The 114826-nt window shown below is 72.8% G+C and carries 98 protein-coding genes, 1 tRNA gene and 1 pseudogene (2 of these 100 running past the window's edge); 59 read left to right on the top strand and 41 right to left on the bottom strand.

Annotated elements, in window-relative coordinates; all coding sequences use genetic code 11:
• Both ACN268_RS16225 and ACN268_RS16220 read left to right on the top strand, forming a co-directional pair.
• On the top strand, positions 1 to 833 hold the 3' portion of the coding sequence (locus ACN268_RS16225) for a carbohydrate-binding protein (protein ID WP_421483903.1). The gene continues 601 nt to the left of window position 1, outside the view; 833 of the gene's 1434 nt are visible here — the last part of the coding sequence; the start codon falls outside the window, past its left edge; it ends in the stop codon at positions 831 to 833.
• 215 nt (positions 834 to 1048) lie between these two features.
• Positions 1049 to 2611, top strand: coding sequence for a cellulose binding domain-containing protein (locus tag ACN268_RS16220; RefSeq protein WP_421483902.1), 1563 nt, complete (start codon positions 1049 to 1051; stop codon positions 2609 to 2611).
• A 131-nt stretch (positions 2612 to 2742) separates the two neighbouring features.
• Here ACN268_RS16220 and ACN268_RS16215 read toward each other — a convergent pair whose 3' ends face one another.
• Together ACN268_RS16215 and ACN268_RS16210 are read right to left on the bottom strand one after the other, a co-directional pair.
• Positions 2743 to 3423, bottom strand: coding sequence for a DedA family protein (locus ACN268_RS16215; protein WP_421483901.1), 681 nt, complete (start codon positions 3421 to 3423; stop codon positions 2743 to 2745).
• Between the two features lie 157 nt (positions 3424 to 3580).
• A complete protein-coding gene (locus ACN268_RS16210; RefSeq protein WP_421483900.1) occupies positions 3581 to 4195 on the bottom strand; it encodes a DUF1349 domain-containing protein in 615 nt (204 codons plus the stop codon).
• A gap of 112 nt (positions 4196 to 4307) precedes the next feature.
• Here ACN268_RS16210 and ACN268_RS16205 point away from each other — a divergent pair, with 112 nt between their 5' ends.
• Positions 4308 to 5960, top strand: coding sequence for an alpha-amylase family protein (locus tag ACN268_RS16205; protein WP_421483899.1), 1653 nt, complete (start codon positions 4308 to 4310; stop codon positions 5958 to 5960).
• Positions 5961 to 6078: 118 nt separating this feature from the next.
• On the top strand, positions 6079 to 6837 hold the full coding sequence (gene fabG, locus ACN268_RS16200) for a 3-oxoacyl-ACP reductase FabG (RefSeq protein ID WP_421406097.1): 759 nt from the start codon (positions 6079 to 6081) through the stop codon (positions 6835 to 6837).
• Here fabG and ACN268_RS16195 read toward each other — a convergent pair.
• Both ACN268_RS16195 and ACN268_RS16190 read right to left on the bottom strand, forming a co-directional pair.
• Positions 6810 to 7290 (bottom strand): annotated as a pseudogene (locus ACN268_RS16195) (hypothetical protein). The gene fabG and the pseudogene ACN268_RS16195 sit on opposite strands and share 28 nt — an antisense overlap.
• Positions 7283 to 7687: a hypothetical protein gene (locus ACN268_RS16190; protein WP_204926896.1), complete on the bottom strand. Its 405-nt coding sequence runs from the start codon at positions 7685 to 7687 to the stop codon at positions 7283 to 7285. The pseudogene ACN268_RS16195 and the gene ACN268_RS16190 overlap by 8 nt, the downstream one beginning before the upstream one ends.
• A gap of 203 nt (positions 7688 to 7890) precedes the next feature.
• Here ACN268_RS16190 and ACN268_RS16185 point away from each other — a divergent pair, with 203 nt between their 5' ends.
• Complete coding sequence (locus ACN268_RS16185; RefSeq protein WP_421483898.1) at positions 7891 to 8796, top strand: Gfo/Idh/MocA family protein; 906 nt, start codon at positions 7891 to 7893, stop codon at positions 8794 to 8796.
• A gap of 747 nt (positions 8797 to 9543) precedes the next feature.
• Positions 9544 to 10365, top strand: a complete 822-nt coding sequence (erm, locus tag ACN268_RS16180; RefSeq protein ID WP_421483897.1) for an ErmE/ErmH/ErmO/ErmR family 23S rRNA (adenine(2058)-N(6))-methyltransferase — start codon at positions 9544 to 9546, stop codon at positions 10363 to 10365.
• 29 nt (positions 10366 to 10394) lie between these two features.
• On the opposite strand, the gene ACN268_RS16175 is transcribed toward erm, so the two are convergent.
• Positions 10395 to 10586, bottom strand: coding sequence for a DUF2795 domain-containing protein (locus tag ACN268_RS16175; protein ID WP_088642812.1), 192 nt, complete (start codon positions 10584 to 10586; stop codon positions 10395 to 10397).
• Between the two features lie 90 nt (positions 10587 to 10676).
• Between ACN268_RS16175 and ACN268_RS16170 the strand changes: the two genes are divergently transcribed.
• Complete coding sequence (locus tag ACN268_RS16170; protein WP_421483896.1) at positions 10677 to 11933, top strand: erythromycin esterase family protein; 1257 nt, start codon at positions 10677 to 10679, stop codon at positions 11931 to 11933.
• Between the two features lie 103 nt (positions 11934 to 12036).
• Here the strand turns inward: ACN268_RS16170 and ACN268_RS16165 are convergent, their stop codons facing one another.
• The 3 genes from ACN268_RS16165 to ACN268_RS16155 all read right to left on the bottom strand — a co-directional run bounded on the left by ACN268_RS16165 (position 12037) and on the right by ACN268_RS16155 (position 15251).
• Positions 12037 to 14232, bottom strand: coding sequence for an MMPL family transporter (locus ACN268_RS16165; protein ID WP_421483895.1), 2196 nt, complete (start codon positions 14230 to 14232; stop codon positions 12037 to 12039).
• A 13-nt stretch (positions 14233 to 14245) separates the two neighbouring features.
• Positions 14246 to 14833 (bottom strand): TetR/AcrR family transcriptional regulator, encoded by a 588-nt coding sequence (locus tag ACN268_RS16160; RefSeq protein WP_421483894.1) that lies wholly within the window; start codon positions 14831 to 14833, stop codon positions 14246 to 14248.
• Between the two features lie 85 nt (positions 14834 to 14918).
• Entirely contained in the window at positions 14919 to 15251 is a 333-nt protein-coding gene (locus ACN268_RS16155; RefSeq protein ID WP_421486911.1) for a winged helix-turn-helix transcriptional regulator, read from the bottom strand.
• 313 nt (positions 15252 to 15564) lie between these two features.
• Here ACN268_RS16155 and ligD point away from each other — a divergent pair, with 313 nt between their 5' ends.
• The gene (gene ligD / locus ACN268_RS16150; RefSeq protein ID WP_421483893.1) at positions 15565 to 16524 is read left to right on the top strand and encodes a non-homologous end-joining DNA ligase; all 960 of its coding nucleotides are present in this window, start codon (positions 15565 to 15567) and stop codon (positions 16522 to 16524) included.
• A gap of 311 nt (positions 16525 to 16835) precedes the next feature.
• On the opposite strand, the gene ACN268_RS16145 is transcribed toward ligD, so the two are convergent.
• The 4 genes from ACN268_RS16145 to ACN268_RS16130 all read right to left on the bottom strand — a co-directional run bounded on the left by ACN268_RS16145 (position 16836) and on the right by ACN268_RS16130 (position 19572).
• A tRNA-Arg gene (locus ACN268_RS16145) sits at positions 16836 to 16910 on the bottom strand.
• Between the two features lie 290 nt (positions 16911 to 17200).
• Complete coding sequence (locus tag ACN268_RS16140; RefSeq protein ID WP_421483892.1) at positions 17201 to 17896, bottom strand: winged helix-turn-helix domain-containing protein; 696 nt, start codon at positions 17894 to 17896, stop codon at positions 17201 to 17203.
• A gap of 184 nt (positions 17897 to 18080) precedes the next feature.
• Positions 18081 to 18746: a DUF305 domain-containing protein gene (locus ACN268_RS16135; protein WP_421483891.1), complete on the bottom strand. Its 666-nt coding sequence runs from the start codon at positions 18744 to 18746 to the stop codon at positions 18081 to 18083.
• A gap of 10 nt (positions 18747 to 18756) precedes the next feature.
• Complete coding sequence (locus ACN268_RS16130) at positions 18757 to 19572, bottom strand: DUF3105 domain-containing protein (RefSeq protein ID WP_421483890.1); 816 nt, start codon at positions 19570 to 19572, stop codon at positions 18757 to 18759.
• A 98-nt stretch (positions 19573 to 19670) separates the two neighbouring features.
• On the opposite strand from ACN268_RS16130, the gene argS reads away from it, so the two are divergent.
• The 7 genes from argS to ACN268_RS16095 all read left to right on the top strand — a co-directional run bounded on the left by argS (position 19671) and on the right by ACN268_RS16095 (position 30943).
• On the top strand, positions 19671 to 21335 hold the full coding sequence (argS, locus tag ACN268_RS16125) for an arginine--tRNA ligase (protein ID WP_421483889.1): 1665 nt from the start codon (positions 19671 to 19673) through the stop codon (positions 21333 to 21335).
• Between the two features lie 5 nt (positions 21336 to 21340).
• On the top strand, positions 21341 to 22726 hold the full coding sequence (gene lysA, locus ACN268_RS16120; protein ID WP_421483888.1) for a diaminopimelate decarboxylase: 1386 nt from the start codon (positions 21341 to 21343) through the stop codon (positions 22724 to 22726).
• Between the two features lie 8 nt (positions 22727 to 22734).
• A complete protein-coding gene (locus ACN268_RS16115; RefSeq protein WP_204926961.1) occupies positions 22735 to 24048 on the top strand; it encodes a homoserine dehydrogenase in 1314 nt (437 codons plus the stop codon).
• A gap of 114 nt (positions 24049 to 24162) precedes the next feature.
• Positions 24163 to 25212, top strand: a complete 1050-nt coding sequence (gene thrC, locus ACN268_RS16110) for a threonine synthase (protein ID WP_145921470.1) — start codon at positions 24163 to 24165, stop codon at positions 25210 to 25212.
• A gap of 152 nt (positions 25213 to 25364) precedes the next feature.
• Entirely contained in the window at positions 25365 to 28637 is a 3273-nt protein-coding gene (locus ACN268_RS16105) for an efflux RND transporter permease subunit (protein WP_421483887.1), read from the top strand.
• Between the two features lie 204 nt (positions 28638 to 28841).
• The gene (locus tag ACN268_RS16100) at positions 28842 to 29687 is read left to right on the top strand and encodes a polysaccharide deacetylase family protein (protein ID WP_421483886.1); all 846 of its coding nucleotides are present in this window, start codon (positions 28842 to 28844) and stop codon (positions 29685 to 29687) included.
• An 11-nt stretch (positions 29688 to 29698) separates the two neighbouring features.
• Positions 29699 to 30943: an MFS transporter gene (locus tag ACN268_RS16095; protein ID WP_421483885.1), complete on the top strand. Its 1245-nt coding sequence runs from the start codon at positions 29699 to 29701 to the stop codon at positions 30941 to 30943.
• Between the two features lie 37 nt (positions 30944 to 30980).
• Here the strand turns inward: ACN268_RS16095 and ACN268_RS16090 are convergent, their stop codons facing one another.
• Entirely contained in the window at positions 30981 to 31529 is a 549-nt protein-coding gene (locus ACN268_RS16090) for a hypothetical protein (RefSeq protein ID WP_421483884.1), read from the bottom strand.
• Positions 31530 to 31637: 108 nt separating this feature from the next.
• Between ACN268_RS16090 and thrB the strand changes: the two genes are divergently transcribed.
• From thrB to prfA, 4 genes are all read left to right on the top strand, one after another.
• Entirely contained in the window at positions 31638 to 32582 is a 945-nt protein-coding gene (thrB, locus tag ACN268_RS16085; protein WP_421483883.1) for a homoserine kinase, read from the top strand.
• 294 nt (positions 32583 to 32876) lie between these two features.
• The gene (rho, locus tag ACN268_RS16080; RefSeq protein WP_421483882.1) at positions 32877 to 34985 is read left to right on the top strand and encodes a transcription termination factor Rho; all 2109 of its coding nucleotides are present in this window, start codon (positions 32877 to 32879) and stop codon (positions 34983 to 34985) included.
• Between the two features lie 499 nt (positions 34986 to 35484).
• A complete protein-coding gene (gene rpmE, locus ACN268_RS16075) occupies positions 35485 to 35709 on the top strand; it encodes a 50S ribosomal protein L31 (RefSeq protein ID WP_088642795.1) in 225 nt (74 codons plus the stop codon).
• A gap of 121 nt (positions 35710 to 35830) precedes the next feature.
• Positions 35831 to 36919: a peptide chain release factor 1 gene (prfA, locus tag ACN268_RS16070; RefSeq protein WP_421483881.1), complete on the top strand. Its 1089-nt coding sequence runs from the start codon at positions 35831 to 35833 to the stop codon at positions 36917 to 36919.
• A 71-nt stretch (positions 36920 to 36990) separates the two neighbouring features.
• On the opposite strand, the gene ACN268_RS16065 is transcribed toward prfA, so the two are convergent.
• Positions 36991 to 38535, bottom strand: a complete 1545-nt coding sequence (locus ACN268_RS16065; protein ID WP_204926922.1) for a GGDEF domain-containing protein — start codon at positions 38533 to 38535, stop codon at positions 36991 to 36993.
• A 75-nt stretch (positions 38536 to 38610) separates the two neighbouring features.
• Between ACN268_RS16065 and prmC the strand changes: the two genes are divergently transcribed.
• The 4 genes from prmC (at position 38611) to ACN268_RS16045 (ending at position 43102) form a co-directional block, all read left to right on the top strand.
• Positions 38611 to 39558, top strand: a complete 948-nt coding sequence (gene prmC, locus ACN268_RS16060; protein ID WP_421483880.1) for a peptide chain release factor N(5)-glutamine methyltransferase — start codon at positions 38611 to 38613, stop codon at positions 39556 to 39558.
• Entirely contained in the window at positions 39558 to 40205 is a 648-nt protein-coding gene (locus tag ACN268_RS16055; protein ID WP_421486910.1) for an L-threonylcarbamoyladenylate synthase, read from the top strand. Before prmC ends, ACN268_RS16055 begins: the two co-directional genes overlap by 1 nt.
• Positions 40206 to 40817: a phosphotyrosine protein phosphatase gene (locus ACN268_RS16050; RefSeq protein ID WP_421483879.1), complete on the top strand. Its 612-nt coding sequence runs from the start codon at positions 40206 to 40208 to the stop codon at positions 40815 to 40817.
• 167 nt (positions 40818 to 40984) lie between these two features.
• Entirely contained in the window at positions 40985 to 43102 is a 2118-nt protein-coding gene (locus tag ACN268_RS16045) for a transglycosylase domain-containing protein (protein WP_421483878.1), read from the top strand.
• Between the two features lie 154 nt (positions 43103 to 43256).
• Here ACN268_RS16045 and ACN268_RS16040 read toward each other — a convergent pair whose 3' ends face one another.
• Positions 43257 to 44714, bottom strand: coding sequence for an SDR family oxidoreductase (locus ACN268_RS16040; RefSeq protein ID WP_421483877.1), 1458 nt, complete (start codon positions 44712 to 44714; stop codon positions 43257 to 43259).
• A gap of 123 nt (positions 44715 to 44837) precedes the next feature.
• Here ACN268_RS16040 and ACN268_RS16035 point away from each other — a divergent pair, with 123 nt between their 5' ends.
• The 12 genes from ACN268_RS16035 to ACN268_RS15980 all read left to right on the top strand — a co-directional run bounded on the left by ACN268_RS16035 (position 44838) and on the right by ACN268_RS15980 (position 54720).
• The gene (locus ACN268_RS16035; protein WP_421483876.1) at positions 44838 to 45269 is read left to right on the top strand and encodes a hypothetical protein; all 432 of its coding nucleotides are present in this window, start codon (positions 44838 to 44840) and stop codon (positions 45267 to 45269) included.
• A 173-nt stretch (positions 45270 to 45442) separates the two neighbouring features.
• Positions 45443 to 45679 (top strand): AtpZ/AtpI family protein, encoded by a 237-nt coding sequence (locus ACN268_RS16030; protein ID WP_088642787.1) that lies wholly within the window; start codon positions 45443 to 45445, stop codon positions 45677 to 45679.
• 11 nt (positions 45680 to 45690) lie between these two features.
• A complete protein-coding gene (atpB, locus tag ACN268_RS16025) occupies positions 45691 to 46488 on the top strand; it encodes a F0F1 ATP synthase subunit A (RefSeq protein ID WP_145921458.1) in 798 nt (265 codons plus the stop codon).
• Between the two features lie 101 nt (positions 46489 to 46589).
• A complete protein-coding gene (locus ACN268_RS16020) occupies positions 46590 to 46823 on the top strand; it encodes an ATP synthase subunit C (protein WP_067312849.1) in 234 nt (77 codons plus the stop codon).
• Positions 46824 to 46852: 29 nt separating this feature from the next.
• Positions 46853 to 47392, top strand: coding sequence for a F0F1 ATP synthase subunit B (locus tag ACN268_RS16015; RefSeq protein ID WP_088642785.1), 540 nt, complete (start codon positions 46853 to 46855; stop codon positions 47390 to 47392).
• Complete coding sequence (locus ACN268_RS16010) at positions 47392 to 48213, top strand: F0F1 ATP synthase subunit delta (RefSeq protein ID WP_421483875.1); 822 nt, start codon at positions 47392 to 47394, stop codon at positions 48211 to 48213. The genes ACN268_RS16015 and ACN268_RS16010 overlap by 1 nt, the downstream gene beginning before the upstream one ends.
• A gap of 87 nt (positions 48214 to 48300) precedes the next feature.
• Positions 48301 to 49944, top strand: coding sequence for a F0F1 ATP synthase subunit alpha (gene atpA / locus ACN268_RS16005; protein WP_421483874.1), 1644 nt, complete (start codon positions 48301 to 48303; stop codon positions 49942 to 49944).
• A 9-nt stretch (positions 49945 to 49953) separates the two neighbouring features.
• Entirely contained in the window at positions 49954 to 50883 is a 930-nt protein-coding gene (locus tag ACN268_RS16000) for a F0F1 ATP synthase subunit gamma (protein ID WP_088642782.1), read from the top strand.
• Positions 50883 to 52340 carry a F0F1 ATP synthase subunit beta gene (atpD, locus tag ACN268_RS15995; protein ID WP_088642781.1) on the top strand — a complete coding sequence of 486 codons (1458 nt, stop codon included), beginning with the start codon at positions 50883 to 50885 and terminating at the stop codon, positions 52338 to 52340. Before ACN268_RS16000 ends, atpD begins: the two co-directional genes overlap by 1 nt.
• A gap of 264 nt (positions 52341 to 52604) precedes the next feature.
• Positions 52605 to 53837, top strand: a complete 1233-nt coding sequence (locus ACN268_RS15990) for an LCP family protein (RefSeq protein WP_421483873.1) — start codon at positions 52605 to 52607, stop codon at positions 53835 to 53837.
• Between the two features lie 136 nt (positions 53838 to 53973).
• On the top strand, positions 53974 to 54252 hold the full coding sequence (locus ACN268_RS15985; protein WP_067312863.1) for a F0F1 ATP synthase subunit epsilon: 279 nt from the start codon (positions 53974 to 53976) through the stop codon (positions 54250 to 54252).
• A gap of 12 nt (positions 54253 to 54264) precedes the next feature.
• Positions 54265 to 54720: a DUF2550 domain-containing protein gene (locus ACN268_RS15980; RefSeq protein WP_088642779.1), complete on the top strand. Its 456-nt coding sequence runs from the start codon at positions 54265 to 54267 to the stop codon at positions 54718 to 54720.
• A gap of 52 nt (positions 54721 to 54772) precedes the next feature.
• Here ACN268_RS15980 and ACN268_RS15975 read toward each other — a convergent pair whose 3' ends face one another.
• Together ACN268_RS15975 and ACN268_RS15970 are read right to left on the bottom strand one after the other, a co-directional pair.
• A complete protein-coding gene (locus tag ACN268_RS15975) occupies positions 54773 to 55198 on the bottom strand; it encodes a VOC family protein (RefSeq protein WP_421483872.1) in 426 nt (141 codons plus the stop codon).
• Positions 55174 to 55746: a cob(I)yrinic acid a,c-diamide adenosyltransferase gene (locus tag ACN268_RS15970; RefSeq protein WP_145921453.1), complete on the bottom strand. Its 573-nt coding sequence runs from the start codon at positions 55744 to 55746 to the stop codon at positions 55174 to 55176. Before ACN268_RS15970 ends, ACN268_RS15975 begins: the two co-directional genes overlap by 25 nt.
• On the opposite strand from ACN268_RS15970, the gene murA reads away from it, so the two are divergent.
• Together murA and ACN268_RS15960 are read left to right on the top strand one after the other, a co-directional pair.
• A complete protein-coding gene (gene murA, locus ACN268_RS15965) occupies positions 55745 to 57175 on the top strand; it encodes a UDP-N-acetylglucosamine 1-carboxyvinyltransferase (protein WP_421483871.1) in 1431 nt (476 codons plus the stop codon). The genes ACN268_RS15970 and murA overlap by 2 nt on opposite strands.
• A 123-nt stretch (positions 57176 to 57298) precedes the next feature.
• Entirely contained in the window at positions 57299 to 58147 is an 849-nt protein-coding gene (locus tag ACN268_RS15960) for a 3-hydroxyacyl-CoA dehydrogenase family protein (protein WP_421483870.1), read from the top strand.
• A 106-nt stretch (positions 58148 to 58253) separates the two neighbouring features.
• Here the strand turns inward: ACN268_RS15960 and ACN268_RS15955 are convergent, their stop codons facing one another.
• The 3 genes from ACN268_RS15955 to ACN268_RS15945 all read right to left on the bottom strand — a co-directional run bounded on the left by ACN268_RS15955 (position 58254) and on the right by ACN268_RS15945 (position 60662).
• Complete coding sequence (locus ACN268_RS15955; RefSeq protein ID WP_421483869.1) at positions 58254 to 59099, bottom strand: ABC transporter permease; 846 nt, start codon at positions 59097 to 59099, stop codon at positions 58254 to 58256.
• Positions 59099 to 60001, bottom strand: a complete 903-nt coding sequence (locus ACN268_RS15950; protein ID WP_421483868.1) for an ABC transporter ATP-binding protein — start codon at positions 59999 to 60001, stop codon at positions 59099 to 59101. The genes ACN268_RS15955 and ACN268_RS15950 overlap by 1 nt, the downstream gene beginning before the upstream one ends.
• 364 nt (positions 60002 to 60365) lie before the next feature.
• A complete protein-coding gene (locus tag ACN268_RS15945) occupies positions 60366 to 60662 on the bottom strand; it encodes a DUF1540 domain-containing protein (protein ID WP_067312880.1) in 297 nt (98 codons plus the stop codon).
• 853 nt (positions 60663 to 61515) lie between these two features.
• Between ACN268_RS15945 and ACN268_RS15940 the strand changes: the two genes are divergently transcribed.
• Positions 61516 to 62112, top strand: a complete 597-nt coding sequence (locus tag ACN268_RS15940; protein WP_421483867.1) for a hypothetical protein — start codon at positions 61516 to 61518, stop codon at positions 62110 to 62112.
• A 66-nt stretch (positions 62113 to 62178) separates the two neighbouring features.
• Here the strand turns inward: ACN268_RS15940 and ACN268_RS15935 are convergent, their stop codons facing one another.
• The gene (locus ACN268_RS15935) at positions 62179 to 62796 is read right to left on the bottom strand and encodes a DUF4126 domain-containing protein (RefSeq protein ID WP_145923013.1); all 618 of its coding nucleotides are present in this window, start codon (positions 62794 to 62796) and stop codon (positions 62179 to 62181) included.
• 71 nt (positions 62797 to 62867) lie between these two features.
• On the opposite strand from ACN268_RS15935, the gene nucS reads away from it, so the two are divergent.
• Positions 62868 to 63527 carry an endonuclease NucS gene (gene nucS / locus ACN268_RS15930; RefSeq protein WP_421483866.1) on the top strand — a complete coding sequence of 220 codons (660 nt, stop codon included), beginning with the start codon at positions 62868 to 62870 and terminating at the stop codon, positions 63525 to 63527.
• Between the two features lie 36 nt (positions 63528 to 63563).
• Here nucS and ACN268_RS15925 read toward each other — a convergent pair whose 3' ends face one another.
• Positions 63564 to 65063 (bottom strand): aldehyde dehydrogenase family protein, encoded by a 1500-nt coding sequence (locus tag ACN268_RS15925; protein ID WP_421483865.1) that lies wholly within the window; start codon positions 65061 to 65063, stop codon positions 63564 to 63566.
• Positions 65064 to 65255: 192 nt separating this feature from the next.
• Here ACN268_RS15925 and ACN268_RS15920 point away from each other — a divergent pair, with 192 nt between their 5' ends.
• From ACN268_RS15920 to ACN268_RS15905, 4 genes are all read left to right on the top strand, one after another.
• The gene (locus tag ACN268_RS15920; protein WP_421483864.1) at positions 65256 to 65723 is read left to right on the top strand and encodes an FHA domain-containing protein; all 468 of its coding nucleotides are present in this window, start codon (positions 65256 to 65258) and stop codon (positions 65721 to 65723) included.
• A 96-nt stretch (positions 65724 to 65819) separates the two neighbouring features.
• Complete coding sequence (locus ACN268_RS15915) at positions 65820 to 67595, top strand: 3-hydroxyacyl-CoA dehydrogenase family protein (RefSeq protein WP_421483863.1); 1776 nt, start codon at positions 65820 to 65822, stop codon at positions 67593 to 67595.
• A 64-nt stretch (positions 67596 to 67659) separates the two neighbouring features.
• Positions 67660 to 67986, top strand: a complete 327-nt coding sequence (locus ACN268_RS15910; protein ID WP_088642767.1) for a hypothetical protein — start codon at positions 67660 to 67662, stop codon at positions 67984 to 67986.
• 94 nt (positions 67987 to 68080) lie between these two features.
• Positions 68081 to 68881, top strand: coding sequence for an alpha/beta hydrolase (locus ACN268_RS15905; RefSeq protein ID WP_421483862.1), 801 nt, complete (start codon positions 68081 to 68083; stop codon positions 68879 to 68881).
• A gap of 16 nt (positions 68882 to 68897) precedes the next feature.
• Here ACN268_RS15905 and ACN268_RS15900 read toward each other — a convergent pair whose 3' ends face one another.
• The 4 genes from ACN268_RS15900 to mce all read right to left on the bottom strand — a co-directional run bounded on the left by ACN268_RS15900 (position 68898) and on the right by mce (position 74759).
• Positions 68898 to 70157 carry an AI-2E family transporter gene (locus ACN268_RS15900; RefSeq protein ID WP_421483861.1) on the bottom strand — a complete coding sequence of 420 codons (1260 nt, stop codon included), beginning with the start codon at positions 70155 to 70157 and terminating at the stop codon, positions 68898 to 68900.
• A 141-nt stretch (positions 70158 to 70298) separates the two neighbouring features.
• Positions 70299 to 72506, bottom strand: a complete 2208-nt coding sequence (locus ACN268_RS15895; RefSeq protein WP_421483860.1) for a hypothetical protein — start codon at positions 72504 to 72506, stop codon at positions 70299 to 70301.
• 177 nt (positions 72507 to 72683) lie between these two features.
• Positions 72684 to 73949: a DivIVA domain-containing protein gene (locus tag ACN268_RS15890; RefSeq protein WP_421483859.1), complete on the bottom strand. Its 1266-nt coding sequence runs from the start codon at positions 73947 to 73949 to the stop codon at positions 72684 to 72686.
• A 333-nt stretch (positions 73950 to 74282) separates the two neighbouring features.
• Positions 74283 to 74759, bottom strand: coding sequence for a methylmalonyl-CoA epimerase (gene mce / locus ACN268_RS15885; protein WP_421483858.1), 477 nt, complete (start codon positions 74757 to 74759; stop codon positions 74283 to 74285).
• A 64-nt stretch (positions 74760 to 74823) separates the two neighbouring features.
• Here mce and ACN268_RS15880 point away from each other — a divergent pair, with 64 nt between their 5' ends.
• From ACN268_RS15880 to ACN268_RS15870, 3 genes are all read left to right on the top strand, one after another.
• Positions 74824 to 76017, top strand: a complete 1194-nt coding sequence (locus tag ACN268_RS15880; protein WP_421483857.1) for an acetyl-CoA C-acetyltransferase — start codon at positions 74824 to 74826, stop codon at positions 76015 to 76017.
• Positions 76018 to 76344: 327 nt separating this feature from the next.
• Complete coding sequence (meaB, locus tag ACN268_RS15875) at positions 76345 to 77280, top strand: methylmalonyl Co-A mutase-associated GTPase MeaB (protein ID WP_421486909.1); 936 nt, start codon at positions 76345 to 76347, stop codon at positions 77278 to 77280.
• Positions 77281 to 77445: 165 nt separating this feature from the next.
• A complete protein-coding gene (locus ACN268_RS15870; RefSeq protein WP_282343708.1) occupies positions 77446 to 77703 on the top strand; it encodes a hypothetical protein in 258 nt (85 codons plus the stop codon).
• 63 nt (positions 77704 to 77766) lie between these two features.
• Here ACN268_RS15870 and ACN268_RS15865 read toward each other — a convergent pair whose 3' ends face one another.
• Genes ACN268_RS15865 through ACN268_RS15855 form a run of 3 tightly spaced genes read right to left on the bottom strand, consistent with a single transcriptional unit; the run spans position 77767 to position 80228 of the window.
• Positions 77767 to 78351 carry a TetR/AcrR family transcriptional regulator gene (locus ACN268_RS15865; RefSeq protein ID WP_421483856.1) on the bottom strand — a complete coding sequence of 195 codons (585 nt, stop codon included), beginning with the start codon at positions 78349 to 78351 and terminating at the stop codon, positions 77767 to 77769.
• A 15-nt stretch (positions 78352 to 78366) separates the two neighbouring features.
• On the bottom strand, positions 78367 to 79101 hold the full coding sequence (locus ACN268_RS15860; RefSeq protein WP_421483855.1) for an ABC transporter ATP-binding protein: 735 nt from the start codon (positions 79099 to 79101) through the stop codon (positions 78367 to 78369).
• Positions 79098 to 80228: an FtsX-like permease family protein gene (locus ACN268_RS15855; RefSeq protein WP_421483854.1), complete on the bottom strand. Its 1131-nt coding sequence runs from the start codon at positions 80226 to 80228 to the stop codon at positions 79098 to 79100. The genes ACN268_RS15860 and ACN268_RS15855 overlap by 4 nt, the downstream gene beginning before the upstream one ends.
• A gap of 320 nt (positions 80229 to 80548) precedes the next feature.
• Between ACN268_RS15855 and ACN268_RS15850 the strand changes: the two genes are divergently transcribed.
• From ACN268_RS15850 to ACN268_RS15840, 3 genes are all read left to right on the top strand, one after another.
• Positions 80549 to 82237 (top strand): acyl-CoA mutase large subunit family protein, encoded by a 1689-nt coding sequence (locus tag ACN268_RS15850; RefSeq protein WP_421483853.1) that lies wholly within the window; start codon positions 80549 to 80551, stop codon positions 82235 to 82237.
• 234 nt (positions 82238 to 82471) lie between these two features.
• Positions 82472 to 83392: a tetratricopeptide repeat protein gene (locus ACN268_RS15845; protein ID WP_421483852.1), complete on the top strand. Its 921-nt coding sequence runs from the start codon at positions 82472 to 82474 to the stop codon at positions 83390 to 83392.
• A gap of 64 nt (positions 83393 to 83456) precedes the next feature.
• Positions 83457 to 84614, top strand: a complete 1158-nt coding sequence (locus ACN268_RS15840; RefSeq protein ID WP_421483851.1) for an arginase family protein — start codon at positions 83457 to 83459, stop codon at positions 84612 to 84614.
• 113 nt (positions 84615 to 84727) lie between these two features.
• Here the strand turns inward: ACN268_RS15840 and ACN268_RS15835 are convergent, their stop codons facing one another.
• The gene (locus ACN268_RS15835; RefSeq protein WP_421483850.1) at positions 84728 to 86689 is read right to left on the bottom strand and encodes a penicillin-binding transpeptidase domain-containing protein; all 1962 of its coding nucleotides are present in this window, start codon (positions 86687 to 86689) and stop codon (positions 84728 to 84730) included.
• A 374-nt stretch (positions 86690 to 87063) separates the two neighbouring features.
• Here ACN268_RS15835 and ACN268_RS15830 point away from each other — a divergent pair, with 374 nt between their 5' ends.
• Positions 87064 to 92130: an NAD-glutamate dehydrogenase gene (locus tag ACN268_RS15830; RefSeq protein ID WP_421483849.1), complete on the top strand. Its 5067-nt coding sequence runs from the start codon at positions 87064 to 87066 to the stop codon at positions 92128 to 92130.
• 67 nt (positions 92131 to 92197) lie between these two features.
• On the opposite strand, the gene ACN268_RS15825 is transcribed toward ACN268_RS15830, so the two are convergent.
• Both ACN268_RS15825 and ACN268_RS15820 read right to left on the bottom strand, forming a co-directional pair.
• Entirely contained in the window at positions 92198 to 92929 is a 732-nt protein-coding gene (locus ACN268_RS15825) for a class F sortase (RefSeq protein WP_421483848.1), read from the bottom strand.
• On the bottom strand, positions 92916 to 94055 hold the full coding sequence (locus ACN268_RS15820) for a hypothetical protein (RefSeq protein ID WP_421483847.1): 1140 nt from the start codon (positions 94053 to 94055) through the stop codon (positions 92916 to 92918). Before ACN268_RS15820 ends, ACN268_RS15825 begins: the two co-directional genes overlap by 14 nt.
• Positions 94056 to 94601: 546 nt before the next feature.
• On the opposite strand from ACN268_RS15820, the gene ACN268_RS15815 reads away from it, so the two are divergent.
• On the top strand, positions 94602 to 96416 hold the full coding sequence (locus ACN268_RS15815; protein ID WP_421483846.1) for a glycoside hydrolase family 6 protein: 1815 nt from the start codon (positions 94602 to 94604) through the stop codon (positions 96414 to 96416).
• Positions 96417 to 96546: 130 nt separating this feature from the next.
• Here ACN268_RS15815 and ACN268_RS15810 read toward each other — a convergent pair whose 3' ends face one another.
• The 5 genes from ACN268_RS15810 to ACN268_RS15790 form a co-directional block, all read right to left on the bottom strand.
• Positions 96547 to 96921: a hypothetical protein gene (locus tag ACN268_RS15810; protein ID WP_421483845.1), complete on the bottom strand. Its 375-nt coding sequence runs from the start codon at positions 96919 to 96921 to the stop codon at positions 96547 to 96549.
• Between the two features lie 72 nt (positions 96922 to 96993).
• On the bottom strand, positions 96994 to 97299 hold the full coding sequence (locus tag ACN268_RS15805) for a hypothetical protein (RefSeq protein ID WP_421483844.1): 306 nt from the start codon (positions 97297 to 97299) through the stop codon (positions 96994 to 96996).
• A 52-nt stretch (positions 97300 to 97351) separates the two neighbouring features.
• Entirely contained in the window at positions 97352 to 99010 is a 1659-nt protein-coding gene (locus tag ACN268_RS15800; protein WP_421483843.1) for a sodium:solute symporter family protein, read from the bottom strand.
• Positions 99011 to 99226: 216 nt separating this feature from the next.
• Positions 99227 to 100228 carry a hypothetical protein gene (locus tag ACN268_RS15795; protein WP_421483842.1) on the bottom strand — a complete coding sequence of 334 codons (1002 nt, stop codon included), beginning with the start codon at positions 100226 to 100228 and terminating at the stop codon, positions 99227 to 99229.
• Between the two features lie 13 nt (positions 100229 to 100241).
• On the bottom strand, positions 100242 to 100835 hold the full coding sequence (locus ACN268_RS15790) for a hypothetical protein (RefSeq protein ID WP_088642748.1): 594 nt from the start codon (positions 100833 to 100835) through the stop codon (positions 100242 to 100244).
• Positions 100836 to 101266: 431 nt separating this feature from the next.
• Here ACN268_RS15790 and ACN268_RS15785 point away from each other — a divergent pair, with 431 nt between their 5' ends.
• The 7 genes from ACN268_RS15785 (at position 101267) to ACN268_RS15755 (ending at position 109749) form a co-directional block, all read left to right on the top strand.
• On the top strand, positions 101267 to 103609 hold the full coding sequence (locus ACN268_RS15785; RefSeq protein WP_421483841.1) for a nitrate- and nitrite sensing domain-containing protein: 2343 nt from the start codon (positions 101267 to 101269) through the stop codon (positions 103607 to 103609).
• Positions 103609 to 104031, top strand: coding sequence for a roadblock/LC7 domain-containing protein (locus tag ACN268_RS15780; protein WP_204928110.1), 423 nt, complete (start codon positions 103609 to 103611; stop codon positions 104029 to 104031). Before ACN268_RS15785 ends, ACN268_RS15780 begins: the two co-directional genes overlap by 1 nt.
• The gene (locus ACN268_RS15775; protein ID WP_204928109.1) at positions 104021 to 104410 is read left to right on the top strand and encodes a DUF742 domain-containing protein; all 390 of its coding nucleotides are present in this window, start codon (positions 104021 to 104023) and stop codon (positions 104408 to 104410) included. Before ACN268_RS15780 ends, ACN268_RS15775 begins: the two co-directional genes overlap by 11 nt.
• Positions 104391 to 104993, top strand: coding sequence for a GTP-binding protein (locus ACN268_RS15770; protein ID WP_145921422.1), 603 nt, complete (start codon positions 104391 to 104393; stop codon positions 104991 to 104993). Before ACN268_RS15775 ends, ACN268_RS15770 begins: the two co-directional genes overlap by 20 nt.
• 109 nt (positions 104994 to 105102) lie before the next feature.
• Positions 105103 to 106134 carry a lactonase family protein gene (locus ACN268_RS15765; RefSeq protein ID WP_421483840.1) on the top strand — a complete coding sequence of 344 codons (1032 nt, stop codon included), beginning with the start codon at positions 105103 to 105105 and terminating at the stop codon, positions 106132 to 106134.
• A 165-nt stretch (positions 106135 to 106299) separates the two neighbouring features.
• Positions 106300 to 108042, top strand: a complete 1743-nt coding sequence (locus ACN268_RS15760; protein WP_421483839.1) for a substrate-binding domain-containing protein — start codon at positions 106300 to 106302, stop codon at positions 108040 to 108042.
• 219 nt (positions 108043 to 108261) lie between these two features.
• Positions 108262 to 109749 (top strand): sugar transferase, encoded by a 1488-nt coding sequence (locus tag ACN268_RS15755; RefSeq protein WP_204928106.1) that lies wholly within the window; start codon positions 108262 to 108264, stop codon positions 109747 to 109749.
• A 30-nt stretch (positions 109750 to 109779) separates the two neighbouring features.
• Here the strand turns inward: ACN268_RS15755 and ACN268_RS15750 are convergent, their stop codons facing one another.
• Positions 109780 to 110913: a PP2C family protein-serine/threonine phosphatase gene (locus ACN268_RS15750; RefSeq protein WP_421483838.1), complete on the bottom strand. Its 1134-nt coding sequence runs from the start codon at positions 110911 to 110913 to the stop codon at positions 109780 to 109782.
• Between the two features lie 94 nt (positions 110914 to 111007).
• On the opposite strand from ACN268_RS15750, the gene ACN268_RS15745 reads away from it, so the two are divergent.
• Entirely contained in the window at positions 111008 to 111514 is a 507-nt protein-coding gene (locus tag ACN268_RS15745) for a MarR family winged helix-turn-helix transcriptional regulator (RefSeq protein ID WP_421486908.1), read from the top strand.
• 7 nt (positions 111515 to 111521) lie between these two features.
• On the opposite strand, the gene ACN268_RS15740 is transcribed toward ACN268_RS15745, so the two are convergent.
• The 3 genes from ACN268_RS15740 to ACN268_RS15730 all read right to left on the bottom strand — a co-directional run.
• A complete protein-coding gene (locus ACN268_RS15740) occupies positions 111522 to 112559 on the bottom strand; it encodes a cobalamin B12-binding domain-containing protein (RefSeq protein ID WP_421483837.1) in 1038 nt (345 codons plus the stop codon).
• Positions 112556 to 114232 (bottom strand): SpoIIE family protein phosphatase, encoded by a 1677-nt coding sequence (locus ACN268_RS15735; RefSeq protein ID WP_421483836.1) that lies wholly within the window; start codon positions 114230 to 114232, stop codon positions 112556 to 112558. Before ACN268_RS15735 ends, ACN268_RS15740 begins: the two co-directional genes overlap by 4 nt.
• Positions 114233 to 114361: 129 nt before the next feature.
• A protein-coding gene (locus ACN268_RS15730) for an ROK family protein (RefSeq protein WP_357927961.1) crosses the window boundary here: on the bottom strand, positions 114362 to 114826 show its end. 798 nt of this gene lie beyond the right edge of the window; 465 of the gene's 1263 nt are visible here — the last part of the coding sequence; its start codon lies off the right edge, out of view; the stop codon is at positions 114362 to 114364.

The raw sequence follows: 114826 nt of genomic DNA, 5'->3' as shown, positions 1-114826 counted from the left end.
ACTGCGGGGTCGCCCCCGGTGGCCCGTGCAACGAGTTCAGCGGGCTGGGCGCGACCCGGGTCTGCCCCGGCAGCGCCTGCCAGGCCGCCTTCCACACCTACCGCACCGAGTGGGACACCTCGGTCAGCCCGCAGCAACTGCGCTGGTACGTCGACGGGCAGCTGTTCCACAGCGTCACCCAGACCCAGGTCGGGGCCAGCTACTGGGCGCAGATGACCGGTCACGGCGGTTACTTCCTGCTGCTCAACGTGGCGATGGGCGGCTCCTTCCCGGACGGGGTGGCCGGTGCCGTCACGCCGACCGGGTCCACCGTCTCCGGTCGGCCGATGGTGGTCGACTACGTCGCGGTCTACCGCCGGGGCGGTGGCTCCACCCCGACGCCGACCCCCACCACGCCGGGCCCGACCACGCCGCCGCCGTCGGGCACCGTGGACGCCTACTCGACGATCCAGGCCGAGGCGTTCTCGGCGCAGAACGGGGTGGCCGTCGAGACCTGCGCCGAGGGCGGGCAGAACATCGCCGCCCTGCGCAACGGTGACTGGGCCCGCTACGACAACGTGGACTTCGGCGGCAGTGGCCCGCGCGACTTCCTGGCCCGGGTGGCCTCCGGCGCGGCGGGCGGGGTGAGCGGTCTGGTCGAGGTGCGGGTGGACAGCCCGACCGCCACCCCGATCGGCAGCTTCGCCGTCGCCAACACCGGCGGCTGGCAGAGTTGGCGGTCGGTGCCGGGCAACGTGTCGGCGGTGACCGGGCGGCACACCGTCTACCTCACCTTCAGCAGCGGTCAGCCGTCCGACTTCGTCAACGTCAACTGGTTCACCTTCCGCCGCTGACCGGGCCGCGAGGGGGGTCCGCGCCACGCCGGCGCGGACCCCCCTCGTCGGTGGGCTCTGGACATTAACAGTTAAGAGTCTTAATAATAGGCGCGGACGTGGACGGCCATGGATGTCGTCCCGGCGGTCCCACCCCCGGACCGCGTCCACCGGCCCGCGCACCGGGCCGGTCGCACCCCTGACGCCCCCCCGCCCCGGTCCACTGGAGGCCACCCGTGAGACTCCGCACCCCCCGCGCGGCCACCCTCGCCGTCGCACTCGCCGCCGCCCTGGTCACCGGCACGCTCGTGGCCCCACCGGCCGCGTCCGCCGCCACCGCCGCCTTCGTCCGCACCGCCAGCTGGGGCAGCGGGTACGAGGCCAAGTTCACCGTCACCAACGACACCTCGACCGCGATCAGCTCGTGGACCGTCGTGTTCGACCTGCCCTCGGGCAGCACCGTCGGCTCGTTCTGGGACGCCCGGCTGAGCAGCTCCGGCCAGCGCGTCACCGCCCTCAACCAGAGCTGGAACGGCAGCCTCGCCCCGGGCGCCAGCACCACCTTCGGCTTCGTCGTCGCCGGCACCGGCGACCCGACGAACTGCACGGTCAACGGCGGGTCCTGCACCGGCGGCGGCCCCGGCAACCCGACCGGCCCGGCCACCCCGGGCGGGCTGCGGGTCACCGGCACCACCGCGTCGTCGGCCACGCTGGCCTGGAACGCCGTCTCCGGCACGGTCACCGGCTACCGGATCTACGAGGGCGGCACGGTGAAGGCCACCGTCACCGGGACCTCGACCACCGTCTCCGGGCTGGCCGCCTGCTCCACCCACAGCTGGACCGTCACGGCGTACAACTCCGCAGGGGAGTCGGCGAAGTCGGCAGCGGTGTCGGCCACCACCACCGGCTGCACCGGCGGCAACGGCACGATGGCCGCCGCCCCCTACCTCTACCCGGGCTGGGGTGACCCGCCCGCGCCGGCGACGGTGATGGGGGCGACCGGGGTGAAGTGGTTCACCATCGCGTTCGTGCTCTCCGGCGGCGGCTGCACCCCGGCCTGGGACGGCTCCGGGCCGCTCACCGGGGGCGCGCACGCCAACACCATCGCCGCGATCCGGGCGGCCGGCGGCGACGTCATCCCGTCGTTCGGCGGCTGGAGCGGCAACAAGCTCGGCCCGAACTGCGCGTCGGCCAGCGCCCTCGCCGGGGCGTACCAGCAGGTGATCAACGCGTACGGGTTGAAGGCGATCGACATCGACATCGAGAACAGCGACGAGTTCGAGAACGAGGTGGTGCAGGACCGCATCCTCGGCGCGCTGAAGATCGTCAAGCAGAACAACCCGGGGATCAGGACGATCGTCACCTTCGGCACCTCGACCACCGGGCCGTCGTACTACGGCACCCGGCTGATCAACCAGGCCGCCGCGCTCGGCGCGAACATCGACACGTTCACCATCATGCCGTTCGACTTCGGCGGCGGGGCGAACATGTACCAGAACACCGTCAACGCCGCCGAGGGGCTGAAGAGCACCCTGAAGTCGGCGTTCGGCTGGTCCGACGCCACCGCGTACGCGCACATGGGCATCAGCGGCATGAACGGCCTGTCCGACCAGCGGGAGCTGACCTCACCGGCCACCTGGACGCAGATCCGGGACTGGGCCAAGGCCCGGGGGCTGTCCCGGTTCACCTTCTGGTCGGTCAACCGGGACCGCGCCTGCCCGGACGGGGGAGTGGTCGCCAACTGCTCCGGTATCGCCCAGAACCTCTGGGAGTTCACCTCGATCACCGCGAGGTTCTGAACACCACCGTCAGGTGGGGCCGGCCGGTCAGCCGGTCCGGCTCCACCTGGCGGTCCACCGGCCTCGCGGCCCCTCGGGCGGCGTGACCGGGGCCGGCCGGGCGGTGCGGTGGCCCGGTCAGCGGTCGGCGGTCAGCGGTCGGCGGTCACCGACCGGCGGTCGTCCCGGTCGTCCCGGTCGCGGCGGGAGTGGATCTTCTTGCCCGCCCAGCTCACGATCATGACGGCGAAGACCGCGAAGATGGCGTAGTTGAACCAGTCGCTGTACTTCTCCACGTCCTGCCAGCGCGAGCCCAGCGTGTAGCCGAGGCCGACGACCAGCGCGTTCCACACCCCGCTGCCCAGCGTGGTGAGCAGCACGAACTCGCCCATCGGCATCCGGTTCGCGCCGGCCGGGACGGAGACCAGGCTGCGCACCACCGGCACCAGCCGGCCGATCAGCACCGCCCACCGGCCGTGCCGCTCGAACCAGCGGTCGGCCTTTTCCAGATCGTCCCGGTCGACCAGCGGGATGCGGTCCAGCCAGTGCTTGAGCCGTTCCTCGCCGATCGCCGCGCCGAGCCAGTAGAGCACCAGCGCGCCGACCAGCGAACCGACAGTCGCGGCGACGATGATCAGCACCAGGTTGAACCGGCCCTCGGCGGCGAGGTAGCCGGCCATCGCCAGCACGATCTCACTCGGGATCGGCGGGATGATGCTCTCCAGCGCCACCAGGAAGGCGACGCCGACCGCGCCGAGGGAGTCGATGACGCCCGCCACCCATCCGGTCAGCCCGGTGAACTGGTTCGGGTCGACGTTCTCGGCGAGAGCCATGGGCGTCCTTCCAGCGGGCCGGCGGGATCGGACAGTGGTACCCAGCCGGCCACCACTTACACCCTGCCGTGAGTGAGCCCACCCCGTCCGGGCCCGGCCGCGCGCTGCGACCTGCGCCGTCGTGCCGACCGGGCGGCCCCGCCGGCTGAGCCGCTGATCAGTCCGAGGAGTGCAGTCCCCGGTCCGCCGGCCCCTGCCGCCAGCCGGTGAACCGGACGGTCAGCCCGCCCCGGGTGGGCGCACAGCAGAACGGCCCGGCCAGCGCCACCGCGTCCGGGTCGAGCGGGGCGAGCCGCACCAGCCGCCACGGCCCGTCGGCGACCCGCGCCCGGACCGTCAGCGCGTCGCCGTCGCGGCTGGCCCGTACGGTCACCTCCCGGCCCTGCCAGTCCGGCACCGGGGCCACCGACCAGTCGGAGAACTCCCGGGTCACCACCGCGCCGACCTGCGGCAGTCCGTCGCTGACCTCCACCCCGGCCTTGATCCAGTTCCGCTCGTCCACCCGGACCAGCACCCCGGCCTGGTCGAACTGGGCGGTGTAGTCGAGCAGGAAGTCCACCTCGACCGCGCCGCCGGTCGGCAGCGGGGCGAGCAGCGCCGGCCCGTCGTCGTGGACGAAACCGTAGCTGGTGTGCCGCCACAGGTCGCTGTTGGCGGCCGGCTCCACCAGCAGCGCGCCGTCACCGGCCCGGTCCACCCGTACCGGTGGGTGCAGCCACCGGCCCTCGTCCCAGTCGAGCGTGCGGGAGCCGTCCGTCGGATGCGCAGCCATGCCCGGACCGTACCCCGCACCGGCCCGTCCCGGGTCGGTGCGGCGGTCGCCGGCGGACGGTGGAACGGGACTCGCGTTTGCGGCGTCGGCGCACCGGAGACATTAGGCCGGCATGGGTGACAGGTGGTATTCCGAGGCCGTCGTCTACTGCCTCGACGTCGACACGTACGCGGACTCCGACGGCGACGGGGTCGGTGACTTCCGGGGCCTGATCGGCCGGCTCGACTACCTGGCGCGGCTGGGGGTGACCTGCCTCTGGCTCAACCCGATCCATCCCTCGCCCAACCAGGACGACGGATACGACGCGACCGACTTCTACAACGTCGACCCGCGCCTGGGGACCCTCGGTGACTTCGCCGAGCTGCTGCACCAGGCACAGAACCGGGGCATCCGGGTCATCATCGACCTGGTGGTCAACCACACCTCCGACCAGCACCCGTGGTTCCAGTCCGCCCGGTCCTCGCCCGACTCGCCGTACCGTGACTGGTACGTCTGGGCCGACCACGAGCCGGCGGACCGGCACCAGGGCATGGTGTTCCCGGGCGAGCAGCACGAGACGTGGAGCTACGACCGGACCGCCAAGGCGTGGTACTACCACCGCTTCTACAAGTTCCAGCCGGATCTCAACATCGAGAACCCGAAGGTCCGCGAGGAGATCAAGAAGATCACCTCGTTCTGGCTCCAGCTCGGCGTCTCCGGGTTCCGGATGGACGCCGTGCCGTTCATCATCGAGCGGACCGAGCCGGGCAACCCGGACGCGCCCAAGGACTTCGACTTCCTCACCGACCTGCGCCAGCACGTGCAGTGGCGACGCGGCGACGCGGTGCTGCTGGCCGAGGCGAACGTCGAACCCGACCAGCTCCCGGTCTATTTCGGCGACGGCAGCGGCTCGGGCAACCGCATCCACATGCTCTTCGACTTCATGCTCAACGGCCGGCTGATGCTCGCCCTCGCCCGGGAGGACCCGGAGGCGATCATCGACGCGCTGCGCGACACCCCGAAGCTGCCCACCGGCGGCCAGTGGGCGACCTTCCTGCGCAACCACGACGAGATCGACCTGTCCCGGCTCACCGCCGACCAGCGCAACGACGTGCTGGCGAAGTTCGGCCCGGACGAGAACATGCAGCTCTACGGCCGGGGCATCCGGCGACGGCTCGCCCCGATGCTCGGCAACGACCGCCGGCACATCGAGCTGGCGTACGCGCTGCAGTTCTCGTTGCGCGGCACGCCGGTGCTGCGCTACGGCGAGGAGATCGGGATGGGGGAGAACCTCGCGCTGGACGGGCGGGACGCGATCCGTACCCCGATGCAGTGGTCGTACAAGGAGAACGGCGGTTTCTCCACGGCGGACCCGGAGAAGCTGATCCGCCCGGTGATCGACAAGGGTGACTTCGGCTACCAGAAGGTCAACGTCACCGCCCAACGGGGCGACTCGACGTCGCTGCTGGCCTGGTTCGAGCGGATGATCCGGACCCTGCGAGAGGCCCCGGAGATCGGCTCCGGTTCGACCACGCACATCGACGTGCCGATGCCGGCCGGGGTGCTCGCACACCGCGCCGACGGCCCGACCGGCACCATGGTCTTCCTGCACAACCTCGGCACCGAGGACGTGGAGGTGGACCTGAGCACCCTGGCCGCCGAGGCGGACCTGCCGATAGACGTCCTGACCGACCGGGGTTACGGCGACGTGGGCAAGCTGGACAGCCTGAAGCTGGGCGGGCACGGCTACCGCTGGATCCGGCTCTGCCGTTCCACCACCTACTGACCGGCAGCTCCGCCCACCGACCGGCACGTCCGTCGACGTCCCTGCCCGGCAGGGACGTCGACGGACGTCGGGGCGGGTAGGCTCCTCCGATCGAGCCAGAAGTTACCGGGAGGTAGTCATGTCGGAGGAGTCCCGCGTCGCCATCGTCACCGGAGCCGCGCGCGGTATCGGCGCGGCCACCGCCCGGCGGCTGGCCGCCGACGGGATGGCCGTCGCCGTGGTCGACATCGACGAGGCGGCGACCGGGCCGACCGTGGACGCGATCACCGCCGCCGGTGGCCGGGCCCTCGGCGTCGGCGCGGACGTCGCCGACCGGGAGCAGGTCGAGGCCGCCGTCGACCGGGTCGCCACCGAACTGGGCGGGCCGACCGTGCTGGTCAACAACGCCGGGGTGCTGCGGGACAACCTGCTGTTCAAGATGACCGACGCCGACTGGGACACCGTGCTGGGGGTGCACCTGCGCGGCGCGTTCCTGTTCAGCCAGGCCGCCCAGCGGCACATGGTCGAGCGGAAGTACGGCCGGATCGTCAACCTCTCCAGCACCTCGGCGCTGGGCAACCGGGGCCAGGCCAACTACGCGGCGGCCAAGGCCGGCCTGCAGGGCTTCACCAAGACCCTCGCGATCGAGCTGGGGCCGTTCGGGGTGACGGTCAACGCGGTCGCCCCCGGCTTCATCGTCACCGACATGACCGCCGCCACCGCCGCCCGGATGAAGGTCGACTTCGACGACCTCCAGAAGCACGCCGCCGCCGAGATCCCGGTCCGTCGTCCGGGCCGCCCGGAGGACGTCGCGCACACCATCTCGTTCCTGGTCAGCGAGGGCGCGTCCTTCGTCTCCGGCCAGGTCATCTACGTCGCGGGCGGCCCGAAGGACTGACCGGGGCCGGGGCGCCCGCGTCGGGAGCCGGCGTCAGGCGTCGGCGGCGGTGCGGGTGCGCCACAGCCAGAGCAGCCCCAGCACGGGCAGCACCAGCGGGATGTAGCCGTACCCGCTGCCGAAGCCGGACCAGACCGTCTCGTCGGGGAACAGTTCGGGGTCGACCAGGCTGAGCACGCCGACCCCGACCACCCCGACCAGCTCCACCGAGCAGCAGGCCAGCGCGACCCGCCGGCCGGCGTGCCCGGCCCGGGCCAGCCCGACCGCCGCCACGATGTAGATCAGCGCGGCCACGGCCGAGAGCAGGTACGCCACCGGCGCCTCGTCGAACTTCGTGGCGATCTGGAGCCCGGCCCGGGAGGTGGCGGCGATGGCGAACAGGAGGTAGACGGCGATCAGCAACCGTCCCGGCCCCGCGTTGGTGGCGCGCCGCGCCGTCCGGGTGTCAGCCACCGACGACCTCCCAGGTCTGTTGCAGCCGGACCACGACCACCGGCAGGACCAGGCAGACCGCGCAGACGATCGCCGACCCCCACCGGGTAGGTTCCATCCGGGCCAGCACCCAGGCCAGCGGGGGCAGGCAGACCAGCGTCACCAGGTAGCCGAAGAACGCGCCCGGCTCGCCCGCCCGCTCACCCCCGACGACGGCGACCAGGGCCAGCACGGTCAGCGCGAGCAGCGCCACCTCCAGCAGGCCCAGCCCGACCGACTGCACCAGGTCCGGCGGCCGGTGCCGGACCGCCGCCACCAGGGCCCACAGCGCGAGTACGAGCGACAGCCCGATCGTCACGGTGGCGAGCACCCCGTCCACCGGCGACCCGGCCGACGCCGCGCCGGTCATCGCCGCCATCCGATCGGTGTCTCGGTCACCGGCACAGCCTACTAACCGGCGTAGTAATCACCGTCGTCCCGGTCCCGGGTCGGCGGCCCGGGACTCCGGGCGGCGGCCCGCCGGTGCGGGTAGGTGGCCCTCGGCTGCGGAAACAGGGGTGGGTGACTAGCGTGGATCACGGCCGCGACGGGCGTGGCCGACGACGAGACCGGGGGTACCCCGTGCTGCGGTTCGGCCTGTTCGGCACCGGTCACTGGGCGGCGCGCACGCACGCCGCCGGGCTGGACGCCCATCCCCGCGCCGAACTGGTGGGGGTCTGGGGACGCGACCCCGAACGGGCCGCCGCGCTGGCCACCCGGCACGGCGTCCCGGCCTTCGACGACGTCGACGCGCTGCTCGACGTCTGCGACGCGGTGGCCGTGGCGCTGCCCCCGGACGTGCAGGCCGGGATCGCCGTCCGGGCCGCCACCGCCGGCCGGCACCTGCTGCTGGACAAGCCCCTCGCGCTGAGCCTCGACGAGGCCGACCGGGTGGTCGCCGCCACGCGGTCCGCCGGGGTGGCCTCGGTGGTCTTCTTCACCCAGCGCTTCCACCCCGACGTCGACGGCTTCCTCACCGCCACCGCCGCGGCCGGCGGCTGGCAGCACGCCCGCGCCACCCAGTTCGCCTCGATCTACGCCCCCGGCAGCCCGTACGGCGGCTCCCGGTGGCGGCGGGAGCAGGGCGCGCTGTGGGACATCGGTCCGCACGCGCTGTCGATCGTGCTGCCGGTGCTCGGCCGGGTCACCCGGGTCGCCGCGATGGACGGCCCCGGCGGGCTGGTGCACCTGCTGCTCACCCACGACGGAGGTGCGACAAGTGCGCTGTCGCTGACCCTGGACGCGCCGCCGACGGCGTTGACCCGGGACTTCGTCTTCTACGGGGACAACGGCGTCGAGGCCGTACCGCCGGGCGACGGCAACGCGCTGACCGCGTTCGGTACGGCCGTCGACCAACTGCTGGGGCAGGTCGACTCGGGTGACCGGGACCACCGGTGTGACGTCCGGTTCGGCCGGGAGGTGGTGGCGGTCCTGGCGGCTGCGGAGACCGCCCGCGCCGAGGCCCGCACCGTCGATCTCCGACCCTGACCCCTGCCCCTTGCCGCCCCGGTCAGGCCGGTCGGTGGTCAGGTGGGGTATCGGCCCGGGTCGGTGACCGGAGAGTCGTCGGTGGCGGGGCGGGGCGTGGCGCGGCGGGGCGGGGCGTGGCGTTGGCCGGCGGGTCGGTGGCCGGTTCGACGTGCTGCCCCGGACGTCATTCCTGAGAGTCATGAATATGCCCCCGTGTCATGACGGTGGGCGGGCAAGAGTTGTCCTGTCGAGGTGACCGTGGGTCACTGGTTGCCGACATCGGTGATCGCCCGCCGACGGAACGGCTGGTCCCGACCCGCTCACCCCTCCAGATGTGCGGGCCACCCGGGGCGCCGCGGGGGCTGGCCGGATCGGCGGGGGTCGTGGTGGAACGCCGGAAAAACGCGTTGCGCACCGTGGGGTGTGCGCTAGCGTGGCCGCCATGTGTATGCATGCCCTGATCACCGTGGCCGTCACGTCGGCCGCGCGGGGCCCCCTCCTGGTGGCCCGTCCGCGAGTCCGGCGTCCGGCCCTGGCCGGCCGGGACGCCCACCGCGCCTGACCCGAAGCACCATCCCGGCCTGACCGCCACCGTGGTCTGACCGTCACCGGGGCCTGACCGCCGGCCCCCGGCTGCGCTCTCTTCGCGTCGCGTCCCCGCCGATCTCTCCAGGGCCGTCCGAGTCCCGATCCACTCGGACCGGCCCGGCATCGTGCTGCGCCTGTCCGTACCGTCGCCGAGCGGCGACAGACAGGACGAGCCCCGTGGCGCCCCGCCCCGACCGCACCACCGCACGCGACCGGTCCCGTCGCGTACTGTCGCAGAACTTCCTCGCCGACCCGGCCGCCGTGAGCCGGATGGTCCGGGCGGCCCGTACCGGCCCGGACGACCTGCTGTTGGAGGTGGGTGCCGGCCGTGGCCAGCTCACCCGGCCACTGGCGCAACGGTGCGGCCGGCTGATCGCCTACGAGGTCGACCCGACCGTCATCCCCGCCCTGGCGGCGGTGTGCGCGACGCTGCCGCACGTGCGGTACCGGCAGGCCGACTTCCTGACCGCCGCGCCCCCCGACGAACCGTTCGACGTCGTCGGCAACGTTCCCTGGTCGCTGACCGCGGCGGTGGTCCGCTGGTGCCTCGCCGCGCCCCGGTTGCGCGCGGCGACCCTGCTCACCCAGTGGGAGTACGCCCGCAAGCGGACCGGTGACCTCGGCCGGTGGAGCCGGCTGACCGTGCTGACCTGGCCGGAGTACCACTGGCGGCTGTCCGGCCGGGTGGCCCGCACCGCGTTCCGCCCGGTGCCCGCCGTCGACGGGGGCATCCTGCGGATCGAACGCCGGCCGGCGGCGCTGCTGGACCCGGCCGGGCTGCCCGCGTACCGGAAGATGGTGGAGCTGGGGTTCGGCGGAGCGGGCGGGTCGCTCGCGGCCTCGCTACGCACGGCCCATCCGGGCCGGCGGGTCGACGGCGCGCTGCGGGCGGCGCGACTGGACCCGGCGACCCCGGTCGGCCTGGTCTGGCCGGAGCAGTGGCTGGTGCTGTTCCGGTTGCTGCACGCTCCCACGGGTCGCGCCGGTGGCCGGCGGTGACCGGTAGGCGCGGGTCAGGTGGGGGCGGCTCAGGCCAGGGTGCCGAGGGCCTCGTGCAGCTCGGCCGGGTCGTCGAACTGCCCGGCGGGCAGCGCCCGCAGCATCTGGAGCAGTTCGGTGCCGGCACCGTTCTCCTGACCCCAGCGGACCAGGTCCTCGCGGGAGACCGGGTAGTCGAGCCCGGCCAGGTACTCCTGCAACTGCATCCCGGTGACGGTCATGCCGCCGGCTACCCGTTCCACCCGCCCCCACACCGCCCACCGCGCACCGGACGGCGGTTTGTCGGCCGACCCTGCCGGGTAGCCCCGCCCATGCTGGTACAGCGGCTCGGTACGCCGAGCGACTTCGACCCGCTGCTGGAGCGCGCCCGGGACGCCCGGGTGGTGATGATCGGCGAGGCGACGCACGGCAGTCACGACTACTACCGGTTGCGTGAGCAGCTCACCCGACGGCTCATCGCCGAGCAGGGGTTCGACTTCGTGGCGGTGGAGGGCGACTGGCCGGACTGCGACCGGGTGCACCGTTCGGTGGTGGGCGCGCCCGGTGGCGCGCAGGACCCGCGTACCGCGCTGGGCCGGTTCACCCGTTGGCCCACCTGGATGTGGGCCAACGCCGAGGTGGACCGGTTCTGCCGCTGGCTGCGGGCCTGGAACCTGGAGCGCCCGGAGCGGGAGCGGGCCGGTTTCCACGGGCTCGACGTCTACAGCCTGTGGGAGTCCATGCAGGCCATCTTCGACTACCTCGGCGAGGAGGACCCGAAGTCGATGGAGGCGGCGCAGGACGCGTACCGGTGCTTCGAGCCGTACGGCCGGCGGGTCGAGGAGTACGGCGCGGCCAGCCGGTTCGTTTCGGCCCGCTGCGAGGAGGAGGTGATCCGGCTGTTGGCGCGTACCCGGGCACACGTGGTCTCGGACGGCCCGGACGCGTTCGCGGCCTGGCAGAACGCGGAGGTGGTGGCCGGCGCGGAGCGGTACTACCGGGCGATGGTGCACGGCGGGCCGGACTCCTGGAACGTGCGCGACATCCACATGGCCGACACCCTGGACCGGCTGCTCACCCGCTACGGCCCGGGATCACGGGGGATCGTCTGGGCGCACAACACGCACATCGGGGACGCCCGCGCCACCGACATGGCCGGCGACGGGATGGTCAACATCGGCCAGCTCGCCCGGGAACGCCTCGGCCGGGACGCGGTGACGCTGATCGGCTTCGGCGGCTACCGGGGCACCGTGGTCGCCGCCCCGCACTGGGGTTCACCGGCCGAGGTGATGGCGGTGCCGCCGGCCCGGGAGGGCTCGGTGGAGTGGCGGCTGCACGAGGTGCTGCCGGAGCGGGCGGTGCTCGTCTTCGGCGGCCCCGACCAGCCCGACTGGGTCACCGGCACCGTCGAGCACCGGGCCATCGGGGTGGTCTACGACCCGACCTTCGAACGCTGGGGCAACTACGTGCCGAGCCGGCTGGCCGACCGCTACGACGCCCTCGTCTGGTGCGACGAGTCCACCGCCCTGCACCCGCTCCCCACCCACACCACCACAGGCGAACTGGAAACCTACCCCGCCGGCGTATAACCCCGTCCCCCCGCGACTCCTCCGTGGATCATGGAGTTGTGGTGCCCGGTCCGGGGGTTTTCCTCCCGTTCCGTCCGGCACCACAACTCCATGATCGGCAGGGTCAGGCGTTGACCGGGTGTTTGTCGAGGTGGGCGCGGAGGCCTTCGCCCTCGATGTCGACGTTGGGCAGGGCCCGGTCGAGCCAGCGGGGGAGCCACCACGCCCTGGCGTTCAGCAGGGACATCACGGCGGGGACGATGGTCATCCGGACCACGAAGGCGTCGATGGCGACACCGACGGCGAGCGCGAAGCCCATCGACTTGATCACCGGGTCGTCGAGGAAGACGAAGCCGCCGAAGACCGACATCATGATCAGCGCGGCGGCGGTGACCACCCGTGCCCCGTGCCCCATCCCGTTGATGGTGGCCTGCCGGGCCGTGTCGCCGTGCACGAAGTCCTCCCGCATCCGGGAGACCAGGAAGACCTCGTAGTCCATGGCCAGGCCGAACAGGATGCCGATCAGCAGGATCGGCAGGAAGCTGATCAGCGGGGCCGGGCTGTCCAGGCCGACCAGGCTGGCGAGGTGACCCTGCTGGAACACCGCGACGGTGATGCCGAAGGTGGCGGCCACCGTGAGCAGGAAGCCCAGCGCGGCCTTCACCGGCACCAGGATCGACCGGAAGACCAGCATCAGCAGCAGGATCGACAGCCCCACCACGAGCAGCAGGTAGACCGGCATCGCGTCGGACAGCTTCTCGGACACGTCGATGCCGATCGCGGTGACGCCGGTCAGCAGCACCTCGGCGTTGCCGATCGAGCCCACCCGGTCCCGGATGTCGTGCACCAGCGTCTCGGTGGCCGCGTCGGTCGGCCCGCTCTTCGGGATCACCCCGATCAGCGCCGTCCGGCCGGAGGGGTCGAGCTGCGGCGGGGCCACCGCCAACACCCCGTCCGTACGCTGGACCAGCGCGGCGACCTGCGGCACGGCGGTGGCGGTGTCCTGCGGGGAGTCCGAGGTGACCACCACGGCGAGCCGGCCGGTGAAGCCCGGACCGAAGCCCTCCCGGATCAGGTCGGCGCTGGTGCGGGCCGGGCTGCCCACCGGGGCGGTGCTGGCGTCCGGCAGCGCGATCCGCATGTCCTGCGCCGGCAGGGCGAGCAGCCCGAGACCGAGCAGGCCGACCAGGATCACCGGGATGCGCAGCCGGGTCACCCACTGCGCCCAGCGGAACCCGAAGCCGGAGCGGTCCTCGGCGGCCGGCACGGCGTCCACGGCGTCGGTGGCCTCGGCCACCGGGGTGACGTTGCGCAGTTTGCGGGGCAGCACCCGGCGGCCGGCGAACCCGAGCAGCGCGGGGGCGAGGGTGATCGCCACCAGCACCGCCACGCTGACCGTGCCAGCGGCGGCCAGACCCATCACGGTGAGGAACGGGATGCCGACCACGGCGAGGCCGGCGAGCGCGATGACCACGGTGGCGCCGGCGAAGAGCACGGCGGAACCGGCGGTGCCGACGGCCCGGCCGACCGCCTCCTCCGGGGTGAGCCCTTCGAGCAGGTGCTGCCGGTGCCGCGAGGTGATGAACAGCGAGTAGTCGATGCCGACCGCCAGGCCGAGCATCAGGGCCAGGATCGGCGCGGTGCTGGTCAGCTCGACCACGCTGCTCAACGCGAACAGGCCGGCCATGCCGACCCCGACGCCGATCAGCGCGTTCAGCATGGTCATCCCGGCCGCGACCAGCGAGCCGAACGTGATGATCAGGACGATCGCGGCGACGAGCACGCCGAGCGCCTCGGTCGAACCGACCTCCGGTTCCGCGTTGAGCACCTCACCGCCGGGGGCGATCTGCCACCCCTGGGCCTCGGCCTGCGCGCCGACCTTCTCGTACGCCGCCCGCTGGTCGTCGGTGACGTCGTCCGCGCCGGTGGCGAACTGCACCTGGATCAGCGCGTAGCGGCCGTTGGGGGTGATCGCCTGGGACTGGTACGGGTCGACCGCGCCGATGACGCCGGGCAGGGTGGCCGCCTCCTGGACGACCCCCTTCACCACGGCCTGACCGTCGGGGGTGGTCAACTGGCCGTCGGCGGGTGCCTTCACCGCGATGGTGCCGGTGGCGCCGCTGGCTGCCGGGAACCGCTCGGCGAGCAGGTCCAACGCCTGCTGCGACTCGGTGCCGGGCATGGTGAAGTTGCTGGCCGTCGGGCCCTTCAGGGTGGCGGCGGCGATGCCGAGGCCGACGAGTACGACGAGCCAGACGGCGACGACGAGTCGCCGGCGGCGCAACGATGCCCGGCCTAGCCGGTACAGCAGGGTCGCCATCAGATCCTTGTCCTCAATCCTGGTGTTGGTGGTCGAGAGGTGGCCGTGGTGGCGGCGGTGCGGGGGTGACGAGCACCCGCTGGGCGACGGCCAGCAGGGCGGGACGCAGTTCCTCGTCGGAGATGTCGGCGAACGCGCCGCACCCCTCGGCGATGCCGGCGAGCAGCACCAGCGCGGCGACCCGCGCGTCCTGCCCACCGTCGGGGCCGGTCATCGCCTCGATCAGCCGCTCGGAGATCCGCTGGATGTGGGCGAAGGCCGGTTGGGCGAGCAGTTCCGGGAACTCCCCGCGCAGCAGCGCGATCTCACCTCGGAACCGCACCGCGAGGTCGACGAAACCCTCCGCCGCCACGCGTTGCGCCGCCGCGCCGGTCAGCGCCGAGATCCGCTCGTCCAGCTCGCAGAGAACCGCGATCGGTCCTGCCATCAGCTCGGCGAGCAGGGCCTCCTTGCTGGCGAAGTGGTAGAGCACCGCCGCCTTGGAACAGCCCACCTCGCGGGCGATGTCCTGCAACGAGGTGCCCTTGTAGCCGGTGACCGCGAACCGCCGGGCCGCTGCGGCGAGGATCTCGCCGTGCGTGCGGGGGGTGCGCCGGATCATGCGTTCCAGCATGCCTGACCGATCGGTCAGACACTGACCGATCGGTCAGAGCAAGTCGGTGGCGTTCGCCACAGCGCGGCGTCGCTCACCCCCGGCCGTGCTCCCGGTCGTACGCCGCCCGCGCCTCGCTGATCGCCGTCCGGTGCCGGTCCGCCCAGGCGGTCAGCGCCCGCAACGGCTCGTACAGCTCCAACGCCATCGGGGTGGCCCGGTACTCGACCCTCGGCGGCACGCCCGGATGCACCAGGCGGTGCAACAGGCCGTCCCGTTCCAGGTTGCGCAGGGTCAACGTGAGCATCCGGCGGCTGATCCCCTCGACCTGCCGGGTCAGCTCCGAGAAGCGGACCGGGCCGGGGGAGGCGGCCAGCAGGATGCCGATCGCCCACTTACCGCCCACCCGGTCCAGCGCCTCCCGCAGGGTGCAGTCGCCGTCCCGCCCGCCACCGGCACACCCGTCGCCGTCCTGGTCCCCGCCGTGCTGTCGGCCGTCGTGTTGTCGCACGGTGTGCTGGTTTGCGCCGTCGTGCTCCCCGGCGGCGGGGCCGTCCGCTCCGGTGGCGGCGCGGTCAGCGCCGTCCTGCTGCCCGCCGGTGCGGCCGTCGCTGTGTTCCCGGGACACGAGGGGTCTCCTTCCGCCGGTGTCATGGTCACAGACGGACACCCCGACGCCGGGACCGGCCGTCGACCGTGTCGGGGTTGCGCCGGGCCGGCACGGCCGGGAGGGTGGGCGGATGGGTGGGGCGGAGGAGACGCGGGACGGGGTGGGCCTGACCAACCTGGGCCAGCCGCTGCTCGCCGGCAGTGACCTGACCAAGCGGGACCTGGTCGACTACCTCGACGCCGTACACGAGCACATCCTGCCCGGCCTGCGCGACCGGCCGCTGTCGGTGGTCCGGCTGCTGCGCGGGCAGGAGCCGTTCATGCAGAAGAACCTGCCCAAATACACCCCCGACTGGGTACGCCGCACCGCGATCTGGGCCGAGACCTCGCACCGCCAGGTGTCCTACGCGCTCTGCGACGACCGGCGCACCCTGCTCTGGTTCGCCAACCAGCGGGCGATCGAATACCACCCGGCGCTGGTCACCGCGACCCGCCCCGAGCAGCCCACCCACCTCGTGCTCGACCTCGACCCGCCCGAGGGGGACGCCTTCCCGGCGGTGGCCCGGGTCGCCGGGGCGGTCCGCCGGGCGCTGGCCGACGTCGGGCTGGCCGGCGCGGTGAAGACCAGCGGGGCCAAGGGGCTGCACGTCTTCGTACCGGTGCACCCGGACACCACCGCCGAGGAGGTGGCCGCCGCGACCCGGGCGCTGGCCGTACACACCGAGCGTCTCGACCCGCAGGTGGCGACCACCGCCTTCATCCGCGAGGACCGGGGGGGCCGGGTCTTCGTCGACCCCACCCGGGCCGGCGGGGCGACGGTGGTCGCCGCGTACAGCCCCCGGATGCGCCCCGGGCTGCCGGTCTCCTTCCCGGTGGCCTGGGACGACCTCGACCGGGTCACCCCGGCCGACTTCACCGTGCGGACCGTCCCGGCGATGCTCGGCGACCGGGACCCGTGGGCCGGGGCGATGCCCGCGCCGCAGCGCCTCCCCGCCGACCTGGTGGCCGAGGGGCGGACCATCCCGGTGCCCCGGGTGCAGGCGATGCACGAGGGGAAACGCCGCGCCAGGGCCCGCCGCGAAACCCCCTGACCCGCCGCCTGCCCGGGATGGGCGGTGGCCGGCCGGGCGTCTGCCCGGCATCGACTCCCGGGGACGCCTGTCCCGCCCGGCGGCGACCGGGTCACCGTGGGTGCCCGCCCAGTCCGGCGGTGATCGACTCTCGTGGGCCGGTGTAGCGGCATCGTCGAGCCGTGACAGCGCCACGGGGGCGACATTGGGTCGATCACCGCAGTGGCACGGACACCCGCCACGGGCGGTGACGGCCGGACACGGCCGGACACACGACGAAGGCCGCTGATCGGGTTTCCCCTGGTCAGCGGCCTTCTCGTGCTGGTCGTCCGTGGTGCCCCCGGCAGGATTCGAACCTGCGCCCCCGCCTCCGGAGGGCGGTGCTCTATCCCCTGAGCTACGGGGGCTCAGCGACCTGAGAAGAGTAGCAAACCCCTCCGGGATCACCGAATCGCCACCCGGCACCCCTCGGCGCATCACGCTGACCTGCGTGATCATGAGGGCGGGCCGGTGTCGACCGCGACGGCCGTCGGCGGCGGAGCGTCACCGGCGGCCGGGCCGGGCGGATCGGCCACCGGCCGGGCGGACCGCCACCGCCACCAGTCGGGCGGACCGCCACCGCCACCAGTCGGGCGGACCGCCACCGCCACCAGTCGGGCGGACCGAGGCCGGTGGCGGTGGCCGATGTTCGGGGTGGTCAGGCGGCGGCCAGGGTGCGTCCGCAGCTCGGCAGCGGGTGCAGGACGATGCGCCGGGGCAGCCGGCGGGGCCACTCGTTGCGGGGCCAGGAGCCGTCCACGATCAGGTGCACCGGGTGCTGGTCGGCGCCGCTGAGCCGGAGCACGAAGTCGCGGGGCAGCGGCGGGTCCACGCTCGGTGTGGTGACCATGAACCGGACCCGGCCCCGGGAGGACACCGCCGAGATCACCTCGGCGGCGGGCATGGTGCCGCGCAGGCGTACCCGGCCGATCCAGTAGACCTCCGCGTCGTGTTCCTGGGCGGCCCGGGTGATGGCCGGGTACTCGCCGCGTACCCAGCGTTCGACCGCGCCGACGCAGAGCCCGCAGGCCCGCTCGCGCGGTTCCCGGGGACCCAGCCCCCAGGCCCGCAGGTACGCCCCGACGGTGCCGGTGTCCATGGTGAGGTCGAAGCGGCGCTGGATCAGCGCGGCGAGGCTCTGGCGTGTCCAGAGTTCCTCGTCCAGCCCGAACGTGTCGGGGTGGACGCCACGCAGTACGTCGATCAGTTCGAGTTCCTGTTGCCGGCTGAGCGCTCCCGACTCGCCCTGCCGGTGTCCGCGACGGGCGGCTGCCACCGCTCCGTCACCGCCGATGGTGTGGCGTCGGCACCAGCTGGTGACCGAGCGCCGCGCGTCTCTGAGTGCAACCCCCACGTCCTACGCAACGAGTACTAATCGCAACTGGTCACGATATGTAGGTAGAAACCTCTCGTAGAGCGTCAAAGGTGCGCAGCTCGCCAAAGATGCAAATCACCCATAACCCGTCATTGGGTCGGTGAACGCGGGGAGGCCCGCGTCCGCCGGAGCGGTACGCGGGCCTCCCGGGAGGTCGGGCGGGTCAGCCGCCCAGGCGCTTCAACGCGTTCTGCAGGTTGGTCAGGTCGGTCTGCTGGGTGTTCTTCATGGTCTGGGCGACCTTGCGGACGTCGTCGTCGCTGCCGGCGTCGAGAATGCCCTGGATCATGTGGATGCCGCCGAGGTGATGCTTGATCATCATCTGGAGGAAGAGGACGTCCAGCTCGCGCCCCTGGGCGACCCGCAGCTTGGCCATCTCCTCCGGCGTCGCCATACCCGGCATCAGGCCGTTCTCGACCGTGGCCCCGTCGGGCATCCAGGCCATCCGGGGCTCGCTGCCGGTCGGGTCGAGCCCCCACGACCGCAGCCAGGTCTGCATGGTGCCGATCTCGCCCTGCTGGCCGGTGGCGATGTCACCGCCGATCTGCCGCACCTCGGGGTCGGTGCTCCGGTCGAAGGCGATCAGCCCCATCTCGACCGCCTGGGCGTGGTGGGTGCTCATGTCCCGGGCGAAGCCGGCCTCCGCCGAGCTGTCCCCCGGCCGGGTCAGCGTCGGGGTGAGCAGTCCGCCGGCGTACCCGAGCAGGAGGCCGACCACGACGGCGGCGGCCAGCGCGAGCACGCCGTAACGGCCGGCGGGCCGCCGGTCACCTGCGGAGGTGACCGGGGGCTCGACGGGCGGCGTGTCGGTCGTCGCGGGAGCGGTCATCGCCACGTCCTCACTGGGTGGGCTGCTGCTGTTGCTGCGGGAGGTTGTCGCGCGGGGCGGTGCCGGTGGCCGTGATGCCCTGACCGCAGTTGGCGTTCGGGCCCTCGACCGAGGCGTTCACCCGCAGGGTCTTGATGAACTCGTCGATCCGGCTGTCGTCGGCGTTGTCGACCTTGAGCTGGTAGCCCCACGCCTGGAGCGAGATCGGCTTGTCCAGCCCCTCGAACGGGCTGAGCATGGCCTTCTCGACGCCCTGCACCTTGCCGCGGAGCTTGCTGACCTGGTCGGCCGGCAGGTCGGGGCGGTAGGTGATCCACACCGTGCCGTGCTCCAGGCTGTGCACCGCGTGCTCGTTGGCGATCGGGGCGTCGTAGACGTCACCCATGCAGTTCTGCCAGGCCGGGTTGTGCGGGCCGGCCACCGGCGGGAGCACGTCGTACTTGATCGCGCCCTGCTGGTGCTGGCCACCCTGGACGAGCTTGGGGTCCTTGTCCCGGAAGTCGACGATGCCGTCGATGTCGGCGGCCCGCTGCTCCCACGACTTGGAACCCTGGAAGGCCGCGTACGCGCCGTAGCCGATGATCGAGACGGCGAGCACGCCCACGGCGACGAACAGGGCGATCGGGCCCCAGGACCGGCCCTGGCTCACCTTCACCGGCGTGATCGGCTTGCGGGGGCCCTTACCGCCCGAGGTCTGCCGGGGCGCGCCCGCGGACTTGCCGCCCCCGGGCTTGGCGTCGGCCGCGGGCCGGCCGGCCGCCGGCTTCTTACCGGTGCTGACCACGGTCGGACGGCGCTGCGGGCCGCCCGGGGTGCTGATGCTCATCGTGCCTCGTCAGGTCGGTCGGTCAGGGGATCTGGCGGGCCGGGTGACGCTCAGGGTCGCCGCCGAGTGCCCGAGTCTACCCCCGATAACATGGTTCGGTGACTCCCGCAGAACTGGCCGAGGTCGTCCTCTCCGCAGCCCACGCCGTTTTCACCGAGCGTGGGCTCGACCCCGCCGCGCTCCCGGCGCACACGGCGGTGGAGCGACCGCGCAATCCCGACCACGGCGACTACGCCTCGACGCTGGCGCTGCAGCTCAGCAAGAAGGTGGGCGTCCCGCCCCGGGAGTTGGCCGCCGCGCTGGCCGACCAGCTCGGCCGGGCGGCCGGGATCAAGTCGGTGGAGATCGCCGGCCCCGGGTTCCTCAACATCCGGCTCGACGCCGCCGCCGCCGGCCAGCTCGCCCGGGTGATCGTCGAGGCCGGCGAGGAGTACGGCCGCAGCGACCGGCTCGCCGGCCAGCGGATCAACCTGGAGTTCGTCTCGGCGAACCCGACCGGCCCGGTGCACATCGGCGGGGTCCGCTGGGCGGCGGTCGGCGACGCGCTCAGCCGGCTGCTGCGGGCCACCGGCGCCGACGTCGGCACCGAGTACTACTTCAACGACGCCGGGTCGCAGATCGACCGGTTCGCCCGGTCGCTGCTGTGCGCCGCGAAGGGCGAGCCGGCCCCCGAGGACGGCTACGGCGGGGCGTACATCGCCGAGATCGCCGAGCAGGTCAGGGCGGTCCGGCCGGACGTGCTCGACCTGCCCGACGGCGAGGCCCAGGAGGTGTTCCGGGTCGAGGGCGTCACGCTGATGTTCGCCGAGATCAGGTCCTCGCTGCGCGGCTTCGGGGTGGAGTTCGACACCTACTTCAACGAGAAGGACCTGCACGACCGGGGTGAGCTGGACCTCGCCCTGGACCGGCTGCGCGCGCAGGGCCACCTGTACGAGGCCGACGGGGCGACCTGGCTGCGCACCACCGACTTCGGCGACGACAAGGACCGGGTGCTGCGCAAGTCCAACGGCGAGTGGACGTACTTCGCCGCCGACTGCGCCTACTACCTGGACAAGCGGGAACGCGGCTTCGAGCGGGTCGTGATCATGCTGGGCGCCGACCACCACGGCTATATCGGGCGGATGAAGGCGATGTCCGCCTGCTTCGGCGACGACCCGGCGGTCAACCTGGAGATCCTCATCGGCCAGCTGGTCAATCTGGTCCGCGACGGCGTGCCGCTGCGGATGAGCAAGCGCGCCGGCACCGTGGTCACCCTGGAGGACCTGGTCGACGCGATCGGGGTGGACGCCTCCCGCTACGCGCTGGCCCGCTACTCCAGCGACTCGCCCATCGACATCGACGTCGAGCTGTGGACCCGGGCCACCCGGGACAACCCGGTCTACTACGTGCAGTACGTCGCCGCCCGGACGGCGAGCGTCGGCCGTAACGCCGCCGAGGTCGGCCTGAGCCGGGGCGACGGGGCCGGGTTCCGTCCCGAGCTGCTCGACCACGACAAGGAGAACGAGCTGCTCAAGGCGCTCGCCGAGTTCCCCGCCGTGGTCGCCGCCGCCGCCGAGCTGCGCGAGCCGCACCGGGTGGCCCGCTACCTGGAGGACCTCGCCGGGGCGTACCACCGGTTCTACGACAACTGCCGGATCCTGCCGCGCGGTGACGAGGAGGTCACCGACCTGCACCGGGCCCGGCTCTGGCTCAACGACGCCACCCGTACGGTGATCGCCAACGGCCTGCGCCTGCTCGGCGTCTCCGCCCCGGAGAGGATGTAGCCCTGATGCGTGCCCACGAAGCCGGTGCCCTGCACGGCGACATCGGCCACCGGGGGCCGGCCTGGCTGCGTCCGCCGGCCGACGTCAACGCCCTGGTGCCGCAGCTCTGGCCGCGCCAGGTCGAGCGCGGCGCTGACGGCGCGCTGACCGTCGCGGGTCTCGACGTCCGCGAGCTGGCCGCCGGGTACGGCACCCCGGCGTACGTCCTCGACGAGGACGACCTGCGCTCGCGCGCCCGGGACTTCCGGGACGCCTTCCCCGACGTGGACGTCTACTACGCCGGCAAGGCGTTCCTCTGCCGGGCGGTGGTCCGGATGATCGCCGAGGAGGGCCTGCACCTGGACGTCTGCTCCGGCGGCGAGCTGGCCACCGCGCTGTCGGCCGGGATGCCGCCGGAGCGGATCGGCTTCCACGGCAACAACAAGTCCGTCGCCGAGCTGACCCGGGCGCTGGACGCCGGGGTGGGGCGGATCATCCTCGACTCGTTCACCGAGATCGACCGGCTCACCGCGCTGGCCCGGGAACGCGGGGTGCGTCCCGGCGTGCTGATCCGGGTCACCGTCGGGGTGGAGGCGCACACCCACGAGTTCATCGCCACCGCCCACGAGGACCAGAAGTTCGGTTTCTCGCTGGCCGGCGGGGCCGCCGCCGCGGCGGCCTTCACGGTCATCGACGAGGGCGTGCTGGACCTGCGCGGGCTGCACTCGCACATCGGTTCGCAGATCTTCGACACCAGCGGCTTCGAGGTCTCCGCCCGCCGGGTGCTGGCCCTGCAGGCGCAGATCCGCGACGCCCGGGGGGTGGAGCTGCCCGAGCTGGACCTGGGCGGCGGCTTCGGCATCGCGTACACCACGCAGGACGACCCGTCGACCCCGGCGGAGCTGGCCAAGCGGCTCCGCAAGATCGTCGACTCGGAGTGCGCGGCGGAGAACCTGGCCGTCCCGCACCTGTCGATCGAGCCGGGCCGGGCCATCGTCGGCCCCGCCGTGTTCACCCTCTACGAGGTCGGCACCGTCAAGGACGTCGACGGGCTGCGCACGTACGTCAGCGTGGACGGCGGGATGAGCGACAACATCCGGACCGCCCTGTACGACGCGTCGTACTCGGCGACCCTCGCCGGCCGGGCGTCGACGGCCGAGCCACTGCTGGCCCGCGTGGTGGGAAAGCACTGTGAGTCCGGGGACATCGTGGTGAAGGATGAATTCCTGCCCGCCGACGTGCGGCCCGGAGATCTTGTTGCGGTCCCCGGCACGGGGGCGTACTGCCGGAGCATGGCCAGCAACTACAACCATGTGCCCCGCCCCCCGGTGGTAGCGGTGCGTGACGGCCGAGCCCGGCTGATCGTACGGCGGGAGACCGAAGAAGACCTGCTCGCTTTGGATGTGGGATGACGTCACCTGTGCGCTTGGCCCTGCTCGGCTGCGGAACGGTCGGTAGCGAGGTGGTCCGGCTGCTGCACGAGCAGGCCGCCGACCTGGCCGCCCGGATCGGCGCTCCGCTGGAGATCGCCGGTATCGCCGTGCGCCGGCTCGGCCGGGATCGGGGTGACCTCCCCGTCGACCCGGCGCTGTTCACCACCGACCCGCTCGGCCTGATCAAACGCGACGACGTGGACGTCGTCGTCGAGGTGGTCGGTGGCATCGAGCCGGCGCGGAGCTGGCTGGTGGAGGCGCTGCGCGCCGGCAAGAGCGTGGTCACCGCCAACAAGGCGCTGCTCGCCGAGGACGGCGCGTCACTGCACGACGCGGCGGCCGAGGGCGGGGCCGACCTCTACTACGAGGCGTCCGTCGCCGGGGCGATCCCGCTGCTACGCCCGCTGCGCGAGTCGCTGCACGGCGACCGGATCAACCGGGTCACCGGCATCGTCAACGGCACCACCAACTTCATCCTCTCCGCGATGGACGCCACCGGCGCCGGCTTCGCCGAGGCGCTGGACGAGGCGACCGAGCTGGGGTATGCCGAGGCCGACCCGACCGCCGACGTGGAGGGCTTCGACGCCGCCGCGAAGGCCGCCATCCTGGCCTCGCTGGCCTTCCACACCCGGGTCACCGCCGCCGACGTGCACCGCGAGGGCATCACCGAGGTCACCGTCGCCGACATGGCCAGCGCCAAGGCGATGGGCTGCACCATCAAGCTGCTCTGCATCGCCGCCCGGGGCACCGACGCCGCCGGTCGGGAGACGGTCAGCGTCCGGGTGCACCCCGCGATGATCCCGCTGACCCACCCGCTGGCCAGCGTCGGCGACGCGTTCAACGCGGTCTTCGTCGAGGCCGAGGCGGCCGGGCAGCTGATGTTCTACGGTCGGGGGGCCGGTGGCGCGCCGACGGCCAGCGCGGTCCTCGGCGACGTGGTCGCGGTGTCCCGTAACCGGCTCGCCGGTGCCCACGCGGCCAGCGAGTCCGCCTACGCCGACCTGGCGGTCCGGCCGATGGGCGAGGCGTTGACCCGCTACCACATCAGCCTCGACGTGGTCGACCGGCCGGGGGTGCTCCAGGCGGTGGCCGGGGTGTTCGCCAGGCACGACGTGTCCATCGCCACCGTCCGGCAGGGGCCGGCCGGCGGCGGTCCGGCCGGCCGTGGCGAGGACGCCGACCTGGTCATCGTCACCCACGTCGCCCCGGACGCCGCGCTCGCCGCGACGGTGGGGGAGCTGCGCGGGCTGGACATCGTCCGGTCGGTGGCGAGCGTGCTGCGGGTCGAGGGCGGGGCATGACCCGGCGTCTCGCCTGATGGTTATCGACGGGTGTGCCGGGGCCCGGTCGACGAGGCTGGTCCAGGCTGGCAGGGGCCCCGGCACGGCCGGGGCGGCAGAGGCGAGGAGAGCGACATGTGGCGGGGCCTGATCGAGACGTACCGGGACCGGCTGCCGGTCACCGACGCCACGCCCGTGGTCACCCTGCACGAGGGGAACACCCCGCTGCTGCCCGCGCCGGCGCTCTCGGCCCGGCTCGGCGCGGACGTCTACCTCAAGGTCGAGGGGGCCAACCCGACCGGCTCGTTCAAGGACCGCGGGATGACCGTCGCCGTCTCCAAGGCCGTCGAGGCCGGCGACAAGGCGATCATCTGCGCCTCCACCGGCAACACCAGCGCCTCCGCCGCCGCGTACGCGGCCCGCGCCGGGATCACCTGCGCGGTGCTGGTGCCGCAGGGCAAGATCGCGCTGGGCAAGCTGGCCCAGGCGCTGGTGCACGGGGCCAAGCTGCTCCAGGTGCAGGGCAACTTCGACGACTGCCTGGCGCTGGCCTCCAAGCTCGCCCAGGACTTCCCGGTGGCCCTGGTCAACTCGGTCAACCCGGACCGGCTGCACGGCCAGAAGACGGCCGCCTTCGAGATCGTCGAGGCGCTCGGTGACGCCCCCGACATCCACTGCCTGCCGGTCGGCAACGCCGGCAACATCTCCGCCTACTGGATGGGCTACTCGGAGGACCTGCGGGACGGCAACGCCACCCGCGCCCCGAAGATGTACGGCTTCCAGGCCGCCGGGGCGGCCCCGATCGTCAGCGGCCAGGTGGTGCCGGAGCCGTCGACGATCGCCACCGCCATCCGGATCGGCAACCCGGCGAGCTGGACCAAGGCGCTCGACGCCCGGGACGCCTCGCAGGGCCTGATCGCCGCGGTGACCGACCGGGAGATCCTGGCGGCGTACCGGCTGCTGGCCCGGGAGGTGGGGGTCTTCGTCGAGCTGGGCAGCGCGGCCAGCGTGGCGGGTCTGCTCCAGCAGGGGGCCGAGGGTCGGGTGCCGGCCGGGGCGACGGTGGTCTGCACGGTCACCGGTCACGGCCTGAAGGACCCGGAGTGGGCGATCTCCACCGCGCCCGCCCCGATCACCATCGCCAACGACGCCCTCACCGCCGCCCGCTCGCTCGACCTCGCCTGATCCTGACCCCGCCCCGGGCGGCGGCGCCGGCCCCGTGCCGTCCCCGTCGACCCGGCCGGCGGATGACGTGACCACCCCGTTACGGGTAGGGAATACCGGGTCGGGCAGACTTTCCCCACGCCCATCCCCTCTCCCAGGAGTGAGCCACGCCGATGTCGCTGCTCGCCAGATCCAGCCTCGCCAACCGGGGGCTCGTCGCCCTGATCGCGGTGGTGACCGCGGCGTTCGGGGCGTTCACCGTCCCCTCGCTCAAGCAGCAGTTGCTGCCCTCGCTGGAGTTCCCCGGCGCGTTCGTCGTCGCGGTCTACCCGGGTGCCTCGCCGGAGATCGTCGAGGCGCAGGTGACCGAGCCGATCGAGAACAGCCTCCAGAGCATCCCCGGGCTGGAGAAGGTCACCTCCACCTCGCGGGAGGGGTCGGCGACGATCGCCGTGGAGTTCGTCTTCGGCACCGACGTCGACGACGTGGCCAACAAGATGCAGACCGCGCTGAGCCGGGTCGACGCGCAACTGCCCGACGACGTGGACCCGCAGGTCATCACCGGCAGCACCGACGACCTGCCGGCCGTGGTGCTGGCCGCCACCGGCGGCGGTGACGAGCAGGCCCTCGCCGCCAAGCTGCGCGACACGGTGGTCCCCGAGCTGGAGGGGATCGACGGGGTCCGCACGGTCGCCGTCACCGGCACCCGCGAGCAGGTCGTGACGATCGTGCCGGACCCGGCGAAGTTCGCCGCCGCCAAGCTGAGCCCGACCGCGATCGCCACCGCGCTGAAGTCCAACGGCGTCGCCGTCCCGGCCGGCGCGGTCGTCGACGGCACCACCGCGCTGCCGGTGCAGGTGGGTGCCCCGGTCACCACCCTCGACCAGCTGCGTAGCATCGCCCTCACCCCGACCGCGCCGAAGGCCGCCCCGGTCCGGCTCGGCGACGTGGCGACCGTCGAGCAGCAGCTCGCCCCGGCCACCGCCATCACCCGCACCAACGGCAAGGAGAGCATCGGGGTCCAGATCACGGCCGCGCAGGACGGCAACGCCGTACGGATCTCGCACGACATCCGGGACCGGCTGGACGACCTGCGGTCCGCCTCGGGCGCCGAGCTGACCATCGTGTTCGACCAGGCCCCGTTCGTGGAGAAGTCGATCGAGAGCCTGACCACCGAGGGGCTGCTCGGTCTGCTGATGGCGGTCGTGGTGATCCTGGTGTTCCTGCTGTCGGTCCGGTCCACCCTGGTCACCGCCGTGTCCATTCCGCTGTCGGTGGTGGTGGCGCTGCTCGCCCTCTGGGCCGGCGACTACTCGCTCAACCTGCTCACCCTGGGTGCGCTCACCATCGCGGTCGGGCGGGTGGTGGACGACTCGATCGTGGTGTTGGAGAACATCAAACGCCACCTGGAGTACGGCGAACCCAAGCGGGACGCGATCGTCACCGCCGTCCGCGAGGTGGCCGGGGCGGTGACCGCGTCGACGCTCACCACGGTCGCGGTGTTCGCGCCGATCGCGCTGGTGGGCGGGTTCGTCGGGCAGCTCTTCGCGCCGTTCGCGATCACCGTGACGGTGGCCCTGCTCGCCTCGTTGCTGGTGTCGCTGACGGTGATCCCGGTGCTGGCGTACTGGTTCCTCAAGCCGCCGCGTGACGGGGCGGACGAGGCGGTGCGTCGGGCCGCCGAGGCCAAGGAGCTGCGCAGCCCGTTGCAGCGGGCGTACCTGCCGGCGATCGGGTTCGCCACCCGGACCCGCGGGACCCGGTGGATCACCGTGGCGGTGGGCATCCTGCTGCTGTTCGGCACCTTCGGGCTGGCCCAGAAGCTGGAGACCAACTTCCTCGACGACTCCGGCCAGGACACCCTGAGCATCAGCCAGAAGCTGCCGGCCGGGTCCGGGCTGGCCGCCACCGACGAGGCCGCCCGCCTGGTCGAGGGGGTGCTGGCGCGTACCGACGGGGTCGAGACCTACCAGGTGAGCGCGGGCGGCAACGACCAGCCGTGGCTGGCCGGCGGCGGCAACAACACCGCCCGCTGGTCGGTGGCGCTCGGTGGCGACACCGACGCCAAGGAGATGAAGGAGGTCCTGCGCCGGGAGTTCGACCGGCTCGGTGCCAACGCCGGCGAGTTGAGCTTCGACAACGGGCAGGGCGGCACCTCGGGCAGCCAGTTGGAGGTGGTCGTCCAGGCCGCCGACACCGACACCCTGAACCGGGCCGCCGACCAGGTCCGGGCCGCGATGGCCGGCACCCCCGGCGTCGAGGACGTCGCCACCAGCCTGGCCGACCGGGTGCCCCGGGTCGACGTGACCGTCGACCGGTTGGCCGCGGCCCGGGTGGGCCTCAGCGAGGCGGCGGTCGGGCAGTTGGTGTCGCAGGCGTACCGGGGCAGCCCGCTGGGTCGGGTCACCCTCGACGGCGGGCAGCAGGACGTGGTGCTGCGGACGACGGCGGCCCCGCCGCTGACCGAGGAGCAGTTGCGGGCGCTGCCGGTGGGCCCGGTGAAGCTGGACGACATCGCCGACGTCACCCGGGGCGAGGGGCCGCAGCAGATCACCCGGATCGACGGTGAGCGCAGCGTCTCGGTGACCGGCACGGCCACTGGCTCCAACCTCGGCGCGACCACGACCGAGCTGAAGAAGCGGCTGGACGACGTGGACGTGCCGGGGGCGACGATCGCCGTGGGTGGCGCGAGCGCCCAGCAGGAGGACGCCTTCGGCGATCTGGGCCTGGCCGTGCTGGCGGCGATCGCGATCGTCTTCCTGATCATGGTGGCGACGTTCCGGAGCATCACCCAGGCGCTGATCCTGCTGATCTCCATCCCGTTCGCGGCGACCGGCGCGATCGGCCTGCTGCTGGTCACCGGGACCCCGCTGGGTGTGCCGGCGCTGATCGGCGTGCTCATGCTGGTCGGCATCGTGGTGACCAACGCGATCGTGCTGCTGGATCTGATCAACCAGTACCGGGCGCAGGGGATGGGCATCACCGAGGCGGTGGTCGAGGGCGGCCGGCGTCGGCTCCGGCCGATCCTGATGACGGCGGTGGCGACGATCTTCGCGCTGCTGCCGATGGCCTTCGGGCTGACCGGCGAGGGCGGCTTCATCTCCCAGCCGCTGGCGGTGGTGGTGATCGGTGGCCTGCTCAGCTCGACCCTGCTCACCCTGGTCCTGGTGCCGACCCTCTACACGATGGTGGAACGCACCAAGGAGTCGCTGCGCGAGCGGCGGGCCGGCCGGCGGGGGCGGACCTCCGACGGGGACGGGACCAGCGCGACGCCCGCCGAGCCGGACGCCGAGGTGCCCGTGCCGGTGGGTGCCCCGGCGGCCGAGGCGTCGGACGAACCACCGGCCCGGCCGGCCCCGTCGGCCGCGCTGGTGGACGGCACCGACCAGTTCGAGGTGCTGCGGCTGCCCAAGAGCCGCCGGTCGCCGCTGCCACCGAGCGAGTAGGCCCTCCCGGTCGCGTACGCAGCGGCCACCCCCGACCCGCCGCGACCGGGTCGGGGCAGGGCCGCCGTCGCGCCACGACGCGCCCCCGGTCCGGGGTCACCGGGCCGGGGGCGCGTCGCGTCGCACCCGGGACAGCGGGCCGGACACCGGGTACGGTCACCCCGTGGTCCTCTACCGTCGGTCATCGTCGATCCACCCTGGGTGATGGGCGGCGATCGGGCGGAGCCGGCCGAACCGGGCGGCAGGCGGTGGGACCGGCGGCGGGTGCTCGGTGGTGGGGCGCTGCTGGCCGGGGGTGTCGCGTTGGGGGCCGCCGGCATGTCCCAGGGCACCTGGCTGGCCGACCGGCACCTGCCGGTGTCCGGCGGCCCGGCCAGCGCCACCGTCGGTAACCGGCGGCAGGACGTCGGCTCGGGCGGGCTCCAGGTGGTGTGGCACGTCCCGACCACGCGACCGCTGGTGGCGTTGACCTTCGACGACGGCCCGCTGCCGCGGTGGACGCCGACCGTCCTGGACACTCTGGACAGGCACGCGGTGCCGGCGACCTTCTTCCTGGTCGGGGAGCGGGTGCGCCGGCACGCCGGGTTGATCCGGGGGCGGTTGGCCCGGCACGAGGTGGGCAACCACAGTTGGCGGCACCGGGACCTGGCGCGGTCGGCCGCCGCAGCCGTGCACGACGACCTGCGCCGGTCGCACGAGGCCATCGCCGAGGTCACCGGGACGCCACCCCGGCTGCTCCGCCCCCCGTACGGGCACCTGGGCGGCGGGGTGCTGCACGCCGCCGTACGTCTCGACTACCGGGTCGTGCTCTGGTCGTTGCAGATGGTGGAGGGGGAGTACCCGGACGACCCGGCGGGGCACGCCCGGCGGATCGTGTCCGACGTGGTGCCGGGCACCATCCTGCTCGCCCACGACGCGGGCCCGGAGAACCGTCAGGTGGCGCTGCGCGGGTTGGCCGCGATGATCACCGGCCTGCGGGACCGGGGCTACACCTTCGTCACGGTCTCCGAGCTGCTGGCCCACCCGACCGGCTCCCGAACCGGGGGGTAGGGTCCGGGCACGTGTCCTCTCCGCTCTCCGTTCTCGTCCGTAACCGGGACTTCCGCAATCTCTTCCTCGCCGAACTGGTGGTCTTCGGCGCCGACTGGTTCGTCATGGTGCCGCTGCTGGTGCTGCTGCCGGAGCTGACCGGCAGCGGGGTGTGGGGCGCCCTGGTGCTGGCGCTGGACACCGGGGTGCTGGCGCTGCTGCTGCCGTACACCGGGACCATCGCCGACCGGTTCGACCGCCGGAAGGTCATGATGGCCGCGAACGGCGTGACGCTGCTCGGCGTGCTGCTGCTGCTCGGTGTCCGCGACGCCGGGACGGCCTGGCTGGCCATGGTGGCGATCACGGCGGTGGCGGTCGGGAAGGCGTTCTACTCGCCGGCCGCGCAGGCCGCCCTGCCCAACGTGCTCGATCCGGCCGACCTGGCCGTCGGCAACGCCGTCGCCGGCTCCGCCTGGGGGACGATGACCGTGGTCGGGGCGTCCCTCGGTGGCGTGCTAACCGCGGCCGTCGGGCCGTACGCCTGCTTCTGGGTGGGGGTGGTCGGCCTGGTGGCGGCGGCGGGCCTGGCGGCGCTGATCCGCCGGCCGTTGCAGGCGGCCCGGGAGGCGGACCGGTCGACGCCGCGCACCTGGACGGCGATCCGCGAGGCGCTGGGCCACATCCGGCACCGACCCCGGGTGCTGGCGCTGGTGACGGTGAAGTCGGCGGTGGGGCTGGGCAACGGCGTGCTGACCGTCTTCCCCCTGCTGGCCGCCGTCTACGGGGCGGGGCCGGTCGGCACCGGTCTGCTGTTCGCGGCGCGGGGGGCGGGGGCGCTGGTGGGGCCGATCCTGATGAGCCGGGTGCTGACCAACCGGGCCTGGCTGCTGCCCGGCCTGGCCCTGTCGATGTCGCTGTACGGGCTGGCCTACCTGGGCGCGGCGGTGGCGAGCTGGTTCCCGCTGGTGCTGCTGCTGGTCTTCGTGGCGCACTTCGGCGGCGGCAGCAACTGGGTGCTGTCGAACTTCGCCCTGCAGGGCGAGGTACCCGACCGGCTGCGCGGCCGGGTGTTCGCCACCGACATGATGCTGGCGACCCTGGCGATCTCGGTCAGTCAGCTGGTGGTGGCCGGTGTGGTCGACCTGGTCGACGAGCGGGTGGTGCTGGCCGGCTGCGGCCTGGTCACGGTCGTGTACGCGGTGGGCTGGCGGATCGCCACCCGCCGGCTCTCGCTCACCGACCCGGCCACCGGAGGCGACCCGCTGACCGCCCGCTGACGACGGCGGGCGGGGCGGCCCAGTCGGCGCGGTCGCCTCAGTCGGCGCGGTCGCCCTGCGGCGGGGCGGCCGGCGGGGGGTCGGCCTGCGGCGGGGCGGCCGGCGGGTGGTCGCTCCCGCCCCAGGCGCCCCGACCCGGGTGCTCCGTGGCCTGACCGGCGGGGTAGCCGGGCGGCGGGCCGCCGGGGTATCCGGCCTGGACACCACCGGCCGGCGGCGTCCAGGTGCCCCACGGCTGACCGGGCACGGGGGACGGGGACGCGGCGCGGCGTCCGACGAAGACGGCGGCGACGACGAGGCCCAGGCCGACCGGGTAGCCGATCCAGCCGACGATGCTGACGGCGAAGCTCATGGTCTGGTACTGGCGGATCCCGCCGGAGCGGATCAGGTCCGGCAGGGCCGCGACCCAGGCGGTGGTGAGCAGTTCCAGCAGGAGCAGGACGACGGCCCCGGCGAGCAGGAACGAGCGGGACCGGCCGGGCAGCCGGCGGCCGGCGGTGGCACCGAGCACCAGGACGGTGAGCAGGGTCAGCAGGATGGGCAGGTGCCCCAGCACCTGGGTGAGCCGGTAACCGAGCATTGCCACGTCGCCTCCCGACCGGTCGATGGATCGGCGTCAGGCTAACCGAGCTGATCCAGTTCCACCGTCCGGGCGAGGGGGTACGCCGACGGTCCCGGGCCCTAGCATGATCCTGTGCCGACGACTTTCACCTCCGGGCCGGTGCGGGTGCGGGTGCCCGCCACCAGCGCCAACCTGGGCCCCGGGTTCGACGCCCTCGGGCTCGCCCTCGCCCTGCACGACGACGTGGCCGCCGAGGTGACCCCGGACGGCGTCCGGGTGGCGGTGACCGGCGAGGGCGCCGGCGACCTGCCGCCGGACGACCGGCACCTGGTGGTCGTGGCGATGCGGGCCGCCTTCGACCTGCTCGGCGCGCAGCCGCCGGGGCTGGCCCTGGAGTGCGTGAACCGGATTCCGCAGGCCCGGGGCCTGGGTTCCTCCTCGGCGGCGATCGTGGCCGGGGTGCTGCTGGCCCGGGGGCTGGTCGTCGACGGCGCGCAGCGGCTCGACGACGCCGCGGTGCTGCGGCTGGCCGCCGGGATCGAGGGGCATCCGGACAATGTCGCGCCGTGCCTGCTCGGCGGGTTCACCGTCGCCTGGACGGAGCCGACAGGTGGCCGGGCGGTTTCGCTGCCGGTCGCGGCCGGGGTCTCGCCCACCGTCTTCGTGCCGGCCGAGCGGGGGCTGACGGCCACCGCGCGGGCGGCGTTGCCGGCGACGGTGCCGCACGGGGACGCGGCGCTGAACGCGGGCCGGTCGGCGTTGCTGGTGCACGCGTTGACCGCCGCGCCGGAGCTGCTGCTGCCGGCGACGGTCGACCGGCTGCACCAGGACTACCGCGCGGCGGGGATGCCATCGACCGCAGCCCTGGTCAGCGAGTTGCGTGCGGCAGGTGTGGCGGCCGTGGTCAGTGGGGCGGGCCCGACGGTGCTGGCGTTCACCGCGCCGCCCGACGGGTTCGACCCGGGAACAGAATGGGAAGTCTGGCGGTTGCCGGTAGAGGCGCGCGGAGCGACGCTCGCACAGGGTAGACTTGGACACGCCGAGCGGGACCCTGTTGCCGCAGGTCGGAAGAGTTGATTACGCTCTAGACTCAGCACAGCCGCGAAGCACGCGATCTCTCTGCGGGTCGGCGCACCCCGAAGCTCTCGGCGGTCAGCCCGTCACCCCTGCCAAGGCCCACGCCGCACCGCAGTTTCCGCAGGTCGCCGCAGACGGCGAGACCTGCTCACCGACGTTGGTGAGTTGGGAAACCGCCCGGCTGCTGTGCCACAGACTCCCGCGACGCGTCATGCGAGGCGGGTGCACCGAGGCCGCCCGGCCACCTTGCTTGTCGATCCCGGGCAGTCCCGGCCTATCGAGGGAAGGAATCCATTGAGCGACACCACCGACGTGACGTCGGATGTTTCCAACGTCGCTGGCGATGCCACCACCGCCGCCCCCGCCCGCCGTCGGCGCAGCGGTACCGGTCTGTCGGCGATGCTGCTGCCGGAGCTGCAGAGCCTGGCCGCGTCGCTCGGCATCTCCGGGACCGCCCGCATGCGCAAGGGCGAGCTGATCAGCGCGATCTCCGAGCGGCAGCAGGGCGGCGCCGCGACCGGCACCCCTCGACCACGGGCCGAGGTGGCGGCTGCGGCCGCTCCCGTCCGGGAGGAGGTGCGCGCCGAGGTGACCCCGGAGCGGGCCGCCGAGCCGGTGCCGGCCACCCCTGCCGCCACCACCGAGCCCGAGACCCGGACCCGGACCCGGCGCAGCCGGGCCAGCACCGCCGAGTCGCGGCCGGCCGCCGAGGCACGGGCCGTCGAGACCCGACCCGCCGAGACCCGCACCGAGGAGGCACCGGTCGAGGCCGGCGAGCGTCCCGAGCGGGCCGAGGGGCGCAGCGGTCGGGACCGGGCCGAGCGGTCCGGCACCGACCGGGCCGAGCGGGCCGGTAACGACCGTGGCGAGCGGTCCGGCACCGACCGGGCCGAGCGGACGGACAACGACCGTGCCGGTCGTACCGGTAACGACCGTGGCGAGCGGGCCGGTAACGACCGGGCCGAGCGGTCCGGCGGCGACCGTGGCGAGCGGGCCGGCGGCGAGCGGGCCGAGCGCGGCGGCAACGAGCGGACCGACCGTGGTGACCGGGGCGAGCGCAACGACCGGGGCGAGCGCAACGACCGGGGTGCCGACCGCGGTCAGCGCGACAACCGCGACAACCGGGACGATTCCGACGACGACGAGGGCGGCGGCCGGCGGGGCCGGCGCAGCCGGTTCCGGGACCGTCGGCGGGGCCGGGGCGACCGGGCCGAGGGCGGCAACGACACCGGCGGTGGCCGGGAGCCGCAGGTCGGCGAGGACGAGGTCCTGGTCCCGGTGGCCGGCATCATCGACGTGCTCGACAACTACGCCTTCGTACGGACCACCGGCTACCTGGCCGGCCCGAACGACGTCTACGTCTCCATGTCGCAGATCAAGAAGTACGGCCTGCGCCGGGGCGACGCGATCACCGGCGCGGTCCGGGCCGCCCGGGACAGCGGCGGTGGCGACCAGCGGCGGGACAAGTACAACCCGCTGGTACGGCTGGACACCATCAACGGCATGGAGCCGGACGAGGCCCGTCGTCGTCCCGAGTTCTACAAGCTCACCCCGCTGTACCCGCAGGAGCGGTTGCGGCTGGAGACCGAGCCGCACATCCTGACCACCCGGGTGATCGACCTGGTGATGCCGTTGGGCAAGGGGCAGCGGGCACTGATCGTGTCGCCGCCCAAGGCCGGTAAGACCATGGTGCTCCAGGCGATCGCGAACGCGATCACGCACAACAACCCGGAGTGCCACCTGATGGTGGTGCTGGTCGACGAGCGGCCCGAAGAGGTCACCGACATGCAGCGGTCGGTGAAGGGCGAGGTCATCGCGGCCACGTTCGACCGTCCGCCGCAGGACCACACCACGGTCGCCGAGTTGGCGATCGAGCGGGCCAAGCGCCTGGTCGAGCTGGGGCACGACGTGGTCGTGCTGCTCGACTCGGTGACCCGGCTCGGCCGGTCGTACAACCTGGCGGCGCCGGCCTCCGGCCGGATCATGTCCGGTGGTATCGACTCGACGGCGCTCTACCCGCCGAAGCGGTTCCTGGGTGCGGCCCGCAACATCGAGAACGGTGGCTCGCTGACCATCCTCGCCACCGCGCTGGTGGAGACCGGCTCGATGGCCGACACGGTCATCTTCGAGGAGTTCAAGGGCACCGGCAACGCGGAGCTGAAGCTCGACCGGAAGATCGCCGACAAGCGCACCTTCCCGGCCGTGGACGTCAGCGCCTCGGGCACCCGCAAGGAGGAGATCCTGCTCGCGCCGGAGGAGCTGGCCATCATCCACAAGCTCCGCAAGGTGCTGCACTCGCTGGACTCGCAGGCGGCGCTGGACCTGCTGCTCGACCGGCTCAAGCAATCCCGCACCAACATCGAGTTCCTGATGCAGATCGCCAAGTCGACACCGGGGGAGTGACCCGCTCCGGGTGAGACCGCCACGAAGGGCACGGCCGCAGCGGCCGTGCCCTTCGTCGTACCCGGGAATTGCGGTTGTGGACTTTTCTTTCGACGGGCCTGGCAGCTCTTGAAAATTCTGTGCGCGGCCGGGTTGACTGGGGGCGAGCGGGTCCCGGCCGGGCGGTCGGGGTCCGGCCACCGACGGGCGGCGGAGGAAACCTGGGGAGGCGTCCGCCACCCGGCGGCCCGGTCGGGTGGGCTTCTGAACCTGGGGGAGGAGCCCACCCGGTCCGGCGGCCGGGCCAGGAATGCGGGGCCGTGGCGGCGGGAATGCGGGTGGGGGGCGGGTCGTTACCACTGGCGGACCGATCGTGCGGCCCGCCCGTCGGGTCGGCTCACGCCCATGGCACACTGGTCAATCGGCCACCGGTTCCGGTTCACGCCCGAGTCCGTCGCGCACCAGGCGGCGGGGGTTCAGCGGCGACCCGGCGACCACCTGACGAAAGGACCGAGGCGACATGAAGCCCAACATCCACCCGGAGTACACGACGACCGAGGTCAAGTGCTCCTGCGGCAACTCCTTCACGACCCGCAGCACCGCCAAGGGCGGCTCGATCAGCGTCGAGACCTGCAGCGCCTGCCACCCGTTCTACACCGGCAAGCAGCGCGTCCTCGACACCGCGGGCCGGGTCGCCAAGTTCCAGCAGAAGTACGCCAAGGTCCAGGCGAAGAAGGCCAAGTAGCTCCACCGAACGACGCCCGTGTCCGGCCCCGCGCCGGACGCGGGCGTCGTCCGTTGCGCCCCTCGGTGACCTCCGTGTCCCGTTCCACCGTCGCCGGACCCGTCGAAGGAGCATTCCCCACATGAGCAGCGAGCGCCTGGCCGCCCTCCTCGACGAGTACGCCGAGCTGGAGAAGCGGCTGGCCGACCCGGCCATCCACGCCGACCAGAACACCGCCCGCCGGGTCGGTCGCCGCTACGCCGAGCTGGTCGGGCTGCACAAGGCCGCCGGTGAGCTGGAGCAGGCCCGCGCCGACCTGGTCGCGGCCCGGGAACTGGCCGCCGAGGACCCGGCGTTCGGCGAGGAGGCGGACGCGATCGCGGCGACCCTGCCGGCGCTGGAGGAGCGGCTGGCCGAGCTGCTGATCCCCCGCGACCCGCACGACGCCAAGGACGTGATCATCGAGATCAAGGCCGGCGAGGGCGGCGAGGAGTCCGCGCTGTTCGCCGGGGACCTGCTGCGGATGTACACCAGGTACGCCGAGCGGCACGGCTGGCTGACCGAGGTGATCGACGCGCAGGACTCCGACCTCGGCGGGGTCAAGGACGTCTCGCTGGCCATCAAGACCAAGGGGGTCCCGGACGGCGGCAACGGCGTCTGGTCCCGGTTGAAGTGGGAGGGCGGGGTGCACCGCGTGCAGCGGGTCCCGGTCACCGAGTCGCAGGGCCGCATCCACACCAGCGCGGCCGGTGTCCTGGTGCTGCCCGAGGCCGAGGACGTCGACGTCACCATCGACCCGAACGAGCTGCGGATCGACGTGTTCCGCTCGTCGGGGCCGGGCGGCCAGTCGGTGAACACCACCGACTCGGCGGTGCGCATCACCCACCTGCCCACCGGGGTGGTGGTCTCCTGCCAGAACGAGAAGTCCCAGTTGCAGAACCGGGAGCAGGCGATGCGCATCCTGCGGGCCAGGCTGCTGGCGGTCGCCCAGGAACAGGCCGACGCCGCCGCCTCGGACGCCCGCAAGGCGCAGGTGCGCACCGTGGACCGCTCGGAGCGCATCCGCACCTACAACTTCCCGCAGAACCGGATCACCGACCACCGGATCGGCTACACCGCGTACAACCTCGACCTGGCGCTCGCCGGGGAGCTGGACGGTGTGCTGGACGCCCTCGCCGAGGCGGACCGCGCCGCCCGCCTCGCCGGCGACACCGAGCTGACCCGCCGCTGACCCGACCGGGGGTCGGGCCCGGCGGCCCGCCGGCGTGCGGCTGACGGGCCGGTGGGCCCCTGGGGGGTGTCTCAGGAGGCGCGGGAGCGGGCCTTGGCGCGCAGCATCTCCCGGTCGGCGATCTCGAACGCGAGACCGAGGGCGTCGCGCAGCGCGGTACCGGTGCCGGCGACCTCGGCGAAACCGATGCTCACCCCGACCGGGGTGCCGGGCACCAGCGACTCCCAGTCCTCGGTGCGCACCGCCGCGTCGATCCGGCGGGCCACCTCGGCCGCCTCGGTCATGCCGGCGCCGGAGAGCACCACCACGAACTCGTCGCCGCCGTAGCGGGCCACGAAGTCGCCCCGCCGCATCACCCGGTTGATCACCCCGGCGATGCGTTGCAGCACCAGGTCGCCGGAGTGGTGGCCGTGGTGGGTGTTGACCGCCTTGAAACCGTCGAGGTCGCAGACCCCGATCACCACCCGCTCGCCCCGGGACACCACCGAGCCGATGTAGCGCTCCAGCCGTCGCCGGTTGGGCAGCCCGGTCAACGGGTCGGTCAGCGCCTCACCCTCGAAGCGGGCGGCCTCCCGGCGCATCTCCTCGTGGTCGATGCGGGCCGCGATGCCGTCGATGTAGACGTCACGCAGCCGGTCGTTGCGCTGGGCGGCCAGCCGGAACGCCATCCGGTCGGCGCGGTGCGCGGCGGCGTGGTCACCGGCCCGGGAGAAGGCGATGCTGCGCAGCCGGGACAGTTCCGCCGCGCCGAGCGTCTCGGCCGACACCCGGGCCGAGTCCAGGCGGGTGATCGCCTCGATCGGACGGCCGTCGGCGACCGCGAGACAGACGTGGCCGAGCTGGCGCATGTCCCGGGCGCGGGCGCTGTCCCCACCGTGGTCGAGCAGCCGGGCCGGCTCCGGGCCGACCGGGGTCGCGTCGCCGAGCGCCGCCCGACGGACCGCCGCGTAGCCGTACGCGGCGAGGCTGCTCGGCCGCAGCCGGTCGGCCCGCCCGTCGTCGACGAACCGGGCCAGGTCGGCCGCGATGTCGCGGAGCACCCGCAGGCAGCCGTCGCTGTCGCCGTTGTGGTCCAGCGCGACGGCGTTACGCAGCCGGATGCCGGGGGCGGCGAAGGTCTCCTCGGGGATGCCGGCGGCGGCGCCGTGCTGGCGGGCCCGCTCGATCGCGCCGAGCGCGTAGCCGTGGAAGCTGAGGTAGGAGTAGGCCATCGCCAGGTCGTGCCAGCCCCAGGCGGTGTCCCGGTCCCGGTCCTCCGCCGCACCCAGCGCCCGCGCCGCCCGGACCAGGTGGGTGACGCAACGGTCCAGCGCGCCCTGGTGGTGCGCGGCGAGCGCGGCCAGCGCGTTGAGGTGCCCGTGCAGGTAGGGCTCGGGGAGGTCGCGCACCGCCCCGGAGGCCTCCTCGATGGCCCTGGTGAACTCGGCAGTCCGGCCCAGGTTGATCAACGCGCAGAGCCGCTGCACCAGCGCGTCCGCCCGGGTGTACGGGTCGGCGGTGGTGCGCAGCACCCGGTCGAGGACGCCCACCGCCTCGGCCGAGCGGCTCGACTCCTGGAGGCTGCGGGCATGCGTGAGGGCGTCAACCTGGTCATCGACCCGGTCGAGCCACCCCACCTGGCGAACCTCCCGTCGGTGTGCGCCCGGCCGCACCCACTCGTGGCGGGACCGACGACGCCCCATGATTATGGCGTGACCTCACTCCCACGCCACCCGTCCGAAGGGACAGAACACGAGCGGACCTCGCCCGTGGTGGCCCGCGCCGCCCGTACCCTCGCCGCCGCCGGGGTGGCCTCGGCCCGGTCCGAGGCGGAGCAGCTCGCCGCGTACGTGCTCGACTTGCCCCGGGGCCGGCTCGCCCTGACCGACGGCTTCAGCCCCGCCGAACGGGCCCGGTACGACGCGCTGGTGGCCAGGCGGGCCGACCGGGAGCCGTTGCAGCACCTGACCGGCCGGGCCGGCTTCCGGCACCTGGAGTTGGCGGTCGGCCCGGGGGTCTTCGTGCCCCGCCCGGAGACGGAGCTGCTGGCCGGCTGGGGCGTCGAGCGGGCGCTGACCCGGCCGGACCCGGTGGTGGTCGACCTGTGCAGCGGCTCCGGGGCGATCGCGCTCGCGGTGGCGCAGGAGGTGCCGGCGGCCCGGGTGGTGGCGGTGGAACGGTCCCCGGCCGCGTTGACGTGGCTGCGTCGCAACGCCGCCGAGCGGGCCGCCGCCGGGGACCGGCCGGTCGAGGTGGTGGCCGCCGACGTCACCGACCCGGGGCTGCTGGCCGACCTGGCCGGCGCGGTGGACGTGCTGCTGTGCAACCCGCCGTACGTGCCACGGTCGGTGCCGGTCCCGCCGGAGGTGGCCGGGCACGACCCCGACGAGGCGGTGTTCGGCGGAGCGGACGGGCTGGCGGTGCTGCGGCCGGTGCTGCGCCGGGCGGCCGAGCTGCTGCGACCCGACGGCGAGCTGGGCGTGGAGCACGACGACACGCACGGCGGGGCGGTGCCGGCGCTGCTGGCGGCCGACGGCCGGTACACGGCGGTGCGGGCGCACCGGGACCTGGCCGGCCGGCCCCGGTTCGCCACCGCGTCCCGCCGGTCGGACGGCCCGCACGCCGTCCGGGCGTCGGCGTGGCAGACTGGCTCCTCGTGATGCTCTACGACTGTCGGTCACCCGCCGACCGGGACCGCGGCATCGCCGCGGCGATCGAGGCGGTCAAGAACGGCGAGCTGGTCGTTCTCCCCACCGACACGGTCTACGGGATCGGCGCGGACGCGTTCACCCCGTACGCGGTCAAGGCCCTCTCCGACGCCCGGGGCGGCAGCCAGGCGGCGCCGCCGGTGCTGATCGGCTCCCGGCACACCCTCGACGGCCTGGTCTTCTCGCTGCCCCGCGCGGCCCGTGACCTGGTCGAGGCGTTCTGGCCCGGTGCGTTGACCATCGTGGTGGAGCACTCGCCGAGCCTCGCCTGGGACCTGGGCGGCGACGCCGACGGCACGGTGGCGGTCCGGATGCCGCTGCACCCGGTGGCGCTGGAGGTGCTGCGGGAGACCGGCCCGATGGCGGTGGCCGCGGCCAACAAGGTGGGCCAGTCGCCGGCGTTGACCGCTGAGGAGGCCCGTGACCAGCTCAGCTACTCGGTGCGGGTCTACCTGGAGGCCGGGGCCTGCCCCGACCCGGTGCCGAGCACCATCGTCGACCTGACCGGGGAGACGCCCCGGCTGCTGCGGGCCGGCGCGATCACCCTCGACCAGCTCCGCGACGTCGCGCCGGACCTCCTCGACGAGCGGGGAGCCTGAGTGCCGCCGTTCACCGTCCTGCACGTCTGCATGGGCAACATCTGCCGGTCCCCGATGGCCGAACGGCTGCTGGTGCTCGCCGTGCGCGAGCGGCTGGAGCGGCTCGGCGTCGACCCGGCCGACGCGGACGCGCTGCTGCACAGCCACAGCGCCGGCACCGGCGGGTGGCACGCGGGGGAGGAGATGAACCCGCCGGCCGCCCGGCAGGTGCTCGGTCGCGGTGGTGACGTCGAGGGTTTCGCCGCCCGCAAGCTGCGCTCCGACCTGATCGACGCCGCCGACCTGGTCCTCACCGCCACCGCCGACCAGCAGGAGTACGTGGTGGCGCTGCGCCCGGACGCGGCGTCGCGCACCTTCGTGCTGGGCGAGTTCGGCAGGCTGCTCGGCGCGCTGGACACCGCCGCCCTGCCGCCGGCCGACGCCACCCCGGACGCCGTGTACGCCCGCGGGGTGGCCCTGGTGGCGGCGGTCGACGCGGCCCGGCAGGGGGCGGGCGCGCTGCACTCCGACGACCTGGACGACCCGTGGGGCCGGGGCGACCAGTGCTTCAGCCGGGTGGCCGACGAGATCGAGGAGACGGTGCACCCGCTCACCTCGGCGCTGCTGCCGTGACCGTCGCCGGCTGAGGGACGCCCCGTCCGGGTGACCGGCGCGGCGTGTCCCGTCCCGCGCGCCGTGTCCGTCCCGCGAAGTTCCTCCGGTTTCGGGAAAAGATGAGAGTTCGGGCGGTTTTGCGGGTCATGCTGAACGGGTCCTGACGACTCCTGCGGGGAGTACTGATGATCCGGGCCCTCCACAAGGCGTTCACCGTGCTGCTCGCCGGCGTCCTCGCCGGTCTGGTGCTGGCCGCGGCGGCCCTGCCGCTCGCCCTGGTGTTCGGCCTCGGCTTCGGCGGCATCGCCTCGTCCTACGCCGAACTGCCCAACACCCTGCGCACCCCACCCACCGCCCAGCGGTCCACCCTCTACGCCGCCGACGGCGTCACCCTGATCACGTCCTTCTACACCGAGGACCGGGTGGACGTGCCGCTGGCCAAGGTGGCCCCGGTGATGCGCCAGGCCATCGTGGCCGCCGAGGACGCCCGGTTCTACCAGCACCGGGGCGTCGACCTGCGGGGCGTGGTCCGGGCGTTCACCGTCAACCAGCGCGACGGCCAGGCCCGGCAGGGCGCGTCCACGCTGACCATGCAGTACGTCCGCAACGTGCTCAGCAACGACCCCCGGCTGACCAAGGAACAGCGCAGGAAGGCCACCGAGATCAGCACCGCCCGCAAACTCCAGGAGATGCGGTACGCCCTGGCGCTGGAGCGCGAGCTGACCAAGGACGAGATCCTCACCCGCTACCTGAACATCGCCTACTTCGGCGCCGGGGCGTACGGGATCGCCGCCGCGGCCAAGCGCTACTTCTCCACCACCCCGGCCCGGTTGAGCCTGGCCCAGGCGTCGCTGCTGGCCGGGCTGGTCCGCTCCCCGGACACCGACGACCCGATCAACGGCGACGCCGACGCGGCGCTGACCCGGCGCTCGTACGTGCTGGACCGGATGGTGGCGCTGGCCCAGATCGGGCCGGTCGACGCGGCGCAGGCCCGCGAGGAACCGCTCGATCTGCGGCCCAGCCGGACGCCGAACGACTGCACCGCCGTGCCCGAGCAGCGCAACGACTGGGGCTTCTTCTGCGACTGGTTCACCCAGTGGTGGAGCGACCAGCCCGCCTTCGGCGCGACCGCCGCCGAACGGCAGGACACCCTGCGTCGGGGCGGCTTCCGGATCGTCGCCTCACTCGACCCGGCGGTGCAGCGGGCCGCCGTACGCCAGGCGACCGGCATCTACGACGTGGACGACCCCCGGGCGGCGCCGGTGGCGGTGGTCCAGCCCGGCACCGGGCGGGTGCTGGCCCTGGCGGTGAACCGCCACTACAGCGTCGCCCCCAACCCGGCCGGGCAGCGGAACTACCCGAACACGGTCAACCAGCTCGTCGCCGGTGGCAACGGCATCGAGGGCTACCAGGCAGGCTCGACGTTCAAGCTGTTCACCCTGCTGGCCGCCCTGGAGTCCGGGCTGCCGCTGGAGACCGCCTTCGTCGCGCCGAGCCGGATCGTGACCCGGTTCCCGACCGACGACCCCCGGTCGAGCTGCGGCGGCCGGTGGTGCCCGGTCAACGCCACCCCCGAGTGGATGGACGGCTACCGCACCATGTGGACCGCGTTCGGCCGCTCGGTGAACACCTACTTCGCCTGGCTCACCGAGAGGGTCGGCGCGGACCGGGTGGTCGAGATGGCCGAGCGGCTGGGCATCCGGTTCCGCGCCCCCGACGACGCCGAGCTGGCCCGGTCCGGGGCGCGCGACTGGGGGGCGTTCACCCTCGGCGTCTCCTCCACCACCCCGCTCGACCTGGCCAACGCGTACGCCACGGTGGCCGCCGAGGGGACCTGGTGCGCGCCGCTGCCGGTCGTGTCGATCACCGACAGCGCCGGGAAGGAGGTGGCCGCCGGCCGGCCCGACTGTCGGCAGGTGATCGACACCGAGGTGGCCCGGGCCGCCGCCGACGCGGCCCGCTGCCCGGTCGGCGACCAGTCGATGTACCGCCGCTGCGACGGCGGCACGGCCGAGCAGCTCCGCCCGGGGCTGGGTCGCCCGGTGGCCGGCAAGACCGGCAGTTCGGAACGGAACGAGACCGAGTCGGTGGTGGCGTTCACCCCGCAGCTCGCGGTTGCCCAGATCGCCGCCAACCCCGACGACCCTCGGGACGCGGTCGGGGCCGCCGTCCAGTCCCGGATGGTCGACGCGGTGGGCCGCATCCTCGCCGCCGCCCTGGCCGACAGCCCGGTCCGCGACTTCGTCCCGCCCGGCGAGTCGGTCACCTACCGGCTCGCCCCCACCCCCCGCGACGGCAACTGACCCCCCGCCCCCGCCCCCGCCCCGCCCCGCCCCCGCCCCCCGCCTCCCGCCCCCGCCTCCCGCCCCGTCGATCATGGAGTTGTGGTGCTCGCAGAACGGGTCGAAACAGTCTGATCCGTCCACCGCAACTCCATGATCGACGGAAGTCGGGGGGTTAGGGGGTGGGGGTGTGTCGGGCGATGTTGCGGGCCATGCCGCCGAAGATGATCGTGTGGAACGGGGCGACCGAGAGCCAGTAGAGGTGGCCGGGTAGGCCCCGGGGGAGGAAGACGGCGCGTTGCACGTACCGGCTGCGGCCGTCGCCGGCCGGCTCGGCGCGCAGCTCCAGCCAGGCCCGGCCGGGTAGCCGCATCTCGGCGCGCAGCCGCAGCAGTTCTCCGGGGACGATCTCCTCCACCCGCCAGAAGTCCAGCGCCTCGCCGACCTGGAGGCGGTGCGGATCGCGCCGGCCCCGGCGCAGCCCCACCCCGCCGACCAGCCGGTCCAGCCAGCCGCGTACCGACCAGGCGAGCGGGAACGAGTACCAGCCGTGCTCGCCGCCGACGCCCTCGATGACCCGCCAGAGCGCGGCCGGCGGGGCGGCCACCTCCTGCTCCCGCACGTCGGTGTAGGCGGTCCCGCCGGACCAGTCCGGGTCCGACGGCAGGGGTTCGGCGGGGGCGTCCGGGCCGCTCGCGTTGGACCAGCGGGTCTCCACCTGGGCGTCGCGCACCTTGGTCAGGGCCAGCGCCACGGCGTCGTCGAAGCCGGTCAGCCCGCCCGGCGGATCGGGCAGCCACCTGGCGATGTCGTGCTCGTGCGCGACCGCCTCGTGGATCAGGCTCTCCACCAGCGGGCGGGCGATGGCGTTCGGCACCGGGGTGATCAGTCCCACCCAGTGCGAGGACAGCGCCGGGGTCAGCGGACGGACCGGCACGATGATCCGGCGGCGCAGCCCGGCGACCCGCGCGTAGCGCTGCATCATCTCCCGGAAGGTGAGCACGTCCGGGCCGGCGATGTCGAAGGCCCGGTCCACCTCCGGCGGCAGGCCGGCGCAGCCGACCAGGTAGCGCAGCACGTCCCGGACGGCGATCGGCTGGATCCGGTTGCGGACCCAGCGGGGGGTGACCATGGCGGGCAGCCGCTCGGTGAGGTAGCGCAGCATCTCGAACGAGGCCGACCCGGAACCGATGATCACGGCGGCCCGCAGCACCACCGTGGGCACCTCTCCGGCGAGCAGGATCCGGGCCACCTCGGCCCGGGAGCGCAGGTGTGGCGAGGTCGAGCCGCCGGCCGCCGGCTCCGGCCCGCCCAGGTAGACGATCCGGCGTACGCCGGCCGCGGCGGCGGCCTCGGCGAAGTTGGTGGCGGCCTCCCGGTCGGCCGCCTCGAAGTCGGCCCGCCCGAGCGAGTGCACCAGGTAGTACGCGACGTCGACGTCGGCGAAGGCGGCCGGGAGCGTCTCCGGCCGGCGCAGGTCCCCCTCGGCGATCTCGGCCTGCGCCGCCCAGGGCACGTCGCGCAGCCGACCGGCCTTGCGGGCCAGGCAGCGCACCTGGTGTCCCTCGGCCAGCAGGCGGGGCGCGAGCCGGCCGCCGATGTATCCGGTCGCGCCGGTGACGAGGCATCTCACGGACACCAGTGTGCGGCTCCGTACACTCTTTCGCTGTGGAGAACGTGAAGCGCACCTGGTGGGGGCCGGAGCGGGGGCGGCCCGTCGTGGCCGCGCCGCACGGCGACGGCCCGGACAACCCGCGTGGCTGAGCCCGGGGCGCGCGGGTCGGCGGTGGCCGACGACCAGGGATGGCGCCTGCGTCACCTGCCGGTGCTGCTGGCCGCCTCGGCGGTGCTGGGGGTGGCCGCCGCGCTGGTCGGTGCGGTGACCGGGGGCGGCGTGGCGGCCCTCGGCGCGGCGGCCGGGGTGGCGGTGACCGTGGTCAGCTACAGCCTGACCACGGTGGTGCTGGCCAGGGCCGACGCGGTCAACCCGCAGCTGGTGCTGCCGCTCGGGCTGGGCCTCTACATCGCCAAGTTCACCCTGCTGGGGGTGGTCATGGTGGCGGTGGCATCGACCGGCTGGGGTGGCCTGGTTCCACTCTGTGTCGGCATCGCCGCCGGCGTGGTGGTCTGGACCGGAGTGCACATCTGGTGGCTGACCAGGGTGTATTCCCGTCGACCCGGCTCCTGACTGTCCCACATGGTGGGCGGGCGGGCGACTGTCCGCGTGCGGTCGTTCTCTCCCTTGCGGAAGGGGAGTAGCGTGCCCCCAGACGATGGAGCCCGCCCGATGCCCACACAACGACGGTTGTGCGGGGGGTGAGGCACAGCCTCGTCTCCCCGGCTGATATCGTTCGCCCCGTCATGGCTGGTGACCAAAACCCCCGACCCACCGGTGGCCCGGACGACGTTCCGACCGGCGCCGGTCAGGGTTGGACCGCGCTCTCGTACCTCATCGGGGGCATGCTCGTCTGGGGTTTCATCGGCTGGCTGGTCGACCAGTGGCTCGACTCCGGCGGCATCGCCACCGGGATCGGTGTCGTGCTCGGCATGGCCGGGGGGATCATCCTGGTCGTCCGCCGGCTCGGCACGCCTACTTAGGAAGGGACGCGGTGTTCGGACAGGCGAACGTCCTGGCAGCGGGCCAGGCGGCATTCCCACCCAGCGTGGAGGACTTCTACCTGCCCAGCATCCTGCCCTGGGGTGCGCACGACTCGTACTGGTTCACCAAGATCACGGCGATGGTGTGGGTCGCCGTCGGCATCCTGATCATCTTCTTCCTGGCGACCTACCGGAAGCCGCAGCTGGTCCCGACCAAGAAGCAGTGGCTCGCCGAGTCGATCTACGGCTTCGTGCGGAACAACATCGCGGTCGACATGATCGGGCACCGGGGGGTGCGGTTCGCGCCGTACTTCACCACGCTGTTCTGCTTCGTGCTGCTGACCAACTTCTTCGCGATCGTGCCGTTCTTCCAGATCTCGCCGAACTCGCACATCGCCTTCCCGGCGATCCTCGCCGTGATCAGCTACCTGATGTTCAACTACGTCGGCATCCGGCACCACGGCTTCGTGAAGTACTTCAAGAACTCCCTGATCCCGCCGGCGCCCTGGTACATCCTGCCGCTGCTGATCCCGATCGAGTTCTTCTCGACCTTCCTCGTGCGGCCGTTCTCGCTGGCCGTGCGTCTGTTCGCCAACATGTTCGCCGGGCACATGCTGCTGCTGGTCTTCACCCTCGGCGGCTTCGCGATGCTCAGCGCCAACGCCTGGCTCGCGCCGGTCTCGGTGTTGTCCTGGGTGATGACCATCGCGCTCACCTTCCTCGAATTCCTGGTCATCTGCCTGCAGGCCTACGTCTTCACCGTCCTCACCGCAAGCTACGTGCAGGGCGCGCTCGCCGACGAGCACTGATCCAACCGGGCGGGGGCTCGCCAGCGAGCACTGGTCCACCGCATCAACCCGTTGTCGTCCCGCGTGAGAGTCACGCGAGATACCCAGGAGGAACCACACCCATGGACGCTAGCGTTCTCGCCGAGGTCACCGGCAGCACCGCCGCCATCGGCTACGGCCTCGCCGCCATCGGCCCGGGCATCGGCGTCGGCCTGGTCTTCGCCGCCTACATCCAGTCGACGGCCCGCCAGCCGGAGTCGTCCCGGATGACCCTGCCGTACGTCTGGATCGGCTTCGCCGTCATCGAGGCGCTCGCGCTGCTGGGCATCGCCTTCGGCTTCATCTGGGCCGGCTGACCCAGTCCCCGCAGACCAGGAGGTCATCCATGTACTTCCTCGCCGCTGAGGGTGGTGAGTCGACGCACAACCCGATCATTCCGCTCTGGCAGGAGATCGTGGTCGGCAGCGTCGCCTTCGCCGTGCTCTGCTTCGTGCTGATGAAGTTCGTCTTCCCCCGCATGGAGCAGACGTTCCAGGCCCGGGTCGACGCGATCGAGGGCGGGATCAAGCGCGCCGAGGCCGCCCAGGCCGAGGCCAACCAGCTCCTCGAGCAGTACCGCGCGCAGCTCGCCGAGGCGCGTACCGACGCTGCCAAGATCCGGGACGACGCCCGGGCCGACGCGGAGGGCATCCGGCAGGACATCCTCGGCAAGGCGCGGGAGGAGTCCGACCGGATCATCGCGGCCGGCAAGGAGCAGCTCGCCGCCGAGCGGGCCACCATCGTGCGTGAGCTGCGGGCCGAGGTCGGCACCATCGCGGTGGACCTGGCCAGCAAGATCGTCGGTGAGTCGCTGGCCGACGAGGCGCGCCGCAAGGGCACCGTCGACCGGTTCCTGAGCAACCTCGAGAGCACGGGGGCCCGCTGATGCAGGCCGCCAGCCGGGAGTCGTACGCGGTCGCGGCCGAGCGCCTCGACGCGTACGTCCGCGGGGCGGAGCCGTCGGTGGTGGCGACCGCCGCCGACGACATCCTCTCCGTCGCCGCCCTGTTGCGGGGCGAGCCGCGGCTGCGCCGGGCGCTGTCCGACCCGGCCCGCAGCGGCGACGACCGTGCGGCGCTGCTCACCGGCATCCTGACCGGCAAGATCGGCGCGGACGCGCTCGACCTGCTGTCCGGACTGGTCGCCGGGCGCTGGTCGACGCCGTCGGAGCTGCTCGACGGCACCGAGCGGCTCGGGGTGGAGGCGCTGCTGGCCAGTGCCGACGCCGCGGGCGACCTCGGTGAGGTCGAGGACGAGCTGTTCCGCTTCGGCCAGGTGGTCGCCGGCCAGTCCGCGCTCTCCGCGGCGCTGGCCGACCCGATCGCCCCGGCCGGGCAGCGGGCCGCACTGGCCCGGGAACTGCTCGCCGGCAAGGCCCGGCCGGTCACCGTCCGCCTCGTCGAGGTGGCCCTCGGCGGGTTCGGGGGACGCTCCTTCACCGGGGCGCTCACCCGGCTGGTCGAGCTGGCCGCCGACCGGCGGGACCGTCAGGTCGCGTACGTGACCGTGGCGGCTCCGTTGAGTGAGTCCGACGAGCGACGGCTCGGTGCCCGCCTCTCCGCGATGTACGGTCGAGAGGTTTCCGTCAAGCAGACGGTCGACCCGGAGGTGCTCGGTGGGGTGAGCGTGCGGGTCGGTTCCGACCTGTACGACGGCACCGTCCTGCGCCGCCTCAACGAGACCCGCAACGCGCTCGTGCAGCGCTGACCAGCGGCCTCGCCGCCCTTTGATCGACGCCATTCGGACCGGTCGGTACTAGGTATCCCGGGCCCCTGATACTTAAGGAAGCAGAGGATGGCCGAGCTGACCATCTCGACGGAGGAGATCCGCGGCGCCCTGGAGCGCTACGTCTCCTCCTACTCGACCGACGTCTCCCGCGAGGAGGTCGGCACCGTCGCCGACACCGGTGACGGCATCGCCCACGTCGAGGGCCTGCCCTCGACCATGACCAACGAACTCCTGGAGTTCGAGGACGGCACGCTCGGCGTGGCGTTGAACCTCGACGTGCGGGAGATCGGTGTCGTCGTTCTCGGTGACTCCGCCAAGCTGGAGGAGGGGCAGCGCGTCAAGCGCACCGGCCGGGTGCTCTCCGTACCGGTCGGCGACGCCTTCCTCGGCCGCGTGGTCAACGCGCTCGGCCAGCCGATCGACGGCCTCGGCGACATCGCCGACGAGGGCTACCGCGAGCTGGAGCTCCAGGCCCCCAACGTGATGTCCCGGCAGTCGGTCGACGAGCCGCTGCAGACCGGTATCAAGGCGATCGACGCGATGACCCCGATCGGTCGGGGCCAGCGGCAGCTGATCATCGGCGACCGGAAGACCGGCAAGACCACCGTCGCGCTGGACACCATCCTCAACCAGCGGGACAACTGGCGTTCCGGCGACCCGAAGAAGCAGGTCCGCTGCATCTACGTCGCCATCGGTCAGAAGGCCTCCACGATCGCCTCGATCAAGGGCATCCTGGAGGACGCGGGCGCGCTGGAATACACCACCATCGTGGCCTCCCCGGCGTCCGACCCGGCCGGCTTCAAGTACCTCGCCCCCTACACCGGCTCGTCCATCGGGCAGCACTGGATGTACGGCGGCAAGCACGTCCTGATCGTCTTCGACGACCTGAGCAAGCAGGCCGAGGCGTACCGGGCCGTGTCGCTGCTGCTGCGCCGCCCGCCGGGCCGTGAGGCGTACCCGGGTGACGTCTTCTACCTGCACTCCCGTCTGCTGGAGCGCTGCGCGAAGCTCTCCGACGAGCTGGGTGGCGGCTCGATGACCGGCCTGCCGATCATCGAGACGAAGGCCAACGACATCTCGGCCTTCATCCCGACCAACGTCATCTCCATCACCGACGGCCAGATCTTCCTGGAGTCCGACCTGTTCAACCAGGGCGTCCGGCCGGCCATCAACGTCGGTACCTCGGTCTCCCGGGTCGGTGGCGCCGCGCAGATGAAGCCGATGAAGAAGGTCTCCGGCTCGCTGCGGCTCAACCTGGCCCAGTTCCGTGAGCTGGAGGCGTTCGCCGCCTTCGCCTCCGACCTGGACAAGGCCTCGCAGGCCCAGCTGAACCGGGGTTCCCGGCTGGTCGAGCTGCTCAAGCAGCCGAACTACTCGCCGTACCCGGTGCAGGAGCAGGTCGTCTCGGTCTGGGCCGGCGTCGAGGGCAAGCTCGACGACGTCCCGGTCGGCGAGGTCCGTCGCTTCGAGTCGGAGTTCCTCCAGTACCTGCGGCACAAGCACGAGGGTGTGCTGGCCTCGATCGCGGACGGCAAGTGGGGCGACGACATCGCCGCCTCGCTCGACTCGGCCGTCGGCGAGTTCAAGCAGGTCTTCCTCGGCAAGGACGACGAGCGCCGGGTCAACGACGCGCCGGCCAAGCCGCTGGAGGGCGACTCCGACCGGGAGACGGTCACCCGCTACGCCGGCGGCGACGCCGAGAATCAGTAGGGCTGACTCATGGCGGCCCAGGTACGCGTTCTTCGCCAGCGGATCCGTTCGGCGAAGGGGATGAAGAAGATCACCAAGGCGATGGAGCTCGTGGCGACGAGCCGCATCGCCAAGGCCCAGGCCCGGGTGACGGCGTCCCTGCCGTACGCCCAGGCGATCACCGGCGTGCTCACCGCGCTGGCCTCGAACGCCCGGATCGACCACCCGCTGCTCACCCCGCGCGAGCGGGTGCGGCGGGCGGGCGTCCTGCTGGTCACCTCCGACCGGGGCCTGGCCGGCGGGTACAGCTCCAACGCGATCAGGACCGCCGAGTCGCTGATCGCCCGGCTCACCGCGGACGGCAAGGAGCCGGTGCTCTACGTCATCGGACGCAAGGGCCTGACGTTCTACCGGTTCCGCAACCGGCAGATCGCGGCGAACTGGACCGGCTTCTCGGAGCAGCCCACCTTCGCCGATGCCCGTGAGGTCGGCGAGACGCTGATCGCGGCGTTCACCGCCGGTGCCGACGACACCGACGGCGACGCCGGTCCGGACGGCGTGCTCGGTATCGACGAGTTGCACATCGTCTACACCGAGTTCCACAGCCTGATGACCCAGAACCCGGTCACGAAGATCATCGGTCCGATGCAGGTCGAGGACCGGCCGCGCTCCGAGGGGCTGCTGCCGGCGTACGAGTTCGAGCCGGAGGCGGAGTCGCTGCTCGACGCGCTGTTGCCGAAGTACATCAACACGCGGATCTACGCGGCGTTGCTGGAGTCGGCGGCGAGCGAGTCGGCGGCCCGGCGGCGGGCGATGAAGAGCGCCACCGACAACGCCGAAGAGATGATCGAGAAGTACACGCGTGAGATGAACTCGGCCCGCCAGGCCGGGATCACCCAGGAGATCAGTGAGATCGTCGGCGGCGCGAACGCGCTGGCCGCGTCGGGAAGTGAAGTGTGATGACTGTATCCGCAGTTGCCGGGGGACCGGCAGAGACCAGTACGGCCACCGGTCGCGTGGTTCGGGTCATCGGCCCGGTCGTCGACGCCGAGTTCCCGCGCGACGCCATGCCGACCCTGTTCAACGCCCTGCACGTGGAGGTGAACCTCTCCGGCGGCGCGAAGACGCTCACCCTGGAGGTCGCCCAGCACCTGGGTGACAACCTGGTCCGGGCCATCTCGATGCAGCCGACCGACGGTCTGGTCCGCGGCGCCGAGGTGACCGACTCCGGCTCGCCGATCACCGTTCCGGTGGGCGACGCGGTCAAGGGCCACGTCTTCAACGCCATCGGCGAGTGCCTCAACCTCACCGAGGGCGAGACGCTCGACGCGGACGACAGGTGGGGCATCCACCGCAAGGCTCCGGCCTTCGCGGACCTGGAGCCGAAGACCGAGATGCTGGAGACCGGCATCAAGGTCATCGACCTGCTTGCCCCGTACGTCAAGGGCGGCAAGATCGGCCTGTTCGGCGGCGCGGGCGTGGGCAAGACGGTGCTCATCCAGGAGATGATCACCCGCGTGGCCCGGAACTTCGGTGGTACGTCGGTCTTCGCCGGGGTGGGGGAGCGCACCCGTGAGGGCAACGACCTCATCGCCGAGATGACCGAGTCCGGCGTCATCGACAAGACCGCGCTGGTCTACGGCCAGATGGACGAGCCGCCGGGCACCCGGCTGCGGGTGGCGCTGTCGGCGCTGACCATGGCCGAGTACTTCCGGGACGTCAAGAAGCAGGAGGTGCTGCTCTTCATCGACAACATCTTCCGCTTCACCCAGGCCGGTTCCGAGGTCTCCACCCTGCTCGGCCGGATGCCGAGCGCGGTGGGTTACCAGCCGACCCTGGCCGACGAGATGGGCGAACTCCAGGAGCGGATCACCTCCGTCCGGGGCCAGGCCATCACCTCGCTCCAGGCGATCTACGTGCCCGCCGACGACTACACCGACCCGGCGCCGGCGACCACCTTCGCCCACCTGGACGCGACCACCAACCTGGAGCGGTCGATCTCCGACAAGGGCATCTACCCGGCCGTGGACCCGCTGGCGTCCTCGTCCCGGATCCTCGCCCCGGAGTTCGTCGGCGAGGCGCACTTCGCGGTGGCCACCGAGGTCAAGCGCATCCTCCAGCGCTACAAGGACCTCCAGGACATCATCGCCATCCTCGGTATCGAGGAGCTCTCGGAAGAGGACAAGCTCACCGTCGGCCGGGCCCGCCGGATCGAGCGTTTCCTCTCCCAGAACACCTACGCCGCCGAGCAGTTCACCGGCGTGCCGGGCTCGACGGTCCCGATCGAGGAGACCATCGACGCGTTCCGGAAGATCAGCGAGGGTGAGTACGACCACTTCCCCGAGCAGGCCTTCTTCATGTGCGGCGGTCTGGAGGACCTGGAGCGCAAGGCGAAGGAGCTGATGTCGGAGGGCTGAGCCTCCCGACAGCCGAGCCTCCCGACAGCTGAGCCCTCGGACAGTAGTGCTGCGAAGGCCACCCCGGTCACCCGGGGTGGCCTTCGGCCGTTCCTGCCCGGATGGGGTTCCTGCCTGGTGGGGGCCGGTGTCCGGTTACCGGGCGAGCGGTCGCCGCGGGCGCGCGGTACCGTTTCGAGAACGACTCTCGGATCCGGGCGTCGATGTGGTGCAACTTTTCGACCGGGTACGCCCGTCTCCTCTTCGTGGGCGTGACGAATCCTCGTGACGAGTCCCCGTGCGCGACGAATGGAGCTGCTGGTGGGCAAGGCCGGCAAGGGCGGCAGGGACGGCAAGGCCGGCGGGATCGGTAGGGCCGGCACGGTTGGCAAGGCCGGCAAGGGCGGCAGACGGTCGATCTGGTCCGGGGTGCCCCGCTGGGCGCGCGCGTGCACCATCTTCGGGGTCGTGCTGCTGATGCTCAGCGGCGCGGTCCTGGTGGGCTACGAGACGCTGCTGTCGCGCTACGAGGGTTCGGTGGGCAAGGCCGACCTGTTCGGCGACAAGGCGGCCGGGGCGCAGGAGCGCAAGAGCAACGTCAAGGGCCCGCTGAACATCCTGCTGGTGGGCATCGACCCGCGGGACGCCAAGACCCCGCCGCTGGCCGATTCGATCATGGTGCTGCACGTGCCCGAGTCGCTGGACCGGGCGTACATCTTCTCGGTGCCGCGTGACCTCTACGTCGACATCCCCAGGTTCGACAAGGCCGGCTACCGGGGCGGCTCCGGCAAGATCAACGGTGCGATGTCGCACGGCAGCATCGTCGAGGGCAAGAACCCCAGCGCGGCGCAGGGCTTCGAACTGCTCGCCAAGACCGTGCAGAAGGCGACCGGGATCACCCGGTTCGACGCCGGGGCGATCATCAACTTCACCGGTTTCCAGAAGATCGTCGACGCGATGGGCGGCGTCGACATGTACATCGAGCGCGAGGTCCGCTCCGAGCACCGCGAGCCGAACGGCAAGCACCGCAAGGGCAACCCGTACGGCGAGGGGTACATCGGGCCGCAGGCGGTCTACAAGAAGGGCAACCAGCACCTCAGCGGCTGGCAGGCGCTGGACTACGTCCGGCAGCGCTACCCGAAGAACGGCGTCCCGGACGCCGACTACGGCCGGCAGCGGCACCAGCAGCAGTTCATCAAGGCGATGATCAGCCAGGCGTTCAGTGCCGACGTGGTGACCAACCCGATCAAGCTGGACCGGGTGATCCGGGCCGCCGGCCAGTCGTTGACCTTCAACGGCCGGGGCAACAGCGTGGTCGACTTCGCCATCGCGCTCAAGGGCATCCGCTCGGAGAACGTCGAGCTGATCAAGCTGCCCGGGGAGGGGATCGGCACCGGCAACGGCTATCGCGGGGAGCGGCTGCTGCCCGCCGCCGACGACTTCTTCGCCGCGCTGAAGAACGAGCAGCTGGACGCCTTCATGCTGGAGCACCCGGAGTTCCGCAACAAGGGCAAGTGACCTCTGCGGGGTGCGAACACCACCGTCCGGCCAGCCGACACGCCGGACGGTGGTGCAGGTCTCGGCACCCGCGTTGGGTCGGCGACGACGGTCCGACTAGACTTTCGGCAATCCGTCGCCGCAGCAAGGAGACAGCGTGGCACAGCAGCTTCACGTCGACCTCGTAGCCGTCGAGGAGAAGGTCTGGTCCGGCGAGGCCGAAATGGTCGTCGCCCGCACGACCGAAGGCGAGCTGGGTGTGCTGCCGGGGCACGCGCCGCTGCTCGGCCAGCTCGCCGAGCCCAGCCAGGTCCGGATCAAGCAGGCCGGCGGCCAGCAGGTCGCCTACGACATCACCGGTGGGTTCCTGTCGGTCGGTGCCGAGAGCGTCACGGTGCTCGCCGAGAGCGCCACCCCGGCCACTCCGGCCCGCTGAGCCCACCCGCCGATGGAGATCGTCGAAGGGATCGGAATCGGCATTGCGGTGATCCTCGCCGCGCTCCTGATCCTCTTCGTCCGGCGGGCCCTGGTCACCCGTAGCGGCGGCATCATCCGGCTGAGCGTCCGGGTCACCACCGTCCTGGACGGCCGGGGCTGGTCACCGGGCTTCGCACGGTTCGTCGGCGACCAGCTCCGCTGGTACCGGATGTTCAGTTTCGCCCTGCGGCCCAAGCGGGTGCTCTCCCGCAAGGAACTGGTGGTGGAGCGACGGCGGCTGCCCGAGGGTCAGGAACGGCTCTCCATGCCGTCCGACTGGGTGATCCTCCGCTGTACCAGTCAACACGCGCCGGTCGAGATCGCCATGGCCCGCTCCACGGTGACCGGTTTCTCCTCCTGGCTCGAGGCCGCCCCGCCCGGGGCGGCCTCGCCGCGTATGGCCTCCCAGGACTGGCCAGCCGCCTGACCCGGCCCGGTCGCCGGCCTGGCACCGCCTGCGGTCACCCGGCCGCCGGCGGTCACGGTGCCGCGACGGCGGCCACCAGCTCGACCTCGTAACCCTGCCGGTCGGTGAGGTAGGCGGCGTAGCTGTCCGGGCCCCCGGCGTGCGGGTGGCGGTCGGCGAACAGCAGCGCCCAGCCGTGGGCCCCGGCGTCGGCCACCAGCCGGTCCACCGCGTGCGGCGGACCGGCATGGAAGGCCAGATGGTTGAGGCCCGGAGCGAGCCGGTCGTGGGTCCGCCCGGTCAGTGCCGGGGACTCCTCGACGACCAGGTACGTCGGGCCGTGCCGCCAGGAGCAGCCGGCCGGCCAGTCCTGGTGCGGCGTCCAACCCAGTTCACCGAGCAGCCAGCCCCAGCTCCGCTTCGCGGCGGCCAGGTCGGGCACCCAGACCTCGACGTGGTGCAGCCCGCCCGTGCTCAGCGCTTGCCGCCCGGCACCCATAGCACATCGCCGCCCGGATTGGCCGTTCTTGACAGGATGAACAGCAGGTCGGAGAGGCGGTTGAGATACTTTGCCGGAAGGGAGCTGGTGCGATCCGGATCGTGGGCGACCAGGGCCCAGGCCGCCCGTTCGGCGCGCCGGGCGATCGTCCGTGCCACGTGCAGCAGCGCCGCGCCAGCGGTGCCGCCGGGGAGGATGAAGGAGTCGAGCTTGCCCAGTCGCCCGTTGTACTCGTCGCACCAGCCTTCGAGGCGTTCGACGTACTCCTCGGTGACCCGCAGCGGCGGGTACGCCGGGTCCGGCTCGACGGGGGTGGCCAGGTCGGCGCCGACGTCGAACATGTCGTTCTGGATCGACTCCAGCACGGCCCGCAGCTCGTCGTCGAGCTGCCCCAGGGCGAGCGCCACGCCGAGCGCGGCGTTGCACTCGTCGACATCCGCGTACGCGGCGATCCGGGGATCGGTCTTCGGCACCTGCTCGTTGTTGCTCAGCCTGGTCATGCCGGCGTCGCCGGCCTTGGTGTAGATGCGCGTGAGGTGGACGGCCATGACGCACAGCCTACGGATACCGGACCTGACGATCCCGGCACGGCCCACCGCGGCCGGTTGGCCGGTGGAGGCGGGGCCGGGTGACCCGGCCGTCGACGCGGTGGACGTCATCCGGGTCGGCGGCGACGCCCGGCTGGCCGGCACGGTGCACGTGGTCGGGGCGAAGAACTCGGCGTTGAAGCTGATGGCGGCGGCGCTGCTGGCGCCGGGCCGTACGGTGATCACCAACGTGCCCCGGATCACCGACATCGCCATCATGGGCGAGGTGCTGCGCCGGCTCGGCTGCGCGGTGCACTTCGCGGCGGACGACCCGGTCGACCCGATGGTCGCCTACGGCGGGCAGGCCCGCTCCCGGTCGGTCGTCATCGACGTGCCCGAGCAGCCCGGCGCGGACGCCGACTACGACCTGGTGCGTCGGCTGCGGGCGTCGATCTGCGTGTTGGGCCCGCTGCTGGCCCGCCGGGGGTACGTGCGGGTGGCCCACCCGGGCGGGGACGCGATCGGCTCCCGGGGCCTGGACATGCACATCGCCGGGCTGGCCCGGATGGGCGCGGAGGTCTCCGGTGAGCACGGCTTCGTCATCGCCGCCGCCCCGCACGGGCTACGGGGTGCCGAGATCGTGCTGGACTTCCCCAGCGTGGGCGCCACCGAGAACCTGGTGATGGCGGCGGTGCTGGCCCGGGGCGTGACGACGATCGACAACGCGGCCCGGGAACCGGAGATCGTCGACATCTGCACGATGCTCAACCGGATGGGTGCCCGGATCTCCGGCTGCGGCAGCTCGACGCTGCGCATCGCCGGGGTGCCCGCGCTGCGCCCGGTGCGGCACGCCACGGTGGGGGACCGGATCGTCGCCGGGACGTGGGCGTTCGGCGCGGCGATGACCCGGGGGGACGTGACGGTCACCGGGATCGACCCGGCCTACCTGGAGGTCGCGCTGGACAAGCTGGTGTCGGCCGGCGCGCTGGTGGAGACCCGGGGGGACGCCTTCCGGGTCCGTGCCGACGACCGCCCCGCCGCCGTGGACGTGGTGACGCTGCCGTACCCGGGGTTCGCCACCGACCTGCTGCCGATGGCGATCGGCCTGGCGGCGGTCAGCGAGGGGGCGTCACTGATCACCGAGAACATCTTCGACGGCCGGTTCATGTTCGCCAACGAGATGGTGCGTCTCGGCGCCGACATCAAGACCGACGGGCACCACGCCGTGGTCCGGGGCCGGGACCGGCTCTCCGGCGCCCCGGTCCGGGCCACCGACATCCGGGCCGGTGCCGGGCTGATCATCGCGGGGCTCTGCGCGGACGGCGCGACCGAGGTATCCCACGTGCACCACGTGGACCGGGGCTACCCGGACTTCGTGGCCGACCTGCGGGCGCTCGGTGTGGAGGTGGAACGGGGCACCGCCCCGGAGGCCCCCGAGCTGACCATCTGACCCGCCCGCCGTCCGCGCCCCCGGCCGTCCGTCGCCGGTCCGACCGTCCGGGGCTTAGCGGTCGTTCAGGCTCGCCGACTAGGGTGCTGGCAGACACTCAATCTCTAGGCGAGGGAGAAGCAGATGGCGGGTCGACTCGCGGTCGTCGGGGCCGGACTGATGGGTTCCGGCATCGCCCAGGTGGCGGCGCAGGCGGGCTGGCAGGTGACGCTGCGCGACGTCGACGACGCGGCCACGACGCGCGGCGTGGACGGCATCCGCAAGTCGCTGACGAAGTTCGCCGAGAAGGGCAGGATCGAGGCGTCCGACGTCGAGGCCACGCTGGGCCGGATCACCCCGACCACCGAGCTGGAGGCGGCGGCCGACGCGGACATCGTGGTCGAGGCGGTCTTCGAGAAGATCGAGATCAAGCACGAGGTGTTCCGCGCGCTGGACAAGATCTGCAAGGCGGACGCGGTGCTGGCGACCAACACGTCGGCCATCCCGGTGACCCAGATCGCCACCGCGACGCAGCGCCCGGAGTCGGTCGTCGGCACCCACTTCTTCTCCCCGGTGCCGATGATGAAGCTGTGCGAGCTGGTGCGCGGCTACAAGACCAGCGACGCGACCCTGACCACCGCCAGGGCGTTCGCCGAGGAGATCGGCAAGACGGTGGTGGTGGTCAACCGGGACATCGCCGGTTTCGTCACCACCCGGCTGATCTGCGCGCTGGCGATGGAGGCGGTCAAGCTGGTCGAGTCCGGGGTGATGTCGGCCGAGGACCTGGACACCGCCTGCAAGCTCGGCTTCGGTCACGCGATGGGCCCGCTGGCCACGGTCGACCTGACCGGCGTGGACGTCCTGCTGAACGCCACGCGGAACATCTACACCGACACGGCCGACGAGAAGTTCTTCCCGCCGGAGCTGCTCCAGCGGATGGCCACCGCCGGTGACCTGGGCCGCAAGACCGGCCAGGGCTTCTACTCGTACTGAGCGCCGCCCCGGTCTCGGCCCCGGCCAGCAACGTCGCCGATACTGCGGTGTCCCCGTCAGCGGACACCGCAGTATCGGCACAACCGCGTCGAGTACACCCGGCGGGTCAGCCGTCGCGCTTGGTGGTCCAGCGGAAGGTGGTCAGGCAGAGGGCCAGGCCGATCAGGCACCACAGGGCGAGGACCAGGGCGACCCGGCCCAGCTCGAAGGAGCCGCCGGGCTCCTGCGCGCCGAAACTCTCCGGCAGGAAGACCGCGCGCAGGCCCTGGCACATCCACTTGAGCGGGAAGAACGCCGCCACCTGCTGCATCCAGGTTGGCAGGTCGGTGAAGACGAAGAACACCCCGGAGATGAACTGGAGCACCAGGGAGACCGGGGTGACCACGGCGGAGCCGCTGCGTGCGGTGCGGGCCAGCGACGAGATGGCGATCCCGCACAGCGTGCAGGCGGTCACCCCGAGCACGGCGACCCAGCCGAAGGTGAACCACTTCGCGGCGGTGGCCGGCAGGTCGAGGTCGAACAGCGCCACGGCGACCGCCAGCAGCAGCGCGGTCTCGGCGACACCGATCACCACCACCATGATCACCTTGCCGGCGAACCAGACCCACTTCGGCATCGGGGTGCCCCGGTAGCGCTTCAGCACGCCCCGGTCCCGCTCGATCGGGATCCAGATGCCGAGGTTCTGGAAGCTCACCGTCATCAGCCCGGTCGCGATCATGCCGGTGATGAAGTACTGGGTGAACTTCACCCCGCCGCCGATCGTCCCGTCGAAGATCGACGCGAAGATCAGGATCATGATGATCGGGAAGCCCATCGTGAACACGACGGACTCCCGGCTGCGCAGGAACTGGGTGATCTCCAGCCGGCCCTGGCGCAGGGCGAGCGCGCCCGGCCCGACCCGCCGGCGGCCGGTGGTGGCGGGCGGGGGCACCGGCTTCGTGGTGGTGGTCATCAGTGTCCGATCATGCTCAGGTAGACGTCTTCCAGGGTCGGCCGGGTCACCGTGAGACCGGGCACCTCGCCGCCGAAACGCGCGGCCAACTCCGCCACCAGCGCCGTCGGCGTCGCGCTCTGCGCGGTCTCCAACGTCCCCTCGGGGGTACGCCAGGACACCGTCGCCAGGGCGTTCTGGCGGTTGCCGAGCAGGTTCGGCGGGGCCACCTCGATCACCCGGCCGGCGGCGATCACCCCGACCCGGTCGGCGAGCGACTCGGCCTCGTCCAGGTAGTGGGTGGTGAGCACGATGGTGGTGCCGGCGGCGGCGAGGTCGCGGATCAGCTCCCAGAACTCGCGCCGCGCCTCCGGGTCGAAACCGGTGGTGGGCTCGTCGAGGAAGAGCAGCTCGGGGCGGCCGATGATGCCCAGCGCCACGTCGAGCCGGCGCTTCTGCCCGCCGGAGAGGGTGTGCGTGCGGGCGTTGGCCTTGGCACCCAGCCCGACCCGTTCGACGACCTTGTCCGGGTCGTCCGCCTCGGGATAGAACCCGGAGAAGTGCCGGACCACCTCGGCGACGGTCAGCTCGTCGAACTCGCCGGTGCCCTGGAGCACGATGCCGACCCGGGACCGCCAGTCGGCCGCCCGGCCCCGGGAGGTGCCCGGTGCGCCCGCCCGCTGGCCGCGCGGGCGGGAGCCGAGGACGAGACCGGGGTCGGTGCCGAGCACGCTGACCTGGCCGGCGTCGCGCTGCCGGTAGCCCTCCAGGATCTCCACCGTGGTCGTCTTGCCCGCGCCGTTCGGTCCGAGCAGGGCGAACACCTCGCCCCGGCGGACGTCGAGGTCCACCCCCGCCACCGCGACGTTGTCGCCGTACGCCTTGCGCAGTCCCCGTACGGAGATCGCGAGCTCGTCATCCATGCCGTCCAGTGTGCGACCAGGCCGTCCGGCGCGGCGGCCCGGGGTGTGCCGGTGTCGGCCGGGTCGCGTCGAGGCGTCCCGCTCGTCCCCGGCGGGGGCCTGTGAGGTGCTGCACACCGGGGACGCCGACGGGACCGGGGACGTCCGGCGGTTCCGGGCCTGGTCGTCGGGCTCGGGCTCAGGGTGGGGGCCGGGGTCGGGTCGGGGTCGGGGGAGTCCGGCGGGGCCGGGGCATGTGGCCCCGGCCCCGTGCTGGCCGGTCGGTCAGCGGCTCTGGTCTGTCAGCGCTCTGGTCGTATCAGCGCTCTGGTCGGTCAGCGGCTCTGGTCTGTCAGCGCTTTGGTCGTATCAGCGCTCTGGTCGGTCAGCGGCTCTGGTAGGTCATGCAGTCGGCCAGGTCGTTGTCGGGGCCGACGGTGATCGCCGGGGCGCGACACTCCAGCTCCGCGTTGTGCCGGCAGTCGGCCCGGCTGCACGCGCCGACCTGGGCGATGAGCCGGTCGAGGCCACCGCGTACCGGCAGCTCCACGAAGGTGTGGCAGTGCGCGTGGTCGGTGCTGCCGATGGTGATGGCGAACGCGTGGCAGTCGTTGGTGTGGTTGTAGGCGCAGGACGAGGCCGCGCACTCCTGAACCCGGGGCATTTCCATCGCTGCGGTCATGACAACCTCACTTTCGGTAGATATGCCACAAATGGTAGGCGTCGGTTGGGTGGGGCGCGGGCTGTTCCACTGCTGATCACCCCGTAGGAAGCCCGCCGCCACCGTCAACCCCGCCCGAACGACCCGTTCCTCACCCCCCGCCCCTTTCCGCCCCGCTCACCCTCCCGCCCCGGTGGCCCTCCCGCTCCACCACCCTCCCGCCCCGCTCACCCTCCTGCCCGCACCCCTCCCACCCCGGTGATCAAGAGAATTGCGGCCCAGGAGAGCGCTCTCGATGACGCAAACCTCTTGATCACCGGGCCGTGCGGGCCGGCCGGGTCGGGCGGGCCGGGTGGGGCGGGCTGGGTGGGGCGGGCTGGGTCGGGTGGGCGGCGGGGCAGGGGCGCGCCGGGTGGGGCGGCGGGTTTGTGCCTGTCCGGGTGGGCGGTGCGGACCCGGTCGTCGGTGAGGCGGCCCCGTCCGGCGGGCCCGTGCGGCACGAATGCGGCCGGATGTCCGGTTCGGTGCGGTCGGGTCGTCACCGGTGTCCGCAGCCGGGTCGACCGGGCGGGGCGTCCCGTGACCGGCGGCACCCCCACGGCGGAATCCCGGCCGGCCCGCAGTCGTTACACCCTCTGTACGACCGCAGCAGCACCCCGCCCGGCCAGCCCGGAGGCGGGCAGCGCCCCGGAATGACGCGGGCCCCCCGGTCGTTACATCTGGTTCCGGCGCGAGCGGCAGGGCCCGCCGGAGACCTGAGAACTCCCCTCGTGAGCGCCTCGTCGTGGTGCTTACGCCCCCACCACCGGCTCCGCCGGTGACCCGGTCCCCCGACCGGTCGGGTGGCGTCGACCCCCTCGAAGGAGCATCCCCCATGAAGACCACCATTCTGCGTAAGAGCGTCCTCGGTATCGCCGGTCTGGCCGTCGCCGGTGGTCTGGCCGCCGGTCCGTTGAACCACGGCACCGCCGAGTCGACCGCTGCCGACCACACCGTTGCCGTGGTCCAGGCCGACAAGCCCGCCGTGGACACCGCCAAGCTGATCCCGCACGGTGTGCAGGGCGAGCAGTCCCGCATCGACCTCAACGACGAGCAGACCGGCAACGTCAAGGCGATCATCGCGGCGACGAAGAAGGCCGGCATGGACGAGCGGGCCGCCGTCGTGTCCATCGCGACCAGCCTGCAGGAGTCGAAGCTGGAGAACCTCGGCCACCTCGGTGACCGCAACGACCACGACTCGCAGGGCCTGTTCCAGCAGCGGCCGTCCAGCGGCTGGGGCACGGTGGAGCAGATCACCGACCCCGAGTACGCCACCCTGGCGTTCCTCAAGGGCCTCAAGCAGGTCGACGGCTGGCAGGACATGCCCCTGACCAAGGCCGCCCAGACCGTGCAGGTGTCGGCGTACCCCGACCACTACGCCCAGTGGGAGCAGCAGGCCGCCGACCTCGTCGCCCAGCACTGGAACAGCTGACCCCCGTACGACACGACGGCCGGCACCCCGCGTGGGGTGCCGGCCGTCGGTGTGTGCGGCGGTGGGTCAGACCCGGTAGCCGGCGGCGCGGGCCGCCTCGCGGTCCCGGCGGCGCTCCCGGCGTCGGCGCAGGAACCAGACCACGAACGCCACCATGCCCAGCAGGAAGGCCAGCACCAGTACCGGCAGGATGATCGCCACCAGGGACATCAGCACGCTCGTTGCGTCCTCGGCGGTGCTGGCCACCGGTGCGCCGAAACCCGCGGTGGTCGCGTTGACCACCGGTCGGGCCGCCGCCTTGAACAGGTGCACCCCGAGCGCGATGGCGACACCGGCGGCCACCGGCACCCACTGGTGGGACGAGAAGAACCCGCCCGGGTCGCTCACCGTCACCGTCTCCGAGCCCGACCCGGCGCCGAACGCGAGGCCACCGGCGGTGGGGCGGACCACCGTCTGCACGACGTCGTTGACATGGTCGACCACGGGCACCTTGTCGGCGACGACCTCGACCGCGAGCAACGCCGCGAGGATCGCCAGCACCCAGCCGTTGCCCAGCCACTGCCAGCCGCTGGGCAGGTCGATCAGGCTGGTGTAGCGGGCGAGCAGGCCCATCGTGAGCAGGGGAATGTAGGCGTTCAGGCCCGCCGAGGCGGCGAGCCCGGTACCGGTGAGGACTTCGAACACCATCTCAGCATGGCACCGGCACGCCAGTGCCGCGCGACGGTGACCGGCCGGTCCTCGGCTACCCTCGTCGGGTGCGTCTGGTGATTGCGAAGTGCTCGGTGGACTACGTCGGACGGCTCTCGGCGCACCTGCCGCTGGCCACCCGCCTGCTCATGGTGAAGGCGGACGGGTCGGTGTCGATCCACGCCGACGACCGTGCGTACAAGCCGTTGAACTGGATGAGCCCGCCCTGTCGGCTGGAGGAGGCCCCCGGCGTGTGGCGGGTGGTCAACAAGGCCGGCGAGGAGCTGCGGATCACCCTGGAGGAGGTCTTCCAGGACACCTCGTACGAGCTGGGCATCGACCCGGGGCTGCGCAAGGACGGCGTCGAGGCGCACCTGCAGGAGCTGCTGGCCGCCAATCCGGAGACGCTGGGGGAGGGCTTCACCCTGGTCCGGCGGGAGTACATGACGGCGATCGGCCCGGTCGACCTGCTCTGCCGGGACGCCAACGCCGGCGCGGTTGCCGTCGAGGTGAAGCGGCGCGGCGAGATCGACGGCGTCGAGCAGCTCACCCGCTACCTCGAACTGATGAACCGGGACCCGCTGCTCGCCCCGGTGACCGGCGTCTTCGCCGCCCAGGAGATCAAGCCGCAGGCCCGGGTCCTCGCCACCGACCGGGGCATCCGCTGCGTCGTCGTCGACTACGACCGGCTGCGCGGCATCGTGCGCGACGAACTGACCCTGTTCTGACCGCCGGCCGCCCGGCGGGGGCCGCCCGCCGGGCGGTCAGCGGCGGCCGTACAGGGCCTTGGTGACCCTGACGATCCGGGCCACGTCGGTCGGGGTCCGCTCGAAGGTCATCGCGGGCAGCAGCGAACGGGCCCGCCGCCGGGTGACCGACTTGGCCCGGCCGAACTCGCGCAGCCCGTCCTCACCGTGGATGCGGCCGAAGCCGGAGTCGCCCACCCCGCCGAACGGCAGCGTGGACATGCCGGCGAAGGTGAGCGCCGAGTTGACCGACGCCATCCCCGAGCGCAGCCGCCGGGCGATCGCCACCGCGTCGCGCCGCCCGAACACCGAACCCCCCAGGCCGTACGGCAGGGCGTTGGCCCGGCGTACGGCCTCGTCGGCGTCGGCGACCCGGGTGATGGTCACGGTCGGGCCGAAGGTCTCCTCGCGGATCGCCGACGCCGACTCGGGGACGTCCACCAGCACCGTCGGATGCACGTACGGCGGCTGCACGGCGGCGGGACCGCCCACCACCGCCCGTCCCCCGGCGGCGATGGCCTCGTCGATGTGCCGGCGGATCACGTCGAGCTGGCTCGGCATGGTGATCGGGCCGAGATCGGCGCCGTCCGCGCCGACGGTCAGCCGTTCGGCGCGGGCGACCACCTTGTCGACGAACGCGTCGTGCACGGCCGCCACCGCGTAGACCCGTTCGATGCCGATGCAGGTCTGCCCGGCGTTGGTCAGCGCGCCCCAGACGCACGCCTCGGCGGCGGCGTCCAGGTCGGCGTCGGCGTCCACGATCATCGCGTCCTTGCCGCCGGCCTCCAGCAGCACCGGGGTCAGCGACTCGGCGCAGGCGGCCATCACCCGGCGGGCGGTCGCCGTGGAACCGGTGAAGGCCACCTTGTCGACGCCCGAGCGGCACAGCGCCGCGCCGACGTCGCCCAGGCCGTGCACCGCCGTGAACACCGGCTGTTCCGGCACCACCTCGGCGAACGTGTCGACCAGCCACTGCCCGACGACCGGGGTGTACTCGCTGGGCTTGAGGACGACCGCGTTGCCGGCGGCCAGCGCGTAGGCGGCGGAACCGACCGGGGTGAAGACCGGGTAGTTCCACGGGCCGATCACCCCGACCACGCCGTGCGGCTGGTATTCGAGGTGACCGGAGAACTCGGCGAGGATCAGCCGGGAGCGGACCCGGCGCGGCCCCAGCACCCGGCGGGCGTTGCGGGCCGCCCAGTCGATGTGCTCGATGGCGGTGAGCACCTCGACGACGGCGTCCCCGACCGGCTTGCCGCCCTCGACGTGGATCAGCTCGGCCAGCTCCTCGACCCGCTGGGCGAGCAGGGCCCGCCAGCGCAGCAGCCGGGTGCGGCGGCCGGTGAAACCGAGCCCGGCCCACCACTGCCCGGCCGTGCGGGCGCGGGCGACCGCGCGGTCGACCTCCGCGGCGGTGGCGACCGGCACGCTGCCGGCCTCGTCGCCGGTGGCCGGGCTCGTCGAGACCAGCCGACCGTCGGAGATGACCGGGGTACCCGGGACCTGCACAGCCGTCATGGCGGAAGTCTAGCCCCGGAAGCTACCCGCTGGTAGTTGTGAACAGCGTTCAGCTATTGCTCCGTCGCCGCCTGTTCGGTGGACACCGGATGTCCGCCAGGGGTCGTGGAGGTGACCGGGCGGGTGGTGAGCTGGTCACGCGGAGCTGGCAGGCTGACCGCGGGGCGACGGTGGGTGGGGAGCTGACTGTCCATGCAGGATCATCCGGAACTGATGCCACTGCTGACGGTGGCCGCTGGCCCGATGCGCGGGGCGAGCTTCCGCGTCCGGCCCCGGCCGCAGGTGATCGGCCGGGCGCCGACCGCCGACATCGCGGTCGCCGACGCACACCTGAGCCGGCGGCACGCCGAGGTGCGGCTGACCGACGACGGGGTGGTCCTGGTCGACCTGGGATCGACCAACGGCACCTGGCTCAACGACCGGCGGATCACCGACGCCGAACCGCTCACCGACGGCGACGTGATCCGGCTCGGCCGTACCGAGCTGCGCTACTTCGACCCCGGACTGGCCACCACCGACCCGGTCGGCCTGCGCTTCGCCGGGGGGTCCGTCGGCCGCCGGGACCACCGCCCCACGCTGCCGCTGCCGCCGCGCCCTCCCGGCTCCACCGACGCCCTGCCGGCCGCCCCGGTCCCCGCGCCCAGCGCCGTCGACGCCTGAGGCGGACGGGGACCGACCTCCACCGCCCCGGTCCCGACGGATAGCCTTAGCGTTCGTTCAAGTCGGCAGCGGCGGAATCAACCAGGGAGGCCGGTCGTGGCGCGGGAGTTCACCAGGGTGGGCGTGGTCGGTCTGGGCACCATGGGCGCCGGCATCGTCGAGGTGTTCGCCCGCAACGGTGTCGACGTCGTCGCGGTGGAGATCTCCCCGGACGCCCTGGCCCGGGGCCGGGCCACCCTCACCCGGTCGACCGACCGGGCGGTGGCGCGGGGCAAGCTGGCCGGGGCCGACCGGGACGCCCTGCACGCCCGGGTCGACTTCCAGGTCGGGCTGGACGCGCTGCACGCGGTGGACCTGGTCGTCGAGGCGGTCCCCGAGCGCCTCGACCTCAAGCGGCGGATCTTCGCCGAACTGGACCGGATCTGCCGGCCCGACACCATCCTCGCCACCAACACCTCCTCGCTGGGCGTCACCGACATCGCCGTCGCCACCGGTCGCCCCCAGCAGGTCGTCGGCCTGCACTTCTTCAACCCGGCACCGGTGATGAAACTGGTCGAGGTCGTCCGCACCGTGGTCACCGCCGCCGACGTGGTCGACGACGTCGAGGCGCTCTGCGCCCGGCTCGGCAAGGTCGGCGTGACGATCGGCGACCGGGCCGGATTCATCGCCAACGCCCTGCTGTTCGGCTACCTCAACCAGGCGGTCAGCCTGTTCGAGGCGCGTCACGTCACCCGCGAGGACCTCGACGCGGCGATGACCCTTGGCTGCGGCCTGCCGATGGGTCCGCTCGCCCTGCTGGACCTGATCGGCCTGGACACCGCGTACGAGATCCTGAACACCATGTACCGGCACGGCGGGCGCAACCGCCGGCACGCCCCGGCGCCGCTGATCCGGCAGATGGTCACGGCGGGGCTGCTCGGCCGCAAGACCGGACGCGGCTTCTACACCTACGACAAGCCGGGCTCGGCGAAGGTCGTACCCGACGGGTCGACCCCGACCGCCGACGACGCGCCGGGCAGCACGGCCGTGACCAGGGTCGGGGTCGTCGGCTCGGGGACCACGGCGGCCGATCTCGCCGCGGTGTTCGCCGCCGCCGGCCACCAGGTGGTCGCCGTCGGCGCGGACGGGCCCGCCGGGACCGCCGGGGCGGTCCGGACCGCGCTCGACGAGGGCGTCACCCGGAACGATCCCGACCCGGCGGGCCGCGACGCCGCGCTGGCCCGGATCAGCTGGGCGGACGCGCTGGAGCAACTCACCGACGTCGACCTGGTGGTCGAGGCGACGGCGGGAGATCTGGACACCACCCGGACGCTGTTCGCCCGCCTCGACGAGGTCTGCAAGCCGGGCGTGGTGCTCGCCACCACCACCTCCACGCTGCCGGTGATCGAGCTGGCGATGGCCACCCGCCGTCCCGCCGACGTGCTCGGCCTGCACTTCTGCGCCCCGGTGCGGGCCCGCACGCTGGTCGAGGTGGTGACCACCGTCCGGACCTCGACGGAGGCCACCGCCACCGCCCGCGCGGTCTGCGCCGCCCTCGGCCGGACCACGCTGGTCTGCGACGACCGGGCCGGCTTCGTGGTCGACGCGCTGCTCTTCCCGTACCTCAACGACGCGGTACGGATGCTGGAGGCCGGTTATGCCGGCGTCGACCACATCGACCACGCGATGACGCTCGGCTGCGGCTACCCGACGGGCCCGTTCGCGCTGCTCGACGCGATCGGCCTCGACGTGGCGCTGGCCGTGCAGCGGGCGCTGTACCGGGAATCGCGCGAACCGGGCCTGGCCCCCGCGCCGCTGCTGCACCACCTGGTCACCGCAGGTCACCTGGGCCGCGCCGCCGGCCGGGGGTTCCGCGAGCACACCGGGCGCTGATCCGACCCCGGGGCGGACGACCTCACCCGTCCGGCGACCTGGGACTGACCGTAACCTTGGCACGGTGAGCCCCCGTCGCAACCGTCCCCGCCGCGAGGACACCGGCCAGTTGGACGCCGAACGGGCCCGGCACGGCGTGGAGTCGGTGCAGCAGTGGCGCGACGGCGAGTGGCAGGTACGCGGGATCAGCGGCGGGGCGTCCGTCAAGACGTACCGCTGCCCCGGATGTGACCAGGAGATCCGACCCGGGGTGGCGCACCTGGTGGCCTGGCCGGCCGACGGCGCGGGTGACCTCACCGACCGGCGGCACTGGCACAACGGCTGCTGGCGGGCCCGGGACCGGCGGGGACCGAACCTGCTGCGCGGCCGGGGCGCTCCCCGCTACGGCTGACCGGTCCGGCCCGGCCGCCCGGCGCGAGCGATCTGGATCACCCCGGTTCCGCCCCGGGCGAGCGACGGCGGCGGGTTCGGGTCAGACTGGGGCGGTGAGCACACCGATCCGCGCGTCGTCGATCCTGCCCGGCCACCGGGAGGACATCGAGCTGCACACCGCCGACGGCCTGCGGCTCGTCGGCGAGCTGGCCCGCCCGGTCGACCGGACGCCGGCGGGCACCCTGGTCTGCCTGCACCCGCTGCCCACCCACGGCGGAATGATGGACAGTCACGTCTTCCGCAAGGCGGCCTGGCGGCTGCCCGCCCTGGCCGACCTGGCGGTGCTCCGGTTCAACACCCGGGGCACCGGCAGCGTGCGGGGCACCAGCGAGGGCGCGTTCGACAACGCGGTGGGCGAACGGTTCGACGTCGCCGCCGCCATCGAGTACGCCGAGTTCCACGAGCTGCCGAACATCTGGCTGGTGGGCTGGTCGTTCGGCACCGACCTGACCCTGAAGTACGGCTGCGACCCGGCGGTGGCCGGGGCGATCCTGCTCTCCCCGCCGTTGCGTTTCTCGCAGCCCGCCGACCTGGCCGTCTGGGCGGAGTCGGGTCGGCCGCTGACCGCGCTGGTGCCCGAGTTCGACGACTACCTCCGCCCCGAGGAGGCCCGGCGGCGCTTCGCGGTGGTGCCGCAGGCCGAGGTCGTCGGCGTGCCCGGGGCCAAGCACCTCTGGGTGGGCGACGCCGAGCGGGTGCTCGACGAGATCGTCAGGCGGGTGAACCCGGCGGTGCCGCTGCCGCTGCCGACGAGCTGGGACGGCCCGATGGAGACCGGTGACGTCAGCGCGTACGCCGACCGGACGGTGGCCGCCTTCGCCGACACCCCCGTACCCGGGCCCGCCGCCGACTGAGCCACTTCCGGTCGGCTCAGCGGCGGTCCTGGCGGGGGAGCACCACCTCGCGCAGGATGAGCTGGAGGGCGGCGACGACCGGGATGGCGATCAGTGCGCCGACCACCCCCATCAGCGCCACCCCGAGCAGGGCGGCGAGCAGCGCGGCCACCTCGTTGACCTCCACCGACCGCCGCATGATCTTCGGGTAGATGAGGTAGTTCTCCACCTGCTGGTAGAGCACGAAGAAGACCGCGCAGGCGATGCCGATCGGCAGCGCGGTGGCGAAGCCGACCAGGCTGACGACCACCGCGCCGAGGGTGGCCCCGATCTGCGGGATCAGGTCGGTCACCGCCACCACCACGGCCAGCGCGAACGGGTAGGGCAGCCCGACGACCAGGGCGAAGACGAAGCTGGTCGCGCCGGCCAGCACCGCGATGCTCAGCGCCCCCACCATGTACGCGCCGACCTTGGTGAGGATCTCGTCGCCGATCAGGCTGACCCGCTGCCGGCGTGACCTCGGCACCAACGCGTACCCGAGGTCGCGTAACCGGTCGAAGTAGGCCAGGAAGTAGATCGTCAGCACCAGCACGGTGAGCACCCGGAAGATCGTGCCGAAGATCAACTGGGCGCCGCCGAGGACGCCGCCGAGCGCCCGGCCCACGGTGTCCGCGTTCGCCAGCTCCTGCACCCGCCGCATCACGTCGTACCGGACCACCAGGTCGTTGACCGTGCGGTTGCGGCGCAGCTCCTCGACGTAGCTGGGGAGCTGCTCGATGAACTGCCCGGTCTGCGTCACCACGGGCGGCACCAGCGCCACCAGCCCGGCGACGATCAGCAGCACCAGGGTCAGCGCCACCACCGTCACCGCCAGCCCGTGCGGCAACCCCCAGCGGCGCAGCCGGACCACCGCCGGGTTGAGCCCCACCGCCAGGAAGAGCGCGATCACCACCAGGACCAGGATGCCGCCGGCATTGCGGATGCCCAGGAACACGGTGTACGCCAGCAGCACGCCGAGCGCCCCGGTGAAGCCGACCAGGAAACTGCTGCGCCGCAGTGGCCGCCCGGGTCGACCGAACCGCCCCGAGCCGGTGGCGACCGACCCGGCGGTGTCGTCGTCGGAGGCGTCCCGCCCCGGCTCGTCGCGTGCCGCCGCATCCTGGACCGGGGCCGCAGGCCCAGGTGCCGGTTCGTCCCGTGTCGTGGGGCGGGTGGTGGGGGCGTCGGCGTCCGTCGGTACGACTTCAGGGGCGCCGTCCCGGGTCGCGTCGTCGCGTGCCGGGCCGTGCTGTGCCACCGGACCTCCCCAGTTCCGCCCCGGCGCGGCACACCGGAGCGGATCAGCCGATCCACCCGACGGCCACCTACCGTACGGGCTCCTGCCCGCAGGGTAGTGGGGCGGGTGCCCCGCCGGCCACCCCGGGGCACCCCACCGTGGTCACTCGGACTCGACGGTCACCGTGCTCGGCTTGGCGCTGCGCTCGTCGGTGGTCGGCTTGCTGGGCCGCTTGCCGTTCTCCCCGGTACTGGTGATCTTCGTCGGGGTGGCGCCCCGACCGGCGGTGCCCGGAACCGCGGCGACCGTCGGTTCACCGTCCACTCCGGCGCTCGCCGTTCCGCCGTCCACCGTGGTCACCGGCTCGGCCTTCGGCTTCGCGGCACCGTCCGTACCGCCGGTCGGCTTCGTGCCGTTGCTGCCCGGACCGCCGGCCGGCCTGGTCACGGCCACGACCGGGTCCGCACCGGCGACGACCGGCTTCTTCCCGGCGTCGCTGCCGGCGGAGGGCTTGGCGCTGTCGACCGCACCGGAGCCCACCGGCTGCGGTGCCGGGGCGTCGGTGGCACGCGTCGGCTTCGGTTTCCTGCCGTTGCCGAGCGGACCCGACGCCGGCCCGTCGCCGTCCGGGGACGGCGTCACCGCGTCGCTGCCCACCGGCGTCGCGGCGCGCGTCCGCAGGGCGGTGGCCTCCCGTAGCAGCTCGTCGTGCTCCTGCCGCGCCTGCCAGGTCTCCTGACGCAGGTCGGCGAGCTGCTGCTGGGCCTGGGCGATCTCCAGCATCACCCGGGCGAGCTGCTGCCGGCCCGCCGCCGCCTCCTGCTGGGTGGCGGCGAGGTGCTGCTGGGTGGTCGCCAGGTGCTGCTGGGTCGTGGCTGCGTACTCGTCGAACTGCCGGCGGGAGGCGGCGACGTGCTCGTCGGCCTGGCGACGCTTCTCGGCGGTCTCCCGCTCGACCCGGTCGAGCAGCTCGGTGGTCTCCTGCTCCACCCGCCGACGCAGCTCGGTGGTCTCCTGCTCGGCCGTGCGGCGCAGCGTCGCCGCGTCCGCCTCGGCGGCCCGGCGGATCTCGGCCGCACCCTGCTCGATCTCGTCCCGCCGGGCGGCCCACTCCCGCTCCAGCTCGGCCTGCCGCGTGCCGTGCTGCTGTTCCAGCTCGTCGTGCCGGGCCCGGTGCTTGCGGTCCAGTTCGTCGCGGTGCTTGGCGAACTCCTGCTCGGCGGCGGCCCGACGCTGGGCCAGCTCCCGGTCGGCGGCCTCCCGCCGGCCGTTGACCTCCTGCTCCACCCCTGCGCGCCAGGCCCCCAGCTCCTGCTGCGTCTGGGCGCGGGACTGCTGCACGTACGCCTCGGTCTCGGTGCGCATCCGCTGCACGTACGCCTCGGCCTCGGCCCGGCTGCGTCGGGCCGCCTCGGTCGCCTCGGTGGTCAGCCGCTGCGCCTCCTGCCGGGCCCGTTCCCGGGTCGCCTTGGCCGCGCCGTCGGCGTCGTCGGTGACCTGCTTGGCCTGCTGGAGCGCCTTGGCGTGGGTGGCGCGGCTGGTCTCCGTCGCCGAATCGACGAGCCGCCGGGCCTCCTGCTGCGCCTTGAGGTGCACCTCCTTGGCGGCCTCGCGCAGGTCGGTGGCCTCCTTCTGGGCCTTGGCCAGCGCCGCCTTCGCCGTCTCACGGAGCTTGGTGGCCTCCTGCTGGGCCCGGGCGTGGATCTCCTTGGCGGTGTCGCGGAGCTGGGTGGCCTCCTGCTGGGCCCGGTTCAGGGCCTCCTGGGCGGCGGTCCGCAACCGGTTGGACTCGTCCTCGGCGGTGGCACGCAGCAGGGTCGCCTCGTCCTTGGCGGTGCTGCGCAGCCGTGCGGCCTCCTGCTTGGCGGTACGCACGGCGGCGTCGGCCTCGGCCTTGCGGGCCGTGGTGTGCCGTTCCTCCTCGGCACGCCGGGCGGCGAGCGCGATCTCGAAGTCCTTGAGGGCCCGGGCGGCCTGCTCACGTGCCTCGTCGATGATGTGCTCGGCGGCGGCCCGACGGGCCTCGATCTCCTCGTTGGCGGCGACCAGGATGGCGTCCGCCTGCTCCTCGGCGAGGGCGAGGATCTGCTCGACCCGGGGGCCGAGATGCTTGAAGGAGGCCCGGTCCACCACCCCGACCTGCTTGCGCACCTGGGCGAGATCCCGCTGCAGGTGCTCGACCTGACCGGCCAACTTGTGGATCTGGGTGTACGCCTGTTCCCGCTCACCCGTCAGCGTGGCGATCTCGTGCTCCGCACGAGCGACGTACCGGTCGACCTGTCGTTTGTCGTATCCCCGCAGAGCGGACTCGAAGCTGGGCTCCGTCGTCACATCCCCGCCGAGAGCGAACAGTTCCTCGCCGTGCGACATGCCCCCATCCTCACACGCATCCGGCCCTCCGGGGGCGATACGGACGCCGCTGTGGGGAGCTGTTTCAGTGCTGTCCCGCGACAGGGTGTCACAGGGCGGGAACGGGCGCGGCGCGGGGGTGCACCGGTCATCCGGTGTCCCTCCGCGCCGCGACTCATGCCCCGTCGATGCGTTCGGTCAGCTGGCGGTCTCCGCGGTCGCCCGGGACTCGGCGTCGGCCTTGGCCGGCTCCGGCTTGGCCGGCGCGGCGGCCTGCTGCTGGGCCGGTACGCCCGGCACGATCCCGGCCAGGCCGGAGAGCATCTGGCCGAGCTGCGAGGTGACCGCGTCCTTCTGGCGGGTGAGGTCCTCCACCTCGCGGCGGGCCGCCTGGGTGGTCAGGTCCGCCTCGGTGCGCGCCTCGGTGAGCAGCCGCTTCGCCTCGGCCTTGGCCTCGTTGAGGGTCTTCTCGGCCAACGCCTTGGCCTTGTCGACGGTGTCGTTGGCGGTGCGCTCGGACTCGACCCGGCGGGCCTCGGCGCGCTGCTCGATCTCCTTGGCCCGCTCCTGGGCGGCCCGCGCCCGCTGCTCGGCCTCGCCGACCAGCTTCTGGGTCTGCGCCACCTGGGCGGCGTGCCGCTCCGACTCCTCGCGCTCGGCCTTCTCCCGCCGCTCGGCGAGCTGGAGCTCCAGCGCCTGAAGGTCCTTGTCCCGCTTGTCGCGGGCGTCGGTGAGCAGCTTGGTGGCCTCGGCGCGCTTCTCCTCGGCCTCCCGCGCGGCCTTCGCCCGCTGCTGGGTGATCTCCCGCTCGGCGGTGGCGCGCAGGGTGGCGACTTCCCGCTCGACGGTGGACTTCAGCTCGGCCACCTCGTGCGCGGTGACCGTACGCAGCTGCTTGGTCTCCCGGTCGGCGTCGGCGCGCAGCGTGTCGGCCTCCCGACGGGCCTGCACCCGGGCCTCGGCGGCCTCCCGCTCGGCGGCGGTGCGGACGGTGCCGGCCTCCCGCTCGGCGGTGGCCTTCATCGCGGCGGCCTCGGCGCGCGCCTTGTCGGTGATCTCCCGCGCCTCCAGCCGGGCAGCGGAGAGGATCCCTTCCGACTCGCGCTTGGCCTCGTTGCGGTGGTCGTTGGCCTGCTCCTCGGCCAGCCGCAGGATCTGCTCGACCCGGGTGCCGAGACCCGAGAGGGTCGGCCGGCTGTTCTCCTCGAGCTGCTTGTTGGTGTCGGTGAGCTTCTGCTCGAGCGCGGCCTGCCGCTGCTCGGCCTGGCGGAGCCGACGCTGGGCGTCGTTCATCCGCTGCTCGGCCTCGGCGCGGGCCTGCTCCGACTGGGTCAGTGCGGCCGTCATCCGACCGAGGAAGTCGTCGACCTGGTGGGTGTTGTATCCACGCAGGCCCACCGTGAAGTCGGGCTGCGAGTTCGCGTTATCGAAGAACGCGAGAGGGGAGGACTGCTGCTGGGGCATTGGGACATACTTGCAGACCCCCCGGGGTCGTTCGCAAGAGCGGTGCCGAGCTTTCGTGTCCTCTTTACATGGTCCACCGGGTCGTACCGGCGGCCGGCACCAAACGGCGATCTTGGCAGGTCCGGGCGGCCCCGCCGCCGCTGCCGCCCGCTATCCCGGCAGTGCCCGACCCCTTTCCCCGCCACCCCCGGAATAGCACCCCCGCACAATGCCCGCCCCGGTCCGCCCCGCCCCGGTGATCAAGAGGTTTGCGTCAGGTCTGGAGATCGAGATGACGCAAACCTCTTGATCGACACGGAAGGGGCGGGGTGGGGACGCGGGGAGAGGACAGTGTCAGTGGGGGGTGTCGGCGGGTTGGACGAGTTCGACGAGGACGCCGCCGGCGGCCTTGGGATGGACGAAGTTGACCCGGGAGTTGGCGGTGCCGCGCTTCGGGGTGTCGTAGAGCAGCCGTACGCCGCGTTCGCGCAGGATCGCGCAGGCCGCGTCGATGTCGGCGACCGTGTACGCCACCTGCTGCACCCCGGGGCCGTTGCGGTCGAGGAACTTGGCGATGGTCGACTCCGGCGACAACGGGGCGAGCAGCTGCACGCAGCCACCCTCGGCGGTCGGGCCGACGGCCATCATCGCCTCGCGTACGCCCTGCTCGGTGTTGGTCTCCTCGTGTATGCAGCGCATCCCGAAGGTGCGCTGATAGAAGTCGATCGCGGCGTCCAGGTCGGCGACCGCGACCCCGACGTGGTCGATACGGCGCAGCCCGATGTCTGTGACGTAGTCGGCAGCGGGCTCGACGGGGGAGTTCTCAGCCATGACGCTAGTCTGGCCGAACAGCCGTTAAGGCGTACAGCTCGGTACCCCCCCTCGGAGGCAGACAGTGGCATCGGTCATCGTCAGCGGCGCGCGGACCCCGATGGGCCGGCTGCTGGGCAACCTGAAGGACCTGCCGGCGACGAAGCTCGGCGGCATCGCGATCAAGGCGGCGCTGGAGCGCGCCGGGGTCGCCCCGGACCAGGTGCAGTACGTGATCATGGGCCAGGTGCTCCAGGCCGGTGCCGGGCAGATCCCCGCCCGGCAGGCGGCGGTGGAGGCGGGCATCCCGATGTCGGTGCCGGCGCTGAGCATCAACAAGGTGTGCCTCTCCGGCCTGGACGCGATCGCCCTGGCCGACCAGCTCATCCGGGCCGGCGAGTTCGACATCGTGGTGGCCGGTGGCATGGAGTCGATGACCAACGCCCCGCACCTGCTGCTCGGCCAGCGCGCCGGCTACAAGTACGGCGACGTGACGATCAAGGACCACATGGCCCACGACGGGCTCAGCGACGCCTGGGACTGCTGCTCGATGGGCGAGTCCACCGAGCGGCTCGGCGCACGGCACGGCATCACCCGCGAGGAGCAGGACGCGTTCGCGGCGGCCAGCCACCAGCGGGCCGCCGCCGCCCAGAAGAACGGCCACTTCGCCGACGAGATCACCCCGGTGGTCATCCCGCAGCGCAAGGGCGACCCGCTGGTGATCAGCGAGGACGAGGGCATCCGGCCGGACACCACCGCCGAGTCGCTGGCCAAGCTGCGGCCCGCGTTCACCAGGGACGGCACGATCACCGCCGGCTCCTCGTCGCCGATCTCGGACGGCGCGGCGGCAGTGGTCGTGATGAGCAAGGCCAAGGCGAACGAGCTGGGCCTGGCCTGGTTGGCCGAGGTCGGCGCGCACGGCAACGTGGCGGGCCCGGACAACTCCCTGCACTCGCAGCCGTCCAACGCCATCCAGCACGCCCTGAAGAAGGGTGGCCTGAGCATCGACGACCTCGACCTCATCGAGATCAACGAGGCGTTCGCCCAGGTCGGCATCCAGTCCGCGCGGGATCTCGGGGTCAGCGCCGACAAGATCAACGTCAACGGCGGGGCCATCGCGCTGGGGCACCCGATCGGCATGTCCGGTGCCCGGCTGGTGCTCACCCTCGCGCTGGAGTTGAAGCGGCGCGGCGGCGGCACCGGTGCGGCGGCACTCTGCGGCGGTGGCGGCCAGGGCGACGCCCTGATCATCCACGTGCCGGCCGACGCCCAGGGCTGACCCGCGCCCCCGGGCCCGCGAGCGTGGGGAGTGACAGGGGTTGGCGGGCCCCGCAGTCGTGAGCGAGGGTGGCTCGGTGGTGAGCGCGAGGAGTGAGCGGGGTTTGCGAGCCCCGCAGTCGTAGGGCGAAGGTGGCTCGGTGGTGAGCGCGAGGAGTGAGCGGGGTTTGCGAGCCCCGCAGTCGTAGGGCGAAGGTGGCTCGGTGGTGAGCGCGAGGAGTGAGCGGGGTTTGCGAGCCCCGCAGTCGTGAGCGAAGGTGGCCCAGTGACTGTCGAGAACGCCCCCGCCCCGGCCGCTGTCCCGGTTCGTCGCAGTCGGGACGTACCGATGCTGGTGGCCCGGGCGCGTGAGGGTGACCCCCGTGCGGTGGCCCGGCTGATCACCCTGGTGGAGTCCGGTGACGAGGTGCTGCCGCAGGTGGCGGCGGCGCTCGCGCCGTACGCCGGGCAGGCCCAGGTGGTCGGGTTGACCGGCTCCCCGGGGGTGGGCAAGTCGACCACCACCAACGAACTGGTGCGGGCGTTACGGGCGGGCGGGCACCGGGTCGGGGTGCTGGCCATCGACCCGTCCAGCCCGTTCACCGGCGGGGCGATCCTCGGCGACCGGGTGCGGATGCAGGATCATGCCACCGACCCGGGCGTCTACATCCGGTCGATGTCCAGCCGGGGCCACCTCGGCGGGCTCTCCGCGGCGACCCCGCAGGCGGTCCGGGTGCTGGAGGGCGCCGGCTGCGACGTGGTGCTGGTGGAGACGGTCGGGGTCGGCCAGGCCGAGGTGGAGGTGGCCTCGCTCGCCGACACCACGCTGGTGCTGCTCGCCCCGGGCATGGGTGACGCGATCCAGGCGGTCAAGGCCGGCATCCTGGAGATCGCCGACGTCTTCGTGGTCAACAAGGCCGACCGGGACGGCGTCGACAACACCGTCCGCGACATCCAGGGCATGATCGCGTTGGGCGAGCGCGGGCCGGGGCAGTGGCGGCCGCAGGTGGTCCGGTCGGTCGCCGCGCGCGGCGAGGGGATCGACGACATCGCCGCCGCGATCGACAAGCACCGGGCCTGGCTGGAGCAGCACGACGAGCTGCGCCGCCGCCGGGAGAAGCGGGCCGCCGCCGAGATCGAGGCGATCGCGCTGGGCACCCTGCGCGCCCGCATCGGTTCCCTGCGCGACGGTACGGAGCTGCCGGCGCTCGCCGCGAAGGTCGCCGAGGGGGCGCTGGACCCGTACGCGGCGGCGGAGGAGTTGTTGGCCCAGATCAGCTCCTGACCGGGGCTGCGGGCCGGACACCACCTGCCCTTTTCGGGCGGCGTATTGCTGCTCTTGAATGCCGTGATGTACGCGTGTATACAGGAACAGCGAAACTGATCTCGGGCCCGGGCACATTCTGTCGCCCGGGGCGCGGTCTCCGAACCGAGGAAGGGAAGGAATACCGTGACCAGGATCGGAACAATGGCCACCCGGCTCGGCGTCTCCGGCGCACTCGTCGTCGGCGCGGTGTCGCTGACGTTGGCGACGACGGCGGCCGCCGCGAGCGCCGGCTCGGTGAGCGGCGGTTGGTTCACCAACAGCACCTCCTGTTACCAGGCCGGCAGCAATGCGGTCGAGCTGCCGAATTCGCGGTACCGCGACTATGCCTGCAACTATTCCGCCAGCCACAACCCGCACTGGCACCTGGTCCTCTACACCTGATCGGCACTGCACCCGCGCGCAATGGGGACGGCCATTCCACCGGCCGCCGCCGGTGGTGTGCGGTCAGCCGGTCGGTTGCCGCAGGTACGGCTCCAGCAGCCCGCGCGCGAGCGAACGGGCCTTGGCCTCCCCGACACCGTTCTCGATCATGTGGGAGGCGGTGTAGACGATCGCCTGGATGAGTTCGGCGGTGCCGGCCGGGTCGGGTGCGCCGTGCTCGGCGAGGGCCTCCACGAGCGGGGCGCGTAACTGCTCGTGGAGGTGACGGCTGGGTTCGGCGAGCGCTTCCGGGGAGGCGATCGCCGACAGTCCGCGGAAGACCGCGTGCTCGCCCTTGGCGACCAGGTGGAGGTTGGCCGTCACGTAGGCGAGGACCCGGTCGCCGGGGGTGGTGGCCCGGCGCATCCGTTGCGTCACGTAGGTCGACCAGCGGGGGAGCAGGTCCACGATGACCGCGTCGAGCAGGTCGGTGCGGGATTTGAAGTACTGGTAGACGCTCGGACGCGCCAGGCCTGTCCGCGCGGCGACCGCGGCCAGGCTCGGCGCTTCCGAGCCACCTTCGGCGAGGATCGACCGGGCGGCGTCCAGTATCGCCGCGCGTTGCCGGGCGCGGTGCTCGGCGACGGTGGCTGCCTGGATCTTCGGCACCGGCGGATCCTTCGGTCAGGCTGGCGTGAGCTTCCCGTCAATCATCTCGTACACCGTGTCGCAGTGCCGCAGGACGTCCTGGTCGTGGGTGACCATGACGGTCGCGACGCCGTGCTCCCGGGTCTCCCGGGCGAGCAGTTCGACGACCTCGTGGCTGCGTACCCGGTCCAGGGCGGCGGTGGGCTCGTCGACCAGCAGCAGCCGGGGGTTGGTGACCAGGGCGCGGGCGATGCCCACCCGCTGACGCTCGCCCCCGGAGAGTTGGTGCGGTCGCCGGTCGGCCTTGCCGGCCATGCCCACCTCGGCCAGCAGGGTGTGCGGGTCACGGGCGGTGCCGTTCGTCACCGGGCCGAACCGGGTCGGTAGCCGGAGCTGGTCCACGGCGGTCAGCGCCGGTAGCAGGTTGCCGGACTGGAACACGAAGCCGACGCTCTCGCGCCGCAGCGTCGTGCGGGTCCGGCGGTTGGCCACCGCCATGTCCCGTCCGGCCACCCGGACCGAGCCGGACGTCGGCATGCTCAACCCGCCGGCGACGGCCAGCAGGCTCGACTTGCCGGCGCCGGAGGGGCCGACCACGGCGACGAACTCGCCGGGAGCGACGGTGAGCGAGACCCCGTCGAGCGCGAGCACGGTGTCCTCACCGTCGCCGAAGCGCAGGCAGACGTCCCGCATGTGCAGCCCGTCGAGCTGACGCCGGGCCGGGTCGCCCGCGCCGGCCGCCGATCCGGGGTTGTCGGTGTGCGTGCTCATCGGTTCGCTCCCAACGCCGTCAACGGGTCCACCGCGGCGATCCGGATGATCGCCGCGACCGCTCCCAGCAGGCCGAGCACGATCAGCAGCAGGCTCGCCCCGGCGACCGCGGACGCCTCCAGGGCGAACGGGACACCACCGCCACCGATCAGGCTGCCCAGCCCGACGCCGGCGGCGACGCCGACACCGGCGGCGAGGAGCAACAGGATCAGCGCCTGGGTCAGCCCGTCCCGCAGCAGGAACCGGGTCGGTGCGCCCATCGCCCGCATCACCGCGATCTCGTGCTTGCGCTGGATCGTCCAGACGGTGAAGAACGCCCCCACGACCAGCGCGGAGATCGCGTACAGGAAGTACTGGATCAGTTTGAGCGTGGAGGTCTCCGCGGTGTATCCGGGAGAGGCGCCGAACGACTCGTCGAGCGTCATGCTCTCGGTGCCCGCCGCCCGGTCGCCGTCCGCGAGGTCGACGTCCGCGCCCTGCCTGGCCTGCACCGCGACCGCCGTGATCTCGGTGTAGACGTGGGCCGGGACCGGGTCTTCCGGTCCGAGCCCGGCGCGGATCTCCTGCCAGGTGCGCAGTGGGACGTAGCCCACGTCGACGTGCCCGAACGTGTGCTGGCCGGGCAGGACGCCGATGACCGTGAGGGTGGTGCCGACCCGGTCGACCGTGAGGGTGTCACCGACCCGCAGTCCGGCGTCGACGGCGGTTTGGCTGACCACGATCCCGCCCGGCGCACCGAGCCGGTCGCCCTCGCTGACCTGGGGGGAGAGGAACGATTCGGGCTGTACCCCGAAGAGCGCCAGGTCGATCTCGACGCCCGATCCGCTCTTGGCGTTGGCCAGCGTGTTGCCGTACGCGGTGGCCCGCGCAACGTCGGGCCGGCCGGCCCAGGTGTCGACCGCCTTCATGTCGACCACGCTGCGGGAGAGCGCCGAGTCGCGTTGGACGCCGTCGGCGAACGCGAACGAGGTCACCGGCAGTCGTTGCAGGCCGGACACCCCGTCGTTGACCAGCCCCACGGAGAGCCCGGACAGGAGCACCACCAGTACGGCGATGAGCGCGATCACCGCCCCCATCAGCCCGAACCGGGCACGGGCGAACCGAAGCTCGCGGACAGCTAGGAACATGAGCCCCACCCGGACCCGATTTTTATCGACATCATGTCAGCATGTTAGCAACACCATGTCGGCATGCTCCCGCATCCTCGCTGCCCACCCCCTCCCGCCCCGCGTCACCGCCAGCCTGTCTCCCTCTCACCTGCCCCGGTGATCAAGAGGTTCGCGTCAATCTTCCGGCCGATCGTGACGCGAACCTCTTGATCACCGGGGAGAAGGGGCGAGGTGAGGGGGTGGGTCGGGGGCGGGGCGGGGGCGAGCTTCCTTAGCGATCGTTCAGGCTTCGTTCTACACTCGGGGTTCGGTCGAGGACTCGAGGAGGAGCCCCGCGGATGAACGCCGACGAGATCGCCGCCGGACGGGCACGCTGGCAGGCCCGGTACGACGCCGCGCGCAAGCGGGACGCGGACTTCACCACCCTGTCCGGCACCACCGTGCAACCGGTGTACGGGCCGCCCGAGGGCACCGCGTACCCCGGGTTCGAACGGATCGGCTGGCCGGGCGAGTTCCCGTACACCCGGGGGTTGCACCCCACCGGCTACCGGGGGCGGGCCTGGACGATCCGGCAGTTCGCCGGCTTCGGCAACGCCCGGCAGACCAACGAGCGGTACAAGATGATCCTCGGCGCGGGCGGCGGCGGGCTCTCCGTCGCCTTCGACATGCCGACCCTGATGGGGCGCGACTCCGACGACCCGCAGGCGCTGGGCGAGGTCGGGCACTGCGGGGTCGCGGTGGACTCCGCCGCCGACATGGAGGTGCTCTTCGACGGCATCGACCTGGCCGGCGTCACCACCTCGATGACCATCTCCGGCCCGGCGGTGCCGGTGTTCTGCATGTACCTCGTCGCCGCCGAGCGGCAGGGCGTCGACCTGTCCCGGCTCGACGGCACGTTGCAGACCGACATCTTCAAGGAGTACATCGCGCAGAAGGAGTGGCTGTTCGACCCCGAGCCGCACCTGCGCCTGATCGGCGACCTGATGGAGTACTGCGCCGCCGAGATCCCGCGCTACAAGCCGCTGTCGGTCTCCGGCTACCACATCCGCGAGGCCGGCTCCACCGCCGCACAGGAGCTGGCGTACACCCTGGCCGACGGGTTCGGCTACGTCGAACTGGGGCTCTCGCGCGGGCTCGACGTCAACGTCTTCGCCCCCGGACTGAGCTTCTTCTTCGACGCGCACCTGGACTTCTTCGAGGAGATCGCCAAGTTCCGGGCCGCCCGCCGGATCTGGGCCCGCTGGCTGCGCGACGTCTACGGCGCGACCAGCGAGAAGGCCCTCTGGCTGCGGTTCCACACCCAGACCGCCGGGGTGTCGCTGACCGCACAGCAGCCGGTCAACAACGTGGTACGCACCGCCGTGGAGGCGCTGGCCGCCGTGCTCGGCGGCACCAACTCGCTGCACACCAACGCCCTGGACGAGACCCTCGCCCTGCCCACCGACGAGTCCGCCGAGATCGCCCTGCGCACCCAGCAGGTGCTGATGGAGGAGATCGGGGTGACCAACGTGGCCGACCCGCTCGGCGGCTCCTGGTACGTCGAGGCGCTCACCGACGCCATCGAGGCCGAGGCGGAGGAGATCTTCGCCCGGATCCGGCAGCTCGGTGGCGACGGCCCGCACCGGATCGGCCCGATGACCTCAGGCATCCTGCGCGGCATCGAGGACGGCTGGTTCACCGGCCACATCGCCGAGGCGGCCTTCGTCTACCAGCAGGCCCTCGAAAAGGGCGACAAGAAGATCGTCGGGGTCAACTGCCACACCGGCACGGTCGCCAAGGAGCTGGAGATCCTGCGCATCTCGCACGAGGTGGAGCTGGAGCAGCGCCGGGTGCTCGCCGAGCGCAAGGCCGCCCGCGACGACGCGGCGGTGACGGCGGCGGTGGCCCGCATGATCGAGGTCAGCCGCACCGGCGGCAACATGATCCCCCCGATGCTCGACGCCGTCCGCGCCGAAGCCACCCTGGGTGAAATCTGCGACGCCCTACGCACCGAATGGGGCACCTACCGCGAACCCGCCCGCTTCTGACCCCCCCCACCCCACCCCACCCCCCGGTCGATCATGGAGTTGTGGTGGCGGCAGACCCTCATGAATGGGGCGCTACGCCCACCACAACTCCATGATCGACGGGTCGGGGGTGTGGGGGTGCGGGGGGTGGGGGTGTGGGGGGAGAACGGGAGGGGAGAACGGGAGGTGAGAGTGGCAACTGTGGGCGTTGCGGCTGAGCCGACAACGGTGGGGATCGTGCGAGACTAGGTAACCATGAGCGACCCACGGATCACCTCGTCGATCTTCACCCGCGGCGCGGTCGACCTCAGCGCGCTGCGCGGCACCGCCCCGGCCAGTTCCCGTCCCGCCACCCCGAGCCAGACCGGCGCACCCACCGGCGCACCGGGCGGTCCCGCCACAGCAGGCGGCGCCGTGCTCGACGTGACCGAGGCGAACATCCAGTCCGGGGTGCTCGAACAGTCGATGACCACACCCGTGGTGGTCTTCTTCGGCGCCGCCGGCTACCCGGACAGCGACCAGTTCGCCCCGGTGCTGGAGCGGCTGGCGGCCGAGGGGGCCGGCCAGTGGGTCCTGGCCCGGGTCGACGTCCAGGAGAACCCGCGGATCGCGCAGATGTTCCAGATCCAGGCGATCCCCACCGTCTACGCGGTGGTCGGCGGGCGGCCGATCGACGCCTTCCCCGGGGTGATCCCCGAGCCGCAACTGCGGCAGTGGCTCGCCGCCGTGCTCAAGGCCGGCGGCGTCACCGTCGCCGAGCCGGAGGATCCGCGTCTCGACGAGGCCGACGACGCGTTGATGAGCGGCGACCTCGACGCCGCCGAGCAGGCGTACCGCAAGATCCTCGCCGAATCCCCGGCGGACGCCGCAGCCGAGGCCGGCCTGGCCCAGGTCGGGGTGGCCCGGCGGGTCGCCGGTGCCGACCCGCAGGCCGCCCTCGCCGCCGCGCAGGCCAACCCCGACGACGTCGAGGCCCAGCTCCTCGCCGCCGACATCGAGGTGCTCAGCGGGATGGCCGAGCAGGCGTACCAACGACTGGTCGGGCTGGTCCGGCGGACCGCCGGTGACGACCGGGACCGGGCCCGCCAACACCTCGTCTCGCTGTTCAGCATCGCCGGCCCGGACGACCCCGCCGTGGCCTCCGCCCGTCGCGCCCTGGCCAGCGCCCTGTTCTGATCCCCTGACACCCCGCGCGGGCCGGCCAGCCGGCCGGCCCGCCGACCATCGAGGACGGGAGCCCGTGATGCGCCGAATCGCCGTCCTCGACGCGCCGACCAACCTGGGTCTGCGCCCACCCACCTCCACCTCCGTCCCCGGCTGCGGCAAGGCCCCCGGGGCGCTACGCGACCACGATCTGCTCGCCCGGCTCGGGGCCCGCGACGCCGGCTGCCTCACCGCCCCCCGGTACGACCCGGGCGACTGGCGGCCCGGCGACGGGGTCTGCCACGCCCGGGAGATCTCCGGGTACTCGACGGCGCTGGCCGACCGGATCGGCGCGATCATCGACCGGGGCGAGTTCCCGCTGGTCCTCGGCGGGGACTGCTCGGTGCTGCTCGGCTCGGCGCTGGCCATGCACCGGCTCGGCGAGGCTGTCGGCGGGCGGATCGGGCTGGTCTTCGTCGACGGCCACTCCGACTTCCGGCACCCCGGCAACGCCTCCTACGTCGGTGCGGCGGCCGGCGAGGACCTCGCCCTGGTGACCGGGCGCGGCCAGGCCGACCTGGCCGCCATCGAGGGGCGTCGACCGTACTTCCGGGACATCGACGTGGTGGTGCTCGGCATCCGGGCGCAGGACGAGTACCGGCTCGACCTCCAGGCCGCCGGGATCATCACCCGGCCGGTGCCGGCCCTGCGCGCCGAGGGGGCCGCCCGTAGCGCACAGTGGGCGCACGAGCAGCTCGCCGACTGCGCCGGCTACTGGGTGCACATCGACGTGGACGTGCTCGACCCGGCGGTGATGCCGGCCGTGGACGCCCCCGACCCGGGCGGGATCGCCTTCGCCGAGCTGGAGATCCTGCTCGCCGGGCTGGTGGACACCCCGCACTGCCTCGGCGTCGAGCTGACCGTCTTCGACCCCGACTACGACCCGGACGGCGCGTACGCCGCCGAGATCGTCAACACGGTCGTCGCCGGGCTGGCCCCGGTCGTCGCCCCGGACGCCGTCGCGCCCCGACTGCTGCCACCCCGGCCGCAATCCACCGACTCCGGATCGTCCACGTTCGGGCGGTCCGTCCCCGGGCCGCCTGCTTCCCGGCGGTCCGTCCCTGGACCGTCAGACTCCGAGGCATCCGTCTCGGGGGCATCCGTCTCCGGGACTGCGTCCGGGCCGTCCGGTTATGGGACCCGCGCTTCCGGGCCGGCTGACGCACCCGGCCGCGCCGAGGAGCCGGTCTCCTGAGCACGATCCCCTCAACGGGGTAGATGATCAACTCAGTTGGGCCGATGTTGCGCTATCCGCTCGCCGGGATACCGCAACATCGGCCCAACTGAGCACCTGGACCGGGGGCGGCGTCAGCGGAGGGCGCGGAGGAAGCGTTCGGCGATCGGGACGGCGCTGGCCGTACTCGATCCGCCCTGCTCGACGAAGACGGCGAACGCGACGTCGCCCCGCCACCCGACGAACCAGGCGTGGGTGTGCGCCGAGTCGTCGTCGTACTCGGCGGTGCCGGTCTTGCCGTACACCGGGCCACCCGGCACGTCGGCCAGCGCCTTGGCGGTACCGGCGGTGACCACCTCGCGCATCATCGTCTTCAGCGCCGCCACCGACTCGGCCCGCAGCGGCGGGCCGGCCGCGGCGGGCGCGGCGGGGGCCGGGTCGAGCACCAGTTTCGGCTGCTCGAAGCGGCCCCGGGCGACGGCGGCGGTCACCCCCGCCATGGCCAGCGGGCTGACCACGGTGGTGCCCTGACCGATCGCGGCGGCGGCCTGCTCGGTCGGCCCGCCGCCGGTGGAGACCTTTCCGGTGAAGACGTCCGCGCCGAGGTCCCACGAGCCCTCCAACCCGAGGGTACGACCGGTGACGGCCAGCCCGTCCGGGCCGAGCTGCGGGGCCAGCGCCACGAACGCGGTGTTGCAGGACTTCGCGAAGTCGGTACGGAACGGCACCTTGCCCAGCGCGAAGTCGTCGGAGTTCTTGAACGGGCGGCCGTCCACCACGCGGGTCTTCGGACAGTCGACAATGGTCTGCGGGGTCACCGCGCCCTTGTCCAGCAGGGCCAGGGCGCTGACCGCCTTGAACGTGGAGCCCGGTGGCACCTGGGCGGTGAAGGCCAGGTTCTCCCCGGCCGCCCCGGGGCCGTTGGCGGCGGCGAGCACCGCGCCGTCGCTGACCCGTACCGCCACCAGGGCGGAGCGTCGCTTCTCGCCCCGCAACGCGCCGTCGGCGGCGTTCTGGGTGGCCACGTCGAGGCTGGTACGGACCGGCTGGCCGGGGCCCGGCTCCTGCCGGAACGCCTCGGTGACGACGGTGCTGCCACCCTCGGGCGCGGGCCGGCGGATCTCCACGGTGGTGCCGGGAGCGCCGCGCAGCCGCTCGTCGTAGCGGCCCTGGAGGCCGCCGTGGCCGACCAGGTCGCCCTTGGCGTACCGGTCGGGGTGGGCGGCGAGGTCGTCGGCCTGCGCCGGGTCGACCGTGCCGAGCAGGGCACGGGCGAACTCCCGGGTCGGTGCCAGGTCGAGCTTCTCGGACCGGAACTTCGTCCCCGGCAGGTCGTAGATCCGGGAACGGATCTGCCGGTACGCCTCGTCCCGCAACGTCACCACCTCGACGAACGCGTCCGGGTCGGCGTCGCGGAGCCGCTGCGGCAGGTCGGCGAGGTCGACCGGGGGGCTGATCGGCGGCCGGACCGCCCGGAACGCCGCGTCGAGCCGCCCCACCAGCGCCGCGACGTCCGGGATCTCGCCGGGTTGCAGTCCGATCCGGACCACCGGCCGGGGCGTCACGATCGGCTGTCCCGCGCCGTCCAACAGCCCGGCCCGGGGCGCGGCGGTCCGCCGCAGCGTCAACCGGTCGCCCTTGGCCAGCTGCTCGTGCAGCACCTGCGGTTCCCAGATCACCTGCCACTTGTCGTCGCCGGAGTTCTGCCGCAACCGCAGCGGGCGCTGGTAGGCCCAGTCCACCCCGCCCGGCAGCGTCCACCGGATGTCGACGGTGGTGGTGGCCAGGTTCTTGGTGACCTCGGCCTTCCCGACCTGCCGCAGGGCGGGTGGGGTGGCGGCGAGGTCGCCGGAGAGGGCCTTGATCTCCTCGACGACGGTGCCGGCGGGCACTCTCGTCCCGGTCGGGTCGACGAAGCCCACGGTGTCCAGTTTGCCGGAACGCCAGCCGGCGAGGAACGCGTCCACGCTGCCCGTCAGCCCGTCGTCGGCGGAGCAGCCGACCAGGGTGCCGGCCGCCAGCACGGTGGCGGTCAGGGCGGCGAGCCCCCGTCGCAGGGGCGTGCCGGGGCGGCGGTAGGGGTACGACAGGGGCATGGAGCTGCACCTTCCGGACGGCGGGCTGCCCTGCACGCTAGTACGCCGTCGCCGCCCGTACCGCCCCGCGCGGTCGCCGGGGCCGTCCGGCCAGGCCGTACGCCGGCGTGGACCGGTCGCCGCGACGGGCGCCGGCCGGGGCGGGTCGGGCCCCGGCCGGCCGCCCGAAGTGGTGGACCCGAGGGTGTGATGAACATCCCGAGGCGGGGTACTCGACACCCGGCCGATCGTGCATCTGCCACGGATGCCAGGCCAGAGTCCCGAAACCGGACGTCCCACCGGTGGTCCACCGGCCGAGGTACGAAGCGGCAGGGCCTATGGTGGGGCGGCAGAGTGACCCACAACGCGGTGGGTCGTCGAGGGGAGTGGCACCGATGGACCGGCGTCCGGCGATCAAACCGGTACCCGACCTCCGGCAGAGCGACACCGGCCGGGACGACAGCTTCGATTCGGCGACCGACGGGGACAGCCCGCCGATCGACGGGGACGGCTACGGCCGACTCGACACCGGCGTGACCGGGATGACCGGTTCGAGCATCGACACCCTCTACGACCTGGGCCTTCCGGTGGAGGCACTCGGCGAGGACGTGGAGGACGCCGAACTCGACGAGCCGGTGCCCAACGCGGAACGCCTGGTGGCGCAGGCGGTGGCGCTGGCCGGTGACGACCACGACGCGGCGACCCTGGTGGGCCGGTTCTGGCGGTTCGCGCCGGACGAGGAGCTGATCGGGTTCACCGCCGAGGAGATGCTCGACGCGGCGCGGGCGCACCGGGACCTGGCCCAGCAGCGGGTGCCGGGCGAGCTGAAGCTGCGCATCCTGCCCCCCGACGCCGACCAGCACCACACCGTCGTCGAGATCGTCACCGACGACATGCCGTTCCTGGTCGACTCGGTGACCGCCCTGCTCAACGCCCACCACCTCGACGTACACCTGCTGGTGCACCCGTTGGTGGTGGTCCGGCGGGAACCGCTGGGCCGGCTGACCGAGGTCTCCGCCGACGTGGAGCCGGACGACGCGATCGCCGGTGACCTGGTGGAGAGCTGGATGCGGATCGAGATCGATCCGGTCCGCGACGCCGACCAGCGGGACCAGTTGCGCCGCGAGTTGCAGCGGGTGCTCACCGACGTGCGGGAAGCCGTCGAGGACTGGCCGAAGATGCGCCAGCGGGCTCTGGCGCTCGCCGACGAGCTGGCCTCGGCCCGGACGGCGGACGACCGCCCGCCGGTGCCCGAGAAGGACATCACCGACTCGGTGGAGCTGCTGCGGTGGCTCGCCCACGACCACTTCACCTTCCTCGGCTACCGGGAGTACCGGCTGGTCGACTCCGGTGGGCAGGGCGGCCCGGCGTTGGAGGCGGTGCTCGGCACCGGGCTGGGCATCCTGCGGTCGGACTCGCCTGAGGCGCGGGCGCTGTCGTCGATGACGCCCGAGGCGCACGAGAAGGTGATGGAGAAGCGGCTGCTGATCATCACCAAGGCCAATTCGCGGGCCACCGTGCACCGCTCGGCCTACCTGGACTACATCGGTTTCAAGATCTTCGACTCGGCCGGTGCGGTGGTCGGCGAACGGCGGTTCCTCGGCCTGTTCTCCACCGCGGCGTACCGGACCAGCGTGCGGGAGCTGCCGGTGGTCCGCCGCAAGGTGGCCGAGGTGCTGGACCGCTCCGGGCTGAGCCAGCGCAGCCACTCCGGCAAGGACCTGCTCCAGATCCTGGAGACCTACCCGCGCGACGAGCTGTTCCAGATCAAGACCGACGACCTGTACCACGCGGTGGTCGGGGTGCTGCGGATGGCCGGTCGCCGGCAGCTGCGGGTGTTCCTGCGCCGCGACGCGTACGGGCGGTTCATCTCCTGCCTGATCTACCTGCCCCGGGACCGGTTCACCACCCAGAACCGGCTGCGCATGCAGGACATCCTGCTGCGGGAGCTGAACGGGGTCGGGGTGGACTACACCACCCGGGTCACCGAGTCGATGCTGGCCCGGGTGCACTTCATCGTCCGGACCGACCCGAACAACCCGCCCGGCGACATCGACGCCGACCTGCTCGCCGAGGAGCTGGCCGACGCCACCCGGCTCTGGGACGACGACTACCGGCTGGTGCTCGAACGCAAGCTCGGCGACGAGCAGTCCAAGCGCCTGTTCACCAGGTACGCCGACGCGTTCCCGGAGGGCTACAAGGACACCCACACGCCGTACGAGGCGATGAAGGACCTGGCCAAGCTGGAGCTGCTGGAGGAACCCGGCCAGCTGGAGATGCACCTGTTCCGCAAGCAGTGGGCGCCCCGGGCCGGGCAGCGGGCCGACGAGGCGATGGACGTCCGGTTCAAGGTCTACCGGTACGGCGAGCCGATGATGCTCTCCGCCGTGCTGCCGGTGCTGCACTCGCTGGGCGTCCGGGTGGTCGACGAGCACCCGTACGAGGTGGACCGGATCGACGGCCGGGTCTTCCTGTACGACTTCGGGCTGCGCCTGCCCGAGGGGCACCAGGAGCTGGCCGAGGTGCGCCCGCACGTGGAGAACGCCTTCGCCGCCGCCTGGCGGGGCGAGGCCGAGGTGGACGGCTTCAACGAGCTGGTCCTGCGGGGCGGCCTCACCTGGCGGCAGGTGGTGGTGCTGCGGGCGTACGCGAAGTACCTGCGGCAGACCGGGGCGGTCTTCTCCCAGGAGTACATGGAACAGACCTTCATCGCGTACCCGCGCATCGCGGCGCTGCTGGTGGAACTGTTCGAGGTGCGGTTCGCCCCGGACGGGCGCGAGGCGGAGCAGCGCCGGGAACGCAGCGGCGAACTGGTCGACGCGATCGGCGTCGCCCTGGACGACGTGGCCAGCCTCGACCAGGACCGCATCCTGCGCGCCTACCTGACGCTGATCCAGGCCACCCTGCGGACCAGCTTCTACCAGAAGCGCGCGGACGGGCGGCCCAAGCCGTACGTGGCGTTCAAGCTGGACCCGCAGGCCATCCCGGACCTGCCGGCGCCCCGGCCCAAGTTCGAGATCTTCGTGTACTCGCCCCGGTTCGAGGGCGTGCACCTGCGCTACGGGCCGGTGGCCCGGGGCGGGCTGCGCTGGTCCGACCGGCGGGAGGACTTCCGGACCGAGGTGCTCGGCCTGGTCAAGGCGCAGATGGTGAAGAACGCCGTGATCGTGCCGGTCGGCGCCAAGGGCGGCTTCGTGCTCAAGCAGAAGCCGGGGGACCGGGACGAGGCCGTCGCCTGCTACCAGGAGTTCGTCGGCGCGATGCTCGACGTCACCGACAACATCGTCTCCGGTGACATCGTGCCGCCGGTGGACGTGGTGCGGCACGACCCCGACGACCCGTACCTCGTGGTGGCGGCGGACAAGGGCACCGCCACGTTCTCCGACATCGCCAACCAGATCTCGGCGGCGCACGGCTTCTGGCTGGGCGACGCGTTCGCCTCCGGCGGCTCCGCCGGCTACGACCACAAGAAGATGGGCATCACCGCCCGGGGCGCCTGGGAGTCGGTCAAGCGGCACTTCCGCGAGCTGGGCCACGACACCCAGACCGCTGACTTCACCGTGGTCGGCGTCGGCGACATGTCAGGCGACGTGTTCGGCAACGGGATGCTGCTCTCCGAACACATCCGGCTGGTGGCCGCGTTCGACCACCGGCACATCTTCCTCGACCCGGACCCGGACGCCGCCACCTCCTTCCGGGAACGTCAGCGGCTGTTCGAGCTGCCCCGGTCGTCCTGGGAGGACTACGACCCGAAGCTGATCTCCGAAGGCGGCGGGATCTTCCCGCGTGGGGCCAAGTCGATCCCGATCACCCCGCAGGTGCGGGCGGCCATCGGCCTGGCCGACGACGTCACCCAGCTCAGCCCGGCCGAGTTGATGAAGGCGATCCTCACCGCGCCGGTGGACCTGTTCTGGAACGGCGGCATCGGCACCTACGTGAAGGCGTCCAGCCAGACCAACGCCGAGGTGGGCGACAAGTCCAACGACGCGATCCGGGTGGACGGCAGGAACCTGCGCTGCCGGGTCGTCGGCGAGGGCGGCAACCTGGGTTGCACCCAGCTCGGCCGGATCGAGTACGCGTCGACAGGCGGCCGGATCTACACCGACTTCATCGACAACGCGGCCGGGGTGGACTGCTCCGACCACGAGGTGAACATCAAGATCCTGCTGAACACGGCGGTCGCCGACGGTGCGCTGGACGTCCCCGCCCGCGACGAACTGCTCGCCCAGATGACCGACGAGGTCGCCGAGCTGGTGCTGCGGGACAACTACGACCAGGCACGGGCGATCAACAACTCGCAGGCCCAGGCCGCCTCGCTGCTGCCGGTGCACCGCCGGATGATCAGCGAACTGGAGCGGGCCGGCCAGCTCGACCGGGCGCTGGAGGCGCTGCCCCCGGACGAGGAACTGGCGGTACGCACCGAGTCCGGGCTCACCGCGCCGGAGTTCGCGGTGCTGCTCGCGTACGTCAAGATCGTGCTGGAGCGGGAGATCCTGGCCGAAGGGCTCGCGGACGAGGAGTGGACGACCGACGTCCTGGTCAACTACTTCCCGACGCCGATGCGCGAGCGGTTCGCCGACCGGATGGCCCAGCACCGGCTGCGCCGGGACATCGTCACCACGGTCCTGGTCAACGAGGCGATCAACCGGGGCGGCATCTCGTTCGTCTTCCGGGTCGTCGAGGAGACGGCCGCGTCGGCGGCCGACGTGATCCGGGCGTACGTGGTGGTCCGGGAGGTCTTCGGGCTGCGCGAGCTGTGGGACGCGGTCGAGGCGCTGGACAACCAGGTCCCGCCGGAGTTGCAGACCAGCGTCTACCTGGACACCCGCCGGCTGCTCGACCGGGCCGTGCGGTGGCTGGTGACCAACCGGCGGTCCCCGATCGACGTGCCGGCCGAGATCGAGCGGCTCCGCGACGGGGTGGCCCGGCTGCTGCCCGACCTCCAGGACCGGTTCCACGGCAGCGAGCGGGAGTCGTTGCAGGAGCACATCGACGCGATGACCGCCCGGGGGCTGCCGGCCGAGCTGGCCGGGCGGGCGACCCGGCTGATGTACAGCTTCGGCCTGCTGGACGTGGTGGAGACGGCGCGGACCAGTGGCCGCGACGTCGGCGAGGTGGCCTCGGTCTACTTCGTGCTCTCCGACCGGTTCCGGGTCGACTCGCTGCTGTCGAAGATCTCCCTGCTGCCGCGCGAGGACCGCTGGCAGACGCTGGCCCGGATGGCGCTGCGCTACGACCTGTACGCCGCGCTGGCCGCGCTGACCGGCGAGGTGCTCGACTCCACCCCGGGTGACCTGCCGCCGCAGGAGCGGGTGCTGCAGTGGGAGCAGTCGAACGCCACCTCGATCCACCGGGCGCACCGGGCGATGGGGGAGTTCGACGAGTCGCGGGCGGATCTCGCCTCGCTCTCGGTGCTGCTACGGCAGATCCGTACCCTGGTGCGGACGTCCGCCGCCGCCTGACCGTACGCCGACCGCGCCCGTGGCGGGACTCCCGCCACGGGCGCGGTCGTGCGGTGACCGGGCCGGCTCAGGACGTCAGCGTGGCGAAGACGACCACGTTGTCCTGGTAGCTGCCGGTGGCCTGGTCGAACTGGCCGCCGCAGGTCACCACCCGCAGTCCGGGGCGGTCGTTGGGGCCGTACACCAGGTCGGTGGGGAACTGCGTCTTCGGATAGGACCGCACCTCGTCGACGGTGAACGTGGCGGTGCTGCCGTCGGCCCGCGCCACCGCGACGGTGTCGCCCGGCAGGAGCGAGCCGAGCTGGAAGAAGACCGCCGGTCCGAGCTGCGCCGAGTCGACGTGCCCGACGATCACCGCGTTGCCGGTCTCGCCGGGGCTGACGCCCGGCTCGTACCAGCCGGCCCGCTGGGCCTGGTCCAGCGGGGGCACCTGGACCGTGCCGTCCGGGTTGGTGCCCAGCGGCATGATCCCCGCGTCGACCCCGATCCTGGGGATCACGATCGTGGTGGGGGCGGAGCGGGGCAGCGGGGCGGGACCCGGGGGCACGCTCGCGTCGGCGGGGACCTGCGCGTCCGGGTCGTCGACCGGCCCGGTGTCCCCGGCGGGGGTGGGGGTGGTGTGCGGCGCGGCCTGGGCCGCCGGCTGCGGCGGGCGGGGCGGGGGCGTGGTCCGGATCGACGCGCCGATCATGCCGGAGCCGGCCATGGCGAGGAGGACGACGACGGCCGCGCCGGCGGCGCGCCACGGTCTCCCGTGACGGCCGCCGGCCCGTGTCGCCGTCGGGTCAGCCGAGCTCATCGGCCCGACGCCGGCGCATCAGCACGATGCCGCCGAGGGCGGCCGCGCCGATCATGCCGGCTCCGCCGGCGACCATGCCCCGGTCGGCGCCGGTGGTGGTCATCCCACCGTCACCGCCGTCGACGTGCCCCTTCGGCAGGACGATCAGGTCGCCCTCGCCGCACGAGCCGTTCAGCTCGTACCGGCCCGGACGGGCGTCGCGGGACACCTCGGCCTCGCCGTAGTAGACGAAGTCCTTCCGGTGCTCCCAGCCACCCTCGTCCTTGCCGTAGCCGGACTCCTCGTCGTGGCCGTAGCCGGACTCGTCGTCCTTGCCGTAGCCGTGCTCGTCGTCCTGACCGTAGCCGTCGTGGCCCTGCCAGTCGCCCTCGTCGGACTCCTCGTCCCAGCCGGGCTTGCCGTGCTCGCCGGACTCCTCGTCGGGCTTGCCGTGTTCCTCGCCCTTGCCTTCCTCGGGCTTGCCGTGGCCTTCGCCCTTGCCTTCCTCGGGCTTGCCGTGTTCGTCGCCCTTGCCCTCGTCGGGCTTGCCGTGCTCGTCGCCCTTGCCTTCCTCGGGCTTGCCGTGGCCTTCGCCCTTGCCCTCCTCGGGCTTGCCGTGCTCCTCGCCCTTGCCCTCGTCGGGCTTGCCGCCGTGGTCCGGGCCCTGGTCGGCGGCCATGAAGCCACCGCCCCGGCCGCCCGCCGGGGGCTGACCGCCGTCCGCCGGGGGCTGTCCACCCTCGGCCGGGGGCTGCGGCTTGGGGCCGTTGTCGTCGGGGCCCTTTCCGTCGGGACCCTTGCCGTGGTCCTCGCCCTTGCCCTCTTCGCCCTTGCCGTGGTCCTCGCCCCTGCCCTCGTCGTCCTTCCAGCCGCCGTGTTCCTCGCCGCGGCCCTCGGCGGGCTTGAGTTTGACCTTGCCGGTGACCTTGGACCAGACGAAGGCGTGTTCCTGCGCCTCCGGGCAGATCTCGATGAGCTTGACCTTGTCGCCGGGCTTGACGACATGCGGCTTGGCGATGACCTTGCCGTCCCGGCTCTCGCCGTCGTGGTGACCGTCCGCGAACGCGATCCCCGGCGTGAACACCAGAAGGGACGCGCCACCGAGAGCGGCACCCGCGACAACCTTCCCGAGCATCTTGTTAGCCATGACCTGCGTCACTCCATCCCCTGTTGTCCTGAGCCCGACGACAGTCGAGCTATGACCGACGTTAGACGGTTTCATGACTTATTCGGGGAAAGATTCGTGTTTTCGGCTTTACCGATGATGCGCCCCTTACGCGCTCTGGGCCGCTTGTGTCGGTGTTACCGCCCCGCTGCGCGGTCGGGGCGCTGCCGGCCGAGCTGGGCGGAGATAGGCTCGTAGCGGCCCGGATGCCGGTCCGGGCGTTGCGGCCAGGTTGCCGCGAAGTATCGAGCCATTGCCATGGAAGCGCTCCCATGCAAGAATCGCTGCACGCGGTTCGGGGAGCCACACCGCGCACGGCAGAGGTCGAGGGCAACCGGTGCACCGGACGACATCGCCGCCGACCGGTCCGTGCGGGCCGGTGAAGCTCACCACCACCATGCCCGTCCTCCGGGTCGGGCACCCCCCGAGATGTCCCGTTGGCGCCGGGCTCGTCCGTACCCCAGGACGCTCACGCGCCACTTGCCGGTCCCCTCGTGGTGCCGGTCTCGCCCAAGGAGTGCAAAAGGCATGAATCTGTGGAGAAGTCTGTCCGCCCGACGCCGGGCGTTCGCCCTCACCGGGGCGAGCGTGCTGGTAGCGGGCGGGCTGGTGACCCTCCCGGTCACCGCGGCGCAGGCCGCCACCCAGTGCAGCATCGACTACACCACCAACGACTGGTCCGGTGGCTTCACTGCGAACGTCACCATCCGCAACGTGGGTGACCCGATCAGCAACTGGACCCTCGGCTTCACCTTCCCCAACAGCAGCCAGCGGGTGACCCAGGGCTGGTCGGCCAAGTGGTCGCAGAGCGGCCAGAACGTGACCGCCACCAACGAGTCCTACAACGGCTCGCTGGGTCGCGGCGGCAGCACCACCCTCGGCTTCAACGGCTCGTGGAGCGGCAGCAACCCCAAGCCGACCTCGTTCACCCTGAACGGGGTGGTCTGTGGCGGCGTCACGCCGACGACGCCTCCGCCCACCACGCCCCCGCCGACCACGCCCCCGCCCACCACCCCGCCGCCCACGACGCCTCCGCCCACCACCCCGCCGCCCACCACGCCTCCGCCCACCACGCCCCCGCCGGGGCAGAAGGTGGACAACCCCTACGCCGGGGTCAAGGGCTACGTGAACCCGGAGTGGAAGGCCAAGGCGGACGCCGAGGCCGGTGGCAGCCGGGTCTCCAACAACCCGACCGCCGTGTGGCTGGACCGGATCGCCGCGATCAACGGCACCCCGGACAGCAGCTCCAACGGCGCGATGGGCGTCAAGGACCACCTGGACGCCGCCCTCGCCCAGGGTGCCGGCTACATCCAGTTCGTGATCTACAACCTGCCCGGCCGGGACTGCTCGGCGCTCGCCTCCAACGGTGAGCTGGCCGCCGACGAACTGCCGCGCTACAAGGCGGAGTACATCGACCCGATCGCCGCGATCCAGAGCAACCCCAAGTACGCCAGCCTGCGGATCATCAACATCGTCGAGATCGACTCGCTGCCGAACCTGGTCACCAACACCTCCGGCAACGCCGGTGGCACGGTGCAGTGTGACGTGGTGAAGGCCAACGGCGCGTACGTCAACGGTGTCGGCTACGCCCTGGCCAAGCTGGGCGCGATCGGCAACGTCTACAACTACATCGACGCCGGTCACCACGGCTGGCTGGGTTGGGACACCAACTTCGGCCCGACCGCCGACATCCTGAAGACCGCCGCGGTCGCCTCCGGCAGCACCGTGAACAACGTGCACGGCTTCATCACCAACACGGCGAACTACTCCGCCCTGAAGGAGCCGTACATCAAGATCACCGACTCGGTGAACGGCCAGACCGTCCGCCAGTCCAAGTGGATCGACTGGAACTACTACGTCGACGAGCTGTCGTTCGCCCAGGCGTTCCGCGACAAGCTGGTCTCGGTCGGCTTCAACAGCAACATCGGCATGCTGATCGACACCTCCCGTAACGGTTGGGGCGGCACCGCCCGGCCCACCGGCCCGGGCGCGACGACCAGCGTCGACACCTACGTCAACGGTGGCCGTGTCGACCGTCGGTTCCACGCCGGCAACTGGTGCAACCAGGCCGGTGCGGGTCTCGGCGAGCGGCCGAAGGCCAACCCCGAGCCGGGCATCGACGCCTACGTCTGGGTGAAGCCCCCGGGTGAGTCCGACGGCTCCAGCTCCCTCATCCCGAACAACGAGGGCAAGGGCTTCGACCGGATGTGCGACCCGACCTACACCGGTAACGCCCGCAACGGCAACAGCATGAGCGGCGCGCTGCCCAACGCTCCGATCTCCGGTGCCTGGTTCTCCGCGCAGTTCCAGGAGCTCATGAAGAACGCCTACCCGGCGCTCTGACGAACCAGCCCGCCGCGGCTGGAGTGAGGCACTGACGCGGCGGGCGCACCCGGGCCCCCGGTCCGACCGAGAGGTCGGGCCGGGGGCCCACCCGTGTCCGCCGGACGGACCGGGTCCGCCCGGCCCGAGCTCAGGGGACGGTACGTTCCACCGCGGCCCGACCCATCTCGGCCAGGTCACGCCGGGCCCGCTCCAGGTTCTCCGGGGTCAGGTCCTGCCCGCGTGCCATGACCAGGTCCTCCGGTTCCCAGGGCTGCTCCGCCCCGGTACGGATGGTGTCCCCACCGGCCCCGGTGCCGGTGCCGGTGGCCCCGGTGCCGGCGGCGTACGGGTCACCGATCAGCTCCTCGGTCGTACCACCGGGCTGGTCACCCGGCGCGACGAACGCCGGATCGGCGGGACCGGCGCCGCCCCGGGAGAACCGCGGCACGGTGGAGTCGTCGTCCACCGCGGCGGCCACCTCCGGGCGCTCCTCCAGCGGTCGGTTCGGGTCACGGTCGGTCATGGTGCCGCCCTCCTGTCCCAGACGCTTCCCGCGTCCCGGGTACCCCCTGCGGGCGACCCCATGCCGGGCGGATCAGACCTCCCGGGCCTCCTCGGCGCTGGGCGGCACCACCGGGCGCAGCCACTGCCAGGCCAGCATGAACAGCCCGAAGGCCAGCATCGCCAGCCCGGCCCAGAGGTTGATCCGGACGCCCTGCGCCTTGTCGATCTCGGCAGCCGAGTCGAAGAGACCGACCAGGCCGACGATCACCCCGTACACCACGAAGAGACCACCGATGACCCGGCGGATGTCGAACAGCCGGGCGGCGGCGGACCGCTTGCGTTCGTTCTCGGTTTCGGCGACCCGCGGGTCGTTCGCGCGCTCGCTGTGCTGGTCCACGCCTGCGCCTCCCTCTCGTGACGGACCGGGCTCGGAAGACCGGGATGTGGTCTCAGAAGACCGGGATGTAGAAGAGCACGGCCAGCACCAGCGCGATCGCGCCCAGCAGCACCGGCGACCGCCACCAGACCTGGTCCCCGGCGAGCACGTCGCCCTTCAGGTCGATCCCACCCATCCCGTAGACCAGACCCTGCAGCTCCTCGGCCCGCTTGGGACGGGTCAGCGGGGTGACCACCGCCGCCACCACGGCGACCGTGACGAAGGCGATGCCCGCGCCCCAGAAGCTCTCCTCCAGGTCGGAGTTGAAGTGCACCACGCCTGCCTTGTAGAGCAGGTAGGTCGCCAACGCGGCCAGGGTGCCCGCCAGCAGCGACCAGAAACCGGCCAGCGCGCTCATCCGCTTCCAGAACATGCCGATGATGAAGGTGGCGAACAGCGGGGCGTTGAACAGCGAGAACAGCGCCTGGATGTAGTTCATGATGTTGCTGAACCCGGCGGCGATGAACGCGGTGCCGATGCCCACCACGACCCCGCCCACGGTGGCGATCCGCCCGATCCGGATGTAGTACTCGTCGGACCGTTCCTTGCGGACGTACGCCTGCCAGATGTCGTAGGTGAAGACGGTGTTGAAACCGCTGACGTTTGCTGCCATACCGGCCATGAACGAGGCGACCAGGCCGGTGACCGCGATCCCGAGCACGCCGTTGGGCAGCAGGTCGCGCATCAGCAGCGGAATCGCGTTGTTGTAGACCAGGTCACCGGACTCGGCCCCCAGCCCCTTGACGGTGACCAGCGCGATCAGACCGGGGATCACGGTCACCACCGGGATGACCAGCTTCGGGTACGCGGCGATGATCGGCGTACGCCGGGCGGCGCTCATGTTCTTGGCCGACAGGGCCCGCTGCACCTCGGCGAAGTTGGTGGTCCAGTAACCGAAGGAGAGCACGAAACCGAGCCCGAAGACGATGCCCAGCCAGTGCGCGCCGAGCGGGTTCGCGGTGCTGCCGGTGCCCTCCCAGGCGTGCAGCCCGGCCTCGCCCAGCTTCGAGTCGCGCACGGAGTCCATCAGGCCGGACCAACCGCCCACCTTGACCAGGCCGATGACGGTGATCGGCACCAGCCCGGCGATGATGACGAAGAACTGGAGCACCTCGTTGTAGATCGCGCCGGAGAGCCCGCCGACGGTGATGTAGGCGAGCACGATCGCCGCGCCGACGATGATCGCCAGCCAGAGCGGCCAGCCGAGCAGCGCCTGCATGATCAGCGCCAGCGCGTACAGGTTGACCCCGGCGATCAGCACCTGGGCGACCGCGAAGCTGATCGCGTTCAGCAGGTGGGTCGGCCGGTTGAACCGCAGCCGCAGGTACTCCGGGACGCTGCGCACCCGGGAGCCGTAGTAGAACGGCATCATTACGATGCCCAGGAAGATCATCGCCGGTACGGCGCCGATCCAGTAGTAGTGGACGGTCATGATGCCGTACTGCGCGCCGTTGGCCGCCATCCCGATGATCTCCAGGGCGCCCAGGTTGGCCGAGACGAAGGCCAGGCCGGTCACCCAGGCGGGCAGCGAACGCCCGGAGAGGAAGAAGTCGACGCTGGTGCGGATCGCCCGGCGGGCGGCGAAACCGACCCCGAGCACGGTGACGAAGTAGAGCGCGAGGATTCCGTAATCCAGCACGTTCATGTTCAGTCTGAGCCCGGCACCGTCCATCGTCCGCCACCCCTCCGATGCGCCGTCCACGCTCGCCGGGCGCGCTATTACCCCTCCTGCGGGTTTTCATGCCGGACGTCCGGGTCGATTCGGCGGGTGGAGGATCGACGCCCCGGCCGGGAGTGTCCCGGCCGGGGCGTCGACGGAGGTGCAACACCGGCGGTGGGCCGTCCGGTGCGGTGCCGGGAGCCGTCCGCGTGGCGGTTCGGCGGTGGTTCAGCGGCCCAACACGCGGTCCAGGAAGTCGCGGTACCGCCGGACGGCCACCCGGAGCTGCTCGGTGTCGGCCTCGTCGGCGCCCTGCCAGCCGCCCAACTTCTCCTTCTGCGCGGCGAGCGCCTCGGCAAGGGCGGTGATCGCCTCCTCGACGAGCGACTGCGCCTCGCCGGCCGCGCCCCGGGGGTCGTCGACGAACCGGAGCTGCACGTCGCGCCACCGGTCCCGGAAGCCCTGCGCGGCGTCCGCCTCGAACAGGGTCGCCGCGTCGCTGGGCACGTTCGCGCCCGTCGACCGGTCGGCGGCGGCACCGGCCACCGCGGCGGCGGCACCCGCCGCGCCGACGCCGGCCGCGCCGACGCCGGCCGCCGTCGACCCGTCACCGTCGGGCGTCGCGTCCGGGTCGACCATCGCCGGGGTGGCGCTGCCGTAGCCGGCGGCGTCGGTCACCGGGGCCGGCCGGTCGGTGTCCCGGTCCGGGTCGGCGTGGCCGGCCGGGCCGGTGGCGTCGAGGTCGGTGGTGGTGACGTCCCCGGTGGCGGCGTTCCCGGTGGCGGTGTCGTCGGCGTCGGCGTCGACGTCGACGGCCGCGCGGTCGGCCGCCCAGCGGTCCCGGTCGTGGATCCGGTCCGCCGCGGTCGGGTCGGCCCGCTCGTCGTCGAACGGTCCGGTCCGCCCCGGCGCCCCGTCACCGGGCACGGCGAGGTCCTCGTCCCGGGCGTCCCGCTCGTCCTGCGGCCGTCCGCCGGCCAGCGCCGACGCGGCCACCGCGTCGCCCACACTGGTCGCCCCGAAGGCGGTGGGCAGCGGCGCGGGCTCGTGGAACTCCGGCCGCCGGTCCCCGTCCGGGGCGGTGCCGGCCGGCGTCTCCCGGTCGTCGCGGGCCGTGGCGTGCCGGCCGACGGGGTCGGCGTCCACCGCGTCCGGCGGCGGCACCGCCACCGGGGTGGACCGGACGACCTCGGGGTGGTCGGTGGTCGACTGCTGCTCGTCCTGGCGCATGGCGGTGTTCTCCTCAGCGGGTGGTGGCGTCCTGCGGGCTGTCCGGGTGCTGCTGCTCCGGGAGGCGGTGTCCGACCGGCTCCTCGCCGAGCAGGTCGGCGACGAGGGCGCGGTAGTGGACGACGGCCTGCCGGAGATCCTCGGTGCCGGCCTCGCCGCGCTCGTTGCGCAGCCGGATCTCGTGCGCCTCCCGGTAGTGGGTCAGGGTGCGGGCGTGCTCCACCGACAGGTGCGCGGCCTGCTCGGCGAACTCCCCGGTCGGGTAGCCCCGGTCGGCGATCAGGCGGCTGACCAGCTCGTCGGCGTCACCGACGGCCTCGGCCGGCGAGTCGACGAAGCGGACCTGGAGTTCCTCCCAGGCGGCGGCGTACCGGGCCCGGTCGGTCGGGCTGAGCGGGGTGAGCGTCAACTCCGCGTGACGGCGCTCCCGTTCGCGCAGTTCCCGTTCGGCGGCGCTGCGGCTGTCCTGCTCCGCGACCACCCGGTCGTACTCGGGGCCGAACCGGGACCGCAGCGCGCGTCGGCGGTTGGCCACCACGGCCACGGCGACCAGCGCCGCCACCACCAGTACGGCGAGAACCAGTAGGACTATCTGCGTGGGCGACATGGCTCCTCCTTCGCCCTGCGGTATTCCCTCCCCGCACTGATCACCAATCCCGATCCGGCGAATTTCCTCCGTACCTGCCGCTCCCGACCGGGACGAAGCGGCCACGGCACGCTTCCGGGGCCGATCGGGGAGGAATCCGATCACATTTTTCCATCGGTCCCGCCGGCCGGCGGGGAGCCGGCGCGGGCGTCCACCGGCCGGAGCCGATGCCTGATCAACCCGGCTACGGCCTGGTCGGATGCCGGTCGACCGGGGCGGTCCGGCGGGCGGTGGGGCGGCGACGCAGCGGTGACGCCGCAAGACGCACGGTAGTGCTGAGCGTCAGGATTACGTATCCTGCCCAAGGTGCCGCGCCGGTGCCCGGCATCGATGCCGGAACCGCCCGGTCGGTGCCGGCGCCACCGCCGACACTCCCGCCCGGGCGAGGACTCATGGACACCCGCGACTGGCCGATCCGCGCCAAGCTGACCGCCCTGGTCGTCACCCCGGTGGCCGCCCTCCTGGCGCTCTGGATCTTCGCCACGACGTTGACCTTCGGGCCGGCGCTCGACCTGCTCGCCGCCCGGACCCTGCTCGCGGACTTCGGCCGCCCCGGCGAACGGGTGGTGGCCGAGCTGCAACGGGAGCGGCGGGCCTCGGTGATCCAGCTGGCCGGCACCGGCACCCTGCCCGCCCTCGCCGACCAGCGGCGACGCACCGACGAGGCGATCGTCGAGCTGCGCCGCAGGATGGACGGCGAGGCGCTGCGGGACGCCGCGGGTGACCTGCTCGACGCCCGGCTCGACGCGCTCGGCGCCGCCCTGGAGGCGTTGCCTGCCGGCCGGGGGTTCATCGACCGCCGGCAGGTCGACCGGGCCGGCGCCATCGGCCTCTACAGCGGCATGATCTCCTCGGCCTTCCAGGCGTTCGCCGCGACGGCGGCGCTGCCCGACGCCGAGTTGAACCGGCAGGCGCTCGCCCTGACCGCGGTCGGCCGCTCCCGCGAACTGCTCGGCCAGACCGACGCGATGCTCGCCGGGGCGTTCGTCGCCGGTCGGTTCACCGAGGGCGAGCACCTGCGGCTGGTGCAGACCATCGCCAACGAACGCTTCCTCGCCGAGTCGGCGGTGGCCGACCTGCCGGCCGCCGACCGGGCCGCCTACCAGCGGCTGGTGGAGGGGGAGGCGTTCGTCCGGCTCCGCACCATGCAGGAGCAGCTACTCAGCGCCGGGCCGTCCGGCCTCCCGCCGATCGACCCGCGTACCTGGCAGGTCAGCCAGGAGGCCGTCCAGCAGGAGCTGCGCGACTTCGAACTCAAGCAGGCCGACGGGCTGGCCGAACGGTCCGTGCCGGTCGCCGTCACGATCCTGCTGCGCCTCGGCGTCGCCGGGGTGCTGGGCCTCGTCGCGATCGGGGTGTCGCTGCTGGTCGCCTTCCGGGTCGGGCGGACGCTGGCCCGCCGGTTGTCCGCCGTGCGCAACGCGGCGCTGGAACTGGCCGGGCACCGGTTGCCCGACGTGGTGGCCCGGCTGCGCCGGGGCGAGCAGGTCGACGTGGCCCGGGAGGCCCCGCCGCTGTCCTACGGTGCCGACGAGATCGGCGACGTCGGCCGGGCGTTCACCGAGGTCAGCCGGGTGGCGGTGCGGTCGGCGATCGACGAGGTGACGTTGCGTCGGGGGTTGAACGAGGTCTTCCTCAACCTCGCCCGGCGCAGTCAGGGCCTGGTGCACCGGCAGCTCGCGGTGCTCGACCGGATGGAGCGCCGCGCCGAGGACCCGGACGAGCTGGCCGAGCTGTTCCGCGTCGACCACCTGGCGACCCGGCTACGTCGGCACGCCGAGGACCTGGTCATCCTGGCCGGGGCGGCGCCGGGCCGGGGTTGGCGGCAGCCGGTCGCCCTGCTGGACGTGCTGCGTGGCGCGATCTCCGAGGTCGAGGCGTACGACCGGGTGGACATCGTCCGGGTCGAGCCGGCCGGGTTGCTCGGCCGGGCCGTCGCCGACGTCATCCACCTGCTCGCCGAGCTGATCGAGAACGCGACCGCCTTCTCCCCGCCCGAGCGGCGGGTCGAGGTGACCGGAGCACCGGTCGTCGACGGCTACCTCGTCGAGATCACCGACCACGGGCTCGGGATGACGCCGCAGGCGGTGGAGGACGCCAACAAGCGGCTGGCCACCCCGCCCGAGTTCGACCCGGCCGACAGCGCCCGGCTCGGCCTGTTCGTGGTCTCCCGGCTGGCCGCCCGGCACGGCGTCCGGGTCACCCTGCGGGCCGGGACGCCGGTCGGGCTCACCGCGCTGGTGAGCCTCCCGGCCGACCTGGTCACCGAGGAGCCGCCGATCGCCCCGCCGACCCGGGACCGCCCGGCGGCGTCGGTGACCCGGCTGACCACCCTGCCCCGGCCGCGGACCACCCGGACCACCCGGGAGCGGCCGGACCAGACGGTGCTGCCGTTCGCGCCGGCCCGTACCTCGTCCGTGGAGACCGCCGCCGACGGCGACGGTCTGCCCCGCCGGGTCCGTCGCCGGGGCCCGGTGGCCCGCCCCCCGCGCCCGGCGGTCGGCCCCGACCCGACCACCACCCGCTCTCCCGAGGAGGTGCGGCGGCAGATGTCGGCCCTGCAGGCCGGCACCGCCCGGGGGCGGCTGGACAGCAGCGGCGTCCACCCGGTCCCGCCGGCCGGGCCCGCCCCGACCGCGGGCGGCGACCCGGGACGGTCCGACGCGGGGGCTCCCCCGTCGCCGGCCGGCCCGGTGGCGACGCCCGATTCGACCGCGACTGAGAGGGACGCCTAGTGGTGCACACGACACGGCAGAACGCCGATCTCGGCTGGTTGCTCGACGAACTGGTGGAGCGGGTGCCGGCGGCCCAGCAGGCGGTGGTCCTCTCCGCTGACGGCCTGCTGCTCGGTGCCTCCGCCGGGCTGGAGCGGTCCGACGCCGAACACCTCTGCGCGCTGGCCTCGGGCTTCTCCAGCCTGGCCAAGGGGGCCAGCCGGCAGTTGGCCGCCGGTGGGGTCCGGCAGACGGTGGTGGAGATGGAGGAGGCGTACCTCTTCGTCACCGCCGCCGGGCAGGGCGCCTGTCTGGCGGTGGCCTGCGCTGCCGACGCCGACATCGGCCTGGTGGCCTACGAGATGGCGATGCTGGTCGTCCGGGTCGGCGAGAACCTGACCGCGCCGGCCAGGGCGGCGGCGGGGATCGCCGATGCGGGCTGAGCAGCCGGGTCACCAGCACGAGTGGCTGGACGGCGCGGCCGGTCCGGTGGTGCGCCCGTACACCCTCACCGGCGGCCGGGTACGGCCCGCCGTCGGCGGCTTCGACCTGGTGGCGTACGTGCTGGCCGCAGCGGGCGTCGACCCGTACGGCCAGCCGGGGCTGCAACCCGAGCACCGTCGGCTGGTGGAGTACGCCCGGCAGCCGGTGGCGGTGGTGGATCTCGCCGCCGACCTGGATCTCGCCCTCGGGGTGGTCCAGGTACTCCTCGGTGACCTGCTCGCCCGTGGGCTGGTCACCGTGCACGAACCGCCGGCCGCCGCCGGCCTTCCCGACGACGACATTCTCAAGGCGGTGGTCAGTGGACTACGTGCGCTCTGATCGCGACTCCTCAGCGGGCCGGCTGCCGCTGGCTCTCAAGATCCTCATTGCCGGTGGCTTCGGTGCCGGCAAGACGACGCTGGTGAGCGCGCTCAGCGAGGTCCGGCCGTTGCAGACCGAGGAGGTGCTGACCGACGCCGGCATCGGCACCGACGACCTGTCCGGGGTGGAGGGCAAGTCGACCACCACCGTGGCGATGGACTTCGGTCGGATCACCATCACCGACGATCTCCAGGTCTATCTGTTCGGCACCCCCGGGCAGGACCGGTTCTGGTTTCTCTGGGACGAGTTGGCCTTCGGCGCGCTCGGCGCGGTGGTGCTGGCCGACACCCGCCGGCTGGCCGACTGTTTCCCGTCGATCGACTACTTCGAGCAGCGCGGCATCCCGTTCGTGGTCGGGGTCAACTGTTTCGAGGACACCCGCCGGTTCGGCGTCGACGCGGTGCGGCAGGCGTTGGACATCGAACCGGAGGTGCCGGTGATGCTCTGCGACGCCCGGGACCGGCAGTCCGGCAAGCTGGTGCTGATCTCCCTGGTCGAGCACGTGGCCCGGCAGCGCGGCGAACCGGTCCCGGTAGGCTGACCGGCCCCGCACCCCTGCCGGGTGAGGAAAACCGGGAAACCGGGGATGCCGGCGGGTGATTGCGGGAAACCTGGGCAGCGACGGCGGGATTCGGCGAAGGGGTGGTCCGGTGACGGGGACGATCGTCCACATCGGCGGTTACACGGCGGAGACGGGCGGGCGCGGGGAGGGCATCGTCGCCGCCCGGCGGGACCCGGAGTCGGGGGAGCTGACCCCGCTCGGCACAGTCGCGGTGACCCCGGCGCCGTCCTTCCTCGTCCGGCACCCGTCCCGGCCGGTGCTCTACGCGGTCAACGAGCTGCCCGAGGGGCAGGTGAGCGCGTTCGCGGTCGGTCCCGATGGCGGGCTGACCCCGCTGGGGGTCCGGTCCACCGGTGGTGCCGAGCCGGCGCACCTGGCGGTAGCCCCGGACGGCGGGCACCTCTTCGTCGCCAACTACGGCGGGGGCAGCGTCGCCGTCCTGCCGCTGGACGGGCAGGGGGTGCCCGGTGACCGTACCGACCTGGTGGTCCACCAGGGGCACGGTCCGGACCCGCAGCGGCAGGAGCAGGCGCACTGCCACATGGTGTCGCCCGATCCCGGCACCGGCCCGCTGCTCGCCGTCGATCTGGGCACCGACTCGGTCTACCGGTACGACCTGGACGCCGCCACCGGCCGGCTGACCCCGCGCGCCCCCCGGGTGCACACGGTCGCGGGCACCGGCCCCCGGCACCTGGCCCGGCATCCCGACGGGCGGCGCTGCTGGCTCTCCGGTGAGCTGGACGCGACGGTGACCGCCTACGAGCTGACCGTCGACGGGGCGCTGCACCAGCTCGGCCGGGTGGACGCCAGCGGCCGGTCCGGTCACGTCCAGCCGTCGGAGATCACGGTCGGCCCGGACGGCCGGTTCCTCTACCTGGGCAACCGGGGGGTCGGCACGGTGGCGGTCTTCGCCCTCGACGGGGAGTTGCCCCGGCTGGTCGACGAGGTCGACACCGGCGGGGAATGGCCCCGGCACTTCGCGTTCTCCGGCCGGCACCTGTACGTCGCCGACGAGCGGGCCGACATGGTCCGGGTGTTTTGGGTCGACCCCGAGTCGGGCGTGCCGTCGCCGGTGGGCGAGCCGGTGCCCACCGGGAGTCCGACCTGCGTACTGCCCTGACATACGTCCGTCCGGGGTGGAGGGGTACCACGTCACGAGACGATTTAGTTACTCACGGTGTCGAAATGGTGATCAACTGTTTCTCCTGCGTAACTTTCGTCCGAACGGTCATGGCAGAAAGCGAACGAGATACGCAAGATGGTCAGCGTGTCTGGCCGCCATCGCATGCGTTCAAGTATCCGTGGAGCGGGCGCCGCCGTGGCGGCGACCGCACTCGTCGTCGTGGTCGGCGGCTCCTGGGTCGGTTACCAGCAGTTGGCCGGACCGTCCTGCTCAGGGGAGATCCAACTCGCCGTGGCCGCCGCGCCCGAGGTCGCGCCGGCCGTCGAGGGGGCCGCGGCCCAGTGGACGACGGACGGGGCCGCGGTCGGTGGCACCTGCATCAAGGTGAACGTCACCGCCTCCGAACCGGTGGAGGTGGCCGCCGCGGTGGCCAGCAAGCACGGGGCCAGCCTCGCCGGGGTGGGGCAGGCCAGCGGCACCGCGGTCACGCCCGACGTGTGGATCCCGGACTCGTCGACCTGGCTGCTGCGCCTCAAGAGCGGCGGCGCCACCGCGTTCGCCCCCGGCAACGGCGCCTCGATCGCCCGCAGTCCCATCGTGGTGGCCATGCCGCAGCCGGTGGCCAGCACCAAGTTCGGCTGGCCGGAGAAGAAGCTCACCTGGAACGACATGCTGCGTGCCGTACGCAGCGACAAGCCGCTGCGGGCCGGCATCGTCGAGCCGACCCAGGACGCCGCCGGGCTCTCCGGCCTGCTCTCCCTGACCGCTGCGGCCAGCGGCGGGGGCGGCGACGCCCAGCAGGCGACCACGGCCGCCCTGCGGGCGCTGGCGACCGGCCGCTCGGCGCTGCGGCAGGACCTGCTGGCCCGGTTCCCGCGCTCCAACGACCCGACCTCCATCGCCAGCGCACTCGGTGCCGCCGCGCTGTCGGAGGAGGACGTCATCGCCTACAACAACACCAAGCCGCCGATCCCGCTGGCCGCGCTCTACCTGGAGCCGTCGCCGATGCCACTGGACTACCCGTACGCGGTGCTCCCGGGGATCGACCAGAGCAAGGCGTCGGCGGCGAAGGTGCTCTTCGAACTGCTCACCACGCAGAGCTTCAAGAACCGGCTGGCCGTGCAGTCGCTGCGGGCCCCGGACGGCAACTGGGGTGAGGGCTTCAAGGCGCCGCAGGGCGCGCCGAGCCCGGCCGGCGGCGGTACGGCCGTGCCCCCGTCCGGCGGGACCGCCGCCGGTGGCCTGGACCCGGTGGCCATAGACCGTGCGGTCTCCGGCTGGTCGATCGCCACCCAGTCCGGGCGGATGCTCTGCGTCATCGACGTCTCCGGCTCGATGAAGACCCCCGTCCCGTCGGCCAACAACGCCAGCCGGGAACAGGTGACCGTGGCGGCGGCCAGCCGGGGTCTGAACCTCTTCGACGACTCCTGGTCGATCGGCCTGTGGACCTTCTCCACCGAGCTGGTCGGCTCGCGGGACTGGCGGGAGATCGAGCCGATCAACCCGCTGTCGGGCAACCGGGGCAAGCTGGAGCAGGGGCTCGCCGGTATCCGCCCGTCCAGCGGTGACACCGGCCTGTACGACACCATGCTGGCGGCGTACAGGAACGTCCAGGACGGGTGGGAGCCCGGCCGGGTCAACTCGGTGGTGCTGTTCACCGACGGCAAGAACGAGGACAAGAACGGCATTTCGCAGAGTTCGCTGATCAGCCGGCTCAAGCAGCTCAACGACCCGGAGCGCCCGGTGCAGGTGGTCATCATCGGCATCGGTAGCGAGGTCTCCAAGGCCGAACTCCAGTCCATCACCAACGTCACCGGTGGCGGCGCCTTCGTCACCGAGGACCCGTCCAAGATCGGTGACATCTTCCTGAAGGCCATCGCGTTGCGCCCGAACGCACCGCGCTGAGCCCTCGCACAGTGCACAGGGGTCACTGCATTCGGTGAGAATCGGTTGCGGTGATGGGATTTCTCCGTCTCGGCGGCGAAAGAAAACTGACAGTAATGCGTCCGAAGCAATAGGTGAGCATCATTGTGGGGCAGGATGTCGGGAGCGCTCCGGCCGACCACCCCCTCCAGAGGTGAGCATCGGGCTCGGAGCCGACCAGTGTGATGTGGGGGAGGTTGGGTGACCTCGGCGACGCTGTCCACGCCCGTCCGTACCCCGCCGTCGGCGCCCGGTGGCCGATCGGCGGGTACCCGATCCCGGACCAGTCAGCGGGGCTACGTCCGGACGCTCGTGGTGCTGGACACCGCCGTGCTGTCGCTGGCGGTCCTCGCCGGCTACGCCACCCGCTTCGGTGATGCCGTGCCACGCGGCTCGGAGATCCCGTACGTGCTGGTCGCGCCGGCCCTGGTCCTGGTCTGGCTGGTCTCGCTCAAGGCGCTGCGCTGCTACGACGACCGGGTGCTCGGCTACGGTGCGGACGAGTACCGGCGGGTCAGCGGGGCGAGCCTGCGACTGGCCGGTGGGGTCGCGATCGCCGGCTACATCTTCGACGCCGGGGTCTCCCGGGGCTTCCTCGGCATCTCCTTCGCCGTCGGCACCGTCGGGCTGGTGGCCACCCGGTTCGCTGCCCGCAAGGCACTGCACCGGGCCCGCTGCCGGGGCGACGGCTGGTCCCGCCGGGTCCTCGTCGTCGGGGACACCGCGCACGTGCTGGAGCTGGTGCACACCCTGCGCCGGGAGCCGTACGCCGGCTACCACGTGGTGGGCGCGTGCATCCCCGACGCGCTGCTCGCCCCCGTACCGCAGCGGCTCAGCGACGTGCCGGTGGTGGGTTCCCTGCGGGGCATCCCCGAGGCCGCCGCCGCGATCGGCGCGGACACCGTCGCGGTCACCGCGTCCGGCGAGCTGACCGCGACCCGGCTGCGCCGGCTGGGCTGGCAGCTGGAGGGCACCGGGATCGACCTGGTCGTCGCCCCCGCCCTCACCGACGTCGCCGGCCCGCGCATCCACACCCGCCCGGTGGCCGGCCTGCCGCTGATCCACGTCGAGGCACCGGAGTTCCGGGGGGCCCGCAAGCTGGTCAAGGAGTTCGTCGACCGGTCCGCCGCCGCGGTGGCGCTGGCGCTGCTGCTGCCGCTGGTGGCGCTGATCGCGCTGGCCGTCCGGCTGGACAGCCGGGGGCCGGTGCTGTTCCGGCAGACCCGGGTCGGGCAGGGCGGCCGGGAGTTCGGGGTGCTGAAGTTCCGCACCATGGTGGTCAACGCCGACGCGATGCTGGCCGAGCTGGTCGCCCGCAACGAGACCAACGGCCTGATGTTCAAGATGCGCGACGACCCGCGGGTCACCCGGATCGGGCGGCTGCTGCGCAAGTGGTCGCTCGACGAACTGCCTCAGCTGGTCAACGTGCTGCTCGGCCAGATGAGCCTGGTCGGCCCGCGCCCGCCGCTGCCGTCCGAGGTGGCCCGCTACGACGGCGACGTGGCCCGCCGCCTGCTGGTCAAGCCGGGCATGACCGGCCTCTGGCAGGTCAGCGGCCGGTCCGACCTGAGCTGGGAGGACGGCATCCGGCTGGACCTCTACTACGTGGAGAACTGGTCGCTCGCCGCCGACCTGACCATCCTGTGGAAGACCTTCGGCGCGGTGCTGCGCGGGCGCGGAGCGTACTGACCGGCGGGCCCGGCACCGGGCCCGCCGGGCTCACTCCTGCGGGCCGGTCCAGTCCAGGCAGACGACCACCGCGTCGTCGACCAGGTCACCGGCGACGAAGGCGCGCAGGTCACCGATGAGCGAGCGGACCGCGTCCAGCGGCGTCATCGGTCCGGTACGCCGCAGGAAACGGTCCAGCGCCGTCTCGCCGTACCGGACGTGCTGCCCGGTCGCGTCGATCACGCCGTCGCTGAGCACGAACAGCCGGTCGCCACGGCGCAGCTCGAAGCTCTGGTGCCGGTAGTCGGTGCCCTCGAACATGCCCAGCGGGAACTGCTTGTCGAGCGCCTGCTCGCTGACCTCCCCGTCGCGCAGCAGCACCAGCCGGGGCGACCCGGCGTCCACCGCCGTCAGCACCCCGGTGGCCAGATCCAGCTCCATCACCAGGGCGGACAGGTGCTGTTCGCCCCGGTGCAGGGCGTAGACCGCCTGGTCGGCGAGGGCGACCTGGTCGGCGAGGGCCAACCCGCCCCGGCGCGCGTTGCGCAACGCGTGGGTGGCCAGCGCGGTGAGCATCGAGGCGGCCACCCCCTCACCGGTGCCGTTGATGGCCGACAGCCACAGCCGGGTGCCGTCGTCGGACCAGTCGAAACTGTCCCCGCGCACCGCGTAGGCCGGTTCGAGCTGGCCGGCGAGGCGGAACGACGGCCGGTCCCGGCTGCGCCCCGGCAGCAGTTCCCACTGCATCTCGGCGGCGAGGGTGAGCCGGCGGGCCCGGCGGGAGGCCCGGTAGACGTCGGTGCCGGCGGTGACGGCGGCCAACTCGTGCCCCAGGGCGGTGGCGATGCGGGTCAGCTCCCCGACCGCCGTCAGGTCGTCGGGCACCGGGGTCAACCGCAGCACCCCGCGCCGCTCACCCCGCATGCCGACGGGGAACCAGCCCACCCCGTCGGCGAGCACCGGCTGCTGGTGGTCGTAGCAGCGCCAGGCCGGGTGACCGGGTCCGGTCAGCGGGTCGCCGCCGCCCAGCGGCAGCAGCACCGACAGTCGGTAGTCGACCTGGAACAGCTCCACGTCGGTGATCCGGTACGACCGCTCCAGCTCGTCGGCGAGCCGTGCCAGCAGCAGGTCCGCGGGTGACTCGGTCAGCACCCGTCGGGCCCGGCACTCGGGTCCGCTTGTCACGTACGCCTCCTGACAGCGCAGATCCCCTGGTACGGGGGGTAGTCTCGGGCCCACCATGGCCGAAGAAAGTGGTCCTGACGGACCAGACGTGAGTATGGCCGCCGAGCTGGACGCCGCGACAGGGGCCCTGCTCTCCGTGTGGGAGGCGGCCCGGGAGAGCACCACCAGCCGGCTGTCCAGCGCGCAGCTACGTGCCGTCATGGTGGTCGAACGGCACGACGGGATCAACCTGCGCCGGCTCGCCACCCTGCTCAACATGCTGCTCTCCTCGGCGAGCCGGCTCTGCGACCGGCTGGTCGCCGCCGGCATGCTGGAGCGGGAGCCGGGCCGGTCTGACCGGCGGGAGATCGCCCTGCACCTGACCCCGGAGGCGACCCGCCTCCTGGTCGAGCTGCGCCGGGACCGCCGGCAGCGGCTCGCCGCCGTGCTGGCCGGGATGAGCGGGGAGGGCCGGACGGCGTTGCTGCGCGGGCTGGTGGAGTTCGACCGGGTGGCGCGGGCCCGGGAGGGGGAGGGCGGGCCGGTGGTCGAGTTGCCGTCCGCACCGCCCCCGCCGAGGGCCCGCCCCGGCGGCGGCGCCCCGGCGGCCCGTTCGGCCTGACCCGGCGTCACGGGGTGGTGGCCAGCAGGGCCTGACGCAGGTAGTCCCCGGCACGGGGGTGCTCGGTCAGGGCGGTGGCGCACACCCGGAGCATGGTGTCCGGCAGTGCGGAGCCGTCCCGGGCGTCGGGCACCTCCGTCTGCCAGCGGACGAACTCGACCAGCAGCCCCGGGTCGCCGACCCGGATCGCCGCGGCCAGCGCGTCGACCAGCTGCGCGACCGCGCCGGCGACCTCCTCGACCCGGTCGGGCGTCGGGGCCACCTCGCGCAGCACGAGCTGCACGAGGTCGCGACGGCGGCGCAGCACCGCGACGTACTCGTCGGCGCCGGTCGCCGGCCCGGAACCGGCGTGCGGTGCCGCGCACAGCGGGCCGGCCAGCAGCCGGGCCGCGTCCCGGGCGGTCGCCCCCCAGCCGGCGGCGCCGACGGCGGCGGCCCAGCGGCCGTCCGGGCCGAAACCCGGACCACCTGCCACCACCGGCACCCCGGCCGCCCGGCACGCCTCGATCATCCGCCCCGCCCGGATCAACCGGCTCGGCTGCACGCAGCTCAGCAGCACCGCGTCCGGGCCGGTCTGGTGCAGGTAGGAGACCAGGTGCCGGACCGGCACGCTGGCGCCGAGGAAGGTGACCCGCCAGCCGGCCGCGCGGACCACCTCGACGACGATCCGGGCGGCCAGCGCGTGCCACTCGCCCTCGACGCAGGCCATCACCACGTGCCCCCGCCCGCCCGTCGGGCCGCAGCGGGCGGCGACCGCCTCGACCACCTGCTCGCTGACGTGGGTGGCGGCGTGCTCCTGGGCGACGCTCCACCGGCCGGTCAGCCAGCGCAGCCCCACCTCGCGCTGGGTCACGGCGACCAGGTCCACCAGGACGTCGGCCACCGACGAGCCGGCGTCCAGCAGTCCGGTCGCGATCCGGGTGGCGGCGGGCAGGTCGGCCCGGTCCAGGCAGTCGAGGTACGCCGCGACGACCTCCGGGCCCACCACGGCCGGCCCGGCCGGCGGGCCCGCAGCCGCGGCGGCCGGCCCGGCCGGTCGGCTCACGCCGGGTCCGCCGCGCGGACGGCCAGCATCGCGATGTCGTCGTGGCTCTCCCCGTCCAGCCACTCGTCGACGAGTTGGAGCAGCCAGTCGATCACGGCGGCGGGCGGCAGGCCGGCCACCGCGGCGAGCGACTGCCGCAGCCGCTGCTCGCCGAACATCTCGACGGCCGCCGCGCCGCCGCGTGCCTCGGTCACCCCGTCGGTGTACGCCAGCAGCAGCTCACCGGGGGCGAGGCGCACCTCAACCTCGACGAAGGTGGCCGAGGCGAACGCACCGATCGGCATCCCGCCCACCCGGGCCTCGACGATGCTGCCGTCGGCGCGTACCACCAGCGGGGACGGGTGCCCGCCGCCGGCGATGCGGACCCGCAGGCCGCCGTCATCCCCCGGTTCGGTGGTGCCCAGCAGCAGGGTGGTGAACTGGCTGCGCCGGGCGGCGTCGGGGGAGTCGAACAACGCCCGGTTGAGCAGGGTGACGAGTTCCCGGGGACGCTGCTCGACCAGCCGCAGGGTCTGCAACGACTGGCGTACCCGGCCGGTGAGCACGGCCGCGCCGACCCCCTTGCCGCAGACGTCGCCGAGGGCGAACAGGGCGCCGGTGGCGGTGCGGAAGACCTCGTAGAAGTCGCCGCCGATGCGCAGGCTGTCCCCGGCGGAACGGTAACCGCCGGCGAGGGTGACGCCGGGCACCTGGGGCAGTTCCGGGGGGAGCAGGCTGTGCTGGAGCACCCGGGCCAGGTGGGCCTGCTCGCCGTAGAGTTCGGCGGCGGCGACCGCGGAGCCGGCACGGGCGGCGAACTCCCGGGCCAGCTCGATGTCGCGCTGGTCGAAGCCGGGCCGGCCGACCCGCCGGACCAGGATCAACGCGCCGGCCGGCCCGCCGGCGCTGGGCATCGGGCTGATCAGCACGGTGCCGGGGCGGCCGAAGTCCGGCGGCAGGACGGCGCCCAGGTCGGCCAGTTCGGCGTCGAGCCAGGGACTGGGGTCGGTGGTCGCGCCGCTGAGCGCCTCGACGAGCCCGGGGACCGCGTCGGTCAGCTCCGGGCCGGCGACCCCACCGACCGGGGCGGGGTCGCCGTCGGCGTACCGCAGCCAGTGCGGGACGTCCTCGCCGGGTTGCGGGGGTCGGTGCACGACCAGGGCCGCGTCGGCCAGGTAGGGCACGGGCAGCGTGACGGCGCTGCGCAGGGTCTGCTCGCGGTGCAACGAGAGCCCGAGCCGGCTGCCGGCCCGGGCCAGGAACGCGGTGCGGGAACGCTCGGCGAGCAGCGCGTCGGTGCGGGCGTGTTCGTCGGTGACGTCCCGCACGTACCAGGCGCAGCCCCCGCCGGCCAGCGGGCGGCAGACCCCGCGCAGCCGGCGTCCCCGGTGCTCGGCGTCGAACGTCGCGGCGTCCCCGGTGACCGCGCGGGCCAACGCCGGCACGGTGCCCGACGTCAGGTCGGTGCCGGGGGCCAGCTCGGGCAGGAGCTGCCCGGCCATCGCGTTGACCAGGGTGACCCGCCCGGCCCGGTCGGTGGTGACCACCGCCTCGGCGAGCCCGTCGAGCAGTTCCCGGGCGAGCTGCGGGTCGGCCGGCAGCGGGCCGTCCGGCGACGGGTGGGCCGGGGCGGGGGAGACCTGTCCGCCTCCGCTCACCGGGCCGGCGTGCCCGTCCCGGTGGGTCGTCGTCACCGCCGGTCGCCGGGCGCGTCGGTCTGTCGACCTCTGCGCATGCTGGGAATGCTCTCCTCGGTAGGAATTCGTTGCCTCAGGGAAAGCGTACCGAGGTGGGCCGACGATCGGCCAGCGCGGAACCGGGGGTCATCCCGGGCGGGAGAGCCAGCCGGACGGCCGGGCGATGATCCGGCGTACCACCGCGCCGGCCCCGCCGACGGCGGCGGACTCGGCCCCGAGCGCCGCCGGACGGACGGTCACCGGGGACCACCCGCTGGTGAGCACCCGGGCGTCGAGTTCGGCCAGCACCGGCGGGCACAGCCACTGCGCCAGGGTCGCGTATCCGCCGCCGAGCACGACGGTGTCCAGGTCGAGCAGGTTCACCACCCCGGAGACGGCCACCCCGAGCGCCGTGCCGGCGGCGTGCAGCGCGTCGAGCGCGGCCGGGTCGCCGGAGCAGGCCAGGTCGGCCAGCCGGCGGGCGGCGGTGTCGGCCGGCAGGTCCACCCCGGCCAGCCCGGCCGCGACCAGCACGGCCTCCTGCCCGGCGTACGTCTCCAGGCAGCCGCGTGCCCCGCAGCGGCAGGTGGGGCCGCCCGGATCGACAGGTAC

Source organism: Micromonospora sp. WMMD735 (assembly GCF_049178995.1).
Lineage (GTDB): Bacteria > Actinomycetota > Actinomycetes > Mycobacteriales > Micromonosporaceae > Micromonospora > Micromonospora wenchangensis.
The sequence above is the reverse complement of the archived record's forward strand: the minus strand, read 5'-3'. Positions and strand labels throughout refer to the sequence as shown.

What these genes read in the sequence shown, in the direction of transcription:
- atpA (WP_421483874.1), top strand. Translation starts at nt 48,301, where the DNA reads ATGGCCGAGCTGACCATCTCGACGGAGGAGATCCGCGGCGCCCTGGAG.
- ACN268_RS16030 (WP_088642787.1), top strand. Translation starts at nt 45,443, where the DNA reads ATGGCTGGTGACCAAAACCCCCGACCCACCGGTGGCCCGGACGACGTT.
- ACN268_RS16210 (WP_421483900.1), bottom strand. Translation starts at nt 4,195, where the DNA reads ATGGCTGCGCATCCGACGGACGGCTCCCGCACGCTCGACTGGGACGAG.
- ACN268_RS16105 (WP_421483887.1), top strand. Translation starts at nt 25,365, where the DNA reads ATGTCGCTGCTCGCCAGATCCAGCCTCGCCAACCGGGGGCTCGTCGCC.
- ACN268_RS16215 (WP_421483901.1), bottom strand. Translation starts at nt 3,423, where the DNA reads ATGGCTCTCGCCGAGAACGTCGACCCGAACCAGTTCACCGGGCTGACC.
- ACN268_RS16010 (WP_421483875.1), top strand. Translation starts at nt 47,392, where the DNA reads ATGCAGGCCGCCAGCCGGGAGTCGTACGCGGTCGCGGCCGAGCGCCTC.
- ACN268_RS15795 (WP_421483842.1), bottom strand. Translation starts at nt 100,228, where the DNA reads ATGCGCCAGGACGAGCAGCAGTCGACCACCGACCACCCCGAGGTCGTC.
- mce (WP_421483858.1), bottom strand. Translation starts at nt 74,759, where the DNA reads ATGGCTGAGAACTCCCCCGTCGAGCCCGCTGCCGACTACGTCACAGAC.
- ACN268_RS15860 (WP_421483855.1), bottom strand. Translation starts at nt 79,101, where the DNA reads ATGAGCACGCACACCGACAACCCCGGATCGGCGGCCGGCGCGGGCGAC.
- ACN268_RS15825 (WP_421483848.1), bottom strand. Translation starts at nt 92,929, where the DNA reads ATGAGCTCGGCTGACCCGACGGCGACACGGGCCGGCGGCCGTCACGGG.
- ACN268_RS15890 (WP_421483859.1), bottom strand. Translation starts at nt 73,949, where the DNA reads ATGCCCCAGCAGCAGTCCTCCCCTCTCGCGTTCTTCGATAACGCGAAC.
- ACN268_RS15970 (WP_145921453.1), bottom strand. Translation starts at nt 55,746, where the DNA reads ATGGCCGTCCACCTCACGCGCATCTACACCAAGGCCGGCGACGCCGGC.
- ACN268_RS15745 (WP_421486908.1), top strand. Translation starts at nt 111,008, where the DNA reads ATGGCCGCCGAGCTGGACGCCGCGACAGGGGCCCTGCTCTCCGTGTGG.
- ACN268_RS16020 (WP_067312849.1), top strand. Translation starts at nt 46,590, where the DNA reads ATGGACGCTAGCGTTCTCGCCGAGGTCACCGGCAGCACCGCCGCCATC.
- ACN268_RS16015 (WP_088642785.1), top strand. Translation starts at nt 46,853, where the DNA reads ATGTACTTCCTCGCCGCTGAGGGTGGTGAGTCGACGCACAACCCGATC.
- ACN268_RS15920 (WP_421483864.1), top strand. Translation starts at nt 65,256, where the DNA reads ATGCAGGATCATCCGGAACTGATGCCACTGCTGACGGTGGCCGCTGGC.
- ACN268_RS15810 (WP_421483845.1), bottom strand. Translation starts at nt 96,921, where the DNA reads ATGACCGACCGTGACCCGAACCGACCGCTGGAGGAGCGCCCGGAGGTG.
- ACN268_RS15850 (WP_421483853.1), top strand. Translation starts at nt 80,549, where the DNA reads ATGAACGCCGACGAGATCGCCGCCGGACGGGCACGCTGGCAGGCCCGG.
- ACN268_RS15830 (WP_421483849.1), top strand. Translation starts at nt 87,064, where the DNA reads ATGGACCGGCGTCCGGCGATCAAACCGGTACCCGACCTCCGGCAGAGC.
- ACN268_RS16135 (WP_421483891.1), bottom strand. Translation starts at nt 18,746, where the DNA reads ATGACCGCTCCCGCGACGACCGACACGCCGCCCGTCGAGCCCCCGGTC.
- rpmE (WP_088642795.1), top strand. Translation starts at nt 35,485, where the DNA reads ATGAAGCCCAACATCCACCCGGAGTACACGACGACCGAGGTCAAGTGC.
- ACN268_RS15855 (WP_421483854.1), bottom strand. Translation starts at nt 80,228, where the DNA reads ATGTTCCTAGCTGTCCGCGAGCTTCGGTTCGCCCGTGCCCGGTTCGGG.
- ACN268_RS16000 (WP_088642782.1), top strand. Translation starts at nt 49,954, where the DNA reads ATGGCGGCCCAGGTACGCGTTCTTCGCCAGCGGATCCGTTCGGCGAAG.
- ACN268_RS15775 (WP_204928109.1), top strand. Translation starts at nt 104,021, where the DNA reads ATGCGGGCTGAGCAGCCGGGTCACCAGCACGAGTGGCTGGACGGCGCG.
- ACN268_RS15845 (WP_421483852.1), top strand. Translation starts at nt 82,472, where the DNA reads ATGAGCGACCCACGGATCACCTCGTCGATCTTCACCCGCGGCGCGGTC.
- ACN268_RS15835 (WP_421483850.1), bottom strand. Translation starts at nt 86,689, where the DNA reads ATGCCCCTGTCGTACCCCTACCGCCGCCCCGGCACGCCCCTGCGACGG.
- ACN268_RS16205 (WP_421483899.1), top strand. Translation starts at nt 4,308, where the DNA reads ATGGGTGACAGGTGGTATTCCGAGGCCGTCGTCTACTGCCTCGACGTC.
- fabG (WP_421406097.1), top strand. Translation starts at nt 6,079, where the DNA reads ATGTCGGAGGAGTCCCGCGTCGCCATCGTCACCGGAGCCGCGCGCGGT.
- ACN268_RS16170 (WP_421483896.1), top strand. Translation starts at nt 10,677, where the DNA reads ATGCTGGTACAGCGGCTCGGTACGCCGAGCGACTTCGACCCGCTGCTG.
- murA (WP_421483871.1), top strand. Translation starts at nt 55,745, where the DNA reads ATGACGCACAGCCTACGGATACCGGACCTGACGATCCCGGCACGGCCC.
- atpD (WP_088642781.1), top strand. Translation starts at nt 50,883, where the DNA reads ATGACTGTATCCGCAGTTGCCGGGGGACCGGCAGAGACCAGTACGGCC.
- ACN268_RS16130 (WP_421483890.1), bottom strand. Translation starts at nt 19,572, where the DNA reads ATGAGCATCAGCACCCCGGGCGGCCCGCAGCGCCGTCCGACCGTGGTC.
- ligD (WP_421483893.1), top strand. Translation starts at nt 15,565, where the DNA reads ATGGGTGGGGCGGAGGAGACGCGGGACGGGGTGGGCCTGACCAACCTG.
- ACN268_RS15950 (WP_421483868.1), bottom strand. Translation starts at nt 60,001, where the DNA reads ATGGATGACGAGCTCGCGATCTCCGTACGGGGACTGCGCAAGGCGTAC.
- ACN268_RS16160 (WP_421483894.1), bottom strand. Translation starts at nt 14,833, where the DNA reads ATGATCCGGCGCACCCCCCGCACGCACGGCGAGATCCTCGCCGCAGCG.
- ACN268_RS15980 (WP_088642779.1), top strand. Translation starts at nt 54,265, where the DNA reads ATGGAGATCGTCGAAGGGATCGGAATCGGCATTGCGGTGATCCTCGCC.
- ACN268_RS16045 (WP_421483878.1), top strand. Translation starts at nt 40,985, where the DNA reads ATGATCCGGGCCCTCCACAAGGCGTTCACCGTGCTGCTCGCCGGCGTC.
- lysA (WP_421483888.1), top strand. Translation starts at nt 21,341, where the DNA reads ATGCGTGCCCACGAAGCCGGTGCCCTGCACGGCGACATCGGCCACCGG.
- ACN268_RS15955 (WP_421483869.1), bottom strand. Translation starts at nt 59,099, where the DNA reads ATGACCACCACCACGAAGCCGGTGCCCCCGCCCGCCACCACCGGCCGC.
- prfA (WP_421483881.1), top strand. Translation starts at nt 35,831, where the DNA reads ATGAGCAGCGAGCGCCTGGCCGCCCTCCTCGACGAGTACGCCGAGCTG.
- ACN268_RS15785 (WP_421483841.1), top strand. Translation starts at nt 101,267, where the DNA reads ATGGACACCCGCGACTGGCCGATCCGCGCCAAGCTGACCGCCCTGGTC.
- ACN268_RS16165 (WP_421483895.1), bottom strand. Translation starts at nt 14,232, where the DNA reads ATGGCGACCCTGCTGTACCGGCTAGGCCGGGCATCGTTGCGCCGCCGG.
- ACN268_RS15815 (WP_421483846.1), top strand. Translation starts at nt 94,602, where the DNA reads ATGAATCTGTGGAGAAGTCTGTCCGCCCGACGCCGGGCGTTCGCCCTC.
- ACN268_RS16100 (WP_421483886.1), top strand. Translation starts at nt 28,842, where the DNA reads ATGGGCGGCGATCGGGCGGAGCCGGCCGAACCGGGCGGCAGGCGGTGG.
- ACN268_RS15790 (WP_088642748.1), bottom strand. Translation starts at nt 100,835, where the DNA reads ATGTCGCCCACGCAGATAGTCCTACTGGTTCTCGCCGTACTGGTGGTG.
- ACN268_RS15945 (WP_067312880.1), bottom strand. Translation starts at nt 60,662, where the DNA reads ATGACCGCAGCGATGGAAATGCCCCGGGTTCAGGAGTGCGCGGCCTCG.
- ACN268_RS15820 (WP_421483847.1), bottom strand. Translation starts at nt 94,055, where the DNA reads ATGGCTAACAAGATGCTCGGGAAGGTTGTCGCGGGTGCCGCTCTCGGT.
- ACN268_RS15960 (WP_421483870.1), top strand. Translation starts at nt 57,299, where the DNA reads ATGGCGGGTCGACTCGCGGTCGTCGGGGCCGGACTGATGGGTTCCGGC.
- ACN268_RS15925 (WP_421483865.1), bottom strand. Translation starts at nt 65,063, where the DNA reads ATGACGGCTGTGCAGGTCCCGGGTACCCCGGTCATCTCCGACGGTCGG.
- ACN268_RS15895 (WP_421483860.1), bottom strand. Translation starts at nt 72,506, where the DNA reads ATGTCGCACGGCGAGGAACTGTTCGCTCTCGGCGGGGATGTGACGACG.
- ACN268_RS16175 (WP_088642812.1), bottom strand. Translation starts at nt 10,586, where the DNA reads ATGACCGTCACCGGGATGCAGTTGCAGGAGTACCTGGCCGGGCTCGAC.
- ACN268_RS15760 (WP_421483839.1), top strand. Translation starts at nt 106,300, where the DNA reads ATGCGTTCAAGTATCCGTGGAGCGGGCGCCGCCGTGGCGGCGACCGCA.
- ACN268_RS16055 (WP_421486910.1), top strand. Translation starts at nt 39,558, where the DNA reads ATGCTCTACGACTGTCGGTCACCCGCCGACCGGGACCGCGGCATCGCC.
- meaB (WP_421486909.1), top strand. Translation starts at nt 76,345, where the DNA reads ATGCTGGTGGCCCGGGCGCGTGAGGGTGACCCCCGTGCGGTGGCCCGG.
- ACN268_RS15940 (WP_421483867.1), top strand. Translation starts at nt 61,516, where the DNA reads ATGAAGACCACCATTCTGCGTAAGAGCGTCCTCGGTATCGCCGGTCTG.
- ACN268_RS15975 (WP_421483872.1), bottom strand. Translation starts at nt 55,198, where the DNA reads ATGGGTGCCGGGCGGCAAGCGCTGAGCACGGGCGGGCTGCACCACGTC.
- ACN268_RS16190 (WP_204926896.1), bottom strand. Translation starts at nt 7,687, where the DNA reads ATGGCGGCGATGACCGGCGCGGCGTCGGCCGGGTCGCCGGTGGACGGG.
- thrC (WP_145921470.1), top strand. Translation starts at nt 24,163, where the DNA reads ATGTGGCGGGGCCTGATCGAGACGTACCGGGACCGGCTGCCGGTCACC.
- ACN268_RS15800 (WP_421483843.1), bottom strand. Translation starts at nt 99,010, where the DNA reads ATGGACGGTGCCGGGCTCAGACTGAACATGAACGTGCTGGATTACGGA.